Origin of the sequence: Streptomyces armeniacus, from assembly GCF_003355155.1 — a bacterium.
Classification (GTDB): domain Bacteria; phylum Actinomycetota; class Actinomycetes; order Streptomycetales; family Streptomycetaceae; genus Streptomyces; species Streptomyces armeniacus.
The window spans coordinates 5,258,696-5,374,038 of the sequence record NZ_CP031320.1 but is presented as its reverse complement, the minus strand read 5'-3'; the positions used below and the strand labels follow the sequence as shown (position 1 = coordinate 5,374,038).

Here is a 115,343-nt window from a genome sequence, read left to right as displayed (position 1 = left end):
CGTTGCCGTGCGGCGCTGCCGGACGCGGCGGGGAAGGCCGCGGCGTGGGAGGCGCTCTTCGGGGAGGCGGACGCGCTGTCGAACTACCTGTTCACGGCAACGGCGCGGGGCTTCTGGCATCCGGAGCAGGCGGAGTTGCTGGAGGGTTACGCGGAGCGGTACTTCGACGCGGCGGTGGGGGTTGCCGCCCGCCGTGGCCAGTCGATCGGTGAGGCGGCGGGGCGGTGGGCGTTCCCGGCGCCGGTGGCGGGCGAGGAGGTGCTGCGGCGCGGCGAGGAGTGTGTGGCGTCGGAGGGTCCGACGCCCGCGCTGCGGCGTCAGCTGGCGGACCAGCTGGATGATCTGCGGCGGGCGTTGGCGGTACGTGCGCGGGTGTGAGTGTGGGCGTTGTCGGATCCGGGGGTGCTGCGGTACGGGCCGTCTATAGCAGAGGCGGGCCCGTACTCCGCACGTTTGTCCCACGTTTGGGCGAATGAACGCCCGTATCGGCTGCTGTCGCGTGTCCGGGACGTAGCTTAGGGCGACCTAACCCACCGGCTCCGTTACCGAGAGAGCAGCCGCCCATGTTGTGTGTGTCCGCTGTCGCCGATTCCCGTCTGCTCGCCGGCGGCTCCCAGGGTGCTGCCGCGCTCCGTCCGCTGGTGGCGACGGTCCTGGACGCGCTCGCGGACGGGGCGTACGACCGGTGCGGGCCGTTGCCCCGCGGTGGCCCGGCCGCGGTGGCGGAGCGGGTCGGTGCGGTGGTGCGCGGGGCGGACGGTGCGGGCACCGGCACCGGCAACGGCACCGGTGAGGGTGGCGGTGGTGTGCTGCCCGAGGAGGGTGTGGGTGCGGACGCGGCGCTGGCCGCGCTTGTACGGGTGCTGGCGGAGGGCGCCGCGGATCCGGCCGATCCGCTGTGTGCGGCGCATCTGCACTGCCCGCCGCTGGCGGTCGCAGCGGCGGCGGATCTGGCGGCGAGTGCGCTGAATCCGTCGATGGATTCGTGGGATCAGGCGCCCGCGGCCTCCGAGTTGGAGTCGCTGACGTGCGCGGCGCTGGCCGGGCTGGTGTACGGCGCGGACACCGGCCGGGCGGAGCGTAGGGCCGATGCGCTGGTGACCACGGGCGGTACGGAGTCGAACCAGCTGGGGGTGCTGCTGGCGCGGGAGTTGCACGGTCCGGGCGTCCGGCTGGTGTGCGGGGAGAACGCGCACCACAGCGTGCACCGGGCCGCGTGGCTGCTGGGCCTGGCGCCACCGCTGGTGGTGCCCGCGCCGCGCGGTGTGCTGGATCCGGCAGCGCTGGACGGGGTGTTGAGCGGTGCGCTGGAGTCTGCTTCGAGTGGCGCGCCGGGGCAGCGGGACGGCGGGCGGGCGCTGGTGGTGGCGACGGCGGGGACGACGGACGCGGGCGAGATCGATCCGCTGCCCGAGGTGGCAGACGTGGCCGCACGGCACGGGGTGCGGCTGCACGTGGACGCGGCGTACGGCGGGCCGCTGCTGTTCAGCGGCGCGTTGCGGGGCCGGCTGGCGGGTCTGGAGCGGGCGGACTCGGTGACGCTGGATCTGCACAAGCTGGGCTGGCAGCCGGTGGCGGCGGGCCTGTTCGTGGTGCCGGACGCGGCGGCGCTGCGCCCGCTGGACCACCGGGCGGAGTATCTGAACGCGGACGACGACACGGAGGCGGGGCTGCCGGATCTGCTGGGCCGTTCGCTGCGTACGACGCGGCGGCCCGACGTGCTGAAGGTGGCGGTGACGCTGCGGGCGCTGGGGCGGCGCGGGGTGGCGGAGCTGGTGGAGCGTACGTGCGCGGCGGCGCGCGACCTGGCCGGGCTGGTCGCGGCGGACCCGGGGCTGGAGCTGCGGTCGGAGCCGGTGCTGTCGACGGTGCTGTTCCGCCCGGCGGGCCGCGGGGACGCGGTGGTGGCGGAGGTGCGGCGGCGGCTGCTCGCGGAGGGGCGGGCGGTGCTGGGACGGGCGTCGCTGGACGGGCGGTTGTGGCTGAAGGTGACCCTGCTCAACCCGCATGTCCAGGGCAGCGATCTGGCGGCGCTGCTCAAGCTCGTCAACGACGCGCTGGCGGACGGCCCGGCGGGTTCGGCGTCGCCGCTCCCCCACGCGGAGGGGACGGTGCGGCCGTGACGGGCGTGGCAGACGGGCCCCGGAGCGGTGAGCTCCGGGACGGCGGGCCCCAGGACGGTGAGCTCCGGGACGGCGAGTTCCCGGACGGCGAACTCGCGGACGGCGACGGCTCGTACGGCCGCCCGTACGACCTCGCGGGCATCGGCATCGGCCCGTTCAACCTGTCGCTGGCCGCGCTGGCGGACGGCGTGCCCGGACTGCGTACGGTCTTCTTCGACCGGCGTCCGCACTTCTCCTGGCATCCGGGTCTGCTGATCGAGGGCGCCACGCTGCAGGTGCCGTTCCTCGCGGACCTGGTGTCGCTGGCGGACCCGTCGAACCGGTGGTCGTTCCTGAGCTTTCTGCGGGCGCAGGAGCGGCTGTTCCCGTTCTACTTCGCGGAGCGCTTCCACATCGAGCGCGCGGAGTACGACGCGTACTGCCGCTGGGTGAGCGAGGGCCTGGCCGCCGGAGGGCAGGCGGACGGTGGGGCGGCGCCCGACGGCGGCGGGCTGCATTTCGGCCACCAGGTGGACGCGGTGCGCTGGAATCCCGAACTGGAGCTGTTCGAGCTGGACTTCACGCAGCTCGACCCGTTCACGGGCGAGGCGGTGGCGCTCGGCCGGCGCTGCGCCCGCAATGTCTCGCTCGGCATCGGCACGGCCCCGTACGTGCCGGAGCCGCTGCGTCCGCTGGCCGACACGCCGACGGTGCCGGTGATCCACTCCGCCGACTATCTGGACCACCGCGAACGGCTGCTGGCCGCCGGGCACATCACGGTGATCGGGTCGGGCCAGTCCGGCGCGGAGGTCTTCCTCGACCTGCTGCGCCGCCGCCCGTTCGGGCGGGAGGGGCTGCACTGGCTGACGCGGAGCGGCGCGTTCGCGCCCATGGAGTACAGCAAGCTGGGCCTGGAGCACTTCACTCCGGACTACACGCGCTATTTCCACGCCCTGCCGGAGCGCGTACGGGACGCGCTGGTGGCGCGGCAGGGACAGTTGCACAAGGCGATCGACCACGGGACGCTCGCGGCGATCCACGACGAGCTGTACCACCGTACGTGCCAGGGCGGTTGGCCGGACGCGGTGCTGACGCCGGGTGTGAGCGTCCGTACGGCGGGCCGCATCGGGCGTACGCAGGTGGAGCTGCATCTCGAGCACGCCGAGCAGGACGAGCGCACCCGGCTCCGTACGGACGCGGTGGTGCTGGCGACGGGGTACCGGGAGCGTGCGCACGACGGTCTGCTGGCGGCGCTGGACCCGTACGTGCGGCGGGACGCGGCGCGGCGGCCGTGCGTGGACGAGCGGTACCGCATGGTGCTGGACCCGGGCGTGACGGGCGCGGTGTACGTGCAGAACGCGGAGCGGCACACGCACGGCGTCGGCGCGCCCGATCTGGGGCTGGCGGCGCACCGCAGCGCGGTCATCCTCAACTCGCTGACGGGGACGGAAGCTTACGCGCTGCCGCGCCGTACGGCGTTCACCACGTTCGGGCTGCGGGTGGAGCGGCCGGGCGGGCAGGGGGCGGCCGGTGGCCCGGCGGAGGCCGGGCGGGACGCGGACGGTGCGCACGGTGCGGACGGCCGACGGGACACGGGCGCGGCTCCGGGCGCGGCTCCGGCTTCCGGGAGGGGCGCGAACGGGCAGCCGGACGGTGCCGGGGTACGGGAGAGTGGGGGGCGTACCGTACCGCTGATCAGGGAGCCGTAATGACCGACGACCAGTCCGGACCCGTGCCCGCCCCGTACGGGACGCCCGACGCGCCGCGCGTGGCCGTACGCGGCGAGGCGCGCCTGGAGTTCGACCCGGAGATCGCGCGTATCGGCGTGACGGTGAGCGCGCGGGGCACGGACCGGCGCGGCGCGCTGAACGACCTCACCCGGCGCAACAGCGAGGTGCTGGAGCTGCTGAAGGGCTACGGGGAGGCGGTGGAGAAGCTGGAGACGGGCGCGTTCTCGATCACTCCGGAGCTGACCGAGAAGGGCCGCCGGGACCGGGTGCGCACGTACAGCGGGCGGGTGCGGGTCACGGCCACCGTCGTCGACTTCACGGCGCTGGGCGAGCTGACGACGCGCCTCGCGGATCTGGAGCTGACGCGGGTGGACGGGCCGTGGTGGGCGCTGCGCCCGGATTCGCCGGTGCACCGTGAGGCGCGCCAGCAGGCCGTACGGGAGGCGGTGACGCGGGCGCGGGAGTACGCGGGCGCGCTGGGTTCGGAGCTGGTGTCGCTGCTGGAGCTGGCGGATCTGGGCGCGGAGGGGCCGGGGCCGCTGCCGCCCGCGCCGGGCGGGATGGCGCGTGCGGCGGGGTTCGGGGGTGCGCCGGGTGGTGCCGCGCCGGAGCTGGATCTGGAGCCGGAGCGGCAGACGGTGCACGCGCATGTCAACGCGCGCTTCACGATGAGTCCGCCCGCGCTCTGAGCGGCGGGGGGTACGGGCGCGGGGCGCGCCCGGGACCCTTGAGCGCTCATCGGAGCGGGGGTGTGCGCATCTTTAAAAGTTGTCAACGGTCCTTCATCGGACGGCCGTTGGTCAGTCACCTTCCGACAGTTCTCTACCCGTCGGTAAGTCATAGGCTCGAGATATGCGCCGAGCAAAGATCGTCAGCACTCTGGGGCCCGCCACCGACTCGTACGAGCAGATCAAGACGCTCGTGGCGGCCGGAATGGACGTGGCCAGGCTCAATCTGAGCCATGGCACGCACATCGACCACGAGGCACGTTACGAGCGGGTGCGCGCCGCCTCCGCGGAGACCGGCCGCAGCGTCGGCATTCTCGCGGACCTTCAAGGTCCGAAGATCCGCCTCGGCCGTTTCCGCGACGGGCCCGTACTCCTTGAACGCGGCGACGAGTTCGCGATCACCGTCGAGGAGGGCGAGGGCGACCGTACGTGCTGCGGCACCACGTACGAGGGCCTGGCCGCGGACGTCTCGCCGGGCGAGCTGATCCTCGTGGACGACGGCCGGGTCACGCTGAAGGTGACGGCCGTGGAGGGCCCGCGGGTGCACACGCTGGTGGTCGAGGGCGGCATGGTCTCCGACCACAAGGGCCTCAACCTCCCCGGCGTCGCGGTCTCGGTGCCCGCGATGAGCGAGAAGGACGTCGAGGACCTGCGCTGGGCGCTGCGCATGGGGGCCGACGTGATCGCCCTGTCGTTCGTTCGGGACGCACAGGACGTGAAGGAGGTCCACCGCGTGATGGCGGAGGAGGGGCGCCGCGTCCCGGTCATCGCGAAGATCGAGAAGCCGCAGGCGGTGGACAACCTGGAGGCGATCGTCGACGCGTTCGACGGGCTGATGGTCGCGCGCGGTGACCTGGGTGTCGAAATGCCGCTGGAGTCCGTGCCGATGGTGCAGAAGCGGGCGATCAAGCTGGCGCGGCGGAACGCCAAGCCGGTGATCGTCGCGACGCAGATGCTCGACTCCATGGTCGACGCGTCCCGCCCGACCCGCGCCGAGGTGTCCGACGTCGCGAACGCCGTCATGGACGGCACGGACGCGGTGATGCTCTCCGGCGAGACGAGCGTCGGCAACTACCCCGTGGAGACGGTCCGCACGATGGGCCGCATCGTCGAAGCGGCCGAACAGGACATGCTGGCCAAGGGCCTTCCGCCGCTGACCGAGCGGAGCAAGCCGCGCACGCAGGGTGGCGCGGTGGCGCGGGCGGCGGCGGAGATGGGCGACTTCCTGGGGGCGCGGTTCCTGGTCGCCTTCACGCAGTCCGGCGACACGGTCCGCCGCCTGGCCCGCTACCGCTCCCCCATCCCCGTACTGGCGTTCACGCCGGACGAGGCGACGCGCTCCCAGCTGAATCTGACGTGGGGCGTGGAGACGTTCCTCGGGCCGACCGTGCAGACGACGGACGAGATGGTGAACCAGGTCGACGAGCAGCTGCTCAAGATCGGGCGTTGCGAGCGCGGCGACATCGTGGTGATCACGGCGGGTTCGCCGCCCGGCGTGCCGGGCTCCACGAACCTGGTGCGCGTGCACCACATCGGCGAGGACGACAGCCCGCGCTGAACCCCGGCGCCGAGCCCCCGCGCCGAGCGGCGGCGCGAGCACCGCGCGGCGCTCGTGGGCGCCGTATGAGCGCGCCGTGAGTGCCCGCGTACGCTCAGGAGCGGGCGATCGTCTCGTGGTGCCGGATGACCTCGGCGATGATGAAGTTCAGCAGCTTCTCCGCGAACGCCGGATCGAGCTTGGCGTGCTCGGCCAGCTCCCGCAGCCGTACGATCTGCCGCGCCTCGCGCCCCGGATCGGCGGGCGGCAGCCGGTGGTCGGCCTTCAGCCGCCCGACGCGCTGCGTGCACTTGAACCGCTCCGCGAGCATGTGCACCACCGCCGCATCGATGTTGTCGATGCTGGCGCGCAGTTCCTCGAGCTGTTCCCGTACGGACTCGTCCGTCGTGTCGGTCTCGTTCATCGACAGCAGAGCCTATGCGGCGTCCGGCCCCGCTGTCGCCGACCGGCCGCATCCCGGACACGAACCGGTCGGGCGGCGGGTACGGAGCCCGCGGCGCGGACCGGGCGGATGCCCGGCCCGCGGCACCGCGGGCGCGCGTACACCGGCGGGGCTGGCGTGCGGCCTCGGCTTACGCGTACGGCCCGGCTTACGCGTACGGCCCTGCTTACGGGTGCTCGAACGGCGCCAGCCCCTGCATCAGCCCGCCGTCCACCGCCAGCGCGACCGCCGTCGTGAACGTCGCCCCCGTGGCCAGGAACACCGCCGCGTCCGCCACCTCGTCCGTGGTGCCGTTCCGGCCCATGGGCGTCACCTTGTTGCCCTCCTCCTCGAAGCCCGCGCGCTCCTCGTCGCTGATCCCGGCGACGCCCATCGTCGGCGTCTTGATGAAGCCGGGTGCGACGGCGTTGACGCGGATGTTCCGGGGCAGGAGTTCGGCCGCGAGCGTCTGGGCCGAAGCCCACAGCGCCGCCTTGGTGCCGAGGTAGACGGACATGCCGGGCTGGCCGCCAGTGCCGACGCCGCCGACGAGGGTGAGGACGACCGAGCCGCCGTCCCGTACGAGCGGGGTCAGCCGCTGCAGCGTGAAGTACGCGCCCTTGGTGTTCACGGCGAACTGCCGGTCGTACGACTCCTCGGTGACCTCCGCGAACGGCGCGAGTTCGGCGATGCCGTGGTTGACGAAGAGGAGGTCGATGCCGCCCAGCCGGTCCCGTACGGTGCCCGCGAGCGCATCGATGTCGGCGACGCTGGCGGCGTCGGACCGTACGACATGGGCGCGGGCGCCCTCGAGTTCGCCGCGCGCCGCCTCCAGGTTCTTCTCGTTGCGCCCGGTGAGCAGCACCTCCGCGCCGCCGGCGAGCAGCCGGTCGGCGATGGCGCGGCCCATGCCGTGCGTGCCGCCGGTGATGACGGCCTTCCTGCCCGCGTACAGCTCTGCCTGTGTCTGTGCTTGTGTCTGTGCATGTGTCGTCATGGTGACTGGCTTCTCTCCTGGTCAAAGGCCCCTCTTGGGGCCGTGTGACCACCGTGCCGGGGGCCGCGCACGAGTCGCTGGGGGTCGGCGCACGGTCGGTTACGGTTGCCGCATGCGATTCGGGGTGCTCGGCCCGCTCGAGGTGTGGACGGCGGACGGGAGGCCCGTACGCGTCCCCGAGCTGAAGGTGCGCGCGCTCCTCGCCGACCTGCTCGTGCACGAGGGCCGCACCGTGTCCGTGGACCGGCTGGTGGAGGACCTGTGGGGCGCGGACCCGCCCGGGAACCCGGCGAACACGCTCCAGACGAAGGTGTCGCAGCTGCGGCGCGCCCTGGAGGCGGCGGAGCCGGGCGGGCGGGAGCTGGTGGCGTTCCGCGCGCCGGGCTACGCGCTCCGTACGGAGACGGACACGAGTACGGACACGAGTACGGACACGGGCGTGCGCGTCGACGCCGACCGGTTCCGTGAGCTGGCCGCGCGGGCGCGCGCCGCCCGCGAGCCCGGCGCGCGGGCGGCGCTGTTCGCCGAGGCGCTCGCGCTGTGGCGCGGGCCCGCGTACGCCGACTTCGCGGACGAGCCCTTCGTACGGGACGCGGTGGTGCGGCTGGAGGAGGAGTGGCTGACCGTCGTCGAGGAACAGGCCGAGGCGCGGCTGGAACTCGGTGACCGCGACGCCCGTTCCGGCCGGCTCGCGGGCGAACTGGCCGCGCTGGTCGGCCGTTACCCGCTGCGGGAACGGCTCTGGGCGGCGCGGATGCGCGCGCTGTACGCGGCGGGCCGGCAGAGCGAGGCGCTCGCGGCGTACGGGGCGCTGCGCGAGCGGCTGTCCGAGGAGCTGGGCCTGGACCCGGGCCCCGAACTGGCCGCGCTGCACCGCTCGATCCTCAGCCAGGACCCGGAGCTGGACGCCGGTACGGGCCGCGCCGTCGGGCGTACGGAAGAGGCCCCCGCCGCGACCGTCCCCCGTACGAACCTCCCCGCGCCCCTGACCCGGCTTGTCGGCCGCGACGACGCGGTGGCCACCGTACGGGCCCTGCTGGAGGCCGAGCGGCTGGTCACGCTCACCGGGCCGGGCGGCGTGGGCAAGACGCGGCTGGCCGTGGCGACGGCCGCGCAACTCCCCGCGGACCGCTGCCCGGACGGCGTCTGGCTCGTCGAGCTCGCCGGTCTCGTACGGCCGGGCGACCCCGAGGCGGCGTGCACCGTGGAGGAAGTGCTGCTGGCCGTGCTCGGTGTACGGGACGACGATCCGGGCGGCCGTAACGCCCAGCCCGTACGCCTCTCCGACGTGCTCCGCGACAAGCGGATGCTGCTCGTTCTGGACAACTGCGAGCACGTCGTCGAGCAGGTCGCCGAACTGGCCGGCCGGCTGCTGCAGGCGGCGCCGGGCCTGCGCATCCTGGCCACCGGCCAGGAGCCGCTGGCGCTCCCGGGCGAGGCGGTGTGGAGCGTGCCGCCGCTGGCGGAGCCGGCGGCGCTGGAGCTGTTCGCGGCCCGCGCGGCCGCCGCCGCACCGGACTTCCGGCTGGACGAGGAGGGCGTACGGGAGGCCGCGGCCGCCATCTGCCGCCGTCTGGACGGCATTCCGCTGGCGCTGGAGCTGGCCGCCACCCGCGTACGGGTGCTGGGCGTGGCGGAGCTGGCCCGGCGCCTCGACGACCGTTTCCGCGTGCTCGGGGGCGCGTACGGGCACCGGGGCGCGCCCGTACGGCAGCGCACGCTGCGCGCGATGATCGATTGGAGCTGGGAGCTGCTGACCGCCTCCGAGCAGATCGTGCTGCGGCGGCTCGCCGTACACGCCGAGTCCTGCTCGCTGGAGGCGGCCGAGGAGGTCTGCGCCGGGGACGGGGTGCGGCGTGAGGACGTACTGGAGCTGCTGGCGCGGCTGGTGGACCGTTCGCTGGTCACGGTGGTCACGCCCCCGGGCGGCGGTGACGGGGCGCCGCGCTACCGGCTGCTGGAGTCCGTCGCCGCGTACTGCCTGGAGCGCCTGCGCGAAGCGGGCGAACCGGACCGGCTGCGGCGGCGCCACCGCGCCTGGTACGCGGCGCTCGCCGCGCGCGCGGAGCCGCTTCTGCGCGGACCGGAGCAACTGCGCCTGCTGGCACGGCTGGACGCCGAGACCCCGAACCTGCGCGCGGCGCTCGACGGCGCCGTACGGGACGGTGACCGGGACCTCGCGCTGTCCCTGGCCAACTCGCTGACCTGGTACTGGTTCCTCCGCGGCCGCACCCGCGAGGCCCGCCGCTCGCTGCCGGCGGCCACCGGGACGGCGGGCCCGGAGCCGGGCCCGGAGCCGGGACCGGGACCGGGACCGGGACCGGGACCGGCGGAGCACACCGTCGCGGCGGCGCGCGCCGGGGCCTGGGCCGCGGGCATGGGGCTGCTGGAGTGCGGCGTACGCGGGGCGGCGGCGCGCGCGTACGAGGCGCTGGCGGGGTTCGACCGGGCGGACGCCCCGGACACCGCGGGCGCCCCGGACGCCCCGGACGCCCCAGATGCCCCGGGCTCCCGCGGGGAGCGGGCGCGCGCGGAATGGTTCCTCGGCTACGCCCTGTTCCTCGCGGGCGACGAACTCGCCGAGGGCGAGGCCCTCACGGCCCGCGCGCTGGACGGCCTGCGCGCGGCCGGCGACCGCTGGGGTACGGCGGCGGCACTCGCCGTACGGTCCCGGCACGCCCTGCTGCGCGGCGCGCTCGACGCGGCCGCCCGTGACGCGGAGGAGAGCACCCGCCTGTTCACCGAACTCGGCGACGCCTGGGGCCAGACGCAGGCCGGCGAACCGCTCGCCTCCCTCGCCGAGATCGCCGGGGACTACGAGCGGGCGGCGCGGCTGCACCGCGACGGGCTGCGGCGCGCCGAGGAACTGGAGCTGTGGTCGGTGGCCGCCGACCGGCTGTCGGGCCTGGCCGGCATCGAGATGCTGCTGGGGCGGCACGGCGAGGCCCGGCAGCTGTTCGAGCGGGCCCGGCGGACGGCCGCCGGGCGCGGCTACGAGACGGGCGAGGTGCACGCCCGCGTCGGCCTTGGCCTGCTGGCCCGCAGAACCGGCGAACTCGACACGGCCGAGACCCACTTGACCGCCATGCTCGACTGGCACCGCCAGGTCGACTTCGAGCCCGGCAACGCGCTGCTCCTCGCCGAACTGGGCTTCGTCGCCGAGCTGCGCGGCGACCCGGACACCGCGCACACCCTGCACCTGGACGGGCTGCGCTCCGCGCGGAAGGTCGGCGACCCGCGCGGCATCGCGCTCGCGCTGGAGGGCCTGGCGGGCGCGCGCTCGCCAGGCCCTCCGGCGCGAGCGCCCGACGGCTCCGGGGCGACCGCGGCCGTCCTGCTGGGCGCGGCCGCCGCGGCCCGCTCCGCGGCCGGCGCGCCGCTGCCTGCGGGCGAACGGGGCGATGTGGACCGGATCGCCGCCCGCGTACGTGCCGCGCTGGGCGACGAGGCGTACGCCGCCGCGTACGGACGCGGCTCCCGTACGGACCTCCCGTCGCTGCTGCGGGAGCTGCTCGGCGACGAGCCGCCTCAGGCGTACGGCACCGGCGCGAGCACGGGCGCGGACACCGGTACGGACGCGGGCGCGGACACCGGTACGGACGCCGGTACGGACACCGCCCCGGGGCGCGCCCGTACCGCCCCGCAAGCGGCCCGCCCCCAGCGCTAGGGGTTTCCCGCACACCTCCACCCCGGCGGGTGAACTCCCTGGCCGACGCGGGGAGTCGGCCGCTCACGCGGCTAGTCTGACGCCCTGTCATCGCGCCACTCGGCAGGATCACTCAGGCAGGATCACTCAGCAGGAAGAAGGTGCCATCCGATGGCGATCCGTCGCGTTGTCACGGCGGCCGGGGCAGTGGCCTCGGCGACCCTCCTCGCCCTCTCCGCCGCGCAGCCCGCGCACGCGGCGCTGGGCTCGCTGCTCATCCCCCAGTTCGAGGGCTACCAGCGGACGCTGCCCAACCCCCACGGCTGCCACGCGATCGACCCGGCGAAGGACAAGGCCGTACAGAACCTCACCGACGAGCCCGCCACGCTGTACTCCGGCGCCGGGTGCACCGGTACTGCGACGGAGCTGCCGAGGTTCGAGACCAAGCCGCTGGCCGGCGTGCACAGCCTGTACATCTACTGAGGGACGTCCACCGGCGTGATCGTCGGCGGGCGGTCCGGGGGCGGGACGCGGTCGCTCCAGCCGCCCGGCACCGCGCGGCCCTGCCGCTCCCGGAACCGTACGGGCGGCGTCCCGACCCGGCGCGTGAACAGCCGCGAGAAGTACGCGGGATCGTCGTAGCCGACGCGGCGGGCCACGGACGCGACCGGCAGCGTGGTGCCCGCGAGGAGTTCCTTGGCGCGTCCGAGGCGGATGCCGAGGAGGTAGTCCTTGGGGCTGCACCCGGCGGAGAGCCGTACGGCGGTGCGCAGTTCGGCGGCGGTCAGGCCGAGCCGTGAGGCGTGCGCGGAGACGGACAGCGGCAGGAACGCGTCGCGCGCGAGCGCCTGCAGTACGGGCGTCCCGTCGGGTGCCGTGTCGGCGCGGGCGCGGCGCAGGGCGACGAGGAGTTCGTGTACGGCCGCGGCGGACTCCAGTTCCAGCAGCGGGTTCCCGTGCCGGGCGGCGCGGGCGATACGGCCGATGGCGGTACGCGCCGGGCCGGTGTCGGTGAGCGGGACCACGGGGCGTTCGGGCTCTATGCAGCCGAGTTCGGTGTACGCGTCGACGGCCGGGCCGGTGAAGTCGACGAAGGCCTCGTCCCAGCCCTCGTCCGGGTCGGGCCCGTAGTGGTGCGGCACGCCGGGCGTGAGCCACAGGAGCGCGGGCGCGATCACGTCGAGCGCCCCGGCCGCCTCGCCGTTCGCGGTACAGCTGTTCGCACTGTTCGCGCTGTCCGCGCTGCTCGCCGTACGGTCGTCCGCGCCGCCGGGGGCCGCTCCCGTACGGAACCAGCCGCGCCCGGCGCTGATCACCACCGCCACGTGGTGGTCCAGGACGCGCGGGCCGACGGGCGGCAGCGCGCCCTCCTGGAGCCCGACGCCGAGGCAGGCGAGGCCCAGCCGGTGGTGGACGGGACGGGGCGTGAAGTACCGCATCCAGGTCCGGTACGCGGCTGCGGGCGCCGCCTCTTCCGCCACCGTGTGCTCCCCTCGCCGCTGGTCGGGCCGCGGGGAGCAGCGTACGGCGTCAGGGCAGCACGGTCACCGTGAAGCCGTCCAGCACGAACTCCGCCTTGCCGTCGTCGCCGGTCTTGCGCAGCCCGACCCAGCAGTCCCCGTCCTCGGGGGCGGTGAACTCGTAGCGGTGCACGGCGGGTTCGGTCGCGACGGGCAGCGGGGTGCGGGACAGCTCGCGCGGCCCGGGCTCGTCGACGGCCGTGACCCAGGCGTACTGGCCGGCCTTCTCGTTCTCGTAGCGGAACTCGACGCGGTGGCGGCGCCCCGGCGTGAACCGGGCGGTGTGCGGGACGGTGCGGTAGACAAGCCCCTTGTTCTCGCCGCGGGACTTCAGCGACTCGTAGCCGTCGATCACGTCGTCGATGGCCTTGCCGTTCCAGCCGCGCTGCGTGTAGCGGCCGTGCCGCTGGGCGATGTGCGTACGGGGGTCGGTGGCGCCGCCCGCGTCGCCCTTCACGAACGGCCCCCAGCCGGGCCGGTCCCGCGGCGTGTCCGGGACGATCCGTACGGCGTCGAACCGTACGGGCACGCCGCCCGCCTCCGCGGACAGCTCCAGCGTGACGGGCCCGCCGCCCTCCGGCACGGTGAACGGGGTGAACAGGCGCTGGAAGCGGGTGCCGTGCTTCCGGTCGGCGGCAACGTAGTTGACGGCCGTCGAGCTGTCCGCGTGGCGGGACGCGGTGACGCCGTCGCCGGTGCGCACGGTGAGCGCGGCGCGCCGCCGTTCCCCGGCCGCGTCGCCGATCTGGACCTGTACGGACGCCGCGTACGCGCCGGGGCGCAGCCGCAGCCGGGACAGCCGCTGGCTGACGGTGGCGGCGGCCCCGGGGGCGAGGACGAGCTCGTGGTCGCCGGTCGCGCCGGGTTCGACGCGGGCGGGCCCATCGGCGGTCCAGCCGTCGAGGCCGCCCGCGTGGAAGCCGGGGTTGACCAGCGGGGTGCCCTCGCCCCAGCCGGGTTCCGGCTGGGGCGGCGCGGCGGTGCCGCGGTACAGCACGTACGGCTGCCCGGCCTCGGCGTCCAGGGTCAGCCGCCCGTCGGCGTCGGCGCGCAGGCGTACGGGGTCGGTGCGGCCCTGGGCGGTGAGCCGGTACGCGGTGACGGTGCCCCCGTCAGCGGCTGCGTCCGCGTCAGCGGCTGGGTCCGCGTCCTGCCGCGTCCAGCCGCGTGGCAGGCGCCAGGTCGTACGGCCGCCGTCCGGGCTGTAGTGGTAGAGCCGTTCGGGGTCGGTGGCGCGGCGCGGCGGCCACGGCAGGAGGTAGGTGCCGCCGTCGTAGACGAGCCGCCCGTCGGTGGTGATGCGGCGGGTGCCGCCGGCGTCGGTGACGGACGTGCCCGTCGGGCCCTCGAAGGTGATCTCGTGCGCCGTCCACGTCCGGATCGCGTATGCCTGCAGGTATTTGGCGGGCAGCGAGTCGGTCCAGATCAGCCGGTAGAACGCGGACCAGTCGATCTTGCCGCGCCAGCCCTCGTAGTTGCCGGTGCGCGGGATGCCGAGGAGCGTCGGCCACTTGTCGGCGAACACGTCCTTCTGGTGGTTGCGGAGGAAGCGGATGAACCGGGAGTTGATGCCGCGCGAGGTGTCCGCGCCGTAGTCCGTCTCGGTCGCCCAGTGCGACCAGAGCGCGGAGCGCTCCAGTCCGTGCCCCCACTCGGTGGTGATCCGCCAGCCTTGCGCGCGCAGTTCGCGCTGCAGGCGGTCGGAGGTCCAGCCGGACTCGCGGAACACGTCGAGGTAGAGCGTGTTCAGCGCCGGGTCCGTGTCGCGGCGCAGCGCGCGGAAGCGTGCGACGACGTCGCCGGAGACGAGATCGCGGCGCTGGTCGATGCGGTAGGACTGGTCGAGCCAGTCCCACTGTTCGTCGGTCTTGTCGACGAGGGTCTCGGAGAACGCGTTGGCGACCGGGTACGACTCGGTGGCGTTGACGTGGACGGCGAAGTCGCTGTGCCACCGCCTGCCCGCCCGGAGGAGGGTGTTGAGGCCGTCGAGGCCGCCGGCGCGCCGGTTGTAGTTGCCCGCGTAGTCGGGGTGCGCGGAGTCGTGGCCCTCCGACTGGTAGCCCTTCAGCAGCGTGAACTGCCGCAGCCCGGCGGTGGCGAGGGAGATCCGCTTCACCTCGTCGAGGGTGGCGAGGAACGGGTTGGTGGCCTGGCTCGCGAAGTTGAACGGGATGTGCGGCACCACCCGCAGATGCTGCTCGTCCGCGCCGAGCGGGTTGACCATGACCTCGCGCAGGGCGATGGCCGCGTCCTGCCAGTCGGCGGTGCCGTCGCCGTTCCGGTCCCGGGTGAGGACGACGGTGGCGTACGGCAGCGGCTCGGTGTCACCGGCGGGCGCGGTGGCGGCGCGGTGCGTCCACTGGCCGCAGGTGAGGCGGGCGGTGGCGCTTTCGCTGCCTGTGGGCGCGAGGGTCTGGTGTCTGAGGCGTCCGTTCTCCCACGCGGCGTCCTCGTCCGGGCGGTCGTGGCTGGTGTTCGTCTCGACGGAGGCGGCGAGTTCGCCGGTCCAGACGGCGGCGTACGCGCAGCCGACCGGTTCCGGGTCGGCCTCGGGGCCGTCGGCGCTCTCGGCGCTCTCGGCGCTCTCGGCCAGCCGTACGAGGGTGTCGCCGTCGCCGTCCTTGTCCAGCTCGACGCGGGCGGCGAGCAGGGACGCGCCGGGCTGGTCGCCGCGTACGGACAGCAGCGCCAGGCCCGGCACCTCCAGCGTGCCCACGCGCAGCGACGGCGTGTCCGTGAGGCGCGTGACCCGCCAGTGCACGCGCCAGTCCTCGACCCGGATCTCCACCTCGGCCTCGGCGCCGCCGGGCAGGGCGAGGACGTAGCCGATCCGGTCGTCGGCGGGCGCGCCGGCGGTGACACGGGGCGCGTGCTCCGTGCCGTCCACGAGGAGCGTACGGACGGGCTCCGGCTGGCCGTAGAGCACGGCTCCGGTTGCGCGCTCGCGGTAGTCGATGATCCGCGGGAAGCCGGTGTCAACGCGCACCTCCAGCGCGGCGGAGCGCAGCACCGCCTCACCGGCGCGGGCGGCGGCGGGCGTACGGGCCACGGCCGCGGCTGTACCCCCGTACCAGCCGGCGGCCGTGCCCAGACCCGCCACCGCTCCGGCGACGACGACCGTACGCCGCGCGGGGTGCGGCGGCTCGGGGTGCGCCGGGTGGTCAGGATGCTCAGGGTGCTCCGGGCGTGCGGCCCGTGCCGGGTCCTCCGGTTGCGCCTGTTCCGGCATTCCGCTCCTCCTCCTGGCATCGGCTGCGGTGCCAGCCTGGGGGCGCGGCGCCGGGTGCGACCATGGACAAAAGGCGGGCAGCTGTTGGACTGCTGTGGCGGACGTGCCGCCACGGCCGCGGGCCACGGGCCCCCGGCGCGACTGCCGACGCCGCGGCCGACGCCGCGGCCGGGGAGAACGCCCGCGCCGCCCGTAGAGTGACAGCTGAACGACAGGGCGCGGGGGTGGAACCTATGGCAGCGCGGCACGGCGGCACGGCCGACCCGGTCGAGCGGGGCTTCCCGCACCTCGAGACCGTACGGGCGGCCGTGACCGCGCTGTACAAGCGGCTGTCGTACGACACCATCCGCACCTTCGACGTCAGCGTCTCCCCCGGTGACGTCGCCTTCGCCGACAGTGACGACCTGTACCTCGGCGTGCAGCGCGTGGCCCGCACGATGGTGCAGCACCTGCGGCTGCCCGACGCGCGGATGATCGTGAACTTCCGCGACATGGAGCACGCCGCGAACATCGAGCTGGCCGCCGGACCCGAGTACTTCATCGAGCTGAACTCCCGGTTCAAGAACCACCGCCGCGACATCGGCGCCGCCCTCGCCCACGAGGTCATGCACGTCTACCTGCACCGCCTAGGCCTCGCCTTCCCCGGCACCCGCGACAACGAGATCCTCACCGACACCGCCGCCGCGTACCTCGGCTCGGGCTGGCTGCTGCTGGACGCGTTCCGGCAGGACGCGCTGTCGTCGCAGAAGTTCGGCTACCTCACTCCGGAGGAGTTCGGGTACGTGCTGGCCAAGCGGGCGGCACTGTTCGGGGAGGACCCGGCGGTCTGGTTCACCAGCCCGCAGGCGTACGAGTCGTACCGCACCGGCCGTACGATGGCGCAGCGCGACGAGTCCCAGCCGCCCCTGGCCACCTCCGGCTGGGCGGGCCGCCGCCGCTACGCGCGGGACCGCCGGCTGGCCCTGGCGGCGGAGCCGCCGTCCGGGTCCGCCGACGCCGCGGCGGCGCAGGGCCGCTCCGGGTACGCCTTCGAGGCCAACTCGCCGCTGCGCGTGTCCTTCCCGTGCCCGACCTGCCACCAGCGCATCCGCGTCCCGGTCCGTGGCCGCGTCCGCGCCCGCTGCGGCCTGTGCCGCACGGTCCTGGACGTCGACACGTAACACCCCACCTGGAGCCCCGGGCCGCCGAGACGTGTCCAGCGGTCCTACCCGTGCCGGTCGGTGGCCTTCTCACCCAAGTACCACACGAGTTCGGAACGCTGCCGGATGCCCAGTTTGCGCAGGATGCTGCTGACATGCGCCTTGACGGTTTTCTCCGAGATGTACAGTCGTCGGCCTATCATCGCGTTGGTCATCATTTCGTGGGCGATCAGGTCGGCGATCTCCCTTTCCCGCGTTGTCAGTGTCTCGGGGTACTGGCGGTCGTGTGATGCCGGTGTCTTCAGGGCCATCATCGCCAGTTCGGTGCTCACGAGCCGGCACTGGTCCTTGATCCGGCCCAATTCCTGCTGCAGTTGGGCCAGCTCCAGCAGTGCCGCGCGTGACTGCAGCGTGTCCACCGAGCGCGCCACCTCGTCCAGGCAGTCGGTCGCGGTGTGCAGCATGTCGATCGGGGACTCGAGGTGGCTGTGGTCCAGTTCGGGCAAGTCCCGGTACAGCTGTTCCCGCGCCGGAGAGCGGACACCGGAGTCGAGAGACAGTGCCAGTGCCCGGGCCAGCCACTCCAGTGCGGTCACGAAGGTGTCGTCGAAGACGTCGGGCCGGAGTGACTGCGTGTTGACCATGCCGATGACCGTGTCGGATTCGGGGCCGAACATCGGCACCGCGACGACGTCGCGGCTGGGTGTGCCGTCTCCCATGGGGGCGCCGGCGTGGCAGCGGCGGCCGTTGTCGTAGGCGTAGCGGTACGGCTTGGCGTGGGTCTTGATCCAGTGCGACATTCCCCCTTTGCCGAACCGGGAGGTGTCGGCGCCGAGGTGTTCGCCGGCGCTGTGGATGTAGGGCAGCACCAGTGTGTTGTCGCCCTGGTAGAGGCCCACGTAGAACGTCTCGACTGGTGCGATCGCGGCGGCGGCCCGGCGGACCACTGCGCACATCTCGTTGACGTCGTCGGGTGCCAGCAGCCGCAACTGGCGGTCGGCCAGGCGCAATGCGCCTCTGACCGTCTCTGGCAGTACCGTCTCCAAGGCGATCCTCCGGTGACTGACGTCGCGACCGCGGCGGGGCGTCGACGATATCCCGAACCACGGTGACGTGGGAGGCTCTCGCTTTTGTCACGCGACGCTAGGCCTAAGGCCTAGTTCCCGTCGGCCTGAGAATCGGTCGAAGTCGTAGCGCCACGGTGGGGTTCGGGTTACTAGGGTCAACGGCAGGTGCCCACGTGAGAAAGGCCTGGCCGATGCCCACACGACGTACTCTCCTGAGAACCATCGCCGCCGGTGCGGGTGTCACCGCTCTCGGTGTCGTCGGCTCGCAGGCGTTCGCTGAGACGGCGTCCAGCCCGTCGCCGCGCGACATCGACCTCAAACCCGGCTCGACGAGTTCCAACGTCGCCGCGATGCAGTACCTGCTGACCGCATACGGGTACAAGACCTCGGCTGACGGTTACTACGGGCCGGTGACCGAGGAGTCGGTCGCGAAGTTCCAGGGCGCTCGTGGTCTGGTCAAGGACGGCTGGGCCGGTCCGCTGACCATGGAGAAGATGCTCGACAGTGACAAGGTCGCCGCTGCGGAGGGCTGGGGCAACGGCAGCACCGTCCGGGCGGTCCAGACCCTGCTGGTCAAGCTCGGCTACAAGATGGCCGTCGACGGTGACTTCGGTCCGCTGACCTCTTCCAGCGTCAAGAAGTATCAGTCCGCGTGCAAGCTGACGGCGTCCGGCACCGTCAACTACACCACCTGGACACACATGTTCAGCCCGCCGGAGAAGCCGGGTGACGGCCTGCGGAAGGGGCCGGCGGTGCTGGTGGCACAGTCCGGCAGCGGGCTGTCGACGTGGGCCTACGACTGCGGGCCGGCGGCCTTCGTCGCGCTTCAGCTGCGGATGGGCCGCAAGCCCGGCAAGTGGACCGACGTCGCCCATCGCGGCGGGGCCATCGACTACGCCCGCCGCACCGTGCTGCGCATGACCAACGACACCCGCGGCACCGGTCAGATAGGCGACGAGGCCGGCGTGGTCGACGGATTCGAGCGGATCGGTGTGGACCGGGCGAGGACCGGTGGTTTCGACGGCGCGCTGTCGGCGGTCCGCGCCGGGGGCGTGTCGATGCTCGGCGGCGATCTGTCGGTGTGCGCCAAGTGGAACGGACGCTCCACCGGTTACACCCTGCACTGGATCGCGCTGCTGGACTACAGCTCCGCGTCCGGCGAGTACCAGGTCGCCGACTCCAGCAGCAAGTACAACAAGCTGGTCTGGGTGACCCACAGCCAGCTGGCCTCTTTCGCGAGCGCCTGGGGAGCGTCGGTCTGCATCAAGTGATGCCGGTCCCCGCCGCCCGACGACCGGCATCACGGATTCGGCGGCGGGGACCGGCACGGTGCGTACGGTTCAGGAGAAGAGCCGGGTCATCGTCGTGGGGGCCTTCATGCCCGAGCCCGTAAGGATGACCACCGTCGTCTCGCCGGGGCGGATCGCGCCGCGGGCGCGGAAGTGGTCGATCGCCGCGGCCGCCATCGCGCTCGTCGGTTCCGCGTAGAGGCCCATGCGGGCCAGGCGGCGGACCGCGGACTCGATCTCCGCTTCCGGTACGGCCGTGGTGTCACCGTCCGAGCGGCGGATCGCGCGGAGGACTTCCGGGAGCCGCACCGGCTCCTGGATGGCGGTGCCCTCGGCGATCGTCGGCGCGTACGTGACGGACGAAGGCGGTGCGCCGCCGTCGCCGCCCGCCTGGAACGCCGCGTGGATCGGCGCGCAGTTCGCCGGCTGGGCGACGAGCAGCCGCGGGCGGCGCTCGATCTGGCCCGCCGCGAGCAGTTCGGAGAAGCCGAGGTCGCAGCCCAGGACGAGGCTGCCCGCTCCGGCGACGGTCACAACGTTGTCCGGGGCGACGTACCCGAGGTCCTCCCACAGTTCGTACGCGAGCGTCTTGGTGCCCTGCAGGAAGAAGGGGTGCCAGTTGTGGCTGGCGTACGTGGTGCGGGCGGAGCGGCGCAGTGCCTCTTCCGCGGTGGCCTCGCGGGCGCCAGGTACGAGTTCCACTTCCGCTCCGCAGGCCCGGCTCTGCAGGACCTTCGCGGGCGAAGTCGCCTCCGGTACAAGGATGGTGGCGCGGATGCCCGCGGCCGCGGCGTACGCGGAGACGGACGCGCCGCCGTTCCCCGAGCTGTCCTCGAGGACGGCGCGTACGCCCTCCCGCGCGAGGTAGGACATCATCACGGCGGTGCCGCGGTCCTTGAAGCTGCCGGTCGGGCTGAACCACTCCAGCTTGAAGTGCAGCGGCTCCCCGTCCGCCGCGCCCTCCGCGCCGCCCCACCGCTTCGCGACCAGCGGCGTGCACCCCTCCCCGAGCGTCACGGGGTCGGGGATGTCCACGGGGAGCGCCGCGCGGTACCGCCACAGCGAGCGCGTACGCGTGTCCACGCCGGCCGCGGTGATGCCGGGCAGCGGTTCGACGGTCAGGGGTGTGCCGTCGTCGCCGCGCCAGCGGCTCGGCGTCAGGTCGTACGTCTTGCCTGACCGCCCGTCCAGATAGCGGGGCCGGGCCGCTGCTGCCATCGTCGCGTTCCTCCCTGGGTGCTCCGCGGAGCACGTAGTGCCGTGCCGTCCGCGGGACTCAGGGGTATTCGCGGCCGGATGTTCCCCCTATCGTGTGATGCTGCCGGCGAACGCAAGAGGGGGACTTGTGTCATATCCGCAGCAGCCGTACCAGCCGCCGCAGTATCCGCCGAACAACTCCAACACACTGAGCATCGTCGGGATCGTACTCGGCTCCGTCGCGTTCATCTTCTGCCCGCCCGGGTTCGGGATCGCCGGCATCATCTGCGGCGTCGTCGCCAACTCGAAGGGGGAACGGCTGGCCGGCACGGCCATCGGCGTCTCCATCGCGGGTCTGGTCGTCGGCATGGTGCTGGGCTTCCTGGTGTTCCGGAGCATGTACAGCGGCTGACGCGCCGGGGCCGGGGCCCGTCACCGCCGGCGCACCTCATCGCGCGTCCGGCTGCACGCCGGCGCCCGCGTCCGCAGCCGCGCCCGCCTCCACGTCGACCACCGCGAAGTGCACCGTACGGCCCGTCTTGCGGCGTGCCACGCGGTGTGTGAACGGCACCACCGCCCCGTGCAGCACCGGGTACTTGGTGCGGAGCATCCGCCGTGCCCGCCGCTCCTCGGCGCTCCCGTGCTCCAGCCGCCGCAGCCGCGCGCCGAGTCCGGGCCCCGGCCGGTTTCCGAGCCCGGTCGAGGGGGCGATGCGTACGGCGGGGTTGTTGCGCAGCCGGCGCGTCTTGACCGCTTTCTCGAAGCTCCGGATGTACGCGGTGCCGCCGTCGACCGCGATGCTCACCGGCGTGCTCCCGGGCCGCCCGTCCTTGCGGTACGTGGTGAGGAGCACCGTCTTCTGCCGTACGAACGGGGCCAGTTCGGGCCGCGTCGCCGCCGTGACGCCGCCCGTCACACCGCCGAGCAGGCGCAGCCGCAGGGCGAGCGCGGCGGCGACGGCGGCGGTGATCGCGGCGAGTACGGCGATGTGCCACCACTTGCCGCCGTGGTCGAGGTCCATGGCGTGGTTGACGGTGTGCACGGCGTTGGCAACGAGGGTCGCGGCGAGCGCCGTGGCCATCGCGTCGTGCCAGACGCAGGCGAGCAGCAGCAGCGCGCCCAGCCCCAGCTGGAACGCCCCGATGTCGTGCAGAAAGTGCTCGTGCTGCGGGAAGTCCACCAGTTCGGCGAACGAGTGGGGCCAGCCCAGTGACCACACTCCGGTCACCGTCGTACCGGCCCCGACCAGCAGGGCCACTCCCACCGTGAATCCGCGTCCCCGGACGCTGTCGTCCGCCGTCATCGCTGTCGTCATCGGTCCACCTCCTGCCCCTGTGACCGGACAGGGGTGCCGTTCTGTGACATCGGCTCCCGCACCGTGGCGGCCCTGGCGGACGGGGCGCGCCGCGGCCCGTACCCTCGCAGCCATGAGCCCTTCCATCGCGAGCAACACCAAGGTCGACCGCGACGCGCTGCTGGACTTCGTACGGCCGCGGCACCGCGCCATCCTCCTCACCCGCCGTGGCGACGGCGCTCCGCAGGCGTCGCCGCTGACCTGCGGCGTGGACGGCGAGGGACGTATCGTCATGTCGACTTATCCGGAGCGCGCCAAGACCCGCAACGCGCGCCGCGACCCGGCGGTCAGCGTGCTCGTCCTGTCCGACGACTGGAACGGGCCGTGGGTGCAGGTCGACGGCGACGCGGAGGTCGTCGACGCGCCGGACTCGGTCGAGCCGCTGGTCGAGTACTTCCGCGTGATCTCCGGCGAACACCCGGACTGGGACGAGTACCGGGCCGCGATGGTCCGGCAGGGCAAGTCGCTGATCCGCGTCACGCCGCGGCGCTGGGGGCCGGTCGCCAAGGGCGGCTTCCCGGCGCGGCTCGCGGAGTAGCCGGACGCTCACGCCCGGGGCGGCGGGCGGGCCCGGGGCGGCGGGAAATAACCGCGCGCCGAGCGGAGCGGCCGCGTGCCACGATCGGCCGATGCACGCATCTCCCCCTCACGTGTCCCGACGTGACCTGCTGCGGTCGCAATTCGACCTGACCTGGGCGCTGTTCGACCACCACCTCCAGCGCCTGACGCCCGGCGACTTCCTGTGGGAACCCACGCCCTACTGCTGGACGGTGCGCCCCGACGCGGACGGGGCGTGGGTGCCGGACTTCTCCGAGACCGAACCCGAGCCCGTACCGGTGCCCACCATCGCCTGGCTGAGCTGGCACATCGGCTGGTGGTGGTCCGTGACCCTCGACCACGCGCGGGGGCAGGCGCCGCGTGAGCGGACGGCGGTCGTCTGGCCGGGGGACGGCGACGCGGCCGTGGAGTGGCTGCGCGGGCTGCGTACGGAGTGGCTGGACGTGCTCGGCACGCTCACGGACGCCGACCTGGACGCCGTCGCCCCGTTCCCGTGGCAGAACGATCCCGGGTACACGGTCGCGCACATGGCGGGGTGGGTGAACTCCGAACTCATGAAGAACGCCGCCGAGATCGGCCAGCTCAGGATGCTCCGTACGGCCGCGGCGTTCTCGGCGGCGGACTGACGCGAGCGGGGGCGCGGCACAGGGCGCAAGCGGGCGGGCGGGGCGGACGGACCGCGCCGCTTGCCCTGAACCCAGGTTGAAGTTGCAGATTGGAGGCGGCCCTTCTTCCGGGCCGTCCGCCTTTCCCTTTTTCGCTTGCCGCTTTCGCCTTTCGCTTTCGCGACCCGATCCCCCTGGGAGTTGCACATGATCGCCGTCACCGGTGCGACCGGAAACGTGGGCAGCGCCCTCGTCGCCCAACTGGCAGCCGAGGGCCGCCCCGTACGTGCCCTCTCCCGGCGCCCGGACCGGACCCGGCTGCCGGAGGGCGGAAGCGCCGGTGCGGTGGACGCCGTACGCGCGGACTTCGCCGACCCGCCCGAGGGACGGGGGCTGGAGGCGCTGTTCGAAGGGGCCACCGGCCTGTTCCTGCACGTCGGCGCCGTCGGCGGCAGCACCCGGAGCGTCGTCGAGGCGGCGACGCGGGCGGGGGTGCGGCGGATCGTCGTCCTCTCCTCGGGCGCGATCTCCGGCCACGGCGACGGGGGCACGGCGGACGAGGCTAATCCGATCGCCGCGTTCCATCTCGCCGCCGAGCGCGCCGTACGTGCCGCCGCGCCGGAGTGGACGCTGCTGCGCCCCAACGCGTTCGCCGCCAACGCCTTCTCGTACGCGCCCCAGATCCGCGCGGGCGGCGATGTCGTACGCGGGCCGTACGCGCGGGCGGCCATGGCGCCGGTCCACGAACGGGACATGGCCGCGGTCGCCGCCCACGCTCTGCTGAACGACGGCCCCGAACACGCCGGACGCGACGGCGGCCCCAACGGGCAGGGCGGCCCCGGCAGTCACCACGGCGCGGTCCACCGGCTCACCGGCCCCGCCTCCGTCACCACCGCCGAGCAGGTACGGCTCATCGGCGACGCCCTCGGCCGTCCCCTCCGCTTCGAGGAGGTGCCGGAGGAGAATGCCGCCGAGGAGCTGTACGCGGACATGCCGCGCCCGTTCCTGCGCGTGATGCTGGACGCCTTCGCGGCCTCGGTCGGCACGCCGCCCGAGATCACGACGACGGTCGAGGACGTCACCGGCGTCCCGGCCCGTACGTTCGCCGAGTGGGCGGCGGACCACACGGCGGACTTCCGCTGAACCCGCCGTACGGGCGCGTGGGCCCGCCGTACAGGCGTGGGCCCGCCGTACGGGCGCGCCGCCCCCGCCCGCCGTACGGGCCCACCGGCCCCGTCGTACGTGCGCCGGTCAGGAGCCGACCGACACCGTCCACCGCCGCGGGTTGCCGTCGTGCGCGGCGCCCGACTCGTCGGGCTGACCGTCGGGGCGCACGTCGTCGTATGGGAAGGCGTACCCGATCGGTGCGTTGGCGTGCACCACACGCGCCCAGTGGTTGGTGATCGCGTCCTTGTAGTAGTCGTCGGCCGTGGGGCCGTTCGGCTGCTCGGGGTGGGTGAGCATGATGCTGCGGTTGAAGCCCGCGGCGAGCCGCGCGATGAGTCCCTTCTTGTCGTCCGGGTCGTCAGGGTTGTTGGTGAACGGCCCGTGGTTGCAGGTGAAGATGTCCTTCGAGGTCGGCTTGGGGAAGCTGTGGCCGCTGTCGAAGGTGAGCGTGTCCCCGCTGACCCGGCCGGTCTGCACGCCGCGGCCGCCCTGGAGGTCGATCTTGAGGTCCTCGGAGCTGTACTTGTCCCAGACCTGGTCGACGTAGCTGCTCCACAGGTCGCGGAAGGGCATCTGGTCGGGCTTGTCGAACCAGGGAGCCATCAGGTTCTGCGGGGAGATCACCCGCAGCACGCTGTCGCCGTCGCCGCGGATGACGAGCTGGTCCCAGGGCTGGCCGTCCTTCGCGGCCTGCGCCGCGAGATCGTCGGCGATCTTCTGCACCGCGCCGTCCGGCAGCGGCGCCACCTCGTGGGTGCCGTCGCCCTCCAGGCGCAGGCCGATGGGCAGGGACGTCACCAGGTCGACGTAGCTGATGTTGGAGTACAGCTGCTGCGGGTTGAAGGTGAATTCGCAGAACGACCAGGTGCGGCCGTAGTTGGGGTCCTCTTCGGTGGCGAAGGCGGGCTCGACCAGGGACGGGCCCGGGTTGAGGAAGAAGTCGAGCTTGTCGTCGCGGACGAAGTAGACGCGTGCGCCGAACATCTGCGGCAGGGTCAGGACGACGGGGTCCTCCCCGGGGCCGCCCAGCGGTATCGCGCAGTCGACGGGGAGCGGGGTCTGCGGCTCGGCGGGCGACTCTGGCTTGTAGACGCCGCCGTCCGGCTTCAGCAGTATCCAGGCGTCCGTGCCCTGCTCGCGGCCGGTGACGTACGCGTGCACGGTGCCGGTCAGCGACTTGTTCGCCAGGGCGAGTTCGCAGGTATCGGGAGCGGCCTGGGCGTTGGGGCTGAGGACGCTTCCCCAGGCGGGGTAGGTGGCCGCGGTCGCGGCACCGGCGGTCGCTGTCAAGAACACTCTGCGCGATATCACGGAGTCTCCTGTGGTGTGGGGGTACGGGGCGTGCCCGTGTGCGCTAACAGTGACCAAGCCGCGGGGTGCCGTCAAGAGTTGTGCACGAGAGCGCTCTCTTCCACAGGAACCCTTCATAAGTCGGCGATGGCCAGGCGCGCCAACCGCCTGGTCACCACGCCCAGTTCGGGGTCCAGGTGTCCGCCCCGGCGGGCGTCGGGTCCGGCGGAGAGTGCGGCCGGCGCGTGAGGTCGTCCCGGAGGGCCGTGAGGGCGGGGTGCGGGTTGCCCGCGCGCCACAGCAGGGAGTGCGGGTATACGGGCGTCGGGCCGCGCATCGGGACGCGCCGCAGGTCCTGGTGTGCGGGCCAGACGAGCCGGGTCTGCGCGCCGACGAAGGTGGCGAGCGACGCCGAGTCGCTGACCATGTCCAGAAGGTGTTCGACGCCGAAATGCGGGCCAGTGGTGTCGATGGTGAGGCCGAAGGCGGCGGCGAACTCGTCGTAGTAAGCGGTCCATTCCGCGCCGGGCACCATGCTGGGCATCCATATCCGGCGCCCGGCGAGGTCGGCCGGGGCGACCGCGGTGGCGGCGGCGAGCTCGTGGGCGGGGCCGGTGAGGAGCTGGAGCGGTTCGTCGAGTACGCGGACGGCCCGTACGTTCCCGGGCAGCCGGTCCGCGGGCAGCCGCTGGGCGCAGAACGCGGCGTCGATCGTGCCGGCGTGCACGGCGGCCGTGGCGGTGCCGGCGTCCGGCAGGGTCACGACGTCGAGCTCGATGTCCGGGTGCCTGCGGTGGAAGTCGCGGAGCAGGCCCGCCGGGGCGATGTGGCGGCGGCGGATGTCGACGCGCAGGGCGCGGCGGCCGGGGCGTACGGACTCGGCGGCGCGTTCGACGGATTCGAGGACAGCGCGGGCGTGCGGCAGGAACACCTGCCCGTCGATGGTGGGCCGCGCGCCGCGGGGGGTGCGCGTGAACAGCCGTACGCCGAGCTCCGTTTCCAGCGCCGCGATCCGTTTGGAGACGGCCTGCTGGGTGACGGCGAGTTCGGCGGCCGCCTCCCGGAACTGTCCCTGGTCGACGACGGCGACGAACGTACGCACCGCTTCGAGATCCATCCGCCGATCGTAGTGCTGACACAACCGGCCGTTGTGGCGCGGGGTGTTGTTGGTTGTTTGATAGCGCCCTGGCAGTGACTGTTTGATCGCCCGGTCAACCGGTCGTTGTGTGACCGGTTCCGTGATCGGGTGAGGCGGGCCGAGTGGGGCGGGTCAAGGGGCGCGGACGGCGTTCGCTGGGGCGGGAGTTCGGCTGGCTGTGGCTGTCGTACGGCGCCGGCACACTGGGGTCGCGGCTCGCGCTCGACGCGTTCCAGCTCGTCGCGATCCTGGTGCTGGGCAGCGGCACCGTGGAGGTGTCGGTGCTCGCGGCGGTGGGCCTGGCGGCGGGCTCGCTGGTCGCGCTGCCGCTGGGGCCGTGGGTGGAGTTCCGCCGCAAACGGCCGGTCATGATCGGTACGGACGTCCTCCGCTTCCTGGCGCTGCTGTCGGTGCCCGTCGCGTACGGGCTCGGGGTGCTGGGCTTCGTACAGCTCGCCGTTGTGTCGGTGATCGTGACGGCGGCGAACATCGCGTTCACGGCGGCGAGCGGCGCGTATCTGAAGGCGCTGCTGCCGCCCGCCGACCTGCTGGTGGCGAACGGCAGGTTCGAGGCCACGCAGTGGACGGCGACGGCGGTCGGGCCGCCGCTGGGCGGCGCGGCGATCGGCGTGTTCGGGCCGGTGACGACGGTGGTGCTGGACGCGTTCAGCCACCTGCTCTCCGCGCTCGGCCTGCGCGCGATCGGCCCCGGGCACGAGCCGCCGCGTGCGCGGCCCGTGGACGCGCGGCGGTCCGGTCCGCGCGAGGCCATGGAGGGCTGGCGCCACATCCTGCGCCGGCCGCCGCTGCGGCTGCTGTTCTTCAACACCATCCTGGTGAACAGCCTGATCATGGCGACCGCGCCGCTGCTGGCCGTCCTGCTGCTGCGCGACCTGGGCTTCGCACCGTGGCAGTACGGCCTGGCGTTCGCCGTGCCGTGCCTCGGCGGCCTCCTCGGCTCGCGGCTCGCACCGCCGCTGGTCGCGCGGTTCGGGCAGCGCCGGGTGCTGCTGGCGAGCGGCACGGTGCGGGCGTGCTGGCCGGTGGGGCTGGCGGGCGTGCAGCCGGGCTGGTGGGGCCTCGCGCTCCTGGTGGTGATCGAGTTCGGTCTGATCACGAGCATGGGCGTGTTCAACCCGGTGTTCGCCACGTACCGGCTGCGGCACACCGCCGACGACCGCGTGGCCCGCACCCTGACCGCGTGGACCATCACGAAGGGCGCCACCGTCGCCGTGCTCACGGTGTGCTGGGGGCTGCTCGCGAACACCACGGGCCCGCGTACGGCGTTGGCGCTGGCCGGTGCGCTCATCCTGGCCACGCCGCTGCTGCTGCCGTGGCGGGACGGCGCGCCGCCCGCACACGGGACCGGCACATCGCGGGCGAGCACGCGCCGCCCGCTCAGGACGATCGGCCGCCGGGCTGCCAGTGGTGGACCTCGACGGCGGCGTACCGGTCCGCCGTGAGAACGCCGCGCGCCGTGTCCGCGTCCGGCGCCCACACCAGCAGTGCCGTGCCCAGCCAGGCGGCGCCGTCGTCGGACAGCAGCGGCCCGTACGCGATCAGTTCGTCCTCCCCCTGCCGCGGCACGGCGAGGTCGGCGCCCGTGCCCGCGCCGAGGCCGAGCACCAGCCACCGGTCGCCGCCGGTACGGCCGGCGGTACGGCCGGCGGTACGGCCGCCGGGGGCGTCCCACATCGTGCGCCCCAGCGTGTTCCGCCACCGGCGCAGCATCACGTCGCGGTACGCGCCCGCCTGGTGGCAGGGCTCGTCGAAAGCGAACGCGCGGGCCGCGGCGGCGTCCGGCAGGTCGAGGATGTGCACGCTCCCGGTGGGCGTCTCGCCGTCCTCGGCGAGGGTCGGGCCGCGGGCGATCATCTCCTCGGCGTACCGGTCCATGTAGGACCAGTGCTCTTCCAGCAGTTCCTCACGCAGCGTCAGGGAGCCGGGCCGGTCGCGGTGGTAGCAGAAGAACTCCATGCCCGAAGTCTCCACCAGGCCCCGCAGAAACCACCGCACGGAACGGCCTTCTCCCCCAAGACCAAACAGACGGCGGCGAGTTGTACGGTACTTGCCACAGCGGTGTGCCGTGATCAAGAGCTGAATGGGGAGATTTCCACCATGGTCGATCCTTTGGGGCCAGGGGACCCAGCCGAAGTGTCCGGGTACGCGCTGGCCGGCAGACTCGGCGAGGGTGGAATGGGGAGCGTGTACCTCTCCCACACGCGCGGCGGGCAGCCGGTGGCTCTGAAGGTGATCCGGCGGGAGTTCGCGCAGAACCCCGAGTTCCTGCGCCGCTTCACCCGGGAGGTGGAGGCGGCCCGGCGCGTGCAGGGCGCGTACACGGCCGCCGTCGTGGACAGCAGCACCGAGGGCCCGCTGCCGTGGCTGGCCAGCGCGTACGTGCCCGGCCCGTCGCTGGCGCGCGCCGTCGACGAGCACGGACCCCTGCCCCTGCGGACCGTCCTGCTGCTGATAGCGGGCGTCGCGGAGGCGCTCCAGTCCGTGCACGCCACCGGGATCGTGCACCGCGACCTCAAGCCGTCGAACGTGCTGATGGCCGCCGACGGCCCCCGCGTCATCGACTTCGGCATCGCGCGCGCGGTCGACGCGACGGCGCTGACCGGTACGGACGTACGGCTCGGCACCCCCGCGTTCATGTCGCCGGAGCAGGTGTCGGGCGAGGCGGCCGGGCCGCCGCTCGACGTGTTCGCGCTCGGGCTGACGGCGTTCTTCGCGGCGACGGGCAAGCACCCGTTCGGCGAGGGCGATCCGCAGGCGCTGCTGTACCGGATCACGTCGATGGAACCCGTCATGACGGCCTGCCCGGAGGAGCTCCGCTCGCTGCTGCACCACTGCATGGCCAAGGACCCGGCGAAGCGGCCGGGGCTGGCCGAGATCATCGAGGACTGCCGCCGGATCGCGGACGCGGCCGGCACGTCCCTCGTACGCAGCGAGGGCTGGTGGCTGCCGTCGCCGGTCGCCGACGACGTGAAGCAGCGGACGGCGGACCCGCGTATTCCGGCGCCGGTGGGGTCGTACGACCCGACGGTGCTGGACGGGCACCCGGGACGTCCGGGCGCGGCACGGGCGGGCGGGGGCCAGACCGCGCCGGGGGACCCGAACGCGCCGCAGCCCGCGCCGCTGCAGGCGCTCTCGGAGTTCCGCGCGCTGTCCTGGAAGCAGCGCTTCGGGCGGATGCTCGCCGTGCTGATGGACCCGCGGCACCGCGGGAAGGTGAAGGCCACGTCGTGGTTCGTCGCGGTGGCCTCGGTCGTGGTGGGCGGCCTGGGCATCGCAGGGGTGCTGCCGGAGTAGCAGGCGGGACCGGCCTCCCGTCAGCGGGACGAGAGCGCGATCAGGCCCGCAGCCGTCTCCCGGAAGCCACAGGCGTCGAGGTAGAACGGCCGCAGGTGCTCCTCGAAGTCGACGTGCAGCCACGCGCATCCGGCGGCGCGGGCGCCTTCGGCCGCCGCGCCGACGAGGGCCGCGCCGACGCCCCTCCCCCGTTGGCGCTCGGCCACCACCGTGTCGAGGACGAAGGCGTGCGCTCCCCCGTCCCAGGCGACGTTGACGAATCCGGCCAGCGAGCGGCCCTCCCACGCGCAGACCCAGCCGACGCTGTGCCGCTCCAGGCGCGCCCGCCAGTCCGTCGCGTCCGGGGCATGGCCGAAGCCTTCGGCGTGCAGGGCGTTGAGGGCCGAGTTGTCGAAGCCGCCCCGCCACTCGTACGTGATCGCCACGCGCCGATCGTACGGTCCGGGCCCACCGGTACGGGCCCACCGGTACGGGCCCACCGGTACGGGGCTGGGTCCGCGGCGGGTGTGCGTTCCGGCGGGAAGTGAACGGCCGGTGGAGCCGCCCGCGACGGTGTGTACGTGGCAACTATGCTGGCGGGGCTCCGCCGGAACCGTACCGGCTCGTCCGGCTGTTCCCGAACGGGCCTGGTCCGTACGGGAGTCGGCGGCGGGGACGGCACCGTATGGGGGCGGAGATGGCGGAAAGTCGCGTGATCGCGGGTCGGTACGAGCTCCGGGAGCAGCTCGGCCGCGGGGGCATGGGAGAGGTCTGGAACGCCTGGGACCGCGTGCTCCGGCGCCAGGTGGCGGTCAAAGTGCTGCAGCACGAGGGCGGTCTGGGTGACGAGGAGCAGATGTTCCTGCGGGAGGCGCAGACCGCGGGCGGGCTGAGCCACCCGGGCGTCGTCACCGTGCACGACCTCGGCCAGGACACCGACGGCTCCCTGTATCTGGTGATGGAGCTGTTGCCGGGCAGTGACCTCGGCTTCGTGCTGCGCGAGGACGGCGTACCCGCCCTGGCCACCGCGGCCGACTGGGCCGCGCAGACCGCCGCGGCGCTGGCCGCCGCCCACGAGGCGGGGATCGTCCACCGCGACCTCAAGCCGGGGAACCTCATGCTTACCCCGCATGGCGTCCTGAAGATCCTCGACTTCGGCATCGCGCGTTTCGCCACCGCGTCGACCACGGCCACGACCACCAGCACGATCATGGGCACGCCCGCGTACATGCCGCCCGAGCGGCTGCTCGGGCAGCCGAACGGCGCGCCGGGCGATCTGTACGCGCTGGGCTGCCTGCTGCACGAACTGCTCACCGGGGAGCCACCGTTCCCCAACCAGGATCCGGCGGCGGTCATGTTCGCCCACGTGCACGGCGAGCCGCAGCCGCCCAGCGGCAGCCGGCCCGGGGTGCCGCCCGAACTCGACGCGCTCGTACGCGAGTTGCTCGCCAAGTCCCCCGGCGACCGGCCCGCGACGGCGCGGGAGGTGCACGAGCGGCTGCGCGCGCTGCGGCTGCCGGGCACGGACGCGGCGGCGACCGGCCCCGAGGTGCGCCCCGCACCGCCGACGGTCGCCGGATCGTCCGCGGCGCTGCCGACGCAGACCGCCGGCGGCTTCGGCACACCCGCAACACCCGCCACGCCCGCCACGCCCGCCACGCCCGCGGCACCCGCACCCACCTCGCTCGGCCTGCTCGGCTGCATCGACACCCGCACCCACCCCATACGACAACGTCGGCCTTCAAGACCACAACCGGGTCTTGAAGGCCGACGTCACGCGAGCCCCCGAATTAACCAACAGCGTCCGTACGGGTACGGGCCGGGGGCCGAGGTGTCGTGCCGTGCTGCGGTGCCGCGCTGCCGCGGTGCCCGGATCAGCCCTGCTGGAGGGTGATCGTCGTCCAGGCGCCTACGTGGACCCGGTCACCGTGGTAGAGCGGTATCGGGACGAAGGGCTGGATCGGGTCCTCACTGCCGTTGATGGTCGTGCCGTTGGTGGAGTCCTGGTCGACCACCGCCCAGCTGCCGTCCGGTTGCTGGATGAGGACGGCGTGCTGGTGCGAGACGCCCGGGTCCTCCGGCGGGCGGCCCAGATCGATGTCCGGTGCCTCGCCGGTGGACTGGCGGCGGCGGCCGATCGTGATCTGGTGGCCGTTGAGCGGGAGCTGCATCTCGGCGGAGTACGCCGGGAGGTTGAGCGCCGACGCCTCCGGGCCGCTGCGGCCCATCATCGCCATGAAGTACTCCCGGTCCGGCGCGATGACCGCCGTCCAGGCCGTCCTCTGGCCGCCGCCCTGCGGTCCGCCCTGGCCCTGACCCCCGGGGCCGCCGGGGTGGCCCGGCTGGCCGGGCGCACCCGGCTGTCCGGGCTGGCCGTGTGCGCCGGGCTGACCGCCGGGGCCGCCCGGACCACCGGGGGCCGGCGGCGGACCGCCGGGGCCACCGGGTGCGCCGGGCGGTGCGCCCTGGCCGCCCGGCTGCGGACTGGCCGGGGGCGGGAAGCCGTAACCGCCGCCGGGCTGGGGAGCCTGCGGCGGCTCCTGGCGTACGGGCGTGCTGGGCGGGGACAGCATCCAGTCACCGGTCGGCTGCTGCTGACCCGGCTGTCCGGGCTGGCCCGGCTGTCCGGGCGCGCCGGGCTGTCCGGGCTGTTGCTGACCGGGCTGCGGCTGGCCCATCGGCCGCTGCTGCTGGTGCTGCTGCGGGTCGTGGCCGCCGGGGGGCTGCGGCGGGCCACCGCTCAGCGACTCGGCCGGGCGGTTGACCTGCGACGGCCGCGACGGGTCGTAGCCCAGCCGCACTTCCGGCCCTCCGGGCTCGGGCGCACCGGTGTACGCGGGCCTCGGCGGCTGCTGGCCGGGCTGGCCGGGCTGACCCGGCGGCTGACCGGGCTGTCCGGGCTGGCCCGGCTGCTGTCCCGGAACCGGCCCGCCGGGCTGACCCGGCTGGCCGGGCTGCTGCCCGCCCTGCGGGGGCGGGAAGCCCTGCGGCTGCTGGGGCTGCGGAGGCTGCGGCTGCGGCGGCTGCGGGGTCGGCGTGAACGCGGTGGGGGAGTTGGTCAGGAAGTTGAACCGGCATCCCTCACAGAACGGCGCCTGCGCCTCGCGCTGGGTGCCGCACTGCGGGCACGTCTCCGGCCGGCCGGAGGGCTGCTGGCCGCGCGCGTCCGGACCCGGGTAGCCGTACGCGGGCTGGCCGGGCTGGCCGGGCTGACCCGGCTGACCGGGCGCGGGCGGGCTCGGCGGGCCCGGATAGCCGTACCCCTGCTGGCCGCCCGGTGCGGGCGGTGGAGGTGCCGGAGCACCCATGGGCGCGCCGGGCGCACCGGACGGCGCGGCGGCCATGCGGTGACCGCAGACCTCGCACCAGTCGTCGGCCGCCGACTGGTGGCCGTTCGGGCAAGTCGGCATCTCGTGCCTCCCCCTCCGTACTGCTATTTCTTCACACGGACGGTCTTCGTCGACCGCGTCTCCAGGGTCATTTCGTCGGCGTCGGCGACCTTCGCCTTGAGTCGAACAGTACCCGCCGCGGCGTCCACGACGTCGACCACCTTCGAAAGCAGTTTCGCAGTCTCCGCGTTCCCGGACGCGTTCGCCAGCTGTACCGCGCGCCCGAGCTTCGCCGTCGCCCCCTCCTCGTCGCCGGATTTCCGCAGATCCAAACCCTGTTGGATCGCCTGCGCCAGCTCCGCCTGCCCTGTGTAGTGCGCGACCTGCGGGTTTATCTGTGTCGTGGCCGCCATGTCGTCCGTCCAGACGGCTCGGATCAGGCCCTGCGAGAGCGTCTGCGGGGTGGCTCCGTCCGGCGCCGGAAGCACCAACGAGACGCGTGCGGCGAGCATTTCGCGGCCCACCTCGGCGGCCGGGACGTCGACGCAGACGTGGTAATCGCGCGATTCGTCACCCCATGATCCAGTGGGGTAGTCACCGGAGCGGGGTCCGGATTCGCTACGACGTTCGGTGAGATCTTCCACAGTTGGCGCGACCTGCTTGACGAACCGAATTGCGGATCCTTGGGGCGTCCACAGGCGAAGTCCGACATCGGCGACTTCCTTCCCCATGGCCGCTTCCATCATGTTCGTGAAGTCGGCGGACAGGCCGTCCGGATCGGCCACGATGTCGGCCGAGCCGAGCAGCGCCGAGGCGATCCCCGTGACCTCCTTGACCTCCCAGTCGGTGCCCACGCCGCGGGCGTCGCAGGTGAACCGGCCCGCGCACGCGTCGAGCGCCGCGCGCAGCTGCTCCGGCTCCTCGTGCTCGTTGCGGCCGTCGGTGAGCAGGATGCCGTGCCGTATCGACACGTCGGCCGTGGCCAGCAGCCGGTCGGCGAGCCGCAGCCAGGTGCCGATGGCGGTGCCGCCGCCGGCCGAGAGCCGGCGCAGGGCGTCCTTGGCGGCGGCGCGGGTACGGGCGTCCGCGGTGGCGAGTTCACCGCCGCCGGGATAGACCTCCTTGGCCTGGTGGGTGCCGGCGACGACCGCGAAGGCGACGCCGTCGCGCAGGGTGTCGACGGCGGCGGCAGTGGCGTCCCGCGCGTTCCGCATCTTCGTCGGCGGGTAGTCCATCGAACCCGAGCAGTCGACCATGACGACGACCGCGGCGTCGGCCCCCCGCGTCTGCGGCGCACGGCCCGGGTCGGCGACCGGGAGCGGTACGCCGCCGGACGTGCCGCCGCCGGTCGACGTCACCGTGACAATCGCGTTGACCTCCTGCGCGTCCTCCGGCAGGTACGCGTTCTGGTAGACGTCCACCGAGAACTGCGGCACGTTCGACTTCGAGAAGTTGGCCATGTGGTCCGCTCCTGTTCTGCGCGGGCGAGCACGCAGAGGGGCGGGCGGACGTACGCCCGCGCCGGGCTTTCCCCTCGTGCTCCCCCTCGCTGTCCCCCGTGAGTGATCCGTTGTCCGCCCAGTCCTCGTATCAGGCCGATCCTGCCCCTTCATCCGGCGCCGGGAACGGAACGAGTGCCACTGTTACGTTGTCGTGGCCCCCCGCGTCCAGTGCGTAACCGACGAGGTGCTGCGCGCAGTGCAGCGGCCGCGTGCGGGCGTCCGGCGGCACCGCGGCGGCCATCTCCTCGGCCGACTCGGCGTAGTTCCAGAGCCCGTCGGTGCACACCACGACCACCCCCGGCCGGTCCGGCTTGAACGACGCCGTGTGCGGGTCCAGGTCGTACGCGTCCGCGCCGAGCCAGCCGGTGATCGCGTGCGCGCGGGCGTCGGCGTACGCGTCGGCCTCGGTCATCAGGCCCGCCGCCACCATCTGGGCGGCCCAGGAGTCGTCTTCGGTGAGGCGGGCGGCGCGCGCCGTACGGTCCTCGGGCACCCAGTACGCGCGGCTGTCGCCGACCCAGCCGACGGTGAGCAGGCCGCCCGCGATGACCGCGCTGACGATGGTGCACGCGGGCGCGTTCCGCTGGGCCTCCGCGTCGGCGTCGGTGGCAAGGGCGTTGACCGCTTCCGCGGCGGCGATCAGCGCCTCGTGCATGGCCGTCTGGGTGTGTACGCCGCGGGGCACGGACACGCACATCGACGCGCAGGCGGCCTCGGCGGCGGCGGCCGACGCCTCGTCGGAGCGGGACGCGGAGGAGACGCCGTCGCAGACGACGGCGATGGTCGCGGTGGTGCCGTCGGCCATCATCGGCGCGTCGATGGCGAAGAAGTCCTCGTTGCGGTGGTGCCGCAGGCCGCGGTCGCTCGCGGCGGCGAGGTAGCGCAGCTCGTGCTCCATGTGGTCGCGGGCGTGCGGCTGCTTGTGGCCGCAGTGCTCGCAGTAGCCGTCGTCGTCGATGGTGCCGGTGCCGCAGGCGACGCAGCGCGGGCCGAGTGCCTCCGGCTCGCCGGAGGCCGGGCCGTCGAGCAGGCCGGCGCCGTCGGCGGCGCCGTCCGGGCCGGCGCCGTCCGGGGTGAGGCCGTCCGGGGTGAGGCCGGGAGAGTCGTCCCGCAGCGCCTGCGGGTCCGCCGTACGCGGGTCCACGGGCGTCTCCTGCGACGCGGACGCCGCGGCCTGCGGGGAGGGCGCCAGGGGCGGGAGCGGCGGCGAGGCCTCCGCGCCCGGCCCGGCGGGCTCCTCGGTGGCGCGCTCGTGCCAGTCGTAGCCGGCGCCGCGGGCGGGCCCGCCGACGGGTGCCTGACCCGCGGGCACGGCGGGCGGCAGCGTGAAGTCCGGCTCGGTGGGCGTGTGTGCCGGGGTCGGCTCGGGCGCGCCGTGGCCGCGGGGCGGCCCGGGCCCCGCGGGCGCACCGGACGCCGGTGCTCCGGCCGGTGGCGTTCCGGACGCCGGTGCTCCGGCCGGTGGCGGCGGCAGCGCGCCGTTCACCGGGATCGTCGGGCGGTCGCCGCCCGCCGCGGTCTGTTCCGCCAGTGCCCGCAGATCCGCCCCGCACGCGCCGCAGAAGAGGTCGCCCTCTTCCAGAGGTTCGGCGCAGCTGGGGCAGTCGGACAGTTGGTCGGCCTGTGCCATCGTCGTCACACCCACGTCCTGGGGCGGAAGCGGTTGGCCCGTTCCACCAGTTCGATCCTCTCCGTGCCGGACTGCGCGAGCCGCGCGAGCCTCCGGTACGAACGTTCCAGGCCCAACCGCAGGCCTTGCTCTTCCATTCGGCAGCCGAGCAGCAGCAGCCCGCTCGCCGGGCCCTGTTCCGGGTCGGGCGCGCCGGCTCTGCCCGCCAGCACCCAGTCCAGAGCGCTGCCCAGCACTTCCGTCGTCAGCTCCTCGCCGCGCAGCGCGTCGAGTCCGATCTCCCGCAGCCGTACGACCTGTTGCGCCGCGGCGTGCAGGTCGTCGAGCAGCGGTTCGGCGGGGGAGCGCTCACGCAGCCTGGCGCGTACGGCCGCCACGCGTGCCGCGACGAAGTGGATGGACGCCTCCGGCACCGACTCCAGCGCCTCGACGGCGCCCTGCCGGTCGCCCACCGAGAGGCGTACGCGGGCCAGTCCGAAGGCGGCGCTGACGTACGACGGGTCGGTGGCCCACACCAGGCGGTAGTACTCGGCGGCGTTGTCCAGCTGCCCCAGCACCTCGGCGCAGATGCCCAGCGCCAGCTTCGGCGCGGTCTCGCCGGGGAACGCGTCGTAGACCGCGTCGAACGCGAGCGCCGCGGTCTCCCGGTCGCCCGCGACCAGCCCGGCCAGACCCCGGTACCAGACCACCCGCCAGTCGTCCGGATGCTCCTTCTCCAGCTCGGCCAGCGCCTGTTCGGCGGCCTTGCGGTCCTCGTCGGTCTCCAGCTCCAGGCGGGCGCGCAGCTCGCGCAGGCGGCGCTCGATGGACTGGGCCGGCGCGTCGCGCAGCGCGGTGAGCAGTTCGGCGGGCGCGGAGGTCATCAGCCCGGCCAGGAAACCGGCGTTGGGGTCCGCGGGGTCCACGCGGGGCACGGGCAGCGCGAGCGCGGTGGCGCGCGCCTCCAGCGGTACGAGCAGCGGTCCGGCGCCCGTACCCCGCGCGCCGGGCGGCGGCGGGGGCTTGCCGGGCAGCCGTACGTGCGCGGGCGTGCTGCCGTACGCGCCGTACGGCCCCGCGGCCTGGCTCTGCTGCGCGAGCGTGGTGGCGGGCGGCGGAAGCGCGCCCGGTGCGCCCGGTGGGGGCGGCTCGGCCGTCGCCTGGGCGGGGATCGCGGCGTTCCGGCCGCCCTCGTCCGCGGCGGAGCCGGCGGACGGTACGGGCGGCGCCGCCTCGGCGCTCGTACGGGACGTGGCGCCCGCGTGCGTCTCGCCGCGCAGGCGCGCGAAGATGCCCGGCGCCCCGTCGCGGCTGCCGAGCACCGATGTGTCGCCCGTCGCCCGCGCCAGCAACTCCGTGTCCACGACCCGCAGTTCCGTGCCCAGCAGCGTCGACATCGCGGGCCGCGGACGCCCCGACTCCATTGCCACGACCTCCCGCAGCACGCCCGTAAGCTGCTCGGACATCTCCGCGGCCGAGGCGAAACGGCGCTCCGGGTCCGGGTCGGTGGCCCGTACGAGGAAGCGGTAGAACGACTCGAACCGCTGGAACGCCTCGATGTTCTCCGGCTCCGGGAGGCTGTCCACGAACACGTTCGTGTAGCCCTGGAAGTCGAACGTCAGCACCGCCAGCGTGCGCGCCACGGTGTAGAGGTCGGACGCCACCGAGGGCCCGCTCTCGGCGACTTCGGGCGCCTGGTAGCCCACCGTGCCGTAGATGGCGCTGTCCTCGTCGTCCATACGGCGGACGGCGCCCATGTCGATCAGCTTCAGCTGGTCGCCCTGCTGGATGGCGTTGTCGACCTTGAAGTCGCAGTAGAGCAGGTTCCGGCTGTGCAGGTGGCCGAGCGCCTCCAGCGCCTCGATGCCGTACGCGCACGCCTGCTCGACCGGCAGCGGGTCGCGGCGGCCCTCGGGCGTACGGCGGGAGTTGGCCAGCTCCTTCAGGGACCTGCCGCCGACGTACTCCATGACGATGTAGCCGTCCATGCTGCCCGTGCGCCGGTCGAGGTGCTCGACGAAGTTGTAGATGCGCACGATGTTGGAGTGCTCGATCTCCGCCAGGAAGCGCCGTTCGGAGATCGCGGCGGCCATCGCGTCCTGGTCGCCCGTGTCCAGCAGGCCCTTGAGCACCACCCAGCGGTCCGACACGGCGCGGTCCACCGCGAGGTAGACCCAGCCGAGCCCGCCGTGCGCGAGGCAGCCGGCGATCTCGTACTGGCCGTGCACCACGTCGCCCTTGCGCAGCTTCGGCACGAACGAGTACGGGTTCCCGCACTTGGTGCAGAAGCCCTCCGTACGCCCCGCCCGCTCGCCCCGCGTACGGCCCACCGGGGCGCCGCACTCGCCGCTGCTGCAGAACCGCTTCCGCTCGGGCACCTCCGGGTTGTCCAGGACCACCGTGCCCGGGTCCGCGCGGGGCACGTCCGGCACCTCCACCAGGCCCAGGCCGAGCCTGCTGCGGACCGAACCGCCCGTGCCCGAACCGGAGCTGCGCACCGACACCTGCCGCGCCGACCCGCCGCTGGACAGCGAGCGGGACAGCCGGCCGGACACGGAGCGGCGCGAGGACTGCGAGCGCGCGGAGCGCGCCGACGACCGGGAGGACGACCGGGACGACCGCGAACCGGAGGAGGACGAACGGCCCTCACGCCCCGCCGCGGTGACCCCCGTCGGCGCCGAACCGATGACACCCGCCGGGGACACGACGGGGGCGAGGCCGCAGATGTCGCAGTACAGCTCGCCGCCGCCCATGTCCTCGTACGCACCGGTGCAGCCCGGGCGCTGGCACCGCCTCTTCGGTGCGTCCGGCGTCTCGCTCATGAATCCCCCCTACGGTCGGCATGGGCTGCTCCGCCCTGCCGCGGTACCAGGACTTCCTGCGCCGCCTGCTGATAGCGCAGAACGGCGTCCTCCGCCGCCCGCAGATCGCAGGGCGCGCTCCACAGCATGCGGCGGGCGAGGTCGTAGCGCTCCATCAGCACCCGGTCCTCGGCCATGCCGTGCTGGGCCACCTTGGCGCGGTACGCGTCGAGCCGGCCGCGCAGTTCGGCCCGTACGGCCAGCGGCGCGGTGACGGCGGAGAGCGAGGCGCGGGCGCGGTCCAGCTCGTCCTCGGCGCGCTGTTCGAGGCTCTCCAGCAGCGGGGAGAGCCGGTGCCACTGGGCGTGCCTGCGGTAGTCGGCGGCGCGCGCGAGCTGCTCCTGCAGCGCGGTCGGCGGGCCGCTCACCGCGGGCACCTCGGAGGCCGCGATCTTCGCCAGGACCTCGCCGCGCGCCGAACGGGCCTCCGCGAGCGTGCGGTCGGCGCGGGACAGGATGTCGCGCAGGCTGATCAGCCGCTGCTCGGCGTCCTGCCGGACGGTCAGCACCGCGTCGATCTCCCGCCGGATGTCCTCCAGGGCGCGGGCGGCGCTGTCGTACCGCGAGGTGTCCGGGCGTCCGCCGCCCGGCGCCGAACTCCCGCCGTCCGCCGTCCAGAACGCCAGCGGGTCGCGGAGCACCTCGGCGCGCAGGGTGCTGAGTTCACCGGTGATCCGGTCGAGGTCGTCGCCCGCAGGGTGCTCCCCGGGGCGCACCCCTACGGAGTGCGCCAGCGAACGGACCCGCTGCAGCTCCGCCGCCAGCAGGTCTATCCGTGCGGGCAGCGCCGACCACACGGAGTCGGCGGCCGCGACGACGTCCAGCGCCTGCGCGTACCAGCCGTTCATCCGCTCCACGAGCCGGCTCAGCGTCAGCTCCTCGGTCAGCCGGGCGGATTCGGTGCCGCCCGGCACGGTGCCGCCCGGCACGGCGCTTCCCGGCACGGTGAGCGTCCCGCGCAGCAGCCCGGTCAGCTCGGACAGGTCGTCGCGGCTCGGCCAGCGGCGGCGGGCGCGCAGCTCGCGGGCGGTGTGCAGGGTACGCGTGTAGGTGTCGAAGGCGGTCCACAGCACCGTCATCACCTGCTCGGCCTCGGCCCAGCGGCGTTCGGTGGCGCCGACGAGGTCCGCGCCTTCCAGCAGCCGGCGGCCGGCGTGGTCCTGCAGCGCCAGCAGGGACGTCTCGACCGCCTCGTGCTCGGCGTCCAGCCGCGCCAGAGCGCGGTCCACCTCCTCCCGGCTCATCACCGGCCCGGTGGGTCCCGAGGGGCCCATCGATCACCTCACTGTTCTCTCGTGCCGCTGCCGTGTCCCGTACGTGTGCCGTTCCGGTCTGCCGTGCTCCGTTCCTGCCGCTCCCGCGGTGCCGCCCTCCCGGCCGGTCCTCCGCGTCGGTCGTCCGCTCAGTCGTCCTTGTACGCCGGCTTCGGCGGTGCGGGCGCGCCGTCCTCGCCGTCCGCCATCATGTCCGCGAGCCATTCCTCGTACGCGGCCGACCACTTGCTGTCCTTGCCGTCCTTGCCGCCCTTGCGGTAGTCGTCGAGCACGTGGTTGACCCGCCGGACGAGGTCCTCGTCGTCGCGGTTCATCGCGACACCGTACGGCTCGATCGTCGCGGGCTCGCCGACCATCTTCACCGACGGGTCCTGCGCGGCCTGTCCGGCGCCCAGCGCGTTGTCGGTCAGCACCGCGTCGGCCTCGCCGAGCTGCAGGCGTACGAGGCAGTCCAGCTGGTTGGCGACCTTGACCTGCCTGGCGCCCAGGGCCTGGTACTCCTTCCGCTCCAGCAGCTTCTCGGCGGTGGAGCCCGTCGCGTTGCAGATCCGCTTGCCGCGGACCGACTCGTCGAGCCCGTCGATCTCGCTGTTCTCCGGCACGAGCAGCTGCTGGCCGCTCTCGAAGTACGCGGTGGAGAAGGCGACTTCCTTGATGCGGTCGCAGTTCACCGTCATCGTACGGACCACCATGTCGACGTCGCCGTCCTGGATCGCCGGGATGCGCTGGTCGGTGGGTATCGTCTTGTACGTGATCTTCGGGTCCTCGCCGAGCAGGTCCTCCGCGACGGCCTTCACCAGGTCGATGTCGAAGCCCTCGATGTCGCCGGACGCGGGGTCGCGGTAGCCCCACAGGAAGCTGTTCTGGTCGACGCCTACGACGAGCTGGCCCGCGTCCTGGATGCGCTTGACGGCGTCGCCCGCCTTGTCGGACGACTTGAGGCTGGCGGCCGGGTCACTGCCGTCCTCGCAGACCTCCCGCTCGGGCGCCGGCGGCTCGGGCGCCTTCTTGGCCGCGGGCGCCTCGGCGGTGCGCGGCTTGTCCGGCGCGGCGGGGCGCTCGTGCGCGGCGCGCGTGCCCGCCGTACGGTCCTCCGCGCCGCCGCCTCCGCCGCCCGGGAGCGCCGGGGCCAGCGCCGCGGAGAGCACCGCGACGCCGGTCATCACGAAGGTCATGCGGCGGTCCATCCGCATCAGCCACATCGCCGTTCCCCCCTCACCGGTATTCCGAGAGCCTGCGGCCGATGCCGAGCACCGCCGCGGCGGCGCCCAGTACGGCGAGGACGGCGGCGCCGGCGGCGAGCCTGCCGAGCGCGCCGCGGCCGTCGTCCGCGGCCTGCTCGAACTCCGCCTGCTCGTGCGCGCTGGCCTTGCGGAGGCCGGTGTCGACCTTCTTGAACGCCTGCTCGGCGCTGTCCTCCGGCTCGATCACCAGGTCCACCGCCTTCTCGTAGTCGCCTTCGTCCTCCTTGCCGCGGGCCTCCTTGTGCCGCTCCCGCCAGGTCTCGACCGCGTCGGCGGCGTCCCGCACCGGGGCGCGTCCGGCGTCGTCGTCGGCCAGCGAGAGGGCGGCTGCCAGCCGTCCACCGCGATCACCCTGCCCGCCGGCGACCTCATCCATCCGCTTGCCGTAGTTCTCGTCGTACTCGCTGCCCGCGCCGCGTGCCACGAGCCACATGTTCTCCTCGCCGCGCGCCTGCAGCGAACCGATCCACGCCTCGTTCAGCACGTGCAGCGAACGGGCGCCGTGCTCGTCGGACTCGCCGAGCCCGGAACGGGCCAGCGCGTGCCCGCCCGCCAGCCACCCCAGCGTGATCACGGTCGCCAGAGTGGCGCCGACGAGGCCGGGGTTGAGCACCCGGTTCGTACGGTGGTAGTGCCGCCGCTGGGCCCAGCCGAGCGCCGCGAGGGTGACCACGCCGAGTGCGAGGGCGAACGCGGGCCAGGCCTTCGCGCCGTGGTAGTCGTCGTTCAGCCGCGCGGTCTCGGTCTCGTACAACTCGCGGGCGGCGGGCAGCAGTTCGGCGTGCATACGGTCGTTGGCGTAGCGCAGGTACGCGCCGCCCAGCGGGAGGCCCTGCCGGTTGTTGGCGCGGGCGGACTCCACCAGGCCGGTGTAGCGGGGGAGTTCGCGGTTGAGGGTGGCGATGTGGCGCTGCGCGGACGCGGAGCCCTGCGAGTTGGCGGCGGCCTTGGCCAGCAGGCCGGAGGCGGTGCGGATGTCCCGCTCGTACCGCTCGCGTACGGAGCGCGGCTCGTCGCCGCCCGCCAGGAACCCGCTGGCGGCCGTGGTGTTGGCGTCCGCCAGTGAGCGGTAGACGCTCGCCGCGTCGGCGCTCAGCGGCTGGCTGTGGTCCACGACGGCGTCGGCGGCGGTGGTGCGCTCGTTCACCTGCCAGGCCGTCACCGCCCCGAACGCGACGATCAGCGCGGCGAGAACGGCCCCGATGATCCGCAGCCGGCCCGGCTCCGTGGTGGCGGCGACCCGCAGCCGGTGCACGCCCTCGGACCACGCGGTCGCACGGGCGGCCTCCGGCCCGGACGGCGACCCCGCCGGCGTGGGCGCACCCGGCGGCGCGGACGTGGCCGGCGGTGGCGCGGTGCGCACGTCGGGCGGCTGTGTCACGGCTGGAGACCTCCCCCTTGGTCGCTGGCGGGGACCGGCCCCGCGCAACGCTGTGCCGCGACGGATTCGGGCCCACGGCCAGCAGTATGGCGGCACTGACTGGTCGCCACACCGTCAATGCCGGGATCTTGTTCGGATCGCGATCTGTGCGGGCACGCCAGCCGGTCCGCCTCTTGCCTCTCATCACGCTCCGGGCGCCCGTCCGGTTCCCGTCCAGGCCGAACAGCCCTGCGTACGGCGGACACCACGGGCATTTGGCACGTGTGTGTGGCATTCCCCGCGACAGGGGAACACCCCGGGTCGACAGGCCCTAGGATCCCCGCATGCCGATCACACGCGGTCCGCGGCTCCCGTACGGCTACGGCCTGCGGCTCCTCCCTGGCTATGGCCTGCGGCCGCCGGACGGGCACGCCCCCGGTCCGGTCCTCGCGCGGGCGGGCCTGACGGCCTCCAAGGCGGCGCTCCTGCTGGCGGGTTGCGGCGTGCTGGGGGCCGCCCTGCTGGCCGTACGGCTGTCGGGGCTGAGCCTGCCGGACATGTCCCCGCTGGTGCCGACGGCGGTGCTGGCCGTACCGCTCGCGTGGTTCGCGTGCGGGCACCGGCGGGCGGGCCGCGCCGAAGTCGCCGCCGCCGCGCAGCCGGACGCCCTCGCCGTGGACACGCACGGCGTGGCTCTCCGCTGCCACGGGCGCGGCCCCGTCCGGTACGCCTGGAGCCAGGTGCGCCGCCTGGACGCGGGCGCCGGGCGCAACGCCGGCTGGCTGCGCCTGTGGCTGGTCGACGGCGTGCCCGCGCCGCGGTCGGTGCCCGCCCCGCGCCGTACGAGCGAAGGCGCCCTGCTGGTGCTGGAGTTCGGCGACGGCGCGGACCGGGAGACCGTGGCGGAGGCCGTACGGGAGTACGCGCCGCCGGGCGTGCGGGTGCGGCTCTAGGCCGTGCCGTCCGGGTCAGGGGCGGGTCCGGGCCGGGCCCGCCGGGGCGGTCCCCGGGGCGGGTCCGGGTCACCCTGAGCGATACCCGGGACGTCCCCGATACCCGGCGCGGACCGCGCCCGGTTCGCTCGTCACATGACGAGACTCCTGCCCGCGCGCCGCGCCGCCGTCGTGCTCACCGCCGTCGGCGCGCTCGCCGCCACCGCCCTGCCCGCCCTCGCCGGTCCGCCCGACGCGCGCCAGGCGCCCGGGACTTCCGAAGCCCCCGACCGGCCGCGGCGGCCGCACGCCGCGACGCAGGCCGCGCTGGACGCGATCGTCGCCGACGGCACCCCCGGCGTCATCGCCCAGGCGCGGGACCACCGCGGGAGCTGGCACGGCCGCGCCGGCTCCCGCGACCTGGCGGGCGGTCATCCGCGGGGCACGGACGAGAAGTTCCGCGTCGCGAGCATCACGAAGCCGTTCACCGCGACGGTGCTGCTCATGCTCGAGGCCCGCGGGGAGCTCTCGCTCGACGACAGCGTGGAGGAGTGGCTGCCCGGGATCGTACGGGGCGAGGGCTACCACCCGGAGGACATCACCGTCCGGCATCTGCTCAACCACACGAGCGGGATCTTCGACTACAACATGGACGAGGGCTTCCGCGCGTTGTATGCGGGTGCCGAGTTCGACCGGAACCGCTACCGCGAGTGGCGGCCGCGGGAGCTGGTGGACATCGCGCTCGCGCACCCGGCGAACTTCCAGCCGCGGGAGGGCAGCAGACCCGGCGAGCCCGGCAGGTGGGACTACTCCGACACCAACTACGTACTCGCCGGAATGGTCGTCGAGCGGGTCACCGGCGGCACGTACCGGGAGGCCGTCGAACGCCTCCTCATCAGGCCGCTGGGGCTGCGCGGCACCTCCGTGCCCGGCACCTCACCACGGGTGCCGCGCCCGCACGCGACGCACTGGTCCACGCTCTTCGAGGACGGCCCGGACGCGAAGGTGTACGACGTCACCGAGTTCAGCCCCACGGTGGCCTTCTCGGCCGGGCAGTTGATCTCGACCGTCGACGACGTGAACACCTTCCTGTCCGCGCTGCTGGGCGGCGAACTGCTGCCGCCCGCCCAGCAGCGGGCGCTGCTCGCCGCCGTCGACGTCGACGGGGACAAGGGGCACGGCGGCCCCGAGGACACGTACGGGCTCGGCATCCGGCACTTCAAGCTCGGGGACGGCTGCCGGGTCTGGGGCCACGGCGGCATGATCCCCGGATCCGCGAGCCGTACGACCGGCACGCGGGACGGCCGGCACGTGCTGACCGTGAACCGCAACGGCGACTGGGGCGACCAGGAACTGGAGGACGCGGCGGTCGAGGCCGAGTTCTGCGCGCGCTGAGGCGGGGGCGGGCGCCGGGGCCGTCCCGCGCGCTCACCCGTCCCGCGCGCTCACCCGTAGTGCCCGCGCAGCCGGGCGTACGCCTCCGGGCGCGCCGACAGCCGGTCCAGGCCCAGCAGGGCCGCGCCCAGCACCGGGGGTGCCGTCACCAGCAGGGGCGCCGTCTTGGGGGCGCGGGCGGCGAGTTGCTCGGTGAGCCGGTCCTGGAGCATCGGATGGCGGGCGGCGAGCACGCTGCCGCCGAGCAGCACGGGCGTCTTCTGGCCGAGCAGGTCCAGCCGGTTCAGCGTGACCGTCACCAGGGACACGATCTCGTCGGCCTGACGGTGCACCAGCGCACGCGCCACCGGGTCGCCGACCGCCGCGACCTCGAAGACGACGGGGGCCAGTTCGTGCCGCCGTACGGCGGGCAGCTCGCCCAGGTGCAGCGCCTCGATGAGCGCGTACATCGACGGCAGCCCGAAGTGCCCCGGGACGGCGCGCGCCAGCTCCGTGTGCTCGCCCCGGCCGTCCTCCGCGCGCGCGGCGTGCCACACCGCCTCGTCCGCGAGGCCCCCGCCGCCTCCCCAGTCGCCGGAGAGCCGGCCGAGGGACAGGAAGCGGTGGGTGTTCCCGGCGGCGTCGCGGCCCACGCAGTTGATGCCCGCGCCGCAGACGACGGCGACGCCGTGCCGTACCGACCCGTCGTCGGGGAGGCCCGCGCGCAGGATCGCGAACGTGTCGTTGGCGACGTGCGTGGCGCGGCCCCAGCCGTACGCGCCGACGGCGGCGGCCAGTTCGCGCTCCTCGCGCGGCAGGTCGGCGTTGGCGAGGCACGCGGACACGTTCGCGAACACCGCCTGGCCGGTGCTGCTGGAACCGCCGGCGCCGCCAGAGCCGCCGCCGGGGCCGAACCGGGCGCTGTCCGCCCCGGCGGCGACCGCCGCGCGCGCGACGGCCGACGCGAGACCGTCGACGGCGGCGGCCACGCCGGTGGCGGCCGGCTGGAAGCCGCCGCCGCGCGCCGTGCCGAGGACGGCGCCGTCGGCGGCGACGACGGCCGCGTCCGTCTTGCTGTTGCCCGCGTCGATGGCGAGGCAGGCGTCGGTCAGAGCCACGCGAGGTGCTCCCGGTTGTGTGCGAGGAGGCGGTCGGTCAGGTCTTCGGCCTGCGTGAACTGGCCGATCAGCGGGTGCGCGAGAAGCGCCTTGAACACCCGCTCGCGGCCGCCGTGCAGCGCCGCCTCAAGCGCCAGCGCCTCGTAGCCGGTGACGTTCGCGATCAGGCCCGCGTACAGCGGGTCGACGGCGGGCGCGGGCAGCGGGCGGGCGCCGTCGGGGCCGACGCGCGCGGGGACCTCGATGACGGCGTCGTCGGGCAGGAACGGGAGGGTGCCGCGGTTGTACGTGTTCACCACCTGCACGGACCCCGGCGCCGGGCCCGTGCCGGCCGCCGCCCCCGCCGGGCCGCCGAGCAGCGCGGCGGCCAGCGCGACCGCCGCCTCCGAGTAGAACGCCCCGCCGCGCTTCGCGAGCAGCTCCGGCTTCTCGTCCAGCGCGGGGTCCTCGTACATCTTCAGCAGCCGCTCCTCCATCGCCGCCACCTCGCTCGCGCGCGACGGCTTGGTCCGCAGCTCGTCCACGACCTCGTCGTGCGCGTAGAAGTACCGCAGGTAGTACGAGGGGACGACGCCGAGCCGGGCCAGGACCGGGGCCGGCAGCCGCAGGTCCTCGGCGATGCGCGGGCCGTGCTCGGCGAGCAGCCGCGGCAGCACGTCCTCGCCGTCCGGGCCGCCCAGCCGTACGGCGAGCTCCCAGGTGAGGTGGTTCAGGCCGTAGTGGTCGAGGTGCACGCCCTCCGGCGGGACGTCCAGCAGCGCCGCGAACTTGCGCTGCAGGTGGATCGCGACGTTGCACAGCCCGACCGCCCGGTGGCCCGCCTCCAGCAGGGCGCGGGTGACGATGCCGACGGGGTTGGTGAAGTCGATGATCCAGGCGTCCGGGGCCCGGCGGCGCACGCGTTCGGCGATGTCGAGCACCACCGGCACCGTGCGCAGCGCCTTGGCGAGGCCGCCCGCGCCCGTCGTCTCCTGGCCGACGCAGCCGCACTCCAGCGGCCAGGACTCGTCCTGCGCGCGGGCCGCCTGGCCGCCGACGCGCAGCTGCAGCAGCACGGCGTCGGCGCCGTCGACGCCCGCGTCGAGGTCGGAGGTCGTGGTGATGTGCCCCGGGTGGCCCTGCCGGGCGAAGATGCGGCGGGCCAGGCCGCCCACCACCGCCAGGCGTTCGGCGGCCGGGTCGACGAGGACCAGCTCGGTGAGCGGAAGGGTGTCGCGCAACCTGGCGAAACCGTCGATGAGTTCGGGTGTGTAGGTCGAACCGCCGCCGACAACAGCTAGTTTCATGCTTTAGCCCTTTACTCCCGTCAGGGTGACGCCTTCGATGAAGGCTCTCTGTGCGAAGAAGAAGACGACGATCACCGGCGCCATGATCAGAACGGTGGCCGCCATCGTGAGGTTCCAGTCGGTCTGGTGGGCTCCCTTGAAGGACTCGAGGCCGTAGCTGAGCGTCCAGGCACCGGGGTTCTCGGACGCGTAGATCTGCGGGCCGAAGTAGTCGTTCCAGCAGTAGAAGAAGTGGAACAGCGCGACGGCGGCCAGGGCGGGTTTCGCCATGGGCAGCACGATGCGCAGCATCGCCCGGAATTCGCCGCAGCCGTCGATACGGGCCGCCTCCGTGTACTCCTTGGGGATCGTCAGCAGGAACTGCCGGAGCAGGAAGATGGTGAACGGGTTCCCGAACGCCATCGGGACGATCAGCGGCCACAGCGTGCCGGACAGGTCGAGCTGCTTCGCCCAGAACAGGTACATGGGCACGATGACGACCTGCGGGGGCAGCATCATCATCGCGATGACCGCCATCATCATGATGTTGCGGCCGCGGAAGCGGAACTTGGCGAGGGCGTAGGCGACGGGAATGCTGGAGCCGACGGCGAGCACCGTGCCGAGGCCCGCGTAGAGCAGCGTGTTGCGCCACCAGGTGAGAAATCCGGGGGTCTCCCAGACGGTGCGGAAGTTGCCCCATTCCCAGGTGTCGGGCCACAGGTCGCGGGTGAGCGCCTGGTTGTCGTTCATCACGGCGGTGAGCAGCACGAAGACGAACGGCAGGACGAAGAACAGCGCCGCCGCCACGGCCAGCGCGTGGACGCCGATCCACTCCAGCGCCGCGCCGCGGCGCATACGGGCCGGAGGGCGCGTACGGGCCGGGGCGCGCGTACGGGCCGGGGCCATACGGGTCGGGGTCGGTACGGGCATCGTTCCTCAGTCCTCCGCCGACAGGAAGCCGCTGCCGCGGCGCATGAGCAGGGCCGTGAAGGCCATGGCGAGCGCGAACAGGACGAGCGACACGACGCACGCCGAGCCCGTGTCGAACCGCTGGAATCCGAGGTTGTAGACGATCTGCGGGACGGTGAGCGTGGATTCGTCGGGATAGCCGGGCTCGAATTGCTGACCGGAACCTCCGATGACGCCCGAGGCGACTTTCCCGGCGACCAGCGGCTGCGTGTAGTACTGCATGGTCTCGATCACGCCGGTGATGACGGCGAAGAGCACGATCGGGGCGATGTTCGGGAGCGTGACCCAGCGGAACCGGGCGAACGCGCCGGCGCCGTCGAGTTCGGCCGCCTCGTACTGGTCCTTCGGCACGTCCAGCAGCGCCGCCATGAAGATGACCATGAGGTCACCGATGCCCCAGAGCGCGAGCAGGGTCAGCGCCGGTTTCGACCAGTCGGCGTCCTTGAACCAGCCCGGCTGCGGCAGTCCGAAGAAGTCCAGCACGGTGTTCGCCGGTCCCGTGCCGGGATTCAGCAGGAAGACGAACGACATGGTCGCGGCCACGGGCGGGGCCAGATAGGGCAGATAGAAGAAGGTGCGGAACAGCCCGGGGCCGGTCTTTATCTTCGTGATGAGCAGCCCGATGCCGAGCCCGAATGCGACCCGCAGCGTGACCATCACCGCGACCAGCCACAGCGTGTTCCCCAGCGCGGGCCAGAAGAACGGGTAGTCCCGGAAGACGTACGACCAGTTTTCCAGCCCGTTCCAGGTCGGCGCGGTGAAGCCGTCGTACTTCATGAACGAGAAGTAGACGGTGGCCAGCAGCGGATAGGCGAAGAAGACGCTGAAGCCTATGAGCCAGGGCGAGAGGAAGCCCGCCGTACGCAGCAGGGAGCGGCGGCGCCTCGCTCTCAGCCCGGGGTGCATCGTGGTCATCGCTGTCCTGTCCTCGGTCCCTGTCCTCGGTGCTCCTCCTCCGTCATTCCGCCTGTGCGATGTCCTTGTCGATCTGGCGGTCGGCCTTTTCCAGCCCGGCGTCCAGATTCTTCTCGCGCCCGGACTCGTAGTCGTAGCCGAGGTCCTGGAGCGTCAGCAGGAATGCGGCGCCGTTGACGCTTCCCGGCGCGTGCCGGCTCTCCGGGTGCCGGGCGATCTTCACGAACGTGCGGTAGTCCGGGTCCTTGTTCAGCCGGGGCGACTTCATGGCGGCGAGCGTGGACGGCACGTTGTGAATGGCGTTGGCGAAATCGACCACCGCGCCGGTGTCCGTGGTGAGGAACCGTACGAGTTCCCAGGCGGCGTTCTGCTTCGGGCTGGACTGGGCGATGCCGATGACAGTCCCGGACAGGTAGCCCTTGCCGTACGACTCGGTCTCGCCGTCCGGCACCGGCAGCGGAGCGGTGCCGATCTCGAAGTCCACACCGGCGTCCCGCGCCATTTTGCCGCGCCATTCGCCGTCCAGCTGCATGGCCACCTGGCCGGTGTGGAACGGGTGCTTCGCGCCCCATTCGTCGCCGAACGACGAGCGGTAGCGCTCCAGTTTGCTGAACCCGCCCAGCTTTTCCACCAGGCCGCGCTGCCACTGGAACAGCTTCTTCATTCCCGGGTCGGAGGCGTTCGCGGCCTTGCCGTCCTCGCCGAACCAGTCCACGCCGAACTGCGCGCCGTAGTGCTCGACCGTGGTCTCGTATCCGTGGTAGTTCGGCATGAAGCCGAGCTGGGAGTACGAGTCGCCCTTGTGGCGGGTGAGTTTCTCCGCCGCCTTGTCGAACTCCGAGAACGTCCGGGGCGGTTCGGTGATCCCGGCCTTCTCGAACGCGTCCTTGTTGTAGTAGAGACCGTACGCGTCACCGAGCAGCGGCAGCGTGCAGCGCACCCCTTCGTACTGTGTGTATTCGAGCATCGGCTTCGGGAAGGTCTTCGCCGGGTCGATGCCCGACTTCGCGAGGAACGGCTTCAGGTCCGCGAGCGCGCGGGCGGAGCAGAAGCGGCCGACGTTGTCGGTGGCGAAGGACGACACCACGTCGGGCGCCTTGTCGCCGCCCGCGCGCAGCGCCTGGTTGAGCTTGTCGTCGCTGACGTTCTTGACGACCTTGACGGTGATGTTGGGGTGTTTCTTCTCGAACGCGTCGATGTTCGCGTCGATCGCCTCGACCTCGGACGGCGCGCTCCAGCCGTGCCAGAAGGTGAGCGTGGTCTCGGCGTTGGGATCGTCCTCGGCGGTGCCGCCGCCCGAGCCCGTACAGGCCCCCGCGAGCAGGCAGACGGCCGCGGCGGCGGCCAGCGCGGCGGACGTACGGGTGTGCGTACGGGTGCGGGTACGGGCTTGCGTACGGGCCGGTGTGCTGCGGACCGCTCTCCGGTTTCCGGGCATGGCGGGGCCTCCCTTTGGCGGTGCAGGTGCGAAGGGGTCGGGTGTGGCGGGGTGACGGGGTGGTCCGGGTCAGCGCGAGGTGTCGAACACCTCGTCCCGGGTCGCGGCCAGCGCGCTCTCCAGCGCCCCGCTCAGGACGGGGTGTTCGGTGACGGTGCCCAGCACCAGCCGCGGCCGGGGCACGGCCAGTTCGGACAGTTCGGCGCGGACCAGCTCGCGCAGCCGCTCGCCGCCGGCGTTCAGCACGCCGCCGGACAGCACGATGAGCTCCGGGTCGAGCATGGCCACGAGCGAGGCGAGTCCGGTCGCGAGCCCGGTGGCGAAGCGCTGCAGCAGCTCGGCGTACGCCTCGCTGTCCGCCGCGGCTTCCTCGGCCGACGAAGGGGCGGCCGCGGGCTCCCGGCCCGCGCCTTCCGGGTCCGTCGCGGCGAGCGCCCGCCGCAGCAGCTCGGCGGCGGCCTCGTGCATGGGCGCCGAGTGGTCGTACGGGAGGCCGAGTTCGCGGGCCAGCCGCAGTGCGGCGTTGGCCCCGGCCAGCTCCTGGTAGCCGCCGCTTCCGGTGCGCGCGGCGTTCCGTACGAGCGCGGTGCCCGGCACCGGCAGGAAGCCGACCTCGCCGGCGCCGCCGGTCCAGCCGCGGTGCAGCTTGCCGCCGATGACGAGGGCGGCGCCCATGCCCTCCTCGTTCCACAGCAGCAGGAAGTCGTCGCTGTCGCCGGCCGCGCCGAGCCGCTGCTCGGCGACGGCGGCGAGGTTCACGTCGTTGTCGTACGCGAGCGGCATCGGCAGCGCGGCGGCCAGCTCGTCCAGCAGCGTGGGGGAGTGCCAGCCGGGCAGGTGCGAGGCGTAGCGCAGCCGCCCGGTGCTGGGGTCGAACGCGCCGGGCGTGCCGATGACGATGCGGTGCAGGTCGCCGCGGAGCACGCCGGCGGCCTTCGCGGCGCCGTCCACAGCGCGTACGACCAGCTCGGGCGTGCTGCCGGCGGTGCGGCGGCCCGGCGTGGGCACCTCGTACGTGCCGACCGTACGGCCGGTGATGTCCGCGACGGCGGCGCGGATGCCGAGGGTGGTCACGTCCAGCCCGGCCACGTGCGCGGCGCCCGGATTGACCGCGTACAGCTGGGCGTTGGGGCCGGGGCGGCCCTCGCTGGTGCCGGTGCCGACGACGAGCCCGGCGGCCTCGAGGCGGGCCAGCAGCTGCGAGGCGGTCGGCTTGGACAGCCCGGTGAGCTTGCCGATCCGGCTGCGGGACAGCGGCCCGTGCGCGAGCAGCAGGTCCAGCGCGGCGCGGTCGTTCATCGCGCGCAGCACACGCGGGGTTCCTGGGGACGCCTGGGCCATGGGGTGCCTCCACCCGGATCGGCGGGGCCGGTCGCACCGGCACTGTCGCGGTCATCGTCAGGAAGCCACCGCCCGGAGGCTACTGTTAGGAAAGCTTCCTGTTCTGTGCTGAGGACAGTAAGGCCCCGCCCGACCGGCGTCAACGGTCGAACGGGGTCACATCCCGTACGGGTACGGGGCCGGGCTACTTTTCCAGCGACAGCCGCGCCGACTTCTCCAGCGAGAGGCGGCCCGCCTCCAGCGCCAGCGACTCGTCGTCCACCATCTCGATGCCCCGCTGGTCCAGGGCCCGCTTGATCCGCCAGCGCAGCTCGCGCTCCACGCCGAGCGCCCGCTCGGGCATGGTGCGTACGGACACCCGCAGCACCATCGACTCCAGCGTCACGGAGTCCAGGCCGAGGATCTCCACCGGCGTCCAGAGGATCTCGTCCCACGGCTCCGACTTCGCCATGTCCTCGCCCGCCGCCGTGATGGCCGCGCGGACCTCCTCCAGGTCCTCGCGCGCCCGTACCTGCACGTCCAGCGCGGCCGTGGCCCAGCCCTGGCTGAGGTTGCCGACGCGGCGTATCTCGCCGTTGCGCACGTACCAGACCTCGCCGTCGTCCCCGCGCAGCTTGGTGACGCGCAGGTTGATCTCCAGCACCTCGCCGGTCGCCTCGCCCGCGTCGATCCGGTCGCCGACCCCGTACTGGTCCTCCAGCAGCATGAACGTCCCGGTCAGCACGTCAGTGACGAGGTTGCGCGCGCCGAAACCGAGTGCCACGCCCGCGACTCCGGCGCTGGCCAGCAGCGGTGCCAGATTGATGCCGAGCATGGATAGCACGATGAGCGCGGCCGTACCCATGATCACCATGGTGGCGACGCTGCGCAGCACGGACCCTATGGCCTCCGAACGCTGCCTCCGCCGTTCGACGTTGACCAGCAGGCCCCGGCCGCGCAGGGCGTTGCCGCTGGCCTCGGCGGCCGCGTTCCGGTTCATCCGCTTCAGGAACTTGGTGATCGTGCGCCGTACGAGGAAGCGCAGCACCACCGCGACGGACATGACCAGCAGGATGCGGAGTCCGACGGAGAGGAAGGCGGACCAGTTCTCCTCGAACCAGCCGGCCGCGTTGTTGGCCGTCTCCTGGGCGTCTTCCAGGGACGTCTCGCCGTCCGGAGGAGGGGTGGCACCGAGCAACCAGGACACAGCAGAACCTTCCGTGCGGGACACGCCGAGAGCGCCCGCGGACGCGAACACGAGCGCACACTAAGGCCCCACACTAATGGCCCATCCTCTGCACAAACCCCCCGTGCCCCGGTCCGGCCGAATCCTTCCCTCCGCTTGGCGCCCCGCCGTACAACCGCGTACGCCCGTGTCACCGCCGGTCACGGCGTGGCCGCTGCGGAGTGACGGCGACAGGCGTACGGTCCGCCGCCACACCCCACGTGACGAGGCTCATGCGGGGCGAAATGTCCCGGATGGGGGAAAAGATGCCCTCTGCGTTACCCGGTCGTGGTGGCGCAGCCGCCGGGGCTCGGGACACACTGAGGGGAGATCGTCCCGGCGCGAGCCACGCGCCGCCGACGTACAAGGAGGCACCGTGCCGCATGTCCTGGTCCTCAACGCGTCGTACGAGCCGCTCGGTGTCGTACCGCTGCGACGCGCTCTCATACTCGTCCTCAACGACAAGGCAGTCAGCCTCGAGGACTCCGGCGCCCTGATGCACAGCGCCACCCGAGTCATACCCGCCCCCAGCGTGGTCCGGCTCAAGCGCTTCGTGCGGGTGCCCTTTCGGGGCCCCGTGCCGCTCACCCGGCGCGCGCTGTTCGCCAGGGACGGCGGCCGGTGCGCGTACTGCGGCGGTGTGGCGACCAGCGTCGACCACGTCGTCCCGCGCAGCCGAGGCGGCCAGCACACCTGGGAGAACGTCGTGGCGGCCTGCCGCCGCTGCAACCACGTGAAGGCCGACCGGCACGTCGGTGAGATCGGCTGGAGGCTGCGCCATCAACCCGCGCCCCCGTCCGGACTGGCCTGGCGGATCATCGGGACAGGCCATAGGGATCCGCGCTGGTTGCCGTACCTGCAACCCTACGGCGCGGACGACGCCCTCGCCCGGATCGACGGCAGAGTCTCTGCCTGAGAGGCCGGGCTTTTGTGTGCCCCGGTGCTTCAGGGGCCGGTCCCGCGATCCGCGCTGACGCTCCACGGCGTCAGCGCTCGCCGTCCTGTCCCTGCTTCCCCGGCTCCTGCTTCTCCGGCTCCTTCTTCACGTCCTTCTCTTCCCGCTTCTCCTCCCGCACGGCGTAGACCTCCACCGACCAGAGGGAGTAGCCGAACCGGGTCGCCCGCTTGTCCCCCTGCACCCGTACGAAGCGGGTGTCCGCCGGAGCGTCCATCCGTACGGTCTCCCGGCCGCCCGCACCGTCCCGTACGGTCGCGGCCGTACGCCAGCGCCGCCCGTCCGGCGAGACCTGGACGCGGTAGCCCGCCGCGTACGCGTCCTGCCAGTGCAGCCGCACCTCGCCGACCCGCGCCGGGCGCGCCAGCTCCAGCTGCACCCACGCGCCGTCCTCGGCGGGCGAGGACCAACGGGTGTGCGCCTTGCCGTCGTTGACATGCGGCGCCGGGAAGTCCGGCGTCTCGTCGCCCGACGAGGCCGCCTCCGCCGACCGCGCCAGGTCCGGGCCGCCGACGGCCGGGAAGGCCCGTACGGTCAGGGTGCGGCGCTCGTCGCCGAACGAGACCGGCACCTCGTACGTCCCCGGCCGCACCTCCGGGCCCGCCGTCACCCGCAGCGGTACCTCCGCGGTGCCGCCGCGCGGCACGGTCACGCGGGACGGCGCCCGTACGGTGAACCCCTCCGGCGCCTCTGCCTTGAGCCGCCCCCGCACCTCGACGGGGCGCTGCGCGGTCAGCCGTACGGCGACCTCGGCGGGGCCGCCGCCGATGGAGGCGTACGTGTCGTCGCGCGACAGGGCGAGGGAGGCGTCCGGGGTGTCGGCGTACCAGGGCGTGATCTCGTGCACGACCGGCGCGTCCGACCCCGCGCTCCAGCGAAGCCGCAGCGCGTCCGCGCGCAGCCCGTGCGCCGCCGCCTCGGTCGAGCCGCTCTCCGAGAGCCTGCCGATCCGCTGCCAGCCCTCGCCCGGCACGTGCGCCTCGATGTCGGCGCGGGTTGCGCCCCCATCGGCGGCCGGGCCGGTCAGCACGGTGACCGCCGCCAGCGAACGGGCCCGCGGCAGGCCGACGGTCAGGCCGTCCGGCGGCGCCGGGATCTCGCCCCGTCCGCGCGCGGGCAGTTCGGTGACGGGCGGGGCGCCGGCGCGGTACGCGCTGCCCGTATCGCCGTCCACGGCCGCCTCCAGCGGGGAGCCGGGGCGGGCGGTGGGGCCGCCGTGCGGCCGCTCGCTGCCGAACGCGTTCTTCCGTACGCCCGTCCAGTCGTCGCCGGCCTTCAGCGCGCGGTCCACGAACTCCTTGAGCACGCCCTTGCCCACCGTCACGGAGCTCTTGGCCGCCTCGTCGCGCAGCCGCCGTACGTCCAGCTGCGCCGCCCACGCGGCGCCGCCGTCGCCCGCGGCCTGGGCCGCGAGCATGTCGACGGACCGTTCGCCGGCCTCGCCCAGCAGCGCCAACTGCCGCAGCCAGGGCCGCGCTTCGCGGCCGAGCCCGGCGGGGACGCGCTCCGGGGCGTGCCGCATCGTACGGAACGCCGCGCGCAGGTCGTCCGCCGCGGCGGCGCTGCCGAGGGTGCCGTCGCCGTACGCCGTCCAGAAGTCCCGGATCGCGGGCCGCAGATACGCCGACTCGTCGCCGCCGAGGATGGACGACGCGTCGTTCCCGGCGAGCGCGTGGACCGCCGCGCGGGTCCGCCGGTCCGGGCCGGCCAGGTCGTCGACGGCGGCCTTCCAGGACTCGCCCGGCTGGTAGTCGCGCGGGTTCCAGGCGTAGTCGGCGGCCGTGAACAGCGGGATGCGGGACGCCGTGGGCTGCGCCATCGCATTGGCGAGGACGGCCGCGGAACCGGTGGCGACGGCGGGCTGCCGGCCGCGGTAGGGGCCGAGGAAGAGGCGCCCGGGGGCGTAGTCGTTGACCGGGTAGTTGTCCATCGTGACCACGGGGTGGCCGGGGAACGCGCCGCGTACGTCGGCCAGTTCACCGCCGGTGATGGTGCGCGGCACCACGCCGACGCCCGTCCAGGCCACCTCCACGCCGTCGGCCAGGGCGCGGGACAGCGCCTTGCGGTACGCGGTCCTGCCCTCCTGGTAGAACTCCGTCGGCAGCACGGACAGCGGCACCGGCGACCCGGCCCCGCCGTGCCGTGCCTTGAGGTGCGCGGCCACCGCGTTGGTCAGCTCGGCCTGCGCCTCGGCGGCGGCCTCGGGCCCGGTGCCGTACTTCTCGGCGTCGCCGTCACAGTGCCACTCGTCGTAGCTGACGTCGTCGAACTGCAGCTGGAACGCCCGTACGCCCAGCGCGTGCATCGCGTCCAGCTTTCGCAGCAGCGCCTTGCGGTCGCCCGCCGAGGAGAAGCACAGCCCCTGGCCCGGCGAGACCGCCCAGCCGAGCACCACGTGGTTGTGCGCGGCGTGCTGCGCGAGCTCGCGGAAGTCGGCGCGCTGGGCGGCCGGATAGGGGTCGCGCCAGCGGGTGGCCTGGCGGTACGGGTCGGTGCCGGGCGCGTAGAGGTAGCGGTTCTGCTTGGTGCGGCCCAGGAAGTCGAGGTGGTCGAGGCGTTCCTGCTGAGACCAGGGCTGTCCGTAGAAGCCCTCGGTCACGCCGCGTACGGAGGTGGTGGGCCAGTCCCGTATGACGACGCCGGGGACCACCTTGCCCCCGGTGCCGCCCTCGGCGCCCTCGGCGTCCTCTGCGCCCTCGCGTCTGTCGGTGATCAGCTGGCGGAGCGTCTGCGCGGCGTGGAACAGGCCGTCGTCGCCGACGCCCGAGAGCGCCACGGTGGCGCGCCCGCCGGCCCGGCCGGCGGCGAGGCGGTAGCCGCCGGACGGCAGATCGTCGCGTTCGGGGGCGCGCAGCGCGCGCAACGCGCCCTCGGCCGCTTCGGTGCCCACCCGGAACACGGGACCGCCCTCCGGCAGCCGGTCACCGGGCCGCGCCTCGTGCACCGTACGCACCCCCGCGTCGCGCAGCATTCCGCGTACGGCGGCCAGGGCGTACGGGTCGGCGTCCCCGTCCGAGACCAGCGTCGCCTCCGTGCCCAGCGGCACGTCCGCGCCGCGTGCCCGCAGCGCCTGCGGGCGCGGCCACACCGGCGGCACGTCGGTCCGGCCCGCCTTCTCGTCGTCCGGGGTGTCGGACGCGCCGTCCCCGGGCGGCGCCGCCTGCGCCGCGGGCGCGCCGCTGAGGAGGCCGCCGACGAAGGCGGCGACGAGCGCGGTCGCGCCCGCACGGCGCACGTTGCGGCGGGCACGCGCGTGCTTCGGGCCGGCGCGCCGGCCCGTGGGCGCGGCCTCCGGGGCCGTTCCGTCGGCGCTCTGGCTGTGCCCGTCGGCGCTATCGCTGTGCGGGGACTGCACCGCGGCTCCTCTTGCTCGTGTCGCTCGTACCGCTCGAACCGGCCTGCTCGCGTCGCTCCGTACGGCACGGGTCCGCCCCTCCGCAGGGGATCGCGCGTGCGTGCGGAAGGGGCTCGTACGGGGACCGGCGGCAGCCGGCGACTGAGCCCACCACCACGGCGGCTGTCAACGAGAGTGGCCGTATTGCCCGCTGTTGTCCATGCGTTTCAGTGGGCATCCGTGTACGGACTGTTGTGGTCACCGTCCGTAGTTGCCGTGCAAATCCTGGAGTACGATGACGGAAATGCCCGGAATCCCTTCGTCCGGGGGTGCTCCCCACCGGCAAATCGCCTGCGGAACCAACGTGAGCTGAGCCACGTTATCCCTCGCGAGACGTCTGCGCCCGTGCAGGCTGGGTAAGTCAGACTCGACCGACGAAGTCCATGAACGGAGGCCCGCCGTGGCCGCGTCCGCCGAACTCCTCCTCACCGCTCTCCATCCCCGCACCACGATCCCGTCACCTCCGCTCAAACCCGGGCACGAGCCGGTAGACCTGTCCGGCGTGTCCGACCCGGACTCCGGACTGGACGGTTCGTGCTCCTGCGGGTGCCCGGAGGCACCACTGACCAGCGAGCCCCCGCTCGCCGACGTCGCCCCGCTGACGAGTGAGCTGCCGATCGCCGCTGAGCTGCCGCTGACGAGCGAGCCCACCGGCACCGGCTTCGGCACGGAGTCCTCGGACATCTGATGGGCCGCCTCGCGCGGCTCGCCGCGGCGCACGGTGTATGCACGTCGTACGAGCCCGTGGCCGGGCAGCGCGTCGACGTCCCCGACGACTCCGTCGTCGCCGTGCTCGCCGCCCTGGGCGTGGACGCGTCCACGCCGCACGCCGTGCGCGAGGCGCTGGCACAGCACGAGCGGGACTCCCTGCGGCTGCTGCCGCACACCGTCGTCTTACGCGCCGAGTCCGCGCAGAGCACGCTCCCCGCACTCCCCGAGGGCACCGTCCTGCGGGTCGACACGGAGAGCGGCGGCACGCACGACTGGGGCCCCGGCGCCCCGCTGCCCCTCGGCGCCCACACGCTGCGCGCGCGGGCCCCCGACGGCCGCGCCGCGCACGCCGCACTGCTCGTCGTCCCGGACCGGGTCCGCGGGCCCGGCGGCCGCGGTGCGGACGGCCGCGGCTTCGGCCTGCTCACCCAGCTCTATTCGCTGCTGTCCGAGCGCTCCTGGGGCATGGGCGACCTCGGTGACCTGGGCGAGCTCGCGGCCTGGTCGGGCCGCGCGCACGGCGCGGACTTCGTCCAGCTCGGCCCGCTGCACGCGGCGGTGCCCGCTGCCGAGCCGGGCGCGCCCACCGACCCGTCCCCGTACAGACCCTCCACGCGGCGCTTCCCCGACCCCGTACATCTGCGGATCGAGGCCGTCCCCGAGTACGCGCTGCTGACCGGCGACGCGCGGCGGCAGGCCGGCGAGCTGCTCGAACGGGCCGGCCAACTGCGCGACGCCGTCCTCCGCAAGGAGGCGCACATCGACCGGGACGCGGTGTGGGAGCTGAAGCTGGCGGCGCTGGAGCTGATCCGGCAGGTCCCGCTCGGGCCCGGCCGCCGCGCGGCGTACTGCGACTTCCTCGCCGAGCGCGGCGAGTCCCTGGAGGACCACGCCACCTGGTGCGCCCTCGCCGAGTTGCACGGCCCCGACTGGCGCGCGTGGCCCGCGGGCCTGGACGACCCGCGGTCGCTGCGTACGGCGCGGGTGCGCGGCGAGCTCATGGACCGCGTCGACTTCCACAGCTGGCTGGCCTGGCTCACCGACGAGCAGCTGGCCGGTGCCCAGCGGGCGGCGCGCGAGGCGGGCATGGCCGTCGGACTCGTCCACGACCTGGCCGTGGGCGTGCACCCGCACGGCGCGGACAGCTGGGCGCAGCAGGACGTATTCGCCGCCGGCATGTCGGTCGGCGCGCCGCCGGACGCGTTCAACCCGCACGGCCAGGACTGGGGCCTGCCGCCCTGGCGGCCCGACGCGCTGGCCCGCCACGGTTACGCGCCGTACCGCGAGGTGCTCGCCGGGCTGCTGCGGCACAGCGGCGCGCTCCGCATCGACCACGTCATGGGCCTCTTCCGGCTGTGGTGGGTCCCGGAGGGCCGCCCGCCGACGGAGGGCGCGTACGTCCGGTACGACGCGGAGGCCATGCTCGGCGCCCTCGCGCTGGAGGCGCACCGGGCGGGGGCCGCCGTGATAGGCGAGGACCTGGGCACGGTCGAGCCGGGCGTACGGGAGGAGCTGGCCGCGCGCGGGGTGCTCGGCACGTCGGTGCTGTGGTTCGAACGGGACTACGCGCGCGCGGCGGAGACCCGTACGGCAGCCGCGTCCGGTACGGAGCCGAAGTCCGGTACGGCGTCTGCGTCGGATACGGCTCCTGCGGACGGTGGCGAGCGGAACGGCCACGCCGCCGAGCCGCGCCCGCTGCCGCCCGAAGATTGGCGCGCCGGCTGCCTGGCCACCGCCACCACGCACGACCTGCCGCCCGTGGCGGCGCGGCTGTCCGGCAGCCATGTCGAGCTGCGCGAACGGCTCGGCATGCTGGAACGCCCCCTGCTCGCCGAGCAGTCGGCCGACGCTGTGGAGACGGCGGGTTGGCTCGGCCTGTTCCACCGGCTCGGGCTGCTGCCGGAGGGCGCGGGGGACGAGGAGGCCGAGATCAAGGCGGTGCACCGGTTCCTGGTCCGTACGCCGGCCCGCATGCTCGGCGTCTGGCTGCCGGACACGGTGGGCGACCGGCGCCCGCAGAACGTGCCGGGCACCTGCCGGGAGTACCCGAACTGGCGGCTGCCGGTCGCCGACGCGGACGGCACCCCGCTGTCGCTGGAGGACCTCGCCGCGTCGCCGCGCGTGCACGCGCTCCTCGACGAGCTGCGCAGAGGGCTCGACGTGCCGCCGAACACGCCCTAGCGCTCGGCGCGGTGCAGGTGGACCTCCTCTCCGGCGTAGAGCAGTCGCGCGAGCGCGGAGCCGTCGGCGGGCCGCGTACGGATGTCCGCCTGGGCCAGGGCGTGGACGAGGCGTTCCGGGAGGGCCGACCGTTCGGTGTCCGCCAGCTCCGCGGGTTCGCGGGTGAGGGCCAGCAGGACGGCGCGCGGCGCACGGCCGCCCGCGCCGGTGGACCGTACACCGGCGCAGTGGTCCAGCCCCGCGCGGCGCAGCGCGGCACGGGCGTCGTCGCGCAGCTCCACGCAGGACAGGTACGCCATGATGACCGGGCGGGTGTACGTGCCGGCCGCCGTCCGCGCGATCTCGTGCGCCTCGACGCCGTTGCTGCGGTCGGTGCGCATGGCCAGGAACAGGTCCTCACGCACCCGCAGATACTCCTCGACTGCGGCGCGGGTGTGCAGGTGGGGCATGACCTCAGCCTCCGGTTCGGGTCGTGGTCGGTGGTGTTCCCGTGCGGTCCGCGGCACCGGCGTCAACGGGGTAACCGGCGGCACCGGCGTCAAACGTGTCAACGGGCCGGTGGCGGCGGCCAGTTGCGGATCGTCTTGGGCCGCGGCGGCGCGTAGGTGCGGATCTTGGACGTGGACAGGCCGAGGGCGACGAGGGACTCGGCGATCTTCACGGCGGCGGTCACGCCGTCGACGACGGGGACCCCGGTGCGCTCCACCACGCGTTCCGTCAGCCCGGACATGCCGCCGCAGCCCAGGCACACCACCTCCGCCCGGTCCTCCGCCACGGCGCGGGCGGCCTGTTCGGCGATGGCGTCGACGGCGGCCTTCTCGTCCTGCTCCAGGGCGAGTACGGCGAGCCCGCTGGCGCGTACGGAGGCGCACCGGGTGTGCAGCCCGGCCGCGCGGAGGCGCTCCTCGATCAGCGGGACCGTACGGTCGAGACTGGTGACGACGGAGTAGGTGCGGCCGAGGAACTGGGCGGTGCTCGCGGCGGCCTCGGTGATGTCCACGACCGGTACGTCGAGCAACTCCTGGAGCCCTTCCCGGCCGTGCTCGCCGTAGCCGGCCTGGATCACGGCGTCGTACGGCTCGGGGTAGGCGCGTACGGCCTCCATCACCGCGACGGCGGCGAGGTAGCTCTCGTAGTTGCCCTCGACGGACTCCGCGCCGAAGGCGGGTGTCAGCGGCACGATCTCGGTGCCCGGGGCGGCCGCGGAGGCCGCCTGCGCACCGATCGAGTCGGTGATGGACCGCGTGGTGTTGACGTTGACGACGAGGACGCGCATGCGTCGGCCCTCCGCTGGTCGGTTCACTGCCATGGTGTTCATTCCGCCCGCCGGTTCACTCGGCGGCGACGGCGATGGCCTCGCCGTCCACGTCGCGGCCCGTCCGGCTGCGGTCCGCGATGATCGCGTACAGCACGGCGCCGAGGACGGCGCCGATGAACCAGGAGAAGCCGGCCACGTCCTCGAAGAACGGCACCAGGGCGAGGACGACGGCGGCTGCGGCGCTGGGTACGAAGGCGGCGACGGCGCGCGGGTTGTAGCCGCTGGTGTAGTGGTATTCGCCCTGCGCGTCCTCGGTGTAGAGGTCGGGCACGTTGACGCGGGACCTGCGCAGCAGCCAGTAGTCGGCCATGATCACGCCGAACAGCGGGCCGAGCAGGGCGCCGAGCCCGCCGAGGAAGTAGTTGACGACGACGGGGCTGTTGTAGAGGTTCCAGGGGGTGATCACCAGGCCCAGGACTCCGGTGACGAGACCGGCCCGGCGGAAGTTCAGCCGCTGCGGGAAGAGGTCGACCAGCGCGTAGATGGGCGCGACGAAGTTGGCCAGCAGGTTCACCGCCACCGTCAGGGCGATCAGCGCGAGGGAGGCCAGCGCCAGCAGGAGCATGTTCGGGATGGTCCGGACGATGTCCGACGGGCTGGTGATGACGTGCCCGTCGAGCTTGAACTGGGCGCCGCTGAGCACCACCACGATGAGCGCGAAGAACAGCATGTTCACGGGGATGCCGGTCACGTTCCCGCGGACGATGGAGCTGCGGCTCCTGGCGGAGCGGGTGAAGTCGCAGAAGTTCAGTACGAAGGTCCCGTAGATGACGACCCACAGCGCGGCGCCCTCGAGGATCTGCAGCCACATCTCGCCGCCGGACAGCGGGTCGTCGACGGACAGCGAGATCGAGCCGTCCGCGCGTATGAACATCCAGACCGCCAGCGCGCACATCGTGATCAGGGTGGTGGGCGCCGCGAAGGCCATGTACCGCCGGATCATCTGCATGCCGTAGCTGACGATGACGATCTGCAGCGCCCACAGGACGAGGAAGGTGAGCCAGCCGAGGGTGGACTGCCCGAGCAGGGAGTTGTCGTCCAGGCTCCGCATCCCCGGGAACATGGCCACGAGCAGCGCGCTGAGGACGGCCGAGGCGAGATACGTCTGGATGCCGAACCAGGCGATGGCCACGGCGCCCCGTACGCCTGCCGGGATCTTCGCCCCCTTGATGCCGAACGCGATGCGGCTCATGACGGGGAAGGGGACGCCCGTCTTGTGCCCCATGAACCCGGACAGCGTCAGCAGCAGGAACAGCAGCACGGACGCGAGCGCGAAGGCGACGAGGATGCCCCACACGTTCAGTCCGAGCGCGAAGAGGCCGATGGCGAACGCGTAGTTGCCGAGGCTGTGGACGTCGTTGGCCCACAGCGTGAAGACGTTGTAGGCGCCCCAGCTGCGGCCGTCCTTCTTCGTCGGGGCGAGGTCGTACGTGTACAGGCCAGCGCTGGTGGTGTCGCTGGGGTCCACGGGCGACCGCTCATCCAGGGCAGTCATAGGGACTCCGGGGGAGGAGGAGGGGAGGGGAGAGGGGAGGAAGAGGGGAAAGCGGTGGGCGTTCGGATGTTTCCACAACACGGAAGTGGCTTTCCGTTGGCCAGAACGTAGTTTTCTCCAGTCGGCACCGTCAAGAGGTGCGAGGGAAAGGTTTGGGCAAGTGGACAAACCGTCTCTGAATGGGGGAAACGCCCCGCGCTGCCCGTAGGTGCGTTACGGCATGGGCGACCCCGGGCGCGCGCCGGGAGCGGGCATTCGTTACCGTCTGAGCGTGGCAAACAAGAAGAACGCGATGCGCGCAGGCACCCTCACCGCCGGGACGGCTGCCCTGCTGTTCATGTCGTCCCCCGCCTTCGCCGTCACCCGCGACGACGGCGACGACCCGGGTCCCGGGCTGAGCGTCCTGGAGACCCTCAGCGTCTTCGTCGGGCTGCCCATCCTCCTCTTCCTGGTGATCGCGGGTCTGGTCATGGTGGGCGACAAGTCCCGCAAGCAGCAGAACGGCTGACCCCGCCCTGACCGACTGGGACCTCAAGAAGCTCCGCATCCTGCGGAAGCTCGCCGAGGTCGGGACGGTGACCGCCACCGCGGAGGCGCTGTACATGACGCCCTCCGCGGTGTCCCAGCAGCTGGCCGGTCTCAGTCGCCAGCTCGGCGTCACGCTGCTGGAGGCCGAGGGGCGCCGCGTACGGCTCACCCCCGCCGCCGAACTGCTGCTGCGCCACACCGACGCCGTCTTCACCGGGCTGGAGCGCGCCGACGCCGCGCTCGCCGGGCACCTGCGGGGCGAGACGGGCACCGTACGGGTCGGCGCCTTCAGTACCGCCATCCCCGCGCTGGTCGTACCCGCCGTCACGGCCCTGCGCCGCGACCGTCCGGGCCTCACGGTGTCCGTACGGGAGGCGGAGGCCGCCGAGGCGTACGAACTGCTCACCCGCGGCGCCGTCGATCTCGCGCTCTCGCTCGCCGCGCACCCGCCGGCGGAGCCGGAGGCCGGTGCGGCGTTCCGCCGCTTCTCCCTGCACACCGACCCGCTCGACGTGGCGCTCCCGGCGGACCATCCGCTGGCGTCCGTACGGGAGTTGCGGCTCGCCGACCTCGCGCACGAGCCGTGGATCTACGGCCACAGCGGCCCGTGGTCCGAGATCACCACGACCGTCTGCGAGGCCGCGGGCTTCGCGCCCGTACAGGCGCACGCCGCCGCCGACTGGCGGGCCATCCTCGCGCTCGTCGGGGCGGGCATGGGGGTCGCGCTGGTGCCGCGGATGGCCGTCGTCGAACCCGGCGAGGCGGTGGCGCTGCGCGTGCTGGACGCCGACCGCCCGCACCGGCACGTGGTGGCGGGGGTACGGCGAGGGGCGGAGGAGTGGCCGGCCCTGGACCGTACGGTCGACGCGCTGCGGGCCGTACGGCTCGGCTGAGCGCCCGGCTCTCCTGCCTGCGAACCGTGCAGCCCGGCTGAACGGAATCGTCAGAATTCTTCGATGGACCTGACAGGTCCGCCGCTGCCACGCTCGGCGCGCACCCCGCCCCCGACCGGAAGGCACCGCGTGACCAGCGCCCCCGACCTCCAGTCCGCGCCCCCGTACGCCGGCGGCGACCCGTACGCCGACTACCGCCCCGCCCCCGCCGACGTCCCCTTCGCCGACCTCGCCGACCTGGCGGACCGCCGCCTCGGCGCGGGCGTGCTCGCGGCGAACGACGAGTTCTTCGCGGAGCGCGAGAACCTGCTGCGCACCGAGCCCGCCCGGTTTGACCCGCATGCTTTCGGCCACAAGGGCAAGATCATGGACGGCTGGGAGACCCGCCGCAGGCGCGGCCCCTCCGGCGACGCCCCGCACCCCGGCGCGGACGAGCACGACTGGGCGCTCGTACGGCTCGGCGCGCCCGGCGTCGTACGGGGTGTCGTCGTGGACACCGCGCACTTCCGCGGCAACCACCCGAGGGAGGTGTCCGTCGAGGCCGCCGCGCTGCCCGGCACCCCCGGCACGGACGAGCTGCTGGCGGACTCGGTGCGCTGGACGGAGCTCGTTCCGCGCACGCCCGTACGCGGTCACGCCGCCAACGTCTTCCCCGTCAGCGCCGAGCGCCGCTGGACGCATCTGCGGCTCGCGCAGTACCCGGACGGCGGCGTCGCGCGCCTCCGTGTGCACGGCGAGGCCGTACCGGATCCGGAGTGGCTGCGGCTGCTGGGCACGTACGACCTGGTGTCCGTGCTGAACGGCGGCGTGGTGGAGGACGCGTCGGACCGGTTCTTCTCACCGCAGCGCAACATGATCCTGCCGGACCGGTCGCGGAAGATGGAGGACGGCTGGGAGAGCCGCCGCCGCAGGGACACCGCGCACGACTGGGCGCGCTTCCGGCTGGCGGGCCACGCCGCGATCCGCGCCGTGGAGCTGGACACCGGCTACTACCTGGGGAACGCGGCGGGCTGGGCCGCGCTGTCCGCTTCGGAGGACGGCGGCCGTACGTGGACGGAGTTCCTGCCCCGCACCCCGCTCCGGCCCGACAGCGTGCACCGCTTCCCGCTCGCGGCGCCGGTGACGGCCACGCACGTGCGCCTCGACACGTTCCCCGACGGAGGCGTCGCCCGGCTGCGGCTGCACGGCGGCCTCACGGAGGACGGCCGTACGGAGCTCGCGCGCCGCTTCGGCCGGCTGACGGAGGCGTGACCCGGCGCCCGTAGGCCCCGCCACGCGCCCGGGCCCGCGCTCGTACGCCCTGCCGCGCCACCGTTGGCTGGAACCAGTCGGGTGCGGCAGGGCGTGGGTATATGCGGTGAACGTTTTGCAGAAACGGTCCGGTAATCGCGGACGGGAGTTGCGGTTCGCGTGACCGTGGCTATCGTCCGGACCCGGGACGAGTGTGTGCTGACGCAGGGGGACGCGATGGCGAGGGCGGAGCAGGGGGCCGCGGGGCCCGTACGGATGCAGCTGAACGAGGCTGACGCGGGGCCGGGCGGAGGTGGCCAGGACCTGTCGGTCCACGACGACGAGCTGGGCGCGCTGGGCAACATGGCCCACGAGCTGCACGGCCGGCTGTCCACCGACGGCGAGCATGCCAAGAAGGTCTCGGGCGAGGCGGCGAGCAGCCTCAAGGGCGACGGCTTCGACACCGGCAGCGCACTCGGCGAGCTGAACGAGGCGTGGAAGACGAAGCTGGCGACCCTCCTGGAGGCGTGTGCGCACATCTCCAACCACCTCGACTACTCGCGCGCCGCGCACAAGAAGGACGAGGACACCATCGCCACGAACATGCGGGACGCGGAGGGGCGGCTGATGTCCGTCTCCCGTATCGCCGAGTACATCAAGTGACGGGGGGCCGGCCATGGTGACGTATCAGGAGCTCGACCACCTCCGCCTCGGCAAGCTCAAAGAGGCGGCCACCCAGTGGCAGGAGATGGTGCGGAAGCTGGAGAAGCTCGCGGACGGCGGCGGCGACGGCGGGGCCAGCGCGGCCGGGCTGAAGAAGAAGGCCGAGTCCGCGGACTGGCACGGGGACAACGCGACCGTCACGAAGAAGTTCGTCACGAAGACCGCGGGCGAGTTCGACGACGTGGTCACCGCCGCGCGGAGCATCCACACGATCCTGGACGGCGCGCACTCCAAGCTGAAGACGCACAAGGAGGACCTGGCCAAGGCCGTGGAGGAGGCCAAGGGCAAGAACATCCATGTGACGAGCGACGGCGTGGTGAAGCCGGGCGAGGGCGGACGCGAGCCGTCCCAGGGCGAGATCGACGCCGTGGCGGAGCGGATCAAGGACATCCTCACCAAGGCCGGCGAGGCCGACACCACGGCCGCGGAGGCGCTGCGGCTGCACGCGCAGAGCAAGTACGACTTCCGGGACACCGGCTTCAAGAGCTTCGACGGCGCCGCCAAGTCGCTGAAGGACTCGAAGGAGTTCCTCGCGCTCAGCAAGAAGAACCCGGAGGACCTCAGCAACGAGGAGATCAGGCGGCTCGCGGAACTCGCCAAGGAGAACTCCGGCGACCCCGTCTTCGGCGAGCGGATCGCCACCGGCCTCGGCGCCCGCGGCACCCTGGAGCTGTACGGCGCCCTCGCCGACACCGGCACCTGGGAGAACGAGGCGGACAAGGGCCGTATGGCCGCCGTCGCCGAGCTGGAGAAGCAGCTCGGCACCTCGCTCGCCTCGGCCACCCAGTCCGACAGCCCGGCCATGGAGAAGTGGGAGAAGGACGTGGTCGGCCTCGGCGGCAAGGAGGTCGGCCGGGACAACGGCGCCTACAACACCCGCGTCTACGGCTTCCAGGCGATGAGCAACCTGATGCGGCACGGCAAGTACGAGAGCGGGTTCCTGAACGAGTACGGCGACGCGCTGGTCGGCTTCGAGAAGAAGAACACGCACGACGTGCGGGACCCCGGCCCCGGCGGCCAGACCCGCGAGAACGAACTGCCGTGGAACCAGGACCCGCTGTACGCCCGTAACAACCTGATGCACTTCGGGGACGAGAACGACGCGGGCACCGACCCGATGACCGGCTACATGAAGGCCCTCGCCAACAACCCCGAGGCGTCCTCCGACTTCTTCAGCTCCACCGAACCGCAGAACAACAGCGAGTGGGTGCTCAAGGACCGGCCCGGCTACAACGACGTCGACGCCCTCGACTACGGCGAGAGCCGCGAGGACTACGAGGGCCCCAGCGCCGTCAAGGAGGCCACCGGCGCCGCGCTGCTCGCCGGCGCCACCGGCATGGCGCCCGGCGACGAGCAGGCCCCCGGCACCCCGCACACCGAGCAGCAGAAACAGGTGCTGGACAACTCGGTCAACTACCTAGGGCAGCGCGGCGACGGCTTCCCGTCCGAGATGCGCGACGACATGGCCAAGATCATGACCAACCACGGCGCCACCGTGCACGACGCGATGAGCTCCGTGGACGGCGATCCGCCGCTCGACCAGGAGAACCTGATGGAGGTCACCAAGCAGGTCTCCAAGGACCCGGACACGTACGCCCTGCTCAGCGAGGGCATGAACTACGCGATGGTGCACGACATCGAGAACGAGAAGGCGAACCCCGAGGACAGCCTGGACCGTTCGGGATACACGCTCGGCTTCATGGAGGAGGCGCGGCACCGCGCCATCGGCGACCTCACCGAGGACGAGCTGTCGGAGGCGGGCTGGAAGGAGAAGTTCGCCAACGCCACGGTGGGCGCGGCCACCAGCTTCGTCCCGTACGCGGGCGGTTCGATCTCCGCGGGCGCCGGCCTGGTCGCCGCCGACTGGCTGGAGGGCGAGCAGGAACGGATCAAGGACCACGCCACGGAGGACTACCAGAGCACGTACGAGGCCCGGCAGAAACAGGCCGACAGCCTCGCGGAGAGGTGGTACGCCGCCAACAGGGAGTGGGCGGACGACCCGGCACGCGACGGCTACTCCGGGGACCGGGGCATCTACTCCAAGATCGAGGCCGCGGCGAACGACGGCAACAAGAAGTTCGAGGGCCTCGCGGGGGCCCAGGGAGGCTGAACCGCATGCGCCGGTGGACGGGCACGCTCGCGGCGCTCGCCGTCGCGGCGGCGATGGCGGGCTGCTCCGGCGGCGACGGGGACGGCGACGGGGGCGGCGGGGGACGGGAGTTCACCGTTCCGGCGGCGCTCTGCGGCGTGGACGTCCCGGAGAAGGCGCTGTCGCCGCTGCTGCCCGGCGAGGGCGAGGACGTACGGGTCGGCGACGACCGGTCCAAGCGGCGGCTGTGCCACGTATCGGTGGACGACCGGCGCGTGCTGGACGTGACGTACAGCGGGACCGGCGACTTCCACGACCCGATGAGCGCCGGTGAACGGGAGAGCCTGGCGCGCCCGCGGGCGATGGCGGACCTGCCGTTCGACGGGAAGGGCGCCACGGGCGAGCGGAACGCGATGGCCACCGCGCGGTGCGGCGGCGAGGGCCCGCCGTACCTCGTCGTCGACGTCGGCGTGAACCCGGAGGTCACCGCTGACGAGGAGCAACGGCGGGCGGACATGGGGCGGTTCGCGACCGCGTTCCTGGAGAGCGCGAAGAAGGACCGGGGCTGCACGGCGTAACGGCAGGGCGCGCGGGCGCGCCGTACCGGAACGCCGTAAGAGCGCGCCGTACCGGAACGCCGTCACCGCGCCGAGGTCCGGTGCGCGGCAGGGCGGGCGGGCACTCGTGCGCCCGCCCGCCCCCGCTGTCAGCTGCGGCCCGCCGCCGCGTCCGCCGCCTGCGCCTTCAGCGCGCGCTCCACGCCCGCGCGGGACTCCGTCACCAGCCGCCGCAGCGCCGCGCTCGGCTCCGCCGAGGCGAGCCAGGCGTCCGTCGCGTCCAGCGTGGCCTGCGAGACCTGCACCGAGGGGTAGAGGCCCACGGCGATCTGCTGCGCCATCTCGTGGCTGCGCGACTCCCATACGTCCTTGAGCGCCGCGAAGTACCGCTCCGTGTACGGCGCGAGCAGCTCCCGCTGCCCCGTCTGCACGAAGCCGGCGATGACCGCTTCCTGCAGCGCGTTCGGCAGCTTGTCGCCCTCCACGACCGACGCCCACGCCTCGGCCTTGGCCTCGGCGGTGGGCATCGACGCACGCGCGCTGGCGGCGTGCCGTTCGCCCGCGGACGTCGCGTCGCGCTCCAGCTCCGCGTCGATCCGCTTGGCGTCCGCCCGGCCCGTGGCCGTCAGCCGCAGCAGCAGCGACCAGCGCAGATCGGTGTCGACGGCCAGCCCGTCCACGGACGCGGAGCCGTCCAGCAGCCCTTCCAGCAGGCCCAGCTGCTCGTCCGTACGGGCCGTGCCCGCCAGCGCGCGGGCCCAGGCCAGCTGGTGGTCGCTGCCGGGCTCGGCGCCGCGCAGCTGCTCCAGCGCGAACTCCGACCAGCGCGCCAGCCCTTCCGGCCGCCAGTCCGGCGCCGCGTACAGCTCCAGCGCCAGCTTCACCTGGCGGTGCAGCGACTGCACGACGCCGATGTCGGACTCCTTGCCGATGCCGGACAGCACCAGCTCCAGATAGTCGCGCGCGGGCAGCTCGCCGTCCCGCGTCATGTCCCAGGCGGACGCCCAGCACAGCGCGCGCGGCAGCGACTCCGCGAAGTCGCCCAGGTGCTTGGTGACGGTGGCCAGCGAACCGGCGTCGAGCCGCACCTTGGCGTACGACAGGTCGTCGTCGTTGAGCAGGACGACCGCCGGGCGGACGCGGCCCGCGAGCTGCGGTACGTCGGTGAGCGGGCCGTCGATGTCCAGCTCGAGCCGGTCGGTGCGCACCAGACGGCCGCCGTCCAGCTCGTACAGGCCGACGGCGATGCGGTGCGGCCGCAGCGTCGAGCTGCCCGCGGCGCCGGCCGGGAGCGCGGGCGCCTCCTGGCGTACGGCGAACGAGGTGACGGTGCCGTCCGGGGCCGTCTCGATCTCCGGGCGCAGGATGTTGATGCCGGCCGTCTCCAGCCACGCCTTCGACCAGGTCTTCAGATCACGCCCGGAGGTCTCCTCCAGCGCGCCGAGCAGGTCGGACAGCCGGGTGTTGCCCCACTCGTGGCGGCGGAAGTACGTCTGCACGCCCCGGAAGAACTCGTCCCGGCCCACGTACGCGACGAGCTGTTTGAGCACCGAGGCGCCCTTGGCGTACGTGATGCCGTCGAAGTTGACCATGACGTCGTCCAGGTCGCGGATCTCCGCCATGATCGGGTGGGTGGACGGCAGCTGGTCCTGGCGGTACGCCCAGGTCTTCATCTGGTTCGCGAAGCTGGTCCACGCGTGCGGCCACCGGCTGCCCTCCGCGTTCGCCAGGCAGGCGATGGAGGTGTACGTGGCGAACGACTCGTTCAGCCACAGGTCGTTCCACCACTCCATGGTGACCAGGTCGCCGAACCACATGTGCGCCAGCTCGTGCAGGATGGTCTCGGCGCGCACCTCGTACGCCGCGTCCGTCACCTTCGAGCGGAAGACGTACTGGTCGCGGATGGTCACCGCGCCCGCGTTCTCCATCGCGCCCGCGTTGAACTCCGGCACGAAGAGCTGGTCGTACTTCTCGAACGGGTACGCGTAGTCGAACTGCTCCTCGAACCAGTCGAAGCCCTGCCGCGTCACCGCGAAGATCTCCTCCGCGTCCAGGAACTCCGCCAGCGACGGCCGGCAGTAGATCCCCAGCGGAACCGTCCTTCCGCCCGCCCGTCGCCCGCCGCCACCCTCGGTGGACTCCGCTTCGCGGAGACTCCCCTTGCTTTCCCAGCTGCTGTGCACGCTGTGGTACGGGCCGACGATCAGGGCCGTGATGTACGAGGAGATCCGCGCCGTCGGCGCGAAGCGCCAGAGCGTGCCGCCCTCGCCCTCCGGCTCGGGCGTCGGCGAGTTGGAGATCACCGTCCAGCCCTCGGGCGCCCGCACGGTGAACCGGAAGGACGCCTTCAGGTCGGGCTGCTCGAAGCTGGCGAACACCCGCCGCGCGTCCGGCACCTCGAACTGCGTGTAGAGATACGCCTGGTCGTCCACCGGGTCGACGAAGCGGTGCAGCCCCTCGCCCGTGTTCGTGTACGCGCAGTCCGCGACGACCAGCAGTTCGTTACGGCCCGCCGCCAGCCCCGGTAGCGCGATACGCGAGTCGGCGAAGACCGTGTCCGGGTCCAGCGCGGTGCCGTTCAGCACGACCTCGTGCACCGCCGGCGCCACCAGGTCGATGAACGTGTCACCCGCCGCGGCCGCGTCGAAGCGCACCGTGGTCCGCGACCGGAACGTGCCCCCTTCCTGCGCACCGCTCAGGTCCAGCTCGATGTCGTACGCGTCCACGGTCAGCAGCCGCGCCCGCTCCTGTGCTTCCGCGCGGGTCAGATTCGTTCCAGGCACGTGGTCATCTCCCTCTCCCTCTGCAAAGCCGTTTGCGCCATCCTTCCATGCGTCCCGCACCGCCGCCGGGGACATTTATCGGTCACGGCCCGTCTCGCCGGTACATCCGCGCCGCGTGAACTCCGTATGAGCGGCAGGACACGGAGCGGGGAGCGGAGCATGGCGAACGCGAAGAACAGTGATCCATGAACGGAGATCGGCGTCGGCCGTTTCTGCGTCGTTAAAGAGCAGGCCACCCGCGCTGCCAAGCATCCCGAGTGGGGTGGGGATCGTCCCGCCCGCACACGCCGCGTTCGCACTCGGGAGACCGCGCATGTCCGGCAGAAGCCGTACGGAGACCCCCACGTCCACCCCCACCGCCGCCTCCGCCGCCACACCCTCACCCGGCGGCCTGCTGAACCGCCGGCGGCTCCTCACCGCGGCGGGCGTCGCCGGCGCCACCACCGGCCTCGGCTTCGTCCTCGGCCCCGCCGGCGGCTCCGCCACCGCGGGCCCGCCGGCCGCCGCACGCGCCGTCCCCGGCCCGCGGCGGATGCCCGCCGCGGCCGCCGCCGTACGGCCCTCCGGCGCCGCGACCACCCTGAACGGCGTCGCCACCGCCACGTACGGCAACGGCTACCGGCGCCTCGACGACGGCCCCGGCTGGCGGCGCGTGCTGCGCACGGAGCTCGCCGAGCCGTCCCGGGGGCGGGAGGAGAAGCGGACGGCGCTCGCGTCGTTCGTGCAGTTCACCGACCTGCACATGGTGGACGTACAGCATCCGCTGCGGTACGAGTACCTGCGCGCCGAGACGCCCAGCGCCTGGCGCCCGCAGGAGGCGCTGTCCGTGCCGGGCGTCGTCTCGCTGATCGAACGCGTCAACGCGCTGCCTGGCGGCCCCGCCACCGGCGCCCCGCTGTCGTTCGTGATGACCACGGGCGACAACACGGACAACAACTGCACCGCCGAACTCGACTGGTTCCTCACGGCGATGAGCGGCGGCCGCATCACCCCGAACACCGGCGACCCCGGCACGTACGAGGGCGTGCAGAACTGCGGCCTGGAGCTGTACTGGCAGCCGGAGTCCAAGCTCCGCGACGGCGACAAGCAACTCGGCTTCCCCCGCCTCGACGGCTTCCTGGAGGCCGCGGTCCGCGAGGTCCGCAGCCCCGGCCTGACCCTGCCCTGGTACTCCACCGTCGGCAACCACGACCTGCTGCCCGGCGGCTGCTACGCCGCGGGCGACGGTTTCCTCACCGAGTTCGCGGTCGGCGGTAAGAAGTTGTTCGACCTGCCGCGCGCCGAGGGCGCCGCGATGTGGAAGCAGGTGCGGAAGGGCATGGACCCCAAGGGCGAGCAGTACAAGGACCTGCTGCGCACGCACCGCAGGAAGCTGCGCAGCGTGGCCCCGGACCCGGCGCGCGCCCCGTTCACGCCCCGCGAGTACCTGGCGGCGCACCTCGACCCCAAGTACGCCGGGGCCGGCCCGGTGGGGCACGGCTACACCGAGGCGAACATCGCCGAGGACCGCGCGTACTACACGTTCCGGATAGCCGCCGGCGTGGTCGGCGTCAGCCTGGACACCACCCGGCGCGGCGGCCACTACGAGGGCCGGCTGGGCACCGCCCAACTGCGCTGGCTGGAGCGGGAGCTGAAGCGGTACCGCGACGACTACGTGCTGGTCTTCAGCCACCACACCTCGGAGAGCATCCCCGAGGGCGGCGCCGAACTCCTCGCCCTGCTCAAGCGGAACCCGCACGCCCTCGCCTGGATCAACGGCCACAGCCACCGCAACACCGTCACCCCGCACGGCACCTTCTGGGAGATATCCACCGCCTCCCACATCGACTTCCCGCAGCTGGCCCGCACCCTCGAACTCACCGACAACGGCGACGGCACGCTGTCCCTGTTCACCACGCTCATCGAGTCCGCCGCACCGCACCGCGGGGACTACGCCGACCTGTCCCAGACCGGACTCGCCTCCCTCTACCGCGAGTTGTCCTTCAACGCGCCCGGCAGGCGTACGGAGCTCGCGGGCGAAGCCGCCGACCGCAACACGGAACTGGTCCTGCGGAAGCCGAAGCGGAAGCCCTAGCGGAAGCCGGAACGGGCGGCGGAGCGGAGGCCGAAGCGGCAGTCGAAACGAAAGCGGAAGCGGAAGCCCGAAGCCGGGGCGGAGGCACTAGAGTCGGCTGCCATGTCTCTGCGCAGCGCCGCCGCCGGACTGCTCGCCTCCTCGGTGGCGCTCGCGGTCGCCGTCAGCTCCTCGGCCGCCGCCGACGGCGGCCACGAGCAGACACAGGACGCGATGGACGCCGTGGTGCGCCGCGGTGACGCACCCGGCCTGCTCGGCCAGGCGGAGGACGGCGGCGGCGTGTGGCACGGCGAAGCGGGCGTGGCCGACCGCGAGTCGGGCCGCCCGCGGCTGCCGGGGGAGCGGTTCAGGATCGGCAGCATCACGAAGACGTTCGTCGCGACCGTACTGCTCCAGCTTGAAGCGGAACGCAAGGTGAAGCTCGACGACGCGGTGGAGAAATGGCTGCCCGGACTCGTGCGCGGACAGGGCCACAACGGGCGCCGCATCACCCTCCGCCAACTCCTCAACCACACCAGCGGCATCTACGACTTCACCGTCGCCCCGGCCTTCCGCAGGCAGCTGTTCGGTCCGGCCTTCCTTGACCGGCGGTACGACCGGCACGCCCCCGCGGAGCTCGTCCGCGCGGCCATGGCCCACCCGCCGGACTTCCCGCCGGGCACCGGCTGGCGGTACTCCAACACCAACTACGTGCTGGCCGGCCTGGTTGTCGAAGTCGTCACCGGACGCCCGTACGCGGAGGAGATCCGGAACCGCGTCATCGACCCGCTCGGGCTGCGCGACACGTCGCTGCCGGGGGAGTCCACGGGGATACCGGGGCGGCACGGGCGCGCGTACTCGTCGCTGCCGGGCGACACCCGTACGGAGGGCTCCCGTACGGAAGGCTCCCGTACGGACGCGGACGGCACCCGTACAGTGCACGATGTCACCGCGCTCAATCCGGCCATCGCGGGCGCCTCCGGCGAGATGATCTCCTCGACCGGTGACCTGATCACGTTCCTCCGCGCCCTGCTGGACGGCCGGCTGCTGCCACCCCGCCAACTCCGCGCCATGACCACGACCGTGCCCACCGCCGACACCACACCGTACGAGCGCTACGGCCTCGGCCTCCGCGCGCGCGAACTGTCCTGCGGCACGGTGGTCTGGGGCCACGACGGCACCATCCACGGCTCCGCGGCCCTCGCGATGGCCACCCGCGACACGGCCCACAGCGCGGCCTTCCACGCGAACGGCGACTGGTCGGTGACGGAGGACGAACTCCTGGAGGCGGAGTTCTGCGGCTGAGTTGTGCGGCTGAGTTGTGCGGTTGAGTTCTGTGGCCGAGCGGGGCGAAGTGCTCACTTGTGTAATCTGGGGAGCATGACGGATATCGCGTACTCGATCGTCGAGGCCCGCGCCCGGCTTGGCGCCATCGCGCGTGAGGTCAGCGCCACCCGGGAACCGGTCGCCATCACCGACCACGGCAACACCATCGCGATACTGGTCAGCCCGGCGGACGCCCTCGAGCTCGAGGAAATGCGCGCACTGGCCGCGTACCGGGAACGCCGGGACCGCGGTGAGTCCGCCGGCGTCCCGCACGACGAGGCGTACCGCCGCGTCTTCGGCGGAGACGAGGCGTGACCCACCGGGTCGTCTGGGAGCCGGAAGCCCTCACCCAGGCAGAGCGGTACGCGAAGACCGACCCGCAGGGCGTACGGCAGGTGTTCACCTCAGTCGATCATCTCTCCCAGGACCCCCGTCCCAGAGGCGCGTTCGGGAGCGCCGACGTGCTGCGCATCCATGTCGGGGCCTATCGGGTCCTGTACGAGATCAGCGCGGAGGACGTGAGGGTCAGCGTGATCCACCTCGGGCGTCTGCGCTGAGGACCGGCTGAGCGCGGGCGGCCGGCTCCCGGGGTCACCTGGGCGTCACCACCACCGGGGCCGGGGGCTCGCGGTCGGCCGCGGCCATCAGGGCCGTCCGTACGATCGCCGCCTGCTGCTCAGGGGAGTCGCGCAGCTTCGCCGGGGTGAGGTAGACGACCGTGATCCCGAAGCGCTCCAGGGACTCCCGCTTGCGCGCGTACTCCTCCCACAGCGACTCCTCCTCCTGGCCGTGCCGCGGCGCGCGGGTGTCCAGGTCGACGGCCACGGCGTGGTCCGGCCAGTACGCGTCGAGGCCGCCCAGGTGTGGGCCGCCGGGGAGCCGGAGTTCGACGTTCCAGCACGGGTCGGGGAGGTCCTGGAAGCACACCATGTCGTAGAGGTGCTCCTCCGCGATCGCGCGGCCCTCCGCGAGCAGCGCGTCGATGGCGTCCGCCACGTGCGGGCGCGACAGCAGCCGGGCGCGGCTCAACTCCCGTACGACCGCCCGCGCTTCGCAGTGCCGCGCCCGTACGGCCTCGGTCAGTATGCGGCGCACGGCCACGGCGTCGTCCGTGTCCCGTACGGTATCGGCCAGCGCACGCGTCACCGGGGCCACCGGCAGCCCGGTGATCTCCTCCGGCTCGGGGAGCGCCTGCCCGCGCACGATGCGCGCGAAGCCGACGGAGCGGAGGCGGCGCGTACGGGGGACGAGCACGTCGATCCGGTCGAGCGCGGGCAGCGGGGGAGTGGACGCGAAACCGTGCAGGGCGAGCGCGGCGAGACCGGTGATCTGGGTCTCCTGCGCGGGGTGTTCGGCGGGGGCGGCGTGGTGTGGTGCGGCGCGTGGGGGGGACACTGGGGCCGGGCGGGAGGTCGCCGATCGGCTGCGGGGGGACAGCCGGGCGGCGACCGGACTGTGCGGGTCCGTGGGCCTGGCCGGCTCCAAGCTGCTCGACAAGATCGCGTACGAGGACGCGAGGCCGGACGGGCTGGTGGTCATCGAGCCCGGCACCGAGCACGCAAGCCCTCCTCCGCCTGGCCCGACAACGGATCAACGTGCTCTTCGCGATGCTCCGCGACGGCGCCTTCTACGAACCCAGAACCCCACGCCTCGCTTGACGAAAGACATAGAGGCACCCCCCCCGCGTGTGGGACCGATCCCAGGATGTGTCACGGTGGTTGGCGCGGTCATGCCCGAGTCATGCCCGGGTCATGCCCGGTTCTGCCTGGGGCATGCCCGGTCCTGCCCGGGGTGCGCGCGGTGGTGCTCGCCGTGGCCGCCGTGCGTGCCGTTTTGTTTGCTTCACGATCGGAGGCTTGAATTCCGGCTGGTAGGCAATCAGATGTGATCAGAATGTTGCAGGTTTCTCCATAATCCGCGCCCAACTGGTCGCGCCGCAGGCCGGGGGCGGCTTAGCATGGGCGCGCATCAGGGGGCCCACCGGTCACTTCAGTCGCGTGGCCAACGTTGCCTGCCTGATTCCGACCAATTCGATCTGCAAGTCAGGTGTCTCCGTGTCGCAGAAACCCCGGCTCCGACCAAGCAGGGGACCACAGCAGGGAGCTCGTGCGGTCAGGATCACCCGTCGGCTGATCCTGCTCATCACGGTTCCGCTTGTGGTGGCCGTCGCCTTTGCGGCGCGTGCCCTCACTCCCGCCACCAGCCAGGCCGTTCAGGCGGACCGGCTCACCACGATGGTGGAGGCCGCCGCCTCGGCCGGTGATCTGGCGTACAAGCTCCAGCACGAACGCGCCGCGGCGGCCGCGGTGATGGCGTCGCAGGGGGACGCGGCGCAGCTCCAGACGGCGTCCAAGGCGACCGACGCGAGCGTGAACCGCTACCGGCAGCAGCGCGACGGCCTGTCGAAGCTGCCCGCCACCACCGAGTCGACGCTCGACCGCATCGACCGCAGCCTGGACGAACTTCCCTCGCTGCGCGCCCAGGCCCGTTCGGGCGCGAGTTCGCTGTCGTCGATGGCGTTCGGCTACCGCATCGTCGTCGCCGACCTCATCGCGTACCGCGACGGCATCGCGCAGGCCGACGGCGTGGAGGCGAACGTCGCCGACCACATCCGGGCGGCGGCCGCGCTGTCCAAGGCGACGGAGTACGTGGGCCAGCAGCAGGTGACCGTGGTGCGCGCGATGGACGACGGCGGCTTCACGCCCGCGTCCCAGCGGTCGTTCGACGCCACCCGCCTCGGCTACACCGAGTCGACCGCGGTCGTCTCCGCGCTCGGCCCCGGAGAGTGGCGCTCGTGGCTGGACCAGACCCTCGCCGGTCCCAAGGCGCTGGCGTCGCAGCGGCTCGAGGACGAGGTGGGCCGCAGCCACCACGGCGAGAACCTCGAGATCTCGCCCACGCAGTGGCAGAAGGCCACGTCCGACCGGCTGGGCCTGCTGCACTCGGTGGAGCGCCGTGCCGACGCCGACGTGCTGAAGACGGTGAAGGACCAGCGCACCACGTACATCTGGTGGGCCGTGGGCGAGCTCTGCATCGTGCTGGTGACCCTGGTCGGCGCGCTGTTCATCGCGTACCGCCTCGCCAAGGTGATGATCCGGCGGCTGCGGCACCTGCGGAACGCCGCGAACGAAGTCGCGCACGAGCGGCTGCCGCAGGTCATGACGGCGCTCGCGGAGCCCGGCGCCGTCTCCGGCGCCACCCCGGACGAGATAGCCGAACGGGCGGGCAAGCCGCTCGAGTCCCTCGGCCAGGACGAGATCGGCGAGGTGGGCGAGGCGTTCAACGCGGTCCACTACGCCGCCGTGCGGCTCGCCGCCGAACAGGCCGAGGCACACGAGAAGTTCGCGGAGACACTCGTCGGCGTCGCCCGCCGCGGCGCCCAGCTGACCTCGGTCATGACCTCCGAACTGTCCACGGTGCAGCGCGAGGAGCTGGACCCGGAGCGGATGGAGGTCCTGTTCGCGCTGGACCACCTCGCCATCCGCATGGAGCGGAACGCCAACAACCTGCTGGTCCTGGGCGGCTACGGGCGCGGCCGGGTCCGTACGGCCGACGCGCCCTGTACGTCCGTCATCTACGCCGCGGCTCAGCAGATCGAACGTTTCGGCAGGGTGAGCCTCGGCCACGTCGACCCGAGCATCGGCATCGCCGCACGCGTCGTCGACGACGTGGCCCACCTGCTCGCCGAACTCCTCGACAACGCCACCCGCTTCTCGGCCCCCGACACCCAGGTCGGCGTCGCCGCCTGGCACCTGTGGGACCGCGCCGTCGTCCAGATCGTGGACGAGGGCGTCGGCATGAACGACGAGCGGCGCGCCGAGCTGAACGCGAAGCTCGCCGAGCCGCAGTCCGACGTCGGAGGCGTACGTTCCATGGGCCTGCAGGTCGCGGCGCGGCTGGCCGCCCGGCACGGGATCGTCGTGGAGATGCGGGCCTCCTCGGGGCCGGGCACCATCGTCGAGGTCACCCTGCCCAAGGGGGCGCTCGCCACCCTGCCGCAGGAGGAGATACCGGCGCCGGAGCGCCGGGACGCCCCGCCGTCCGCCGCCGACGCGGCCGCCCAGGCCGGCGCGGCGCCCGTCGGCGCCCCGCCCGCCACCGGGGCGGGCGGCACGCCCGACGCCGACGGCCTCGTGGGCGGCCGCCGCCCCGCGCCCGTACCGGGCGCCGGCCCGCCGCTGCGGCTCCGCGGCCGCGGCCACGACGACCGGGCCGGCACCCCGAACGGCCACGGGGGCAGCCGTACGGCAGCCCCCGGGAGCGGCACGGACCGCCCCGCACCCGTGGACGAGGGGTCCGAGGCCAGCGAGCACGGCAGCGAGCGCCGCCCGCCGAGCTGGGCCGCGCAGACCTCGGCGGAGCCCCGCGTGGCCGGGATCAGCGCCGCGGGCCTGCCGGTGCGCAAGCGCCGTACGCCCGGCGAGGGCGCCGGGCCCGAGGGCGCCGAGCAGCGGCCCGCGCCGAAGGCGAAGAAGGCGCCGAAGCGCCGGGACTCGCGGCAGGTGTCCGACGTGCTCGCCGCGTACGCCCAGGGCATCAACAGGAGCACGGGCAAGAGCGGCGGCTCCTCCTCTTCCTCCTCTTCCCCCTCGTCTCCCTCTTCCTCCCCCTCAGGATCGACCGGACCCGCCGAAGACCAGACACAACGGAGAACGTGATGACCACCCCACCGTCCGCCGGTTCGCTGAGCTGGCTGCTGAGCGACTTCGCCCGCCGCATGCCCGAAGTCACACAGGTGATCGCGGTCTCCGTCGACGGGCTGGCCCTCGCCTACGCGGGCATGGACCAGGACGACGCCGACCGCCTCGCGGCCATCGCGTCGGGTGTCGTCAACCTGCTGTCCGGCGCCGCGCAGTTGATCCAGGCCGACCCGGTCGAGCACAGCCTCACCGCGATGGAGGGCGGCTATCTGTTCTCGATGGCCGTCTCCAGCGGCGCGTCCCTGATCGTGGCCACCACCCGTGACGCGGACATCGGCGAGGTCAGCTACATGATGTCCGAGCTGATCAACCAGGTCGGCGAGGCCCTGTCCCCAGAGGGCCGCAACCCGAGCGCGCAACCCGCCTCGTGACCCCCGTACCCCACCCCGGCAAGCTGCCATCCCCGTTGGAGCACCTCGTGTCAGAGAGCATACGTACCGCGCACCGCCGTAAGTACAGGAGAAGCCGGGCCGCGGCCGCCGGCGCCGTCACCATGGCCATGGCCGTTGCCGCCGGATGCGGCGGCGGCAGCGACTCGGGGGACGGCGACACCGTCAAGATCGGCCTGCTGGCGTCGCTTTCGGGCACGTACGAGGCCGTGGGCACGGAGCAGCGGAAGGGCTTCGAGCTGTACCTCGACACGCACGACAACAAGCTCGGCGGCCAGAAGGTCGAGCTCAGCGTCGGTGACGAGGGCGACGGCCCGCCCACCGCCGTGCCCGCCGCGACCAAGCTGGTGAAGAAGGACAAGGTGGACGTGCTCACGGGCATCGTCGCCAACGGCTCGTACAAGGCGGTCCTGCCGCTGGTCGAGCAGGCCAAGATCCCGCTGGTGTCGTCCAACGGCCGGCCCGAGGTGAAGAACGTCGACCGGCTGTGGCACACCGCCTTCCTCTCGGACGAGCCGGGCGCGGCCATCGCCGAGCATGTGAAGGAGGAGGTCGACGGTCCGGTCTACGCGATCGGCCCCGACTACCAGGGCGGTTACGACGAACTCCGGGGCTTCACTGAAACGTTCAAGAAGGCGGGCGGCAAGCTCGCCAACCCGGACGGCAAGACCAAGTGGACGCCGTTCCCGAAGACCACGAACTTCATGCCGTACTTCGCGGACATCGCCAAGTCCGGCGCCAAGGCCGTGTACTGCTTCTACGCGGGCAAGGCGGCCATCGACTTCGCCAAGCAGTACGCCCAGTCCGATGTCGCGGACCTGCCGCTGTACACCGCCTTCGTCACCGAGGGCAGCGTGCTGCCCGCCCAGGGCAAGGCGGCGAAGGGCATCTACTCGGTGCTCAACTACTCCGCCGACCTCGACAACGAGGCCAACCGGAAGTTCGTCGCCGACTGGTCGGCCAAGCACGACACGCCGCCCACCACGTACGCCATGGCCTCGTACGACGCTGCCTCCGTCCTCGACAAGGCGATCGCCGAGGCGAGCAAGGGCGGCAAGGAAGTGACGCCGGACACCATCAACAAGGCCATCGACGGGCTCGGCAAGATCGAAAGCCCGCGCGGCTCCTGGGAGTTCGGCAAGACGCACTCGCCGGTCCAGAAGTGGTACCTGCGCCAGGTGCGGCCCGACGGCAAGCAACTGGCGAACGTCATGGTCCAGGACCTGGCCACGCTCGGCGACTGAGGTGGGTGCACTCGACGCCCAGCTGGTGCCCGCGGTCGACGGGGTGGCCTACGGGCTGCTGCTGTTCGTCGTCGCCGCGGGCCTCAGCCTCGCCTTCGGCACCGCCGGTGTGCTGAACCTGGCACACGGCACGCTCTACGCCATCGGCGCCTACATCGGCGCCGAACTGAGCGACGGCACCTGGGGCGGCATGCTGCTCGGCCTGGCCGCCGGCACGGCGGCTGCCTGCGCCGCCGGGGCGCTGCTGTCCCTGGCGACCGCGCCGCTGTCCAGACGAGGGCATCTGGCGCAGGCACTGCTCACGTTCGGGCTGGCGCTCGTGGTGGGCGACCTGCTGGTGGAGTTCTTCGGAGCCGACGAACTCCCCGTGCACATCCCGGGCGCGCTCGACGAGTCCGTGTCGCTGCTCGGGCACCGGTACCCCGCGTACCGGCTGACGTTCATCGGCATGGCCGTGCTCCTCGCCGTGGCCGGCACCTGGGTGCTGACCCGTACGCGGGCGGGCGCGGCCGTACGGGCCGCCGCCGACGACCCGGAGATGCTCGCCGCCAGCGGCATCAGCCCCAAGGCCGTGCACACCGGCGTACTGGCCGCGGCCGGCGCCCTCGCCGGCGCGGCCGGCGTGCTCGGCGCGCCCATCATCGGGCCGGGCCCGGGGACCGCCGACAACGTGCTGATGCTGTCGCTCGTGGTCGTCGTACTCGGCGGGCTCCGCTCGCTGTGGGGCATCCTGCTGGCGGCGGTCGCCGTCGGCGAGGTGCAGACGCTCGGCGTCTCGGTGGCGCCGGACTGGGCGCCGTACCTGCTGTTCGCGTCCATGGCGGCGGTGCTGGTGCTGCGGCCCGGCGGCGCGCTGGAGCACGGCGGCGGCCCCGACACCGGCCACGACGGCGCCGCGGACCCGCTCGCGCGGCTGCGGCGGCGGCTGGCACGGCGGGGTGGCTCCGGGGGCGGCGCCGGGAGCGGTGCCGCGGGTGGCCGCGAGGCCGCGTCTGGCCGCGGGGCCGCTCCGTTCCGCGGTTCCGCGCGGTCCGCTGCCGCGCGCGTACGGGCGTCGCTGCCCACCCCCGTACGGTCCGGGCTGCGCGGATTCGCCCCGCTCGCCCTGCTGTTCGGGCCGCTGGTGTTCGCTCCGGCGGTGCTCGACGAGTACAGCGTCTCGCTGGTCGCGTACGCGCTGGCGCTCGGCCTCGTCGCCGTCAGCGTCACCGTGCTGACCGGCTACGCCGGCCTGCCCACGCTCGGCCAGACCGCCCCGTTCGCGGTCGGCGCGTACACCACCGCGCTGCTCGCCGACGAGGGCTGGACGGTCGGCCCGGTCCAACTGGCCGCCGCCGCGGCCGCGTCGGCGCTGTTCGCCCTGGTGACGGGCCCGGCGGTGATACGGGCGCGGGGCACCACCGTGCTCATGATCACGCTTGCCGTCGGTGAGCTCACCGGCACGGTCATCAGCCAGACGAAGTCCGTCACCGGCGGGACCGACGGCCTGTACGGCTTCGCGCCCACCGAGGCGCTGTGGGGCGGCGAGCCGATGATCGAGGAAGTCGACGTCTACGGCTACGCGCTGGCCGTCACGGCCGTCGTGGTCGTCATCACCGTCCTGTGCCTGCGCTCGTCGGCGGGCAAGCTGCTGACGGGCAGCCGCGGCGCGGAGGCCCGTATGCGCGCCTCCGGCCACCCGGTGGCCCGCTATCTGATGCTGGCGTACATCGGCGCGGGCGCGCTCGCCGGGGTCGGCGGCTCACTGCTGGTGAGCGTCCAGCAGTACGTGTCCCCGGCCGACGCGGGCTTCGAGATCGCCGCGCTGGCGCTGCTGGCGGCGGTCATCGGCGGCACGACGTCCGTCGTCGGCACGCTGCTCGGCGTCGGACTGATCGTCTACACCCGGGACTGGCTGTCCGGGGCATGGCCCGGACACGGGCCGCTGCTGCTCGGCAGCCTGTTCATCCTCACCGTCTACCTGCTGCCGCGCGGGCTGGCCGGGCTGTGGCCGTCGGGCCGCGGGCCGGACGGCGCCAAGGGGCCGGGGGACGGCGGCAGTTCGGACGCGGGCGGTACGGACGCGGGCTCCGGTACGGCCGTCGGGCAGCCCGCAGCAGAGGCGGCCGGGACTGCCGATACGGCCGAGACCGCCGGCGTGGCCGCCGGAAGCGCCGACAAGGCCCAGGAGGCCGCACCGTGACGCGTACGCCCTCCCCGACCCCGTCGGCGGAGGCCGGGGCGGGCAGCCGGTGCTGTCGCTCACCGGCCTCACCCGCCGCTACGGCAGCCTCACTGCGCTCGACAGCGTGAGCCTCCGGCTCGCCCCGGGCGCGCGGCACGCCGTCATCGGCCCCAACGGCGCCGGGAAGACCACCCTGCTCAACCTCATCGCGGGCACGGAACGCCCCACCCACGGCAGCGTCGTGCTCGACGGCCGCGACCTCACCCGTACGGCGCCCGCCCGGCGCGCCCGCCGGGGAATCGCGCGCAGCTTCCAGCAGCCGTCCGTGATCGCCGAACTGACCGTTCTCGACAACGTGGTGCTGGCCGGCTGGCGGCACCGGACCGCACATACGGGCGGCGGCGCCGGGGCGCGCGCCCTGTTCCGTACGGGCGTACGCCGCCGGCAGCGGGCCGAGGCCGCGCACCGGCAGCTGGCCGCCGTCGGGCTGGCCGGCTACGCCGACCACCCCGCGTCCTCGCTGTCCCACGGGCAGCGCCGCCTGCTCGACCTCGCCGCCGCGCTCGCCACCCGGCCCCGCGTCCTCCTGCTGGACGAACCGGCCGCCGGGCTGACGGACCGTGACGTCAACCGCCTGCTGGAGGTGCTGGGCGGCCTACCGGACGACGTCGCCATGCTGCTCGTCGAGCACCACACCGAGGTCGTCTCCGAACTGGCCGACACCGTCACCGTGCTGGTCGACGGCCGGGAACTGGTCGCGGGTCCCGTACAGACGGCCCTCAACCACCAGGCCGTACGCGACGCCTACCTCGGCACGGGTGCCGACGCCGGGGCTGAGCCCGGGGGTGCACCGTGACCGTACGAGAGGACGCCCACGCGATGCTCGAACTCAGCGGCCTGACGGCGGGTTACGACGGCGGCACCGTCCTGCACGGCCTCGACCTGACCGTCCCCGCCGGCACCGTACACGCCGTCGTCGGGCACAACGGCGCGGGCAAGAGCACCCTCGTCCACACCGTCGCCGGGCTGCTCCGCCCGACCGCGGGCTCCGTACGGGTCAACGGCACCGACGTGACCGGCCGTCCGGCACACCGCCTCGCCCGTACGGGCGTCGGGCTGGTGCCGCAGGGCCGCCGCGTCTTCGCCGGCCTCACGGTGGACGAGCACCTGCGGCTGTCCTACCGTCCACCGGGAGACACCGGCCGCGGCCCGGCGTGGACCCCGGACCGCGTACTCGAACTGCTCCCGCGGCTGGCCGAACGCCGTACCAACCGCGGCGCCGACCTGTCCGGCGGCGAACAGCAGATGCTGGCCCTGGCCCGCGCCCTGCTGGGCACGCCGCGCGTGCTGCTGCTGGACGAGCCGACGGAGGGGCTGGCGCCCGTACTCGTGCGGCAGATCCACGAGTTGATCGTCACGCTCGCCGAGGACGGCATCGCCGTCCTGCTGGTGTCGCCCAGCCCGGCGCTGGCCGCGAGCTGCGCGGCCGACGTGACGGTGCTGACGTCGGGCCGCGTCACGGAGCGGTTCGACGGCGCGGCCGTACGGGCGGACCCGTCGGCGCTGCACCATGCGCTGGCGCTGGCGCCCGCGCGGGCGGCGTCCTGACGCCGCAGGGCCGTACGGCGCCGTGACGCCGTAGGGCCGCAGATCACCAACCGCAATTCAGAGGAGTGGACTTCATGCGCGGAGGCAGCGTCGCCGTGGTGGGCGGCAGCATCGCGGGCTGTGCGACGGCTGTGGCGGCAGCGCGCGGAGGTGCCGACCGCATCACCGTCTTCGAGCGCGTCGGCGGCCAGCTCCGGGAACGGGGTGTGGGCCTGGGCATGCACAACGACCGGTACGCGGAGCTCGAAGCCGCCGGATACGTGCACGCCGACACGCCCTGGACCGAACTGACCCGCCGCGTCTGGACCGCGCGGGACGGCGACGTGGAGGCGGGACACGAAATAGGCGTCCAGCCCTTCCCGTTCCGCGGCTACGGCTGGGGGTCGCTCTGGAACGACGTGCGGGGCCGCGTACCGGACAGCGTCGACTACCGCTCCGAGTCGACCGTCCAGGCCCTGGAGCCCGACGCCGACGGCGTGACCCTCGTACTGGCGGACGGGCAGCGGGAGCGCTACGACGTCGTGATCGGCGCCGACGGCTACCGGTCCGTCGTCCGCGACACCATGTTCCCCGGCCTGCGCCCCGAGTACGCGGGCTACCTCGGCTGGCGCGGCACCTCGCCGCTGCCGCTGGACGAGGACGTGGACCGGCAGGCCGAGGCGCAGACCGTCGGATTCCCCGGCGGACACTGCATGATCTACCCCATCCCCGACGGCCGCGGCGGCCTGCGCACGAACTGGATCCTCTACACCATCCCGCCCGGCCAGCAGCCCGGCGCCTCCGGCGCGGCCTCCGCCACGCCGCCCGAGGTGACGCCCGAACTCCTCGAGCACCTGCAGGAGTTGGTGACCGACCACTTCCCGCCGTACTGGGCGGAACGTGTCCTGCGCACACCGGTCGACGAGACCCTCATGCAGCCGATCTACGACCTCCAGGTCCCGCAGTACGCCACGGGCCGCATGCTGCTCGCGGGCGACGCGGCCACGGTCGCCCGGCCGCACACGGGCGGGGGAGCGGTCAAGGCCCTCCAGGACGCGCTGGTGCTGGAACGGGCGTTGGAGAAGGGCGGCACCTGGGCGGAGGCCCTGGAGGCGTACGACGAGGACCGTACGGCGGTGGGCGCGGCGATGGTCGAACTCGGACGCCGCCTGGGCCGGGCGCAGGTGGACGACACGCCGGACTGGGGCAGCATGAAGCAGGCGGAGTTCGACGCCTGGTACCAGGGCCAGCACCAGGGCTCCGACAAGAGCAGCGGCTTCGGCGGCCACGCCCTGAAGCGCGACTGACCCCTTGCCGCCGGTGCGCGGTCACCGCCCGTGCTGGCTGGCTGCCATAGCGCAGACCGGCGAACTGAATTCTGTTCTACGGCAGTTCCCTGAAATTGTTCTATGGCAGTTCCGGAGTGCCCGGAATCCCGCGTTAGGGAATCCCCTAGTGCCCCTCGTCCCGGCTGTCGGCGGTATGAATTGCTCGGTATCTGTGGGTGCATCCTCTCCGGCGTAAGGATGTGAGCCGGAGAGTCATGTGCCCAACGGGAAGAGGAGTTGTCGATGTCTGTCGCGATGCTGGAATCGTGCGAGGACCTGGAGCTTGCGGAGTTCGACCTGGACGTCCGTCTGGAGGGTGCGAGCGCGCCTGTGGCCTCGAAGACCGTCGGGCCAACCTGGGGTTGTGAGATGACGGATCCGGGTGTCTGCACGCTGACCCTCTTCTGCTAGAGGTCGGCACTGAGTGAATCCCCTGGGGTCGGAGCGGATTTCTCCGCTCCGACCCCGGTTTGACTGGCTGCCATAGTTCAGTCCCGTTGAATTCCGTGGCCGTCCTAGTGCAGCTCCGGAAGGAAACGAAAAAGCGGAGGAATGAAGGGCGGGGAAGGTGTCCCGCGACGATCACGTGACATTTCAGGCGGAGCCCGTGGGAATGCTCCGCGTGCCGCTGCTGCCCCTTACCGGCGCGGCCGGCTGCTGCCCCGTCACCACCTCCGGCCTGTCTGTGCCGTGAGACGAGAGCGGACCTCGCCAACTCCAGCTTGCTTGTGCCGTGAGTTGAGGGCGGACCTTGCCACATCAAGCCCGTCCGGCGGTTGAGGACGGCCCTCAGCCAGCGATGCGCGGCAGCCGCCGGTGTGCGGTCACCGCATCGTGCGTTGGGCGCGGCCCGGGACCGGGCGGGGGTTCGTCCTCAAACGCCGGACGGGCTGGATGTGGCGGGTGTTTCGCCCGTGCTGCGGCCTAGTGGTTGGCAGTGACGGTTGTTGCCCCACGCTCGGCAGCGCAGGGCAACAACGTTCCGCCCGCGGCCGGTCATGTCCTGTTTCAGGCAGGCGACGGTGGTTCGTCGTCGACGATGTCCCAGTCCGTTGGGAGCGACCCGTCACGTTCGGGGCGGTCGGGGTGGATGCCGACGAGGGCCAGCGAGGGCAGGTCGTCGAGTTCCGACAGTTCCCGCCACTGGGCCTGGGTCACTTCCAGATACTGCAATCCCTGCAACTCGGCCACCGTGGCGATGTCGGTGACGGGTGCTGCCGCGATATCCAGCGCCCACAGGTGGGGAACCGCCCGGAGCGGCGCCAGTTCGACGGGCTGCGCGCAGGTGACCGACACGGACCGCAACTCCCGGTTTCGGGCAGGCGCCGTCAGGTCGGCCGTCTCGACATCGAGTTCCAGATACTCCACCGGACGGCCACCGAGCGGCGTCAGGTCGGGCGAGCCTTTGCTCGACAGCGCGAGCGAACGCACTTCGGGCACCGCGTCGAGAAACGCGCAGTCCTCCACCTCGACCACCCGAACCTTCTGCACGTGCGGACCGGCCTGTCTGGCCCCCGCGCGGGTGGGGCAGTCGTCGCTGTACTCGCGGTATACCCGGGGCGCCGGGCGCAGGTCGGCGTCGATCCACAAGTTCTTGTCACGGTGGCGGTAGTCGCCGCGTTCCAACGCCTCCACCAGTCGGCGCAGGAACGTGGTCACCGAGTCGGCCAAGTACACCGGCCCTTCGGTGTAGTCGACTCCGACCGCGATGACCTGCCCGGGACGACCTTCCGGCCCGGGATCCATGTCCACGGCAAGCCAGTTGCCGCCGGTGTCGAACGCGAACCGGATCCAGCCCTCACGCAGCGGCGACCTCCGTACGGCATTCGGAGGCTGGGTATCGAACACCGTCTGGCGCCAGGGTTCGTGCTCCCATTCCTGCGCGATGTCGAGCCACTCGTCGTCCAGGTCGCCTATCTCGGCGAGAGGGAGCCAACTTTTCCGGTCGAACAGCGGGTTGACGAGATCACCGTCACCGTCGGCGATGCCGTACAGAGCGCGGAGGTCCGGAGGCAGGGCGACGCCCATTTCCTCCTCCGCCTCGGCGAGGTCCTCCTCGCTCGCGGGCTCGGGGAGTACCTCCTCGTGGTCGAGGATCTGCGCCGTCAGACGCCGGTAGTGGTGGAAGAGCCGCACGGCCTCGTCCGGATCACCAGCAGGAACCGAGGACTCAGGCCCGTCCTGCTTGTCACCTCGGTCAGGCACGACGAAGTCTTCATCGATCACATAAAGGACCGGCTGTTGTGGGGATGATGTCTTCACGCTGCCGAAACCTAACACCGGCCTCTGACAGTGCCGACGCCCTGACTCAGCCCGTCCGGCGTTTGAGGACGGCCCTCAGCCGGGGCCGGGCGGGGGTTCGTCCTCGATCGCCGGACGGGCTTGTTTTGGTGGTGTTGCGCCCTTGTCTGCGGCTCAGTGGTTGGCCGTGTGGGCGACGAACGTGTCCCAGGCGCCGGGGGCGAAGGCGAGGCGCGGACCCGCCGTGTTCTTGGAGTCGCGGACCAGCACCGTGTTGGGCGTCGCCGCGACCTCGACGCATTCGGGGCCTTCGTTCGTGCTGTGGCTGCTCTTGATCCACTTCAGGGTGTGGCCGTCCCCAGCCGTGGTCTTGATGCTCATGTCTCTCCCAGCACTTTCTCGATGAAGGACTGTGACTCCCGTGGCGTGAGAGCCTGCGATCGGATGATCCCATATTGGCTCTCCAGGACTCGGGCTGACTTCGGGACCGTGATCGACTGGCTGTACGCCTGGGCCTCGACCCGCACTACCGTGCCGCCGTCACCCATCCTCAACACCTGAAACGCTCCGCCGAGCCCCGCGTGTTCCTCCCGATCCGTCGGCATCACCTGGATGTCCACGTTCCGCAACTGGCCGATCTCCAGCAATCGTTCGAGCTGCCGTCGCATCACCATCGCACCGCCGATGGGGCGCCGGAGCGTCACCTCGTCCTGGACGAAGGTGAGGGTCGGCAGCGGCCTGCGGTCGAAGATGTCCTGGCGGGACATCCGCGCGGCGACGTAGCGTTCGATCTCGTCCTCCGTGTACGCGGGGCGCCGATTGCAGTACAGCGCTCGCGCGTACTCCTCTGTCTGGAACAGTCCGTGGACGACCGCGTTCGCGTACGCTCCCAGCTCGACGGCCTCCGCCTCCAGTTTCGCCAGGTCGCGGACCTTCTTCGGATACCGCGCCTCCGCCACGTCCTTCTTCAGGGCGGCAAGCATGCCGCCCGTGTCCAGCGCGCGGTCGGCCGCCTCCAGGAACTCCGGTTGCGGGGCGCGGCGGCCGCGTTCCACGGAGGAGACCTGCTCGTATCCGTAGCCGATGGCCGATCCGAGTTCCGTCTGCGTGAGGCCCGCCCGTTCGCGGCAGGACTTGATGACCCGGCCCACGGCCCGCAGCACGGCCGCCGACTCGTCCTCGGCCTCCGACAGGCCGACGGCCTGCCCGGTACTGTCAGTCGCCGCCGCTCGTTCCGTACGTGTGGTGCCGTTGACGCCCATGCCCAGTCCTTCCGTCCGCGCTGCCGGTTGTGCCCAACTCGCCCGCAGCGCGCGGGGTCACCGGGCAGGGTCCGGACACGGCAGGAACCGGGGCCGGACAGCGACGCTGCGTACTGGCGGTCTTGGTGTTCAGAGTAGATACGAGTGACCACGCTGGGTCACATGAACGACGAAATCTCGCCGACAATCACCTCTGCCGACCACCCCGCTGAACTCAGCGGCCGCACCCGCCACATGACCTTCCAGCTCTCCGCCACCCGGCGCGGTGCCCGGCTCGCCCGGCTGCTGGCCGTGCAGCAACTGGACACCTGGGGCTGGCCGTACGGGTCGGACGTGTCGCGGTCCCTCGCCCAGGTCGTGGCCGAGCTGGCGTCGAACGCCGTGCTGCACGGCCGCGTGAACGGGCGGGACTTCCGGCTGCGGCTGAGTCTCGCCGCCGGGTTCACCCTCCGTGTCGAACTGGTCGACGCCCGCGCCGAGTCCGTACCCGCACCCGATGCCGTACGGGTGACGGGGGCGGTGACCGAGACACCGGACGTGTCCGAAACCGGCCGGGGCCTGGCCCTCGTCGAGGCAGTGGCCGACCGCTGGGGCGTCGTCCGGCAGCCGTACCCGTGCAAGACCGTATGGGCCGAACTGGACCTCGCCGCGCGCGCCGCCCAGCGCCGACCCGCACACGGCGGCGCGGGGCGGCGCGAAGTGTCAGGCTGATGTGGCCGTCTGGCTGAAGGCCCGCCGGTAGGCGCCGGGGGTGGTGCCGAGGTGGGTGCGGAAGCGGCGGCGGAGGTTGACCGCCGAGGTGAGGCCGACGCGGGTGGCGATGGCTTCGACCGGGAGGTCGGTCTGTTCCAGCAAGGCGCGTGCCGCGTCGAGGCGTTGGTCGAGCAGCCACTGTCCCGGGCTGGTGCCGAGCTGTTCGGTGAAGCGCCGGGCGAGGGTCCGGCCGGAGAGCCCGGCGTGTTCGGCGAGGTGGTCGAGGGTGAGGCGGGTGTCGAGCCGGGAGGTGGCCCACTCCAGCAGGGGTGCCAGTGACTCGTCCGCGCGGGCGGGTACGGGCCGGGCGGGCCGTGCGGCGTACTGGAGCTGGCTGCCCTCGCGGTGCGGTGGCAGGACCATGTTCCGGGCGATCTGTGCGGCGTAGGCCGCGCCGTGGTCGCTGCGGACCAGGTGCAGGCACAGGTCGATGCCCGCGCCGGTGCCTGCGCTGGTGGCCACGTCGCCGTGGTCGACGAAGAGCACGTCCTGGTCGACGCGGACCCGGGGGAAGTCGGCGGCGAGCCGGGCGGTGTCGCGCCAGTGGGTGGTGGCGCGGCGGCCGTCGAGCAGGCCGGCCTGGGCGAGGACGAAGGCTCCCGTGCAGATGGCGACGGTCCTCGCGCCGCGCCGGTGGGCGGCCCGCAGCGCGGCGGTGACGGCCGGTGGCGCGGGGGCGCCGGGCGGCTGCCAGCCGGGGACGATCACGGTGTCCGCCTCCTCCAGGGCCTCCAGTCCGGCGTCCACGAGCATCGCGTACCCGGCGGTGGTTCGCAGCGGACCGGGGTGTTCGGCGCAGATCCGGAAGGTGTAGCGGGGCGGCTCGTCCTGCGGGGCGGTGCCGAAGACCTCGGTGGCGCAGGAGAGTTCGAAGGGGGACTGCGGCGGGTTGAGCAGGGCCACCACGCGATGAGGGCGCATGGCAGGATTGTACCCGCAGATGTCTTTCCGGACTCTCGGCCGCACGGCCCGGCACGGCACACAGTGGACCCATGAGCGAAACCACCGGAACGACAGTGCTGAGGACCGCGGTGCAGGTCGACGGCGAGCCGACCAGCTATCTGACCGCGGGCCGCCAGGACGCCCCGCCCGTGCTGATGCTGCACGGAACGTACTGGGGCCGCGTCTGGCTCCCCGTACTCGGCCATCTCGCCGACGCGGGGCTGAGGCCCCTCGCGGTCGACCTCCCCGGACTGGGGCGGTCGGGCGGGCGGCTTACCCCGGAGACGGCCACGGTCCCGGCCCTCGCGGACTGGGTGACACGGTTCGCCGCCGCGCTGGGCCTCTGCGGACCGGTCGCCCTGGCGGGACACGACATCGGCGGCGCCGTCGCCCAGCATCTCCTCGCCCACGACCGGCTCGACATCTCCCGATTCGCCCTGGTCAACTCGGTCCTCTACGACTCCTGGCCCGCACCCCACGTTTCCCGGTTCCGGGAGGGCGACGGAACCGAGGGCGTGCTCGCCGGCCGACGGGAGGCGATCGCGAGGGTGCTGGCCGGTGTCGCCACCGAGTCGTTGATCGCGGAGTACGCCGATCCGTGGACCGACGAGCGGGTGCGCCGCTCCTGGACGGCCCTGGCGGGCGCGGCCGACAACCGGTACACCCTCGAACTCGTTCCCGCGCTGCGGCGGTCCACCACGCCCAAGCTGCTGATCTGGGGCGAAGACGACCTCCACGAGACGGTGGAGCACGCCGAACGGTTCGCCTCCGAGATGCCCCGCACCACACTCATCCGCATCCCGGACGCGGACCACATCCCCACGGAGAACGCCCCCGACAGGATCGGCCGCGCGCTCGCCGACTTCTTCACGGTCGGGTAGAGACCCCCGGCGGAACGGGGCGCGCCGTCAGAACTCCTCGTGCCTGTCCGGGTCTCCGCCCAGCCGCTGAGCCGGCCGGTCGGAGACCCGGGCGAGTTCGTCGTCGGTGAGCTCGAAGCCGAACAGGTCGAGGTTCTCCCGCTGGCGGCCCGGGTCCGCGGACTTGGGGATCGGGGTCGTGCCCAGCTGCGTGTGCCAGCGCAGGACGACCTGGCCGGGCGTCACACCGTGGGCGCGGGCGATCTCGTTCAGCGCGGGGTCGTCCAGCAGGCCGCTGCCCCGGCCGAGCGGGCTCCAGCTCTCCGTACGGATGCCCTTGGCGTCGTGGAACGCGCGCAGCTCGTCCTGGGGCAGCGCGGGGTGCAGCTCGATCTGGTTGACGGCGGGGAGTTCGCCGGTCTCCTCCTCCAGGCGTTCGATGTGCGCGGCGGTGAAGTTGGAGACGCCGACGGAGCGTACGAGGCCCTCGTCGCGGAGGCGGAGCATCGCCTTCCAGGAGTCGACGTAGCGGTCGACGCGGGGGAGCGGCCAGTGGATGAGATAGAGGTCGACGTAGTCGAGGCCGAGGTTCGCGCGGGACTCCTCGAACGAGGCGAGGGTCTCGGCGTACCCGTGGTGGCGGCCCGGCAGCTTGGTGGTGACGCAGACGTCGCGGCGCGGGAGGCCGCTGCGGGCGATGCCGCGCCCGGTGCCGGTCTCGTTGCCGTAGTTGAGGGCGGTGTCGACGAGCCGGTAGCCGAGCTCGAGGGCGCCGGCGACGGCCCGTTCGGCCGCGTCGTCGTCCAGCGGGTAGGTGCCGAGTCCCACGGCGGGGAGCGTCCAGGTGTCGTTGAGCGGAAGGACGGGGGCCTGCGTCGTCACGGTGGCTGACCTCTCTCGTACGTGTGTGGCGGTCCCGTCCATCCTGCCCGCGCGCCGGTCAGCCGTCCCGCAGGGTCACGGTGAAGGTGCGGCCGTACGCGTGACGGGTGGGGAAGTGGAGCAGCGTGCCGCCCGGTACGGAGCGGCAGCGGACGCCGGGGTCGGCCGAGACGGGGCTGAGGCGGCGGCCGCGCAGCAGGACGCCGACCCGGTCGCGGCCCATCGTGGGGTCGGAGGCGGCGACGGTCACACGGTTCACGGAACGGTCACCCCCGCCCGTACGGCGTACGAGCACCGACGCCGGCCCGTCCAGGCGGAGCCCGGCCACGGAATGGCCGCCGGGCGTGAAGGAGTTGGCGCCGACGAACCCGAGCCCCCGGTGCCGTACGGCCTGCAGGCGCGGGGTGTTGGCGAGCACCGTCAGCGGTCCGTCGCCGTACGCCCGTAGCGCCCCCTCCGTGGCGTGCGGCACCAGCGCGTACGCGAGCGCGAGCGCCCGCGCGCCGGGCTCCTGCCGGAAGGACGCGTCGAAGACCTGGCGGGTGACCGGGGTGTCGGGGTTGGCCGTACGCACCACCCGGCGGCTGCGTGTGACGGTCTCCAGGGCGACGGAGACCGGGGGAGCGGAGGCGGCGGAGGGCGACAGGAAGGCGTAGCCGACGGCCGTGCCCCGCGTCGCGTTGGCGTACCGGAGCCAGCGCAGCCGCGCCGTGCCCGTACCGGCCCAGGGGCTGCCGTCGGCCTCCGCGCCCGTGAGGTCCACGCGGTCGCCGGGCGCCGCCGTACGGGCGTCCACCGTGGTGGTGACCGCGCGGCCCGCGCGGTCGCCGACGCCCGCCGCGAGCACCACGATCTCGTCGTCCAGCAGGAACCACGACTTGGTCGCGGACGCGTTGCGGTAGACGGTGAAGTCGTCGGGCAGCCGGTCCCGTTCGGCGTACGCGACGTCGTCGGACTGCACCATGGCGGCCGTGCCGTACGCGCCGAGGACGGCGCCGCCGGAGTGCCCGTTGGTGCCGCGCGGGAAGTAGACGTACGTGTTCTGCGACTCCGAGGACGGGGTGAAGTTCAGGGGGTGGCCGGGGTTGTCGTAGTACGGCTTGCCGTACAGCTCGGGCACGCTCCTGCGGCGCTCGACGGGGGCGGTGACGCCGGCGAGGCCGTACGGGGAGACGGCGGTGAAGTAGTCCACGCCGTACGACTCGGCCTGGTCCTGCCCGGCGAGATACAGGTAGTGGCTGCCGTCGCCCTGGAACCACGGCAGCAGGTTCTCGCCGCTCATGTACTCGTACTTGCTGATCCGGTCCGAACTGCGCGCCAGCGCGAACGCGTAGCCGGGCCGCCGGTGCACCGTGCGGTCCATGGCGTTGAACGCGCTGCTCCGCTCCGGCGGGTTGAGATCGGCGGCCGGCACGGAGTCGTCCGCGAGCAGGTCGGCGTAGCGCACGACGGTCAGCGGGGAGACGAACGCGGCCGGGTCCGGGGCGTCGTGCGACGCCGTGTGCAGATGCTTGACGTAGCTCCTGAGCGCGGCGGCGCGCTCCCCCTTCGCGTACGCGGACAGGTCGGTGACGGCCTCCGCGACGGCGGCCGTGTCCGCGTAGCCGCCGCCCGTACGGGACACCGCGCGGCCCTTCACGGCCTCCATCATCCAGCCCTCGAAGATCAGCGGCGCGAAGCCGTCGGCCACCCAGCGGTCGACGACGGGCACCAGGGCGTCGGTGTCGGCGTAACCCGTTCCGGCGAGCACCTTGAGGGTCTGCACGACGCGCGTCAGCAGCGCCTTCCCGTACGAGCCCGTGTACGCGACCGAGTGGTGCTGGATGAACGAGCCGTCCGCGTAGTGGCCGTCGGTGACGCCGTGCCGGAGGTGGTACGGGTCGACGGTGGCGTAGACGGTGAGCTGGTCCTCCAGCGCCTTGCGGATACGGGCCTCGCCTTCGGTGCCGCCGGTCAGCGCGCCCTGGAGGAGGCGGTTGGTGGTGATGTCGGCGAGGTTGGCGCCCGTGTGGAAGCGGGAGTCGAGGTCGACGTCGCCGTCCTTGCCGTTGCGCAGATACGTGTCCATCGACGCGATGTACGTGGCCGTCAACTCGGGGCGCTGCTCGGCGAGTTCACCGGCGAGCAGCACGAGGGTGGCGGTGGCGCCGGTGGAGATGCCGATCTCCCAGTTGAACCAGTTGCCGTAGTAGCCCTTCGACTGGTCGCCGTACCAGCGGTCGTGGAGCAGCACGAGGGCGTCGATGACGCGCCGCCGCACCGCCGCACGGTCCGGGTGTCCGGGCAGCGGGCCGAGGCCGGGCGTACGCGTCGCGAGCGCGATCTCGTACAGCTGCCGGAAGGTGGTGTTCAGGTTCGCGTCGCTGGTGCCCAGCGGGAGCCCCGCGAACAGCTCGCCCTCGCCCGCCTCGTCCAGGGCCTTGAGGTGCTTCACCGCGGCGTCGGACACGGCGGCCAGCTTGGCGGCCGTCTCCGGGCGGGCGTTGGACTCGGCGGTGCCGGCGAAGAGGGCCACGGTGTTGGCGAGCAGGCGCCCGGGCGCGGCCGGGTCCGGGGCGCCGGCCGCCGCGGCGGCGGGCACGGGGAGGACCGCCGCGAGACCGGTGGCGGACAGCAGGGACAGCACGTGCCTGCGCGTGATCTCCAAGGGAACCTCCGGGGCGCGGGCGCGCGCCGCGGGCTTGTGCCGCGAGGCCGTCGGGCGGTGGCCGCAGGGCAGTGCGCCTGGGCCGCGCTCCCGGGCGGGGCCGCGCGGCGGGCCACGGCGGGCTATGAGCAGGGCGCCTGCAGTCTCACACGCCGGCCGCCGGCCATCCAGTGTCCGCGCACGGGTGTTGGGGCAGGGCGCGGGCACGCGTGTGGGGCGGGGCGCCCGTTGTACGGGCGCCCCGCCCCACGGCGCGGAACCGGGCTCCGGAAGCAGTGACCCGGAACCCGGGCTCCGGAACCCACAACCGGAGCCCGGAGCCCGGGCTGCTCCGCGGTGCTGCTCAGCCGGTGCGCGCGGTCAGGTGTGCGGTCAGGTCACACACCCGCGATCGACTGGATCCACGACCGGTACGCCGTGACGTTCGTGTACGCCGTCGTCGTCTGCCGGTCACTCGTCGACGCGACGCCGACCTGCACGCCGTTCGCCATCATCGGGCCGCCGGAGTCGCCGCCCGCGGTGATGCCGTCGCCGCGGCGCGCGCAGATCGCCCGGCCTCCGTACGCGTCGGTGCAGCCGCCGCTGACGGTCACGTTCGCGTACTTCAGCAGCCGGGACTGGCAGTTGATCTCCTGCCCGCACCGGGACGTGGCGCCCCAGCCGTACACCTGCACGTTCTGGCCGACCGTCACCGAGCCCGGCTGGCCGAGGCGCGCGTACGTCGCCGACACGTTGCGGTCGAGACGTACGAGCGAGAGGTCCGACGAGTGGTTGTACACCTGCGTGCCGTTGGCGACGGTGCCGCCGGACGTCTGGTCGAGGCTGCCGATGCGGAACGACAGCCCGCCGCCGCTGACGCAGTGCCTGGCGGTGAGGATCCACGTCGGGGCGATGATCGTGGCGGAACACGTCTGTCTTCCGTTGGAGAACAGCCGTGCCGCCCATGGGGCGTTCTGCGCGTACGAGCCGCCGATGATCGGCTGCGGCCCGCTGACCTTGGTGGCTGCTCTGTCCTCGGCCTGTGCCGCGGTGGCGGTGCCGGCGAGGGTGAGCACGGAGAGTAGAGCGGCAAGGAGGGCGGGGATGATCCTCGTTATTCGCAAGGCTCCTCGTTTCCGAAGACACGCGAGGGTGACGCGTGTGATGGCCAGGAAGTAACCAGGATTGCCAAGCCTGTTCGATCCGGGTAATAACAATCCGCCCCAACATCGAAGTTATGCCCGTTGCGGTTACCGCGCGTGCGCGCTCCGCAGTCGCGAGCGGATGCCCCGGAAGTGCTCGCTGACCGCCTCGTGCAGCGCCGTCTCGTCCTTGGCACGCAGCGCCTCGAGGATTTGCCGGTGCCGGCGGGCGGTGACCGCCGCGGTGTCGGCGGCGCGCGGCAGGTCGGCGTCCAGCGTGTGGAAGACCTTCCAGAAGACCTGGAGCAGGTCGAGGACCAGCGCGTTGTCCAGCGGCCGGTACAGCGCCTCGTGGAACGCCCAGTCGTGCGCGGGGGCGTGCCGCCCGCGTTCCGCCTCGCGCTCCATGCCGCTCACGGCGGCGTCGAGCGCGGCGAAGTCGAGCAGGTCGTACGCGCCCAGTACGCGGCCGGCCAGGCCGGTTTCGAGCACTTCGCGCACTTCGAGCAGGTTGTGTATGTCCGCGTGGTCACCGCGTACGGACAGGGCGCTGCGGAAGGACAGCCCCGCTTCCAGTGCGGAGAACGGCACCGAGCCCACGTACGTGCCGTGCCCGTGCCGGATGTCGACGATGCCGACCGCCTCGAGCGCCTTCATCGCCTCGCGCAGCGGGTGCCTGCTCACCTGGAGCTGCCGCATCAGCTCGGACTCAGTGGGCAGCGGCGAACCCGCCTCGAGGCCGCGGTCGACGATGAGCTGACGGACCGCCGCCTGGAGGGCGCGCTGGTTGGCGCGGGCGCCGGAGGGCCTGGGAGCGGGCTCTCCGGGGGGCTGGGGCTCGGTCCGGGAGTCGGGCTTGCGTGTCGCGGGGGTGTCCACGACCGGACAGTCTAGGGCGGCTCCGTGGGGGCCCCGGGGTCGCGGAACTTCACAGGACATAGGACGACTGGGCCCCCGGAGCCGCCGGAGTGCGCCGCCGGAAGCCCTCCGGGTCGCGGGCCCGCGGACCAATTCCCGCAAGGCACTGGCGTGATCGCCGGGCCCGGCGGTACCTTGCGCGGACATAGGACATCCTATGTCTTCCGTCCCCACCGGAGGTCCGCCCGTGGCCACGTCGCCGCCGACCACGCCCCACTCGTTCCGCAGCCTCACCAGCGGCCAGCGCAAGGCGTTCTTCGCCGCCTGGCTCGGCTATCTGCTGGACGGCTTCGACTTTGTCCTCATCACCCTCGTACTGACGGAGATCGCGGACGACTTCGACATCAGCCTCACCAAGGCCGCCACGCTCGTCTCGGCCGCGTTCGTCTCGCGCTGGTTCGGCGGGCTGCTGCTCGGCGCGATCGGCGACCGGTACGGCCGCAAGCCCGCCATGCTGCTGGCCATCCTGGCGTTCTCCGTCGGCAGCGGCATGTGCGGATTCGCCTGGGGCTACTGGTCGTTGTTCGCCTTCCGTGCCCTCGTCGGCATCGGCATGGCCGGCGAGTACGGGTCCAGCGCCACGTACGTCATGGAGTCCTGGCCGAAGTCCATGCGCAACCGCGCCACCGGCTTCCTGCTCTCCGCGTACCCGATCGGCACCGTCGTCGCCGCCCTCGCCTACGAGGTCATCGTGCCCGCCGCGGGCTGGCGCTGGCTGTTCTACGCGGGCCTGCTGCCCGTCGCGCTCACCCTCTACCTGCGGCGCGCCCTGCCGGAGGCCGCCGAGTGGCAGGCCGAGGTCGGCGACCGGCCCGACGTCACCACGTCTTCGGTGCTGCTCGCGCCCGGCCGGCGGCTGCTCAACGGCGCGCTCACCGTGGTCCTGTCGGCCGTGCTCGTCCTGCTGTTCAGCGAGAACGCCGGCGGCGCCGTCCCCTGGCTGGTCGCCGCCGTCGTACTCGGTCTGGTCGCCTTCACCGTCCAACTGGCCGGACGGCTCTGGCCGGTGATGCTCGCCATCATGGTCACGACGTTCTGCGCCTTCCTCTACTCGTGGCCCATCCAGTCGCTCCTCCCGACGTACCTCAAGACCGAACTGGGCTACGACGCGGGCCAGGTGTCCGACGCGCTCACCTGGGCGGGCCTCGGCTACGCCGCCGGTTCCTGCCTCGCGGGCGTCGTCGGCGACAAGCTGGGCACGCGGCGCACGTACGTCTTCGGGCTGTTCCTGTCGCTCGCCTTCGTGTTCCCCGTGTTCGCGCTGGACTCGGGGAACGTGGTGCTGCTGTGGCTGTTCCTGTTCGTGATGCAGGCGACCAGCCAGGGCATCTCCGGACTGCTGCCGAAGTACATCGCGGACCACTTCCCGACCCGCGTACGGGCGGCGGGGCTCGGCTTCTCGTACAACGTCGGCGCCCTCGGCGGCGCCGTCGCCCCCCTCGCGGGCGCCTCCATCGCGGAACGCACGGGCCTGGGCACGGCGTTGACGCTGCTGGCGGGGGTGCTGACGGCGGTGGTCGCGCTGATCATCGGTTTCAACCTCCCGGCCCGCATCGGCCACGCCCTCCGCATCGAATCGGACGCCCCGGCCCTGTCCCCACGCCTGCCGAAGACACCCCCGGTCCCGGGCAAGCCGGAGACGTAGAGCCGCCGGCCCACCCGACGGTCACGCCTGCGCCGCGGACCCGGTCACCGGCCTCTCCACGGGCACGACCACGACCTGTACGTCGTCCTCGTACACGACACGTCCCGGATCGGCGGAACGGACCGTCCGGCACTCCACGCCGTGCGCCGCCAGGATCTCCAGATAGCCGGGGACACGCTCGACGAGGTGTGTGGCGGACGCCTTGAACCAGGCCGCGGCACCGGGGTTGACCCGCTGGTCGTAGACGGTCGGGTCGACGGTCGAGGGATCCGTGTAAGCGGCGTTGAACCAGGTGTTGTTGGCACGGCGGAACGACTCCTGCTCCGCGGAGAGCTTCCCCTCCCGGGCCAGGGTGTTGATCAGCCCGAAGACGCCCGTGCGGTGGCCCCGCTCGTTCGGCCGGGGCGACTGGAACCGCACGTACTGGACCGTGTCACTGCTGTCTCCCGTTCCCATCGGGGGATCCTCCCAGGGGACGCACGGTCCGCGCGCCGGTTCGGGTCCGGGCAGATGCGGGCGCGGGTCAGGTTGTGATGTCGACTCAGGTTGTGATGTCGACGCCGTAGGCGCGGGCCAGGCGGGTGAGGTCGCGGTCGTAGCCCTGGCCCACCGCGCGGAAGCGCCAGAGCGGGCCGCGGCGGTAGACCTCCGCGAGCAGCAAGGTTCGTTCCGTCGTCGCCGCGTCCAGTGCGGACTGGGCCAGTGGTGCCGCGCCGTCGCCGGGGCCCGTGGTGACCTGGATCGCGCCGACGTCGCCGAAATTCGGGTCGCCGTCGATCGCCGCGGCGATCACCACCTTGTGCACGCCCGGCGGCAGCGCGCTGAGGGTGAGGACGAGGGACTGCTCCGTCGGCCCGTCCGTCAGCAGTCGCACCGTGCCGCCGGGGCTCTCGGGCGCGCCGTAGAACACGAAGTCCTCGTCGCCCGCGACCTGTTCGTCCTCGTCCACGAGGAACGCGACGAGGTCGATCTCGCACGTCGTCTGCTGCGCCCAGCCCGCGCTGACGCACCAGGCGGCCTCCGGCGCGCCCGCCGGGAGGTCCACGACGCCCCCGCGCGGCAGCACCCGCGGGCCCTGCCAGGCGGCGGGGCGTACGAGGGGCGCGACGGCGGGTGCGGCGAGCCAGTCCGCGTCGTACGTGGGGATCTCCAGCGACGCGATACGGCGCATGCGGCGGTCGCCGTCGCCGCCGGCGAGCAGCACGACGTCGGTGACGCTGGCGGAGAGGTTGATCGCGGCGGCGCCGCCGAGGCCGGTGACACGGGCGCGGGCCGCGGCGGCCTCCGGATGCGTACCGCCGAGGACCAGCACGCGCCGCCCCGCCAGCGGCTTGCCGGGCACGGGTGCGGGTGCGGGTGCGGGAACGGCGACGGGCACGGGCACGGGCGCGGGCACGGGTGCGGCGACGGGCACGGGCGCGGGCACGGGCACGGGCACGGGCGCGGGCACGGGGGCGGCGACGGGCACGGGCGCGGGGGCGGGTGCGGGAACGGCGACGGGCGCGGGCGCCGTTTCCGCCGCCGGGGCGGGCGGCTGCGCCGGTACGGCGGCCCCCGGCCGTACGTCTTCGTGCGCCGTGTGCGGCGTCCCCGCCCGTACGTCCGCCAGCAGCCCCAGGAACGCGGCCTCCCCGATCACGGGCACGCCCTCGGTGGCGGCCCGGCGCGCCTTCGTGGAGCCGGACCGTACGTCGTCCGCGACGAGCACGCTGGTGTGCCTGCTGACGGAGTCCATCACGTTCAGCCCGGCGGCGACCGCGCGGGCGACCAGCTCGGCGCGTGACGCGCCGCCGCCCTCGCCGGTGAACGCCACCTTCATGCCCTGCGTCAGCGGCCCGCCCGGCGCCGGCCGCCCCGGATTGCGGTACGCGCACGGCGTCTTGGGCGGCTTCGGCGCGAACTGCGGGTCCTGCCGCGGCGGGCACGGCACCAGCGGCAGCGGCAGCCCGAGCCGCGCCGCCTCGCGCAGGGAGCCGCGCAGCACCCCGGCCAGTACGCGCGTGTCGTCCAGCGCGTCGTGCGCGTGGCGCTGCGTGACGCCGTAGTGGGCGGCGAGCGTGCCCAGCCGCAGGTTCTCGGTGGGCGGGTCCACGCGCCGGTTCAGCGCGAGGGTGCACAGCCGCCGGGTGACGGGCAGCCACGTACGGGCGCGGGCGAACTCGTGGGCGAGGAAGTCGTAGTCGAACTGCGCGTTGTGCGCCACCAGCACCCGGTCCCGCAGCATCGCCGCGACCCGCCCGGCCACCTCGTCGAACGTCGGCGCCCCGCGCAGCCGTTCGGGCGTCAGCCCGTGCACCTCCACCGGGCCGGGGTCGACGCCGGGGTCCACGAGCGTCGAGAACTCGCCGGTCTGCTCCCCGTCGGGGCCGACCGTCACGACCGCGAGCGACAGCACCCGGTCCTGACGGGGCACCAGACCTGAGGTCTCGACGTCGACGAGCGCCCAATCCAGGGCGTAGTCACGGGAGTCGGGCACATCGGGCGCGCCGGGCGCGGCGGCAGCGAGATCCATGGCGGACAGCATGGGCCGATATCGGCGGTTCCTTCAACCCACCTGCCGCTATGTCCCCGTACGTCGCACCGAACGCACCGGATCCCGTCAGAAACGACCCGGCACGGCCGCGTAGAGAGCGTCCACGTTGCGCCTCGTGCCCTCGTGGTCGCCCGCGAAGCCGTTGCGCGGGTTGAGCCGCAGGGTGCTGCCGTCCGCGCGGCGGACGCGGATGTACGTGTTGCCGGTGTACGCGCCCTTCGTACGGACTTCCTGCGGCAGTTCGCCCAGTGCCACCTCGTCCAGCGGGTCGGCCCAGCCGAGGCCCTTGTCCGTGAGCGACCAGTAGCCGCTCTTGACCGCGAGGACCCGGTCGTCGGTGACGCCGAGAATGATCCGGCTGAATCCGAGGCCGGTGTACCCGGACACGGCCGCCCGGAGCTTCTCGTCCCTGTCGAGGTGGGGACGCATCAGTCGGTCGAGTTCGGAGCGGGCCATCACGTCCTCCAGGGAGGGGAGTCGAGCGGACGGCACATCGTAGCGGGGCGGCACACGGCCCCCGCCGCCGCATCCGGCCCGTGCCCGTGCCCGTGCCCGTGCCTCCGACTGCACCCCCGACCGTGCCCCCGACCCCGACCTCGCCCCGACTGGCGGCAGCACGAGCGTCGGTCCCGGGGGTCGCGCGTGCGGCGTGGTTAGAGTCGTTTTCATGGCATTCGATGTGGTTGTCGTCGGCGCCGGCTCCGCGGGCGGCGTGCTGGCGTCCCGGCTGTCCGAGCGCGCCGACCGGTCGGTGCTGCTGCTGGAGGCGGGCCCGGACTTCGGCTCGACGGCGGACGCGCAGCCGCCCGAGGTGACCGACGCCCGCGACCTGTCGCCCACCGGCTACGACTGGGGCCTGGAGGCGCGGCTGGGCGACCTGGGCCGGCGCAGCCCCGTGTTCGCCGGGCGGATCGTGGGCGGCAGCTCGGCGACGAACAACGCGATGGCCCTGCGCGGCCACCCCAGCTGCTACGACGCCTGGGCCGCCGCCGGCAACCCCGGCTGGTCGTTCGACGACGTCCTGCCCGCGTTCACGCGCGTCGAGCACGACCTCGACCACCCCTCCGCCCCCGTACACGGCCGGGACGGCCCCGTCCCCATCGCCCGCGTGCCGAGACCCGAACTGCCCGAGCACCAGCGGGCGTTCCTCGACGCCTGCGACGCCGCCGGCTACCCGCCGGCCGCCGACTTCAACGCCCCGGGCGCGTCCGGCTGGGGCGAGGGGCCGCTCAACGTCGTCGGCGGCGTACGGCAGTCCACCGCGCTCACCTATCTGGCCCGCGCCCGGCACCGCCCCAACCTCACGGTCCGCTCCGGCGTCCTCGTCGACCGCGTGCTGCTGCGGGACGGCCGCGCGGCCGGAGTGGCGCTGGCCGAGCCGCCGGAGACGGTGCCCGCCCGTACGGTGATCCTCGCGGCCGGCGCGTACGGCAGCCCCGCCGCGCTGCTCCGCTCCGGCATCGGACCGGAACAGGATCTGCGCCGGCTGGGCATCCACGTACGGCACGCGCTGCCCGGAGTGGGCCGCAACCTGCACGACCACCCGCTGCTGCGGCTGCGCTTCGCCGCGCACGGCACCCCGCGCGCGCTGGCCTGCCTGGCACTGCTCACCACCCGCAGCGGCCCCGGCGAGACCGCCCCCGACCTGCATATCTTCCCCGGCCCGATCACCGAGGGTGAGGAGGGCCCGGAGCCCGAACTGACGGTGCTGGTGGGGCTGCTCGCGCCCAGCTCACGCGGTCAGCTGCGGCTGCGCGGCCCCGCGCCCGACACCCTGCCGGAGATCGACACCGGCCTGCTCCGGCACCCCGCCGACCTGGCGCGGCTGCGCGCCGGCGTCGTACGGGCCCGCGGCCTCGCCGCCACCGCCCCGCTGGCCGGGCACCTGGGCGCCGAGCTGTGGCCGGGGCCTGCCGTCAGCAGCGACGAGGAGCTGGACGCCGCCCTGCGCGAGGGCACCAACCTCTACCAGCACCCCGTCGGCACCTGCCGAATGGGCCCCGCCGACGATCCCGCCAGCGTCGTGGACCATCTGGGGCGGGTGCACGGACTCGAGGGCCTGCGGGTGATCGACGCGTCGATCATGCCGGTCATCCCCAACGCCAACACCAACCTGTCCACGATGATGCTCGCGGAGCACCTCGCGCCCACGCTGGACGCACACGGCTGACGCGCCCCGCGGCAGCGGTCAGCCGCGCCGGTGGACGGTGACCTCGTGGTTCCCGCTCCACGGGCTCCCGTACGGCGTGAGCTTGCCGTCCATGAGGCAGACGCGGTCGTCGTCCAGGGCGACCGGCAGTCCGGGCAGCTCTCCGGCAGCCTTGCGGCCCCGGGCGTCGACGGTGGCGACCGGCTCGGCCTCGCCCGCCGAGGTCCCGGCCCGCCGGAAGAAGCGGTCGTCCACGGCCGTGTACGACGCGGGGCCCGTCAGTGACGGCAGCCCGCGCACCTTCGCGCTGACACGGGAGGCGCTCTTGGTGAGTTCGACCGTGACAGGGTGGAGTCCGGTGCTCTGCAGCCCGGCCTGGCAGACGATCAGAGGGCCGTCTCCGTGGCAGCCCGCCGCCTGGCCGGGTGTCCGGGCCAGTTCCCTGCCCGTGGCCGTGCCGACCACCGCCGTGCCGGCCGCGTGCGTGATCACGGCGGCACCGCCCGCGACGTGGACGACGGCCGGATCGCGGTACCGGTCGCCCAGGCGCCACTTCTCCTTGCCGGTCTTCGCGGTGAAGGCCACGACGTCCGTGTTCGCGTCCCTGCTCTTCGGCTGCTGGACGCTCGCGACCACCGTGCCGTCGTACAGGTGCGGTTCGCGTACGCCCTTCCTGGTCGCGGTGAGCTCACCGGACTTCAGGTCGTACACACGCACCGTGTAGTCCCAGGTCTTGTTCTCGTCCCCGCCCCCGGTCGTGCTGGACTCGACGGCGTACGAGTGCGCGTCGGCGGCCCGTACGGTGCCGCCGTCCCCGCCCGCCACGTCACGCTTCCAGGCGACGCTGCCGTCCTTGACGGAGACGGCCGCGACTCCGTCGCGGCCGGTCCCCGGGTAGTAGGACACCAGGACATGGCTGCCGCCGGTCGCCACGACGGGCATCCTGTGGTCCCCGGCGGCGTCCGGCACGGGCAGCAGGTGGTGGCCCTCGCCGAGGTCATCGCCGTCGACGGTCCAGCGCAACTTGCCCGTCGCCGCGTCGAGTCCGGCCAGCCGGCCCCCGGCGTAGCCGACCTGGCGGGTGCCGCCGCTGTACACCAGCACGTCCCCCACCAGCCGTACGTCAGAGACCTCCCGCAGTTCGAGGCGGTCCTTCTCCGGGCCGTTCACCCTGGTCTCCGAGCCGGTGGCCGAGGTCACCGTCCACTCCGGCTCCTCGGTGAACGAGAGGGGGCGCACCGACGCCTTGCCCGGCCCCTCCGGCTCGTCCGGGGCCTCGCCCCCGGCGGAGACCCGGAACACCTTCAGCGGGCCGGTGCCGCCGGTGCCGCCGTCCCCGGTCTCGAAGGCCGCGTGCCGGTCCGAGACGGCGAGCGTACGGCCCGGGAGACCCTCGCGGCGGGTCTTGCCGGACAGGCCGGTGACCAACCCGCCTTCCAGATAGACGCGTTCCGCGTGCACGGCGTCCACGGACAGGAGCTCCTCCGAGGAGACCGTGCTCTGCACGGGCTTGCCGCCCTTGCCCGCGCGGAGGGTGAGCAGGCCCTTGTCGGCGGCGGCGGCGCAGGCGAGCAGCCGCGCGCCGGCGTCCTCACGGCAGGTGTATTTGCCGTACTTGAGCCCGCTGGTCTTGCGCCCGGTCGTGGTGTCGAGGACGAGAGCGGCCGGCTCGGACGGCCCGTCCTGGGCCGCGACGACCGCACGGCCCTCGACCGCTCCCCGCAGCCGGTAGCCGGGGTGCGCGGTCTTCAGGCTCCACTTCTCCTTGCCGCTGCGGGCGTCCAGCGCCATCACCCAGCCACGCTCGTCGCGCTGCCCCGACGACGGGTCGAAGTCCCCTGCTGCGGGCCGCTCGCCGAGGACGGTGTCACCGCCGGCGAAGTCGTACACCCAGGCGCCCTCGCGTTTCCAGAGGACCCGCCCGTCGGCGGCGTCGAGCGCGTACGTGACCACCTCAGTGCTGTCCTCGGGGGCCACGGCGACCAGCGCGGTACGCGCGTCGGCGGCGAGCAGCCGGATGTCATCGCCGGGGGTGCTGTGGCTGTCACCGCCGTCCTGGGCGGGCAGCTCCGTCCGCCACCGCGGCCGCCCGTCGTCCCCGGAGAGCGCGACGACGCCGCGTCCGTCCTCGCCCCTGTACCGGGCCAGCACCGACCACCGCTCGCCCTCGCCCGTGATCAGCGGGCGGCCGTCCATACCCGCTGTGTTCCCGGGCGTGCCGCCATCCAGAACGGTGTGCTTCTTGTCGTCGCCGAGCCGGAAGCGGAGCCGCGCCTCGGCCGCCAGGTCGCCGTCGTTCCTGCGCCAGCGGGGCGTACCGCTGTCCGCGTCCACCACGCCCAGCTCCCCGTCCCGGCCCAGGACCACCGCGTCGTCCCCGCGGAAGGCGACTCCCTCGGCCGATTCCACGCCGAGGGCGCTCTCACCACTCCAGACCTGCGCCTCGCTCAGCGCCACGGCCTTCCCGGTGTTCTCCTCGTCCGACTGCCCGCCGTCGTCCTGGCCGGTGCATCCCGTCGCTGCGAGCACCGCCCCGACCGCCGCCGAAAGCACCACGCGCCGCACCCGCGCCGCCCCCCGTATGCCCATGTCCCCGTGTCTCCCCGTGGTTTCCGGTCAAGACCACGACCATAACGGGGGTTTCGGGGCGGAGTCAGGGGGAGTACGGAGCGGGCGCTGTCCGCTTCCCTACACCGCGCCCGGCTCCTCCGGCGTCATGCGCGCGAACCAGTCCGTCGCCCGTTCGGCGACCTCCTCCAGCGCGCCCGGCTCCGGGAACAGGTGGGTGGCGCCCGGTACGACGTGGACGCGGCAGGACGCGGGCAGCCGCTCCGCCGCCTGCTCGTTCAGCCGGAGCACCTCGCGGTCCTCGCCGCCCACGATCAGCAGCACCAGGGCGTGTACGCCGGACAGCGCGGCGCCCGCGAGATCGGGGCGACCGCCCCGGGAGACCACGGCTCGCACCCGGGCCGGCCGCTCCGCCGCGGCGATCAGCGCCGCCGCGGCGCCTGTGCTCGCGCCGAACAGTCCGACCGGCAGGTCGCGGGTGGCCGCCTGGCCGGCGAGCCAGTCGACCGTCGCCTGCATGCGCCGACCCAGCAGCCCGGTGTCGAAGCGCAGTTCGCCGGTGGCGTCGTCCGTACGCTCCTCCTCCGCGGTGAGGAGGTCGATCAGCAGCGTGCCGAGTCCCGCCCGCCGCAGCACCTCCGCCACGGCCCGGTTGCGCGGGCTGTGCCGGGAGCTGCCGCTGCCGTGCGCGAAGCTCACCACCCCGGTCGCCGCCGTCTCCGGCAGCACCAGGTCGCCGGCGAGCCGGACGCCGTCGGCGTCGTACGCCGTCGTACCCATGGTCACCTCCGGTCCGCGCACGCGGCTCGCACCCGGATCGCCACGGTCCGGCGAGGCGGTCCGTACGGCCGCTGACCTTGCCGCTGACCTGCCGTTACGGGACACGGGGTACCCGCGTACGCCGGGTCCACACCGGCCCGCGCGGTGGTTTGCCCGGTGCCGGCACGGAAACCCGGCCAGGGCTGATTTCCTCGACCACCGGGAGGCCGCCATGGCAGCGTCGGCAGGGGTGAGCGACGAGCTGTGGGACGAGTTCCACACCGTCGTCAACATGACCTCGCGCGAACTGCAGGAGTGGCTGCGTGCCGAGGACGCGGGCGAGGAGACGGAGGAGCTGCCCGACCGGGCGGGGAAGCGCACCGGCCGCCGCGTACTGGAGATCCTCGGCAAACGCCGCACCGACCTGACGGACGACGACGCGAGGGTCATCGAGCGGGTCTGCGACGTCGTACGGTCGCAGCGCCCGCCGGAGCTGGACCCCAAGAGCGGCGGCGCGGACTGGCGGCACGGCCTGATGGACATCGGGCACGACCCGCTCAAGCCCGTACGGTGACCGCCGGTACGGTGACCGCCCGTACGAGGACCGCTGTCGGGGCGACCGCCCCTACGTGACCGCGCCGCCGTCTCCGCCGGGCCCGCGCACTCCGGGCCCGCGCGCTCCGGGCCGCCGGTCAGGGGCGCGGGGCGCCGGTCAGCTCGGCGAGCGCGCCCAGACGCAGGTCGAACCGGTCCTCGGCGGTGGGCGGATCGCCGCCGGGACGTTCGAGGTAGGCGGTGCGCAGCCCGGCCGCCTGCGCGCCGCGCAGGTCCCAGGCGTGCGCGGCGATCATCAGCATCCGGCCCGGGGGCCTGTCCGCGGAGTCGATGGCCAGCCGGTACACGGCCGGGTCGGGCTTGTAGCTGCCGACGGCCTGCGTGGACAGCGCGGTGTGCCAGCGCAGCCCGGCGGAGGCGTTCATCCGCAGCAGGTCCGTCGTGTCCGCGTTGGACAGGCCGATCAGCTCGTGGCCGGCGCCGAGCCGGGCCAGCGCGTCCGCGGAGTCCGGCCAGGCGGGGCGCTGCCGGGCGGCGCGTACCAGCGTGTCGACGGCGCCCGGGCCGGACACGCCCGCGGCCTCGGCGACCTCCCGCGCGGCCTCGCGGTCCAGCACCGTGCCGGGCGCGTAGGCCCGTTCGCCGTCGACGATCCGGCGGTGCTCGGCGGAGATACGGCGGCCCCAGAGCGCGACCAGGCCGTCGACCTGCCCGGGATCGGGGGCGAGCTGGGCCAGGGCGGCGCGCAGGCCCGCGGTGTGGTCCACGAGGGTGCCCAGGATGTCGAAGACGATCGTGTCCACGTCGAGGTCGAGGTCGGCGGTGTGCAGTGGCGGCATGGCTCTCCCAAAATCGTCACCGGTTCAGGGGGTGATTCTGTGTGCCCCCGCGTCACCGGTCAAGATGGTGCCGTGGACTACGCGTTCGTCAGCGGCAACGCCGCGCTCGATCTCGCCGGAACGCTGCAGTGGCGCCGTACGGCACCGCGCGACCGGCTCGCCGGCCCCGCCGACCTGCGCCGGTGGATCGACGAGGCGGGGCTGCTGCCCGGCGGCCCGGCCGACGTGGACACGGGCGGGTTCGCCAGGGCCCTCGAACTGCGCGAGGCGGTGCACCGGCTGGCTCAGGACCGCCTGGAAGGGCGCCGGTTCGACCGCGGCGCCCTGGACGTCGTGAACCGGATCGCCGCGACCCCCGGCAGGCGGGTCGTGCTCACCGACGCGGGAGCCGAGGTCCGCGGCGACACCGCCGCCGTACTGGCCGACGTCGCCGCGGCGGCGATCGAGCTGCTCGCGGACCGCGACCTCGTGCTCAAGGAGTGCGGACGCGAGAGCTGTACACGGCTCTACGTCGACCGGTCCCAGGGTGCCCGCCGTACGTGGTGCGGCATGGAGGAGTGCGGGAACCGCGTGAAGGCCGCGGCCTATCGCGCGCGCCGCCGCCGCGGCGGCCGGACCTGATCCCGGGGCACGCCGCCCCTGCCCGCCCCCGTCTGAGCGCTCACGCGGCGCCTCGACCTGCCCTCAGGCAGCACTCTGCCAACTGTCAAAAGTAAAGTGTTGACATTTCACAGATGGACTCCTAGCGTCACCGGGCAATGAGGGACACCCCCGACGGAGTGGAGACGAGCCGATGAGTTCGCGCCGCAGCTGGGCCCGCTATCAGGGCACCGACCGTGCGTTCGCCCGGTCGTGGTTCTACGGAACCGGACGTACCGAGGAGGAGCTGCGCCGTCCGCTGGTCGCCGTGGCCTGTGCCTGGAACGAGATCGCCGCCGAGAACGTCCACCTCGAGCGCGTCGCCCGCCGGGTCAAGGACGGGGTGCTCGCGGCGGGCGCGACCCCGATGGAGTTCGGAGTCATCCACGCCACCGACGTCCTCAGCGAGGCCAGCGAGGGAATGCGGTACGTCCTGCCCGCCCGGGAGACGATCGCGGACTCCGTGGAACTGATGGTCCAGGCGCACGCGTTCGACGCGCTGGTCATCATCGCCGGCGGCGACAAGGTGACCCCCGGCATGCTCATGGGGGCGCTGCGCTGCGGACTGCCGACCGTCTACGTGTACGCCGGCACCACCGAGACCGGCGTGCTCGACGGGGAGGAGGTCTCCTGGGAGACGGTGTTCGAGGGCATCGGCCGCGTCCACGCCGACGAGATCAGCGAGGCCCAGCTCAACCGCCTCGAACTGGCGCAGATGCCCGGCGCCGGCGGCGGCGCGAGCGCGTACACCGGCAACACGATGGCACTGTGCGCCGAGGCGATGGGCCTGTCCCTCCCGGGCGCGGGCAGCGTCGTGGCCGGCAGCGCCGAGCACCTGCGGATCGCCTACGCCAGCGGGTACGAGATCGTCTCGCTGCTCGAGAAGGAGTTCACGATCGACCAGGTCGTCACCTCCGAGGCGATACGGAACGCGGCCCGGGTGGCGCTGGCTGTGTGCGGCTCGACGAACATCTCCCTGCACCTGCCGGCGATCGCGCACGAGGCGGGGGCGCAGTTCGGCTGGGACGACTTCGGGTCGCTCGCCGCCACCACGCCGACGCTGGTCAAACTGCGCCCGTCCGGCGGGGTCTCGCTGCCGCAGTTCCACCGGGCCGGGGGAGTGCAGGCGCTGCTGCGCGAGCTCGCGCCGCTGCTGGAGGGCAGCGCGCGTATCCGCCCGGTCGCGGACGCCGATCCGGGCTGGACCGAGGGCGTGATCGCGCCGCTGGACGAGCCGCTCGACCCGACGGGCGGGCTGACAGTGCTGCGGGGCTCGCTCGCCCCGAGCGGCGCCATCGTCAAGAGCGGCGGCGTCCCGGCGCGGCTGCTGCGCCACTCGGGCCCGGCCAAGGTGTTCGAGAACGAGGAGGACGCGATCGCCGCCATCCACGGCGGCCGGATTGATCCCGGCGACGTGGTGGTGATCCGCAACGAGGGCCCCCGGGGCGGCCCCGGCTTCCGGGAGATGCTGGGTGCGACGGCGGCCATCGTCGGCATGGGGCTGGCCGAGACCGTCGTACTGATCACGGACGGCCGGTTCTCCGGCGCCTCGCACGGCGCGGCCATCGGCTACGCCTGCCCGGAGGCGGCCTCCGGCGGGCCCATCGCCTACGTACGGGAGGGCGACCGGATCTCGGTCGATCTTCTCGAGGGGCGGCTGGACGTCGACGTCGACGAGGCGGTCCTGCGGGCCCGTACGCCGGCACCGGGCCGTGAGCTCCCGACGAGGGGCGTACTGGCGCGCTACGCACGGTCGGTTTCGGAAGCATGTGAGGGTGCCGTCACGATATGAACACGTGACAGGCCGGCGGGACGAGGAGAGGCTGGGTGCTGTGATGCGCGAGGTCGAGAACAAGCTGCTGTTCGAATCGGTGGCGGACACGGTGCGGCGGGCGATCCTGAACGGTGACTTCCGTCCCGGCGAGCGCCTCAACGAGGTGTCGATCTCGCGGACGCTGAACCTCTCCCGCGGGCCCATCCGCGAGGCGCTCCGCCAGCTCGAGCAGGAAGGGATGATCACGCTCGTCCCGCAGCGCGGAGCACGCGTCGCCGAGGTCGATCAGCGGGAAGCGCTCGCCGCCCTCGCCATCCGCGAACTGCTCGAGACGATGGCCGCCGAGGAGCTGTGCCAGGTCATCACGCTCAAACAGATCGACCACCTGCGCGGTGTCACCGAACGCATGCGACGGGCGGAACGCGACCGGGAGTTCGTCGAGCTGGTGAGCCTCGACTTCCAGTTCCACCGGGACCTGCTGTCCATCGCCTCGACCGACACCGCGCGGCGTACGTGGACCATCCTCAGCGGCAAGCTGATGATGTTCCAGTCGATCGGTGACCGCACGTTCGCCCAGAGCTTCTCGGTGAGCGACTCGCACTGGCCGATCATCGACGCGCTCGAGAACGGCGACGCGAAGCGGTTCCGCAGGACGATGATCGGCCATATCGAGGAGAACCGGAGCTCGGTGCTCGGATTCCCCGAACCGTCCGCAGAGGACGACGACTAGGCGCTGTGCCGGCACGGCCCGCGAATCCCCATCGCCGGACCGGGCACAGTCGCCGCGAAAGAACGGTCTGCGGTTTTCCGAAAACCTCACGGAAGACACCTCTGCGCTTTTCCCTTCAGTATTCGGACGCGTCTCCCCGCGCGAGACCGCAGATCGATTGGTTTCTCCGATGAAGAAGAGCTCTGCCCATTTCCCCGTCCCCGAGTCGGTAGCCCGCAAGACGACATGGATGATCGTGCCGGTCATTCTGCTCATGTACTTCATTTGCTATCTCGACCGCGTCAACATCAGCTACGCCGCTCTCCAACTCAACGCGGACATCGGCCTGTCCGACGCCGCCTACGGTTTCGGTGCGGGCATCTTCTTCGTCGCCTACGTGGCGTTCCAGGTGCCCGCCAATATGATGCTGGCCAGGTTCGGCCCCCGGCGCTGGCTCGGCTGCATCCTCGGCGCCTGGGGCCTGCTGGCGATGCTGATGGCGGCCATCACGGCACCATGGCACTTCTTCGCGCTCCGGTTCCTGCTGGGCATGGCCGAAGCCGGCTTCTTCCCCGCCATGATCTACTACCTGGCGCTGTGGTTCCCCGCCGAGCGCCGCGGCCGTATCACCGCCATCGCCATCGCGGCCGCACCGCTGTCCGGCCTGATCGGCGGCCCGCTGTCGACCTGGCTGATGTCGAGCGCCCATGGCCTGTTCGGGCTGCGCGGCTGGCAGTCGATGTTCGTCATCGAGGCGCTGCCGGCGGTCCTGCTGGGGATCTGGTGCTTTGTGAAGCTGCCCGAGCGGCCCGCCGCCGTGGCGTGGCTGACGGCCGAGGAAAAGACCTGGCTGCAGGGAACGCTAGACGCCGAGGCCGAGGAAATTCAGGGCGCTCGGCGGAGCAAGGGTGTGCTGCGTACCATTCTCAGCCCGCTGGTCCTGGGACTGGGCCTGGTCTATCTCGCGCTTGAATTCGGTGAGTACGCCCTCGCGTTCTTCCTGCCGAAGATCATCGAAAGGTTCGACACCGACATGGGCGGCGAGCTGTCGGTGTCGCAGATCGGTCTGGTCACCGCAATTCCCAGCCTTGCGGGCGTTGTCGCGATGGTGCTGTGGGGGCGGCACTCGGACAGGACCCGGGAACGCACCTGGCACATCGCCGGGCCCGCGATGGTGGGCGCGGTGGCGATCGTCGCCGCGGGCTATACGGGCTCGCTCGTGGCCGCCGTACTCGCCTTCTCCGTCACCGCCGCGGGGATCTTCGCGGCCGTGCCGATCTTCTGGCAGCTGCCCCTGCGCTATCTGACCGGCACCGCGGCGGCCGTGAGCATCGCGATGATCAACGCGATGGGCAACTTCTCGGGTCTGCTCGGCCCGTCGATCACCGGAGTGCTGCACGACGCCACGGGCAGCTACCGCGCGGGCCTCTGGGTCATGGGCGGGTTCCTCGTGCTCGCCGCCGCCGGCGCGCTCGCGGTCAGCCGTATGGCGCCCGTACCCGGTCACCAGGCGCCCAGTCAGTCGAGCCAGACCGGTCAGGCCGACAACGCGTCCGCCGCCTCCGCCACTTCCTGAACTCCCCTCGCAACGGAAGGACACCGCGCGCCGCGTGGCAGTGCGGTGCGTCAGTACACCGCGTCCGCCCGGCCGTTCCGCGCCCGCGGACGAACAGGCCCGCGGTGACATCCCCATCCCGGCCGGCCCCGGCCCGAATCCCCGGAGGGAACAATGACCTCGGCAGACGCAGAGCAGCGCAACCCCATGGGCCGCGTCGCATTCGCGAGCATGATCGGCACCGTGATCGAGTTCTACGACTTCTTCATCTACGCTGTGCCTGGTCCTCGGCGTCGTCGGCATCGCCTACGGTCCGGTCGGGGCGCTGCTGCCCGAGCTGTTCCGCGCGCAGTACCGGTACACCGGTGCCGGGCTGGCGTACAACCTCGCGGCCGTGCTGGGCGGTGCGGTGACACCGCTGATCGCCACCACGCTCGAGGACTCGTTCGGCAGCAGCGCCATCGGGTACTACCTCGCGTTCATCGCGCTGGCGAGCACGTTGTGCACGCTCGGCCTGCGTGACACTCGGGACGCCGAGATGGTCACGGCCGTTCCGCTGCCCGCCGCCGAGGACCGCCAG

94 protein-coding genes (2 of these 94 running past the window's edge) are annotated in these 115,343 nt (G+C 73.1%); 49 read left to right on the top strand and 45 right to left on the bottom strand.

From position 1 onward, the window contains the following. The 5 genes from pepN (DVA86_RS23450) to pyk form a co-directional block, all read left to right on the top strand. Window positions 1-378: the 3' portion of an aminopeptidase N gene (gene pepN / locus DVA86_RS23450; RefSeq protein WP_208881179.1), read on the top strand. It extends 2,160 nt beyond the left edge of the window; 378 of the gene's 2,538 nt are visible here — the last part of the coding sequence; the start codon falls outside the window, past its left edge; the stop codon is at window positions 376-378. A 185-nt stretch (window positions 379-563) separates the two neighbouring features. Continuing rightward, on the top strand, window positions 564-2,123 hold the full coding sequence (locus DVA86_RS23445) for a pyridoxal phosphate-dependent decarboxylase family protein (RefSeq protein ID WP_208881177.1): 1,560 nt from the start codon (window positions 564-566) through the stop codon (window positions 2,121-2,123). A 140-nt stretch (window positions 2,124-2,263) separates the two neighbouring features. After that, on the top strand, window positions 2,264-3,811 hold the full coding sequence (locus DVA86_RS23440) for a lysine N(6)-hydroxylase/L-ornithine N(5)-oxygenase family protein (protein ID WP_245997727.1): 1,548 nt from the start codon (window positions 2,264-2,266) through the stop codon (window positions 3,809-3,811). Next, window positions 3,811-4,521 (top strand): SIMPL domain-containing protein, encoded by a 711-nt coding sequence (locus DVA86_RS23435; RefSeq protein ID WP_208881175.1) that lies wholly within the window; start codon window positions 3,811-3,813, stop codon window positions 4,519-4,521. The genes DVA86_RS23440 and DVA86_RS23435 overlap by 1 nt, the downstream gene beginning before the upstream one ends. A gap of 163 nt (window positions 4,522-4,684) precedes the next feature. Then, window positions 4,685-6,118, top strand: coding sequence for a pyruvate kinase (pyk, locus tag DVA86_RS23430; protein ID WP_208881173.1), 1,434 nt, complete (start codon window positions 4,685-4,687; stop codon window positions 6,116-6,118). A gap of 94 nt (window positions 6,119-6,212) precedes the next feature. Here pyk and DVA86_RS23425 read toward each other — a convergent pair whose 3' ends face one another. Next, window positions 6,213-6,521: a chorismate mutase gene (locus DVA86_RS23425; RefSeq protein WP_208881171.1), complete on the bottom strand. Its 309-nt coding sequence runs from the start codon at window positions 6,519-6,521 to the stop codon at window positions 6,213-6,215. 205 nt (window positions 6,522-6,726) lie between these two features. After that, window positions 6,727-7,536 (bottom strand): SDR family oxidoreductase, encoded by an 810-nt coding sequence (locus tag DVA86_RS23420; protein ID WP_208881169.1) that lies wholly within the window; start codon window positions 7,534-7,536, stop codon window positions 6,727-6,729. 112 nt (window positions 7,537-7,648) lie between these two features. Between DVA86_RS23420 and DVA86_RS23415 the strand changes: the two genes are divergently transcribed. Together DVA86_RS23415 and DVA86_RS23410 are read left to right on the top strand one after the other, a co-directional pair. Next, entirely contained in the window at window positions 7,649-11,203 is a 3,555-nt protein-coding gene (locus tag DVA86_RS23415) for an AfsR/SARP family transcriptional regulator (RefSeq protein ID WP_208881167.1), read from the top strand. A 150-nt stretch (window positions 11,204-11,353) separates the two neighbouring features. Further along, a complete protein-coding gene (locus tag DVA86_RS23410; protein ID WP_208881166.1) occupies window positions 11,354-11,665 on the top strand; it encodes a hypothetical protein in 312 nt (103 codons plus the stop codon). Here DVA86_RS23410 and DVA86_RS23405 read toward each other — a convergent pair. Together DVA86_RS23405 and DVA86_RS23400 are read right to left on the bottom strand one after the other, a co-directional pair. Further along, window positions 11,659-12,621, bottom strand: coding sequence for a helix-turn-helix domain-containing protein (locus DVA86_RS23405; protein WP_208885061.1), 963 nt, complete (start codon window positions 12,619-12,621; stop codon window positions 11,659-11,661). The two genes, DVA86_RS23410 and DVA86_RS23405, sit on opposite strands and share 7 nt — an antisense overlap. A gap of 91 nt (window positions 12,622-12,712) precedes the next feature. After that, window positions 12,713-15,931: an endo-alpha-N-acetylgalactosaminidase family protein gene (locus tag DVA86_RS23400; RefSeq protein ID WP_208881164.1), complete on the bottom strand. Its 3,219-nt coding sequence runs from the start codon at window positions 15,929-15,931 to the stop codon at window positions 12,713-12,715. 233 nt (window positions 15,932-16,164) lie between these two features. Between DVA86_RS23400 and DVA86_RS23395 the strand changes: the two genes are divergently transcribed. Then, window positions 16,165-17,091, top strand: a complete 927-nt coding sequence (locus tag DVA86_RS23395) for a hypothetical protein (RefSeq protein ID WP_208881162.1) — start codon at window positions 16,165-16,167, stop codon at window positions 17,089-17,091. Between the two features lie 44 nt (window positions 17,092-17,135). Here the strand turns inward: DVA86_RS23395 and DVA86_RS35455 are convergent, their stop codons facing one another. Beyond that, window positions 17,136-18,116 carry a helix-turn-helix transcriptional regulator gene (locus DVA86_RS35455; protein WP_245997032.1) on the bottom strand — a complete coding sequence of 327 codons (981 nt, stop codon included), beginning with the start codon at window positions 18,114-18,116 and terminating at the stop codon, window positions 17,136-17,138. Window positions 18,117-18,328: 212 nt separating this feature from the next. On the opposite strand from DVA86_RS35455, the gene DVA86_RS23385 reads away from it, so the two are divergent. Further along, window positions 18,329-19,408 carry a peptidoglycan-binding domain-containing protein gene (locus DVA86_RS23385; RefSeq protein WP_208881160.1) on the top strand — a complete coding sequence of 360 codons (1,080 nt, stop codon included), beginning with the start codon at window positions 18,329-18,331 and terminating at the stop codon, window positions 19,406-19,408. A gap of 69 nt (window positions 19,409-19,477) precedes the next feature. Here the strand turns inward: DVA86_RS23385 and DVA86_RS23380 are convergent, their stop codons facing one another. Beyond that, entirely contained in the window at window positions 19,478-20,644 is a 1,167-nt protein-coding gene (locus DVA86_RS23380; protein WP_208881158.1) for a threonine synthase, read from the bottom strand. 127 nt (window positions 20,645-20,771) lie between these two features. On the opposite strand from DVA86_RS23380, the gene DVA86_RS23375 reads away from it, so the two are divergent. Further along, window positions 20,772-21,035 carry a hypothetical protein gene (locus DVA86_RS23375; protein WP_208881156.1) on the top strand — a complete coding sequence of 88 codons (264 nt, stop codon included), beginning with the start codon at window positions 20,772-20,774 and terminating at the stop codon, window positions 21,033-21,035. A 36-nt stretch (window positions 21,036-21,071) separates the two neighbouring features. Here the strand turns inward: DVA86_RS23375 and DVA86_RS23370 are convergent, their stop codons facing one another. Next, window positions 21,072-21,938 carry a PPOX class F420-dependent oxidoreductase gene (locus tag DVA86_RS23370; RefSeq protein WP_245997030.1) on the bottom strand — a complete coding sequence of 289 codons (867 nt, stop codon included), beginning with the start codon at window positions 21,936-21,938 and terminating at the stop codon, window positions 21,072-21,074. A gap of 112 nt (window positions 21,939-22,050) precedes the next feature. Here DVA86_RS23370 and DVA86_RS23365 point away from each other — a divergent pair, with 112 nt between their 5' ends. The 3 genes from DVA86_RS23365 (at window position 22,051) to DVA86_RS23355 (ending at window position 24,283) form a co-directional block, all read left to right on the top strand. Beyond that, entirely contained in the window at window positions 22,051-22,515 is a 465-nt protein-coding gene (locus tag DVA86_RS23365) for a PPOX class F420-dependent oxidoreductase (protein WP_208881155.1), read from the top strand. Between the two features lie 91 nt (window positions 22,516-22,606). After that, window positions 22,607-23,161 carry a DinB family protein gene (locus tag DVA86_RS23360; RefSeq protein ID WP_208881153.1) on the top strand — a complete coding sequence of 185 codons (555 nt, stop codon included), beginning with the start codon at window positions 22,607-22,609 and terminating at the stop codon, window positions 23,159-23,161. Between the two features lie 186 nt (window positions 23,162-23,347). After that, window positions 23,348-24,283, top strand: coding sequence for an NAD(P)H-binding protein (locus DVA86_RS23355; protein WP_208881151.1), 936 nt, complete (start codon window positions 23,348-23,350; stop codon window positions 24,281-24,283). A 108-nt stretch (window positions 24,284-24,391) separates the two neighbouring features. Here the strand turns inward: DVA86_RS23355 and DVA86_RS23350 are convergent, their stop codons facing one another. Both DVA86_RS23350 and DVA86_RS23345 read right to left on the bottom strand, forming a co-directional pair. Beyond that, window positions 24,392-25,603 (bottom strand): glycoside hydrolase family 64 protein, encoded by a 1,212-nt coding sequence (locus DVA86_RS23350; RefSeq protein WP_245997726.1) that lies wholly within the window; start codon window positions 25,601-25,603, stop codon window positions 24,392-24,394. A 166-nt stretch (window positions 25,604-25,769) separates the two neighbouring features. Further along, window positions 25,770-26,714, bottom strand: a complete 945-nt coding sequence (locus tag DVA86_RS23345; RefSeq protein WP_208881147.1) for a LysR family transcriptional regulator — start codon at window positions 26,712-26,714, stop codon at window positions 25,770-25,772. 143 nt (window positions 26,715-26,857) lie between these two features. On the opposite strand from DVA86_RS23345, the gene DVA86_RS23340 reads away from it, so the two are divergent. Further along, entirely contained in the window at window positions 26,858-28,198 is a 1,341-nt protein-coding gene (locus DVA86_RS23340) for an MFS transporter (protein WP_222623356.1), read from the top strand. Here DVA86_RS23340 and DVA86_RS23335 read toward each other — a convergent pair. Next, on the bottom strand, window positions 28,134-28,712 hold the full coding sequence (locus tag DVA86_RS23335) for a YciI family protein (RefSeq protein ID WP_208885055.1): 579 nt from the start codon (window positions 28,710-28,712) through the stop codon (window positions 28,134-28,136). The two genes, DVA86_RS23340 and DVA86_RS23335, sit on opposite strands and share 65 nt — an antisense overlap. A 141-nt stretch (window positions 28,713-28,853) precedes the next feature. Here DVA86_RS23335 and DVA86_RS23330 point away from each other — a divergent pair, with 141 nt between their 5' ends. Continuing rightward, window positions 28,854-30,050, top strand: a complete 1,197-nt coding sequence (locus tag DVA86_RS23330) for a serine/threonine-protein kinase (protein ID WP_208881145.1) — start codon at window positions 28,854-28,856, stop codon at window positions 30,048-30,050. A 20-nt stretch (window positions 30,051-30,070) separates the two neighbouring features. Here the strand turns inward: DVA86_RS23330 and DVA86_RS23325 are convergent, their stop codons facing one another. After that, window positions 30,071-30,475 (bottom strand): GNAT family N-acetyltransferase, encoded by a 405-nt coding sequence (locus tag DVA86_RS23325; RefSeq protein ID WP_208881143.1) that lies wholly within the window; start codon window positions 30,473-30,475, stop codon window positions 30,071-30,073. 251 nt (window positions 30,476-30,726) lie between these two features. On the opposite strand from DVA86_RS23325, the gene DVA86_RS23320 reads away from it, so the two are divergent. Then, entirely contained in the window at window positions 30,727-31,923 is a 1,197-nt protein-coding gene (locus tag DVA86_RS23320; protein WP_208881142.1) for a serine/threonine-protein kinase, read from the top strand. Here DVA86_RS23320 and DVA86_RS23315 read toward each other — a convergent pair. The 7 genes from DVA86_RS23315 to DVA86_RS23285 form a co-directional block, all read right to left on the bottom strand. Then, on the bottom strand, window positions 31,904-33,439 hold the full coding sequence (locus DVA86_RS23315) for an FHA domain-containing protein (RefSeq protein WP_208881140.1): 1,536 nt from the start codon (window positions 33,437-33,439) through the stop codon (window positions 31,904-31,906). The genes DVA86_RS23320 and DVA86_RS23315 overlap by 20 nt on opposite strands. A 23-nt stretch (window positions 33,440-33,462) precedes the next feature. Further along, window positions 33,463-34,818, bottom strand: coding sequence for a vWA domain-containing protein (locus DVA86_RS23310; protein ID WP_208881138.1), 1,356 nt, complete (start codon window positions 34,816-34,818; stop codon window positions 33,463-33,465). Between the two features lie 130 nt (window positions 34,819-34,948). Then, the gene (locus DVA86_RS23305; RefSeq protein ID WP_208885053.1) at window positions 34,949-36,490 is read right to left on the bottom strand and encodes a PP2C family protein-serine/threonine phosphatase; all 1,542 of its coding nucleotides are present in this window, start codon (window positions 36,488-36,490) and stop codon (window positions 34,949-34,951) included. 5 nt (window positions 36,491-36,495) lie between these two features. After that, window positions 36,496-39,291: a serine/threonine-protein kinase gene (locus DVA86_RS23300; protein ID WP_208881136.1), complete on the bottom strand. Its 2,796-nt coding sequence runs from the start codon at window positions 39,289-39,291 to the stop codon at window positions 36,496-36,498. Further along, window positions 39,288-40,604 (bottom strand): coiled-coil domain-containing protein, encoded by a 1,317-nt coding sequence (locus DVA86_RS23295; protein WP_208881134.1) that lies wholly within the window; start codon window positions 40,602-40,604, stop codon window positions 39,288-39,290. Before DVA86_RS23295 ends, DVA86_RS23300 begins: the two co-directional genes overlap by 4 nt. A gap of 128 nt (window positions 40,605-40,732) precedes the next feature. Continuing rightward, window positions 40,733-41,779: a glutamate ABC transporter substrate-binding protein gene (locus tag DVA86_RS23290; protein ID WP_208881132.1), complete on the bottom strand. Its 1,047-nt coding sequence runs from the start codon at window positions 41,777-41,779 to the stop codon at window positions 40,733-40,735. 40 nt (window positions 41,780-41,819) lie between these two features. Further along, a complete protein-coding gene (locus tag DVA86_RS23285) occupies window positions 41,820-43,229 on the bottom strand; it encodes a hypothetical protein (RefSeq protein ID WP_245997026.1) in 1,410 nt (469 codons plus the stop codon). Between the two features lie 323 nt (window positions 43,230-43,552). Between DVA86_RS23285 and DVA86_RS23280 the strand changes: the two genes are divergently transcribed. Together DVA86_RS23280 and DVA86_RS23275 are read left to right on the top strand one after the other, a co-directional pair. Then, complete coding sequence (locus DVA86_RS23280; RefSeq protein ID WP_208881130.1) at window positions 43,553-44,161, top strand: PH domain-containing protein; 609 nt, start codon at window positions 43,553-43,555, stop codon at window positions 44,159-44,161. Between the two features lie 135 nt (window positions 44,162-44,296). Further along, entirely contained in the window at window positions 44,297-45,535 is a 1,239-nt protein-coding gene (locus DVA86_RS23275) for a serine hydrolase domain-containing protein (protein WP_208881128.1), read from the top strand. A 50-nt stretch (window positions 45,536-45,585) separates the two neighbouring features. Here DVA86_RS23275 and DVA86_RS23270 read toward each other — a convergent pair whose 3' ends face one another. The 7 genes from DVA86_RS23270 to DVA86_RS23240 all read right to left on the bottom strand — a co-directional run bounded on the left by DVA86_RS23270 (window position 45,586) and on the right by DVA86_RS23240 (window position 53,746). Continuing rightward, window positions 45,586-46,632, bottom strand: a complete 1,047-nt coding sequence (locus tag DVA86_RS23270; RefSeq protein ID WP_208881126.1) for an N-acetylglucosamine kinase — start codon at window positions 46,630-46,632, stop codon at window positions 45,586-45,588. After that, complete coding sequence (locus tag DVA86_RS23265) at window positions 46,623-47,918, bottom strand: 6-phospho-beta-glucosidase (protein ID WP_208881123.1); 1,296 nt, start codon at window positions 47,916-47,918, stop codon at window positions 46,623-46,625. Before DVA86_RS23265 ends, DVA86_RS23270 begins: the two co-directional genes overlap by 10 nt. Before the next feature lie 3 nt (window positions 47,919-47,921). Further along, window positions 47,922-48,803 (bottom strand): carbohydrate ABC transporter permease, encoded by an 882-nt coding sequence (locus DVA86_RS23260; RefSeq protein ID WP_425470995.1) that lies wholly within the window; start codon window positions 48,801-48,803, stop codon window positions 47,922-47,924. Between the two features lie 30 nt (window positions 48,804-48,833). Continuing rightward, window positions 48,834-49,781, bottom strand: a complete 948-nt coding sequence (locus DVA86_RS23255) for a carbohydrate ABC transporter permease (protein WP_208881121.1) — start codon at window positions 49,779-49,781, stop codon at window positions 48,834-48,836. A gap of 43 nt (window positions 49,782-49,824) precedes the next feature. Further along, entirely contained in the window at window positions 49,825-51,219 is a 1,395-nt protein-coding gene (locus tag DVA86_RS23250) for an ABC transporter substrate-binding protein (RefSeq protein ID WP_208881119.1), read from the bottom strand. 69 nt (window positions 51,220-51,288) lie between these two features. Beyond that, window positions 51,289-52,560, bottom strand: coding sequence for an ROK family transcriptional regulator (locus DVA86_RS23245; RefSeq protein ID WP_245997023.1), 1,272 nt, complete (start codon window positions 52,558-52,560; stop codon window positions 51,289-51,291). 184 nt (window positions 52,561-52,744) lie between these two features. Next, window positions 52,745-53,746, bottom strand: coding sequence for a mechanosensitive ion channel family protein (locus DVA86_RS23240; RefSeq protein WP_208881117.1), 1,002 nt, complete (start codon window positions 53,744-53,746; stop codon window positions 52,745-52,747). A 394-nt stretch (window positions 53,747-54,140) separates the two neighbouring features. On the opposite strand from DVA86_RS23240, the gene DVA86_RS23235 reads away from it, so the two are divergent. After that, window positions 54,141-54,680 (top strand): HNH endonuclease, encoded by a 540-nt coding sequence (locus DVA86_RS23235; protein ID WP_208881115.1) that lies wholly within the window; start codon window positions 54,141-54,143, stop codon window positions 54,678-54,680. Window positions 54,681-54,750: 70 nt separating this feature from the next. Here DVA86_RS23235 and DVA86_RS23230 read toward each other — a convergent pair whose 3' ends face one another. Next, complete coding sequence (locus tag DVA86_RS23230) at window positions 54,751-57,954, bottom strand: glycoside hydrolase family 84 protein (RefSeq protein ID WP_208885047.1); 3,204 nt, start codon at window positions 57,952-57,954, stop codon at window positions 54,751-54,753. A gap of 559 nt (window positions 57,955-58,513) precedes the next feature. On the opposite strand from DVA86_RS23230, the gene DVA86_RS23225 reads away from it, so the two are divergent. Further along, complete coding sequence (locus DVA86_RS23225) at window positions 58,514-58,801, top strand: hypothetical protein (RefSeq protein ID WP_208881113.1); 288 nt, start codon at window positions 58,514-58,516, stop codon at window positions 58,799-58,801. Then, a complete protein-coding gene (gene malQ / locus DVA86_RS23220) occupies window positions 58,801-61,005 on the top strand; it encodes a 4-alpha-glucanotransferase (RefSeq protein WP_208881111.1) in 2,205 nt (734 codons plus the stop codon). Before DVA86_RS23225 ends, malQ begins: the two co-directional genes overlap by 1 nt. Here the strand turns inward: malQ and DVA86_RS23215 are convergent. The 3 genes from DVA86_RS23215 to DVA86_RS23205 all read right to left on the bottom strand — a co-directional run bounded on the left by DVA86_RS23215 (window position 61,002) and on the right by DVA86_RS23205 (window position 63,818). Beyond that, on the bottom strand, window positions 61,002-61,454 hold the full coding sequence (locus DVA86_RS23215) for a hypothetical protein (protein ID WP_208881109.1): 453 nt from the start codon (window positions 61,452-61,454) through the stop codon (window positions 61,002-61,004). The two genes, malQ and DVA86_RS23215, sit on opposite strands and share 4 nt — an antisense overlap. Window positions 61,455-61,552: 98 nt before the next feature. Next, a complete protein-coding gene (locus DVA86_RS23210; RefSeq protein ID WP_208881108.1) occupies window positions 61,553-62,281 on the bottom strand; it encodes an aspartate/glutamate racemase family protein in 729 nt (242 codons plus the stop codon). Between the two features lie 55 nt (window positions 62,282-62,336). Then, on the bottom strand, window positions 62,337-63,818 hold the full coding sequence (locus tag DVA86_RS23205) for an NCS1 family nucleobase:cation symporter-1 (RefSeq protein ID WP_208881106.1): 1,482 nt from the start codon (window positions 63,816-63,818) through the stop codon (window positions 62,337-62,339). 265 nt (window positions 63,819-64,083) lie between these two features. Between DVA86_RS23205 and DVA86_RS23200 the strand changes: the two genes are divergently transcribed. The 6 genes from DVA86_RS23200 (at window position 64,084) to DVA86_RS23175 (ending at window position 69,859) form a co-directional block, all read left to right on the top strand. Next, window positions 64,084-64,326, top strand: coding sequence for a hypothetical protein (locus tag DVA86_RS23200; RefSeq protein ID WP_208885045.1), 243 nt, complete (start codon window positions 64,084-64,086; stop codon window positions 64,324-64,326). 7 nt (window positions 64,327-64,333) lie between these two features. Beyond that, window positions 64,334-65,239: a LysR family transcriptional regulator gene (locus DVA86_RS23195; RefSeq protein WP_208885044.1), complete on the top strand. Its 906-nt coding sequence runs from the start codon at window positions 64,334-64,336 to the stop codon at window positions 65,237-65,239. Window positions 65,240-65,368: 129 nt separating this feature from the next. Further along, the gene (gene alc, locus DVA86_RS23190; protein ID WP_245997021.1) at window positions 65,369-66,490 is read left to right on the top strand and encodes an allantoicase; all 1,122 of its coding nucleotides are present in this window, start codon (window positions 65,369-65,371) and stop codon (window positions 66,488-66,490) included. Window positions 66,491-66,649: 159 nt separating this feature from the next. Further along, complete coding sequence (locus DVA86_RS23185) at window positions 66,650-67,132, top strand: hypothetical protein (RefSeq protein WP_425470910.1); 483 nt, start codon at window positions 66,650-66,652, stop codon at window positions 67,130-67,132. Window positions 67,133-67,145: 13 nt separating this feature from the next. Continuing rightward, window positions 67,146-69,302: a hypothetical protein gene (locus tag DVA86_RS23180; RefSeq protein WP_208881102.1), complete on the top strand. Its 2,157-nt coding sequence runs from the start codon at window positions 67,146-67,148 to the stop codon at window positions 69,300-69,302. Between the two features lie 5 nt (window positions 69,303-69,307). After that, window positions 69,308-69,859: a hypothetical protein gene (locus DVA86_RS23175; protein WP_208881100.1), complete on the top strand. Its 552-nt coding sequence runs from the start codon at window positions 69,308-69,310 to the stop codon at window positions 69,857-69,859. 128 nt (window positions 69,860-69,987) lie between these two features. Here DVA86_RS23175 and pepN (DVA86_RS23170) read toward each other — a convergent pair whose 3' ends face one another. Beyond that, entirely contained in the window at window positions 69,988-72,621 is a 2,634-nt protein-coding gene (gene pepN, locus DVA86_RS23170) for an aminopeptidase N (protein WP_208881098.1), read from the bottom strand. A 313-nt stretch (window positions 72,622-72,934) separates the two neighbouring features. Here pepN (DVA86_RS23170) and DVA86_RS23165 point away from each other — a divergent pair, with 313 nt between their 5' ends. The 4 genes from DVA86_RS23165 (at window position 72,935) to DVA86_RS23150 (ending at window position 76,557) form a co-directional block, all read left to right on the top strand. Beyond that, the gene (locus tag DVA86_RS23165) at window positions 72,935-74,695 is read left to right on the top strand and encodes a TIGR03767 family metallophosphoesterase (RefSeq protein WP_208881096.1); all 1,761 of its coding nucleotides are present in this window, start codon (window positions 72,935-72,937) and stop codon (window positions 74,693-74,695) included. A gap of 102 nt (window positions 74,696-74,797) precedes the next feature. Further along, on the top strand, window positions 74,798-75,979 hold the full coding sequence (locus tag DVA86_RS23160; RefSeq protein ID WP_208881094.1) for a serine hydrolase domain-containing protein: 1,182 nt from the start codon (window positions 74,798-74,800) through the stop codon (window positions 75,977-75,979). 75 nt (window positions 75,980-76,054) lie between these two features. Then, complete coding sequence (locus DVA86_RS23155) at window positions 76,055-76,315, top strand: type II toxin-antitoxin system prevent-host-death family antitoxin (RefSeq protein WP_208881092.1); 261 nt, start codon at window positions 76,055-76,057, stop codon at window positions 76,313-76,315. Then, window positions 76,312-76,557: a type II toxin-antitoxin system RelE family toxin gene (locus tag DVA86_RS23150; protein WP_208881090.1), complete on the top strand. Its 246-nt coding sequence runs from the start codon at window positions 76,312-76,314 to the stop codon at window positions 76,555-76,557. Before DVA86_RS23155 ends, DVA86_RS23150 begins: the two co-directional genes overlap by 4 nt. A gap of 34 nt (window positions 76,558-76,591) precedes the next feature. Here the strand turns inward: DVA86_RS23150 and DVA86_RS23145 are convergent, their stop codons facing one another. After that, window positions 76,592-77,539, bottom strand: coding sequence for a hypothetical protein (locus DVA86_RS23145; protein ID WP_425470909.1), 948 nt, complete (start codon window positions 77,537-77,539; stop codon window positions 76,592-76,594). Between the two features lie 617 nt (window positions 77,540-78,156). Between DVA86_RS23145 and DVA86_RS23140 the strand changes: the two genes are divergently transcribed. The 8 genes from DVA86_RS23140 (at window position 78,157) to DVA86_RS23105 (ending at window position 87,823) form a co-directional block, all read left to right on the top strand. After that, complete coding sequence (locus DVA86_RS23140; protein WP_245997017.1) at window positions 78,157-80,658, top strand: sensor histidine kinase; 2,502 nt, start codon at window positions 78,157-78,159, stop codon at window positions 80,656-80,658. Next, entirely contained in the window at window positions 80,658-81,071 is a 414-nt protein-coding gene (locus DVA86_RS23135; RefSeq protein WP_208881086.1) for a roadblock/LC7 domain-containing protein, read from the top strand. Before DVA86_RS23140 ends, DVA86_RS23135 begins: the two co-directional genes overlap by 1 nt. A 122-nt stretch (window positions 81,072-81,193) precedes the next feature. Continuing rightward, window positions 81,194-82,333 carry an ABC transporter substrate-binding protein gene (locus DVA86_RS23130; protein WP_208885041.1) on the top strand — a complete coding sequence of 380 codons (1,140 nt, stop codon included), beginning with the start codon at window positions 81,194-81,196 and terminating at the stop codon, window positions 82,331-82,333. 1 nt (window position 82,334) lies between these two features. Then, a complete protein-coding gene (locus tag DVA86_RS23125; RefSeq protein WP_208881085.1) occupies window positions 82,335-84,515 on the top strand; it encodes a branched-chain amino acid ABC transporter permease in 2,181 nt (726 codons plus the stop codon). 49 nt (window positions 84,516-84,564) lie between these two features. Next, entirely contained in the window at window positions 84,565-85,353 is a 789-nt protein-coding gene (locus tag DVA86_RS23120) for an ABC transporter ATP-binding protein (RefSeq protein WP_208881083.1), read from the top strand. A 23-nt stretch (window positions 85,354-85,376) separates the two neighbouring features. Then, window positions 85,377-86,105: an ABC transporter ATP-binding protein gene (locus DVA86_RS23115; protein ID WP_208885040.1), complete on the top strand. Its 729-nt coding sequence runs from the start codon at window positions 85,377-85,379 to the stop codon at window positions 86,103-86,105. A 74-nt stretch (window positions 86,106-86,179) separates the two neighbouring features. Then, the gene (locus DVA86_RS23110; protein ID WP_208881081.1) at window positions 86,180-87,391 is read left to right on the top strand and encodes an FAD-dependent monooxygenase; all 1,212 of its coding nucleotides are present in this window, start codon (window positions 86,180-86,182) and stop codon (window positions 87,389-87,391) included. A 264-nt stretch (window positions 87,392-87,655) separates the two neighbouring features. Continuing rightward, complete coding sequence (locus DVA86_RS23105; RefSeq protein ID WP_208881079.1) at window positions 87,656-87,823, top strand: hypothetical protein; 168 nt, start codon at window positions 87,656-87,658, stop codon at window positions 87,821-87,823. 597 nt (window positions 87,824-88,420) lie between these two features. Here the strand turns inward: DVA86_RS23105 and DVA86_RS23100 are convergent. From DVA86_RS23100 to DVA86_RS23090, 3 genes are all read right to left on the bottom strand, one after another. Further along, on the bottom strand, window positions 88,421-89,674 hold the full coding sequence (locus tag DVA86_RS23100; protein WP_208881078.1) for an SMI1/KNR4 family protein: 1,254 nt from the start codon (window positions 89,672-89,674) through the stop codon (window positions 88,421-88,423). A 153-nt stretch (window positions 89,675-89,827) separates the two neighbouring features. Further along, on the bottom strand, window positions 89,828-90,034 hold the full coding sequence (locus tag DVA86_RS23095) for a DUF397 domain-containing protein (protein ID WP_208881076.1): 207 nt from the start codon (window positions 90,032-90,034) through the stop codon (window positions 89,828-89,830). Beyond that, window positions 90,031-90,915 carry a helix-turn-helix domain-containing protein gene (locus DVA86_RS23090; RefSeq protein WP_208881074.1) on the bottom strand — a complete coding sequence of 295 codons (885 nt, stop codon included), beginning with the start codon at window positions 90,913-90,915 and terminating at the stop codon, window positions 90,031-90,033. The genes DVA86_RS23095 and DVA86_RS23090 overlap by 4 nt, the downstream gene beginning before the upstream one ends. A 162-nt stretch (window positions 90,916-91,077) precedes the next feature. On the opposite strand from DVA86_RS23090, the gene DVA86_RS23085 reads away from it, so the two are divergent. Further along, complete coding sequence (locus tag DVA86_RS23085) at window positions 91,078-91,626, top strand: ATP-binding protein (RefSeq protein WP_245997015.1); 549 nt, start codon at window positions 91,078-91,080, stop codon at window positions 91,624-91,626. Here DVA86_RS23085 and DVA86_RS23080 read toward each other — a convergent pair. Next, the gene (locus tag DVA86_RS23080; protein WP_208881072.1) at window positions 91,618-92,589 is read right to left on the bottom strand and encodes a GlxA family transcriptional regulator; all 972 of its coding nucleotides are present in this window, start codon (window positions 92,587-92,589) and stop codon (window positions 91,618-91,620) included. The two genes, DVA86_RS23085 and DVA86_RS23080, sit on opposite strands and share 9 nt — an antisense overlap. A 71-nt stretch (window positions 92,590-92,660) precedes the next feature. Between DVA86_RS23080 and DVA86_RS23075 the strand changes: the two genes are divergently transcribed. Further along, window positions 92,661-93,491, top strand: a complete 831-nt coding sequence (locus tag DVA86_RS23075) for an alpha/beta fold hydrolase (protein ID WP_208881071.1) — start codon at window positions 92,661-92,663, stop codon at window positions 93,489-93,491. A gap of 27 nt (window positions 93,492-93,518) precedes the next feature. Here DVA86_RS23075 and DVA86_RS23070 read toward each other — a convergent pair whose 3' ends face one another. From DVA86_RS23070 to DVA86_RS23055, 4 genes are all read right to left on the bottom strand, one after another. Then, a complete protein-coding gene (locus DVA86_RS23070; protein WP_245997012.1) occupies window positions 93,519-94,352 on the bottom strand; it encodes an aldo/keto reductase in 834 nt (277 codons plus the stop codon). Between the two features lie 58 nt (window positions 94,353-94,410). Further along, entirely contained in the window at window positions 94,411-96,999 is a 2,589-nt protein-coding gene (locus tag DVA86_RS23065) for a polysaccharide lyase family 8 super-sandwich domain-containing protein (RefSeq protein ID WP_208881068.1), read from the bottom strand. 377 nt (window positions 97,000-97,376) lie between these two features. Further along, a complete protein-coding gene (locus DVA86_RS23060) occupies window positions 97,377-98,102 on the bottom strand; it encodes a S1 family peptidase (RefSeq protein WP_208881066.1) in 726 nt (241 codons plus the stop codon). Between the two features lie 126 nt (window positions 98,103-98,228). Next, a complete protein-coding gene (locus DVA86_RS23055) occupies window positions 98,229-98,999 on the bottom strand; it encodes a FadR/GntR family transcriptional regulator (protein ID WP_222623355.1) in 771 nt (256 codons plus the stop codon). 196 nt (window positions 99,000-99,195) lie between these two features. Here DVA86_RS23055 and DVA86_RS23050 point away from each other — a divergent pair, with 196 nt between their 5' ends. Continuing rightward, window positions 99,196-100,683, top strand: a complete 1,488-nt coding sequence (locus tag DVA86_RS23050) for an MFS transporter (protein ID WP_208881063.1) — start codon at window positions 99,196-99,198, stop codon at window positions 100,681-100,683. Between the two features lie 21 nt (window positions 100,684-100,704). On the opposite strand, the gene DVA86_RS23045 is transcribed toward DVA86_RS23050, so the two are convergent. From DVA86_RS23045 to DVA86_RS23035, 3 genes are all read right to left on the bottom strand, one after another. Next, window positions 100,705-101,139 (bottom strand): hypothetical protein, encoded by a 435-nt coding sequence (locus tag DVA86_RS23045; RefSeq protein WP_208881062.1) that lies wholly within the window; start codon window positions 101,137-101,139, stop codon window positions 100,705-100,707. An 85-nt stretch (window positions 101,140-101,224) separates the two neighbouring features. After that, the gene (locus DVA86_RS23040; RefSeq protein ID WP_208881060.1) at window positions 101,225-103,195 is read right to left on the bottom strand and encodes a TerD family protein; all 1,971 of its coding nucleotides are present in this window, start codon (window positions 103,193-103,195) and stop codon (window positions 101,225-101,227) included. Between the two features lie 87 nt (window positions 103,196-103,282). After that, window positions 103,283-103,672 (bottom strand): hypothetical protein, encoded by a 390-nt coding sequence (locus DVA86_RS23035; RefSeq protein ID WP_208881058.1) that lies wholly within the window; start codon window positions 103,670-103,672, stop codon window positions 103,283-103,285. A 211-nt stretch (window positions 103,673-103,883) separates the two neighbouring features. On the opposite strand from DVA86_RS23035, the gene DVA86_RS23030 reads away from it, so the two are divergent. Continuing rightward, complete coding sequence (locus tag DVA86_RS23030; protein WP_208881056.1) at window positions 103,884-105,386, top strand: GMC family oxidoreductase; 1,503 nt, start codon at window positions 103,884-103,886, stop codon at window positions 105,384-105,386. Window positions 105,387-105,404: 18 nt separating this feature from the next. Here the strand turns inward: DVA86_RS23030 and DVA86_RS23025 are convergent, their stop codons facing one another. Together DVA86_RS23025 and DVA86_RS23020 are read right to left on the bottom strand one after the other, a co-directional pair. After that, entirely contained in the window at window positions 105,405-107,954 is a 2,550-nt protein-coding gene (locus DVA86_RS23025; protein ID WP_208881054.1) for an outer membrane protein assembly factor BamB family protein, read from the bottom strand. A gap of 99 nt (window positions 107,955-108,053) precedes the next feature. Continuing rightward, the gene (locus tag DVA86_RS23020) at window positions 108,054-108,713 is read right to left on the bottom strand and encodes a dienelactone hydrolase family protein (protein WP_208881052.1); all 660 of its coding nucleotides are present in this window, start codon (window positions 108,711-108,713) and stop codon (window positions 108,054-108,056) included. A 211-nt stretch (window positions 108,714-108,924) separates the two neighbouring features. Here DVA86_RS23020 and DVA86_RS23015 point away from each other — a divergent pair, with 211 nt between their 5' ends. Then, entirely contained in the window at window positions 108,925-109,266 is a 342-nt protein-coding gene (locus DVA86_RS23015; protein ID WP_208881050.1) for a DUF3140 domain-containing protein, read from the top strand. A gap of 118 nt (window positions 109,267-109,384) precedes the next feature. On the opposite strand, the gene DVA86_RS23010 is transcribed toward DVA86_RS23015, so the two are convergent. After that, complete coding sequence (locus DVA86_RS23010; RefSeq protein ID WP_208881049.1) at window positions 109,385-110,086, bottom strand: haloacid dehalogenase type II; 702 nt, start codon at window positions 110,084-110,086, stop codon at window positions 109,385-109,387. 72 nt (window positions 110,087-110,158) lie between these two features. Here DVA86_RS23010 and DVA86_RS23005 point away from each other — a divergent pair, with 72 nt between their 5' ends. The 5 genes from DVA86_RS23005 to DVA86_RS22985 all read left to right on the top strand — a co-directional run. After that, the gene (locus tag DVA86_RS23005; RefSeq protein ID WP_208881048.1) at window positions 110,159-110,707 is read left to right on the top strand and encodes a CGNR zinc finger domain-containing protein; all 549 of its coding nucleotides are present in this window, start codon (window positions 110,159-110,161) and stop codon (window positions 110,705-110,707) included. Between the two features lie 172 nt (window positions 110,708-110,879). Next, a complete protein-coding gene (ilvD, locus tag DVA86_RS23000; RefSeq protein ID WP_208881047.1) occupies window positions 110,880-112,517 on the top strand; it encodes a dihydroxy-acid dehydratase in 1,638 nt (545 codons plus the stop codon). A gap of 4 nt (window positions 112,518-112,521) precedes the next feature. Further along, window positions 112,522-113,229, top strand: coding sequence for a GntR family transcriptional regulator (locus DVA86_RS22995; protein WP_208881045.1), 708 nt, complete (start codon window positions 112,522-112,524; stop codon window positions 113,227-113,229). Window positions 113,230-113,398: 169 nt separating this feature from the next. Then, entirely contained in the window at window positions 113,399-114,784 is a 1,386-nt protein-coding gene (locus DVA86_RS22990; protein WP_208881044.1) for an MFS transporter, read from the top strand. Window positions 114,785-115,157: 373 nt separating this feature from the next. Further along, window positions 115,158-115,343, top strand: the 5' portion of a protein-coding gene (locus DVA86_RS22985; RefSeq protein ID WP_208881042.1) for a hypothetical protein. 15 nt of this gene lie beyond the right edge of the window; the window shows 186 of its 201 coding nt (coding positions 1-186); the start codon lies at window positions 115,158-115,160; its stop codon lies off the right edge, out of view.

Coding starts and splice junctions, on each gene's coding strand:
- pyk (WP_208881173.1), top strand. CDS start 4,685: ATGCGCCGAGCAAAGATCGTCAGCACTCTGGGGCCCGCCACCGACTCG.
- DVA86_RS23050 (WP_208881063.1), top strand. CDS start 99,196: ATGTCTTCCGTCCCCACCGGAGGTCCGCCCGTGGCCACGTCGCCGCCG.
- DVA86_RS23330 (WP_208881145.1), top strand. CDS start 28,854: ATGGTCGATCCTTTGGGGCCAGGGGACCCAGCCGAAGTGTCCGGGTAC.
- DVA86_RS23090 (WP_208881074.1), bottom strand. CDS start 90,915: ATGGGCGTCAACGGCACCACACGTACGGAACGAGCGGCGGCGACTGAC.
- DVA86_RS23255 (WP_208881121.1), bottom strand. CDS start 49,781: ATGACCACGATGCACCCCGGGCTGAGAGCGAGGCGCCGCCGCTCCCTG.
- DVA86_RS23365 (WP_208881155.1), top strand. CDS start 22,051: ATGAGCCCTTCCATCGCGAGCAACACCAAGGTCGACCGCGACGCGCTG.
- DVA86_RS23130 (WP_208885041.1), top strand. CDS start 81,194: ATGGCCATGGCCGTTGCCGCCGGATGCGGCGGCGGCAGCGACTCGGGG.
- DVA86_RS23155 (WP_208881092.1), top strand. CDS start 76,055: ATGACGGATATCGCGTACTCGATCGTCGAGGCCCGCGCCCGGCTTGGC.
- DVA86_RS23205 (WP_208881106.1), bottom strand. CDS start 63,818: ATGACTGCCCTGGATGAGCGGTCGCCCGTGGACCCCAGCGACACCACC.
- DVA86_RS23265 (WP_208881123.1), bottom strand. CDS start 47,918: ATGAAACTAGCTGTTGTCGGCGGCGGTTCGACCTACACACCCGAACTC.
- DVA86_RS23295 (WP_208881134.1), bottom strand. CDS start 40,604: ATGGGCCCCTCGGGACCCACCGGGCCGGTGATGAGCCGGGAGGAGGTG.
- DVA86_RS23085 (WP_245997015.1), top strand. CDS start 91,078: ATGAACGACGAAATCTCGCCGACAATCACCTCTGCCGACCACCCCGCT.
- DVA86_RS23280 (WP_208881130.1), top strand. CDS start 43,553: ATGCCGATCACACGCGGTCCGCGGCTCCCGTACGGCTACGGCCTGCGG.
- DVA86_RS23145 (WP_425470909.1), bottom strand. CDS start 77,539: ATGACCACCAGCCCGTCCGGCCTCGCGTCCTCGTACGCGATCTTGTCG.
- DVA86_RS23400 (WP_208881164.1), bottom strand. CDS start 15,931: ATGCCGGAACAGGCGCAACCGGAGGACCCGGCACGGGCCGCACGCCCG.
- DVA86_RS23305 (WP_208885053.1), bottom strand. CDS start 36,490: ATGGCACAGGCCGACCAACTGTCCGACTGCCCCAGCTGCGCCGAACCT.
- DVA86_RS23175 (WP_208881100.1), top strand. CDS start 69,308: ATGCGCCGGTGGACGGGCACGCTCGCGGCGCTCGCCGTCGCGGCGGCG.
- DVA86_RS23335 (WP_208885055.1), bottom strand. CDS start 28,712: ATGGAGTTCTTCTGCTACCACCGCGACCGGCCCGGCTCCCTGACGCTG.
- DVA86_RS23425 (WP_208881171.1), bottom strand. CDS start 6,521: ATGAACGAGACCGACACGACGGACGAGTCCGTACGGGAACAGCTCGAG.
- DVA86_RS23105 (WP_208881079.1), top strand. CDS start 87,656: ATGTCTGTCGCGATGCTGGAATCGTGCGAGGACCTGGAGCTTGCGGAG.
- DVA86_RS23035 (WP_208881058.1), bottom strand. CDS start 103,672: ATGGCCCGCTCCGAACTCGACCGACTGATGCGTCCCCACCTCGACAGG.
- DVA86_RS23315 (WP_208881140.1), bottom strand. CDS start 33,439: ATGCCGACTTGCCCGAACGGCCACCAGTCGGCGGCCGACGACTGGTGC.
- DVA86_RS23385 (WP_208881160.1), top strand. CDS start 18,329: ATGCCCACACGACGTACTCTCCTGAGAACCATCGCCGCCGGTGCGGGT.
- DVA86_RS23395 (WP_208881162.1), top strand. CDS start 16,165: ATGGCAGCGCGGCACGGCGGCACGGCCGACCCGGTCGAGCGGGGCTTC.
- DVA86_RS23010 (WP_208881049.1), bottom strand. CDS start 110,086: ATGCCGCCACTGCACACCGCCGACCTCGACCTCGACGTGGACACGATC.
- ilvD (WP_208881047.1), top strand. CDS start 110,880: ATGAGTTCGCGCCGCAGCTGGGCCCGCTATCAGGGCACCGACCGTGCG.
- DVA86_RS23380 (WP_208881158.1), bottom strand. CDS start 20,644: ATGGCAGCAGCGGCCCGGCCCCGCTATCTGGACGGGCGGTCAGGCAAG.
- DVA86_RS23030 (WP_208881056.1), top strand. CDS start 103,884: ATGGCATTCGATGTGGTTGTCGTCGGCGCCGGCTCCGCGGGCGGCGTG.
- DVA86_RS23095 (WP_208881076.1), bottom strand. CDS start 90,034: ATGAGCATCAAGACCACGGCTGGGGACGGCCACACCCTGAAGTGGATC.
- DVA86_RS23410 (WP_208881166.1), top strand. CDS start 11,354: ATGGCGATCCGTCGCGTTGTCACGGCGGCCGGGGCAGTGGCCTCGGCG.
- DVA86_RS23245 (WP_245997023.1), bottom strand. CDS start 52,560: ATGGCCCAGGCGTCCCCAGGAACCCCGCGTGTGCTGCGCGCGATGAAC.
- DVA86_RS23420 (WP_208881169.1), bottom strand. CDS start 7,536: ATGACGACACATGCACAGACACAAGCACAGACACAGGCAGAGCTGTAC.
- DVA86_RS23115 (WP_208885040.1), top strand. CDS start 85,377: ATGCTCGAACTCAGCGGCCTGACGGCGGGTTACGACGGCGGCACCGTC.
- DVA86_RS23370 (WP_245997030.1), bottom strand. CDS start 21,938: ATGACGACAGCGATGACGGCGGACGACAGCGTCCGGGGACGCGGATTC.
- DVA86_RS23415 (WP_208881167.1), top strand. CDS start 7,649: ATGCGATTCGGGGTGCTCGGCCCGCTCGAGGTGTGGACGGCGGACGGG.
- DVA86_RS23135 (WP_208881086.1), top strand. CDS start 80,658: ATGACCACCCCACCGTCCGCCGGTTCGCTGAGCTGGCTGCTGAGCGAC.
- DVA86_RS23405 (WP_208885061.1), bottom strand. CDS start 12,621: ATGCGGTACTTCACGCCCCGTCCCGTCCACCACCGGCTGGGCCTCGCC.
- DVA86_RS23435 (WP_208881175.1), top strand. CDS start 3,811: ATGACCGACGACCAGTCCGGACCCGTGCCCGCCCCGTACGGGACGCCC.
- DVA86_RS23110 (WP_208881081.1), top strand. CDS start 86,180: ATGCGCGGAGGCAGCGTCGCCGTGGTGGGCGGCAGCATCGCGGGCTGT.
- malQ (WP_208881111.1), top strand. CDS start 58,801: ATGGGCCGCCTCGCGCGGCTCGCCGCGGCGCACGGTGTATGCACGTCG.
- DVA86_RS23215 (WP_208881109.1), bottom strand. CDS start 61,454: ATGCCCCACCTGCACACCCGCGCCGCAGTCGAGGAGTATCTGCGGGTG.
- DVA86_RS23290 (WP_208881132.1), bottom strand. CDS start 41,779: ATGACCTTCGTGATGACCGGCGTCGCGGTGCTCTCCGCGGCGCTGGCC.
- DVA86_RS23015 (WP_208881050.1), top strand. CDS start 108,925: ATGGCAGCGTCGGCAGGGGTGAGCGACGAGCTGTGGGACGAGTTCCAC.
- DVA86_RS23080 (WP_208881072.1), bottom strand. CDS start 92,589: ATGCGCCCTCATCGCGTGGTGGCCCTGCTCAACCCGCCGCAGTCCCCC.
- DVA86_RS23310 (WP_208881138.1), bottom strand. CDS start 34,818: ATGGCCAACTTCTCGAAGTCGAACGTGCCGCAGTTCTCGGTGGACGTC.
- DVA86_RS23025 (WP_208881054.1), bottom strand. CDS start 107,954: ATGGGCATACGGGGGGCGGCGCGGGTGCGGCGCGTGGTGCTTTCGGCG.
- DVA86_RS23300 (WP_208881136.1), bottom strand. CDS start 39,291: ATGAGCGAGACGCCGGACGCACCGAAGAGGCGGTGCCAGCGCCCGGGC.
- DVA86_RS23020 (WP_208881052.1), bottom strand. CDS start 108,713: ATGGGTACGACGGCGTACGACGCCGACGGCGTCCGGCTCGCCGGCGAC.
- DVA86_RS23445 (WP_208881177.1), top strand. CDS start 564: ATGTTGTGTGTGTCCGCTGTCGCCGATTCCCGTCTGCTCGCCGGCGGC.
- DVA86_RS23250 (WP_208881119.1), bottom strand. CDS start 51,219: ATGCCCGGAAACCGGAGAGCGGTCCGCAGCACACCGGCCCGTACGCAA.
- DVA86_RS23045 (WP_208881062.1), bottom strand. CDS start 101,139: ATGGGAACGGGAGACAGCAGTGACACGGTCCAGTACGTGCGGTTCCAG.
- DVA86_RS23180 (WP_208881102.1), top strand. CDS start 67,146: ATGGTGACGTATCAGGAGCTCGACCACCTCCGCCTCGGCAAGCTCAAA.
- DVA86_RS23275 (WP_208881128.1), top strand. CDS start 44,297: ATGACGAGACTCCTGCCCGCGCGCCGCGCCGCCGTCGTGCTCACCGCC.
- DVA86_RS22990 (WP_208881044.1), top strand. CDS start 113,399: ATGAAGAAGAGCTCTGCCCATTTCCCCGTCCCCGAGTCGGTAGCCCGC.
- DVA86_RS23165 (WP_208881096.1), top strand. CDS start 72,935: ATGTCCGGCAGAAGCCGTACGGAGACCCCCACGTCCACCCCCACCGCC.
- DVA86_RS23040 (WP_208881060.1), bottom strand. CDS start 103,195: ATGGATCTCGCTGCCGCCGCGCCCGGCGCGCCCGATGTGCCCGACTCC.
- DVA86_RS23210 (WP_208881108.1), bottom strand. CDS start 62,281: ATGCGCGTCCTCGTCGTCAACGTCAACACCACGCGGTCCATCACCGAC.
- DVA86_RS23345 (WP_208881147.1), bottom strand. CDS start 26,714: ATGGATCTCGAAGCGGTGCGTACGTTCGTCGCCGTCGTCGACCAGGGA.
- DVA86_RS23360 (WP_208881153.1), top strand. CDS start 22,607: ATGCACGCATCTCCCCCTCACGTGTCCCGACGTGACCTGCTGCGGTCG.
- DVA86_RS23355 (WP_208881151.1), top strand. CDS start 23,348: ATGATCGCCGTCACCGGTGCGACCGGAAACGTGGGCAGCGCCCTCGTC.
- DVA86_RS23075 (WP_208881071.1), top strand. CDS start 92,661: ATGAGCGAAACCACCGGAACGACAGTGCTGAGGACCGCGGTGCAGGTC.
- DVA86_RS23260 (WP_425470995.1), bottom strand. CDS start 48,803: ATGGCCCCGGCCCGTACGCGCGCCCCGGCCCGTACGCGCCCTCCGGCC.
- DVA86_RS23320 (WP_208881142.1), top strand. CDS start 30,727: ATGGCGGAAAGTCGCGTGATCGCGGGTCGGTACGAGCTCCGGGAGCAG.
- DVA86_RS23160 (WP_208881094.1), top strand. CDS start 74,798: ATGTCTCTGCGCAGCGCCGCCGCCGGACTGCTCGCCTCCTCGGTGGCG.